The sequence below is a fragment of the Pseudonocardia sp. D17 genome (assembly GCF_036984265.1).
In the GTDB taxonomy this organism is placed as follows: domain Bacteria; phylum Actinomycetota; class Actinomycetes; order Mycobacteriales; family Pseudonocardiaceae; genus Pseudonocardia; species Pseudonocardia benzenivorans.
In genome coordinates, this window is the sequence record NZ_BPRG01000136.1 from 1 (window position 1) to 114,956 (window position 114,956).

Sequence of the window (114,956 nt, forward strand, 5' to 3'; positions counted from 1 at the left end):
GCGGGCCCGCGGGGGTCGTGGGCGGTGGGCGCGGGGCCCGCGCGTCGTCGGTGCTGCGTGGGGGTCGCCCGGCTCGCGCGGTCAGCTGTCGGTATCCGAGCGGATCGTGTCCAGGGACGGTACGAGTCGCGCGACGCGGTCGGGGTCCGAGAGCGCGTCGATCGCGACGATCAGCCCGTCCGACACGGTGAACGCCATGATCGTCTCGGGGACGCCGTCCGGGGCGACGACGACGCCCGGCATCCCGTTGACCAGCACGCGCCGCGTCCACGGTCCCATGTGCGAGAACATGATCGCCCGCGACGCGACCGTCCGGGCGCCCCGCACCTCGACCGTCGCCGCGGGGCGGCGGGTGCCGCCGTCGGACCGCAGCACGACGTCCGGCGCGAGCACCGCCACCAACGCCTCGACGTCGCCGTCGCGGGCCGCGGCGAAGAAGGCGTCGACGATCCGTCGCCGCGCGGCGGGGTCGGAGTCGGGCCGCGGCGCGGAGCCCTGGACCCGGCGCCGGGCGCGGCTCGCGAGCTGACGCGCGGCGGCGGGGGACCGGTCGGTGAGCGCGGCGATCTCGTCGAACGGGACGGCGAACATGTCGTGCAGCACGAACGCGAGCCGCTCCGCCGGGTCGAGCGCGTCGAGGACGACGAGCAGCGCGAGCCCGACCGAGTCGGCCAGCAGCGCCTCCTGCTCCGGGCCGGGCTCCTCCGCCGGTCCGACGACCGGGTCGGGGACGTGCACGCCCTGCGGTTCCTCGCGCCGCGAACTGCGGCTGCGCAGCATGTCGAGGCACACCCGCGACACGACCGTCCGCAGCCATGCCCCCAGCTCGTCGATGCCGTCGGACCCGGTGCGCTGCAGGCGCAGCCAGGCCTCCTGCACGGCGTCGTCGGCCTCGGCGACCGAGCCGAGCATCCGGTAGGCCACGGCGCGCAGCCGAGGCCGGTGCTCCTCGAACCGGCGGGCGAGGCCGTCGCCGGCGGTGTCGTCGTGCAGGGCGTTCGGGCTCATCGGTCACATGCCTCCGTCGGGGTCCGTCATAGCAGTGACGGCGCCGGAACGGCCGGTGTGACCGTCGTTGCCCCAGAGTTGCTGACCGAGTTGCGCACCGAGGAGACGAGACCGATGACGACGACCGAGACCTCCGCGCTCACCGCCCGGATGACCCACCCCGTGATGGTCCTGCCGGCCACCATGAAGGCGCTGCTGGCGCTCAGCGGCTCGACCGAGGGGCACGGCATCCCGAAGGAGCTGCGCGAGCTGGTCCACCTGCGGGCCAGCCAGATCAACGGCTGCAGCGTCTGCGTCGACATGCACGCCCGCGACCTTCGCGGCGGTGGGGAGGACGCCGCGCGGCTCATGACGGTCGCCGCCTGGCGCGACGCCCCGTGGTTCACCGCCGCGGAGCGGGCCGCGCTCGCGCTGACCGAGGCCGTGACGCGGCTCGCCGACAGCCCGGACCCCGTTCCCGACGACGTCTGGGCCGAGGCGGCGCGCCACTTCGACGAGGAGGCGCTCTCCGCGCTGCTGGTCTCGATCGCGGCCGTCAACGTCTGGAACCGGCTCAACGTCGCGACCCGGCAGGTCGCGGGCGTCGTCCCGGCCTGACGGGTTCGCCGCGCCCGACCCGCCGCGCGTCGGACGAGCCCGACCCGCCGGGCGTCGGCCGGGCTCGACCGACTCGGTCGCTGCCGGTCGAGCCCGCGCGGTGGGTCGAGCGCAACCTGGGCGTCCTCGTCCGGCTGATGTGCAGCGTTGGGGTTGCGCGCGGTGCGTCGAGCGCAACCTGGGCGTCCTCGTCCGGCTGATGTGCAGCGCTGGGGTTGCGCGCGGTGGGTCGAGCGCAACCTGGGCGTCCCCGTCCGGTCGATGTGCAGCGCCGAGGACGGGCGCCCCGGGACGGCGGGCGAGCTCGACCGCTGCGACCTCCGCCGGCCGGTCGTCGGTAGCGGCCGCCACCCCCTTCGCAGGGGTCGTCAGAAGCGGCCGCCACCGCCGCGGCGGCCGCGGGAGGCGGAGCCGCCGAAGCTGCCGGGCGACCGGCCGCCGTGGCCGCCGCCCCCGAAACCGCCCCCGAAACCGCTGCCGTAACCCCCGCCGCGGTAGCCCCCGCCGCCGCGCAAGGCGCCGGACAGGATGCCTCCGAGGACCAGGCTGCCCAGCTCGACGGCCGCGCCGCCGCCCCCGCCGGAGGGCCCCGACCAGCGCGCGACGTCGGCCTGCGCGAGCTGCAACGCCTGCTGGGCCATCGACTCCGCCTGCTGCGCCGAGCGCAGCGCGACGGCGGGGTCGCCGCCGGCGGTCGCGGCCTGCAGGTGCCGCTGCGCCTCCGCGAGTCGGGTCCGGGCCTGCGCGCCGATGGCGCCGCGCCGGGTCGTGACGAAGTCCTCGGCGGCGGCGACGGCCGAGCGCGCGGTGACGAGGACCTGGTCGAGGGCCGCGGCGGTGCGCCGGTCGCGGTCCTGCTGCTCGCGGGCGTCGGCGATCGTCCGGTCGAGAGCGGCGTCGGCCTCCTCCAGCAGGTGCAGCGCGGCGACGGGGTCGGGCAGGGGGGCGTCGGCGGCTGCTGCGGCGGCGTCCAGTGCGGCCCGGGCCCTGGCGACGACGGCCCGGTCCGCCGACGGCAGCGTCGCGGCCTCGGCGAGGTCCTGCTCGACCTCGGCGCGTGCGGCAGGGATGCGTCCGGCGGCCTCGACGAGCTCGCGATCGCGGCGCTCGACGCCGGCGAGCAGCGTCTCGGCCTGAGTGACGGCGTCCTCCGCGGCCCGCCCGTCGACGACGGCCTGCGGCGGTGTCGCGAGCCGGGCCCGGGCCTCGGCGATCTCGGTGGCGGCGTCGGCGAGCAGCGCCTTCGCCTGGTCCAGGTTGCCGGCGACGGGTTCCAGGCTCGTCGCGGCCCATCGGCGGCGCAGCTCGTCCCAGGCAGCCTCGACGGTGGCCACGCTGCCCGTCGCGGCGGCGACCCGCGACGCGACGCCCTCGACGTAGCCGGGGGCGTCGGCCTCGAGGCCGCGCAGCCGGTCGAACGCCTCGACCTGGGCGTCGAGCCGTTCGTCGGCCGCGGTGGCCAGCCGCAGGATTTCTGCGTGCATCCGGCGCTGCGTGGGCTCGTCCTCGGGCACGTCGTCGTCGAGCTGCTGGCGGATCTCGAATGCCGCCAGCATGTCCGCACGGGACGCGTCGAGCGCGGCGGCGAACGGTGCGACGGGCTCCTCACCGAAGTGTGCCCGCGCCGCGGAGAGCTCCTGTTCGGAGGTGCGGACCGCGTCGTCGACGGCGATGAGCGCCTGGCTGGAGCGGTAGCCGAGGTCCTCGGTCGACTCGCCGGGGAAGGGGTCGGGCGGCCCGGCCGGCTGCTGCGGGGCACCGGCCGGGGTGGTGGCGTCCGACGTGGTGGCAGCCGAGCGGCGCCGCCGGGTGAGCAGCCACGCCCCGCCGCCGACGATCACCACCCCGCCGATGACCAGCGGCAACGCTCCGGTGCCGCTGCTGCCCCCGGTCCGCAGCCCGTTGGCCATCGCGACCGCCGCGCCCGACCAGTCGCGGGCGGCGAGCTTCGGCTCGACCTGCTCGGCGGCGATCGTGTCGACGGGTACCGGGAAGCCGTCCTCGACCGAGTAGCCGTAGGCGCCGTCGTCGGTCGCGACCGCGAGCAGGACGTCGCGCGCCCCCAGCTGGGACTGCACGGCGGTGGCGTGCGCCCAGTCCTCGCCGCTGCGGCCGTCGAACGAGCGGACGTAGACGACGAACAGGTCGTAGCCGGTGTCGGTGCGCAGCCGGGCGATGGCGTCGGTGACCTGGGCGCGCCCGGAGGCGTCGAGCGCGTTCGCCCGGTCGGTGATCCGGTCGGCCGCCCGTAGCGGCGCGTCGGCCGACGCGAGGCCTGCCGACATCGTGAGCAACGCGACCACCAGCGCCGCGAGCAGCGCTGCGGGGGCGAGGAACCGGCGCACCGGGATCTCCGATCGTCGAGGGGTCCGCATCGGACACCGCCATCATCACGCGTCGGCGCCCCGGCCGGGCGACGGGCCGGGTGCTGCGCCCCCGGCCGGGCGCGGCTCAGGGCGCGAGGACCAGCGCGACGGCCCCGCACGTGAGCACGACCATGGCGGCGAGCAGCGGGTACTGGATGCGCACGGCGATCGCGGGCGGGAACAGCTGCACCGCGCGGTCGTGTGCGCAGACCGCCGCCAGCACATGCCCGACGACGATCGCCCCCACCTGCACGGCCGCGATCGTCACGGTGCCGACGAGCGTGTAGTCGACCGCGCGGCCCGCCGTGCCCAGGAGATCGGCGCCCGTCCCGAACGGGTCGCTCGCCAGCACGAACGGCAGCTGGCCGTCGAAGAGGAACAGTGAGAAGTAGTGCGCGACCGCGTAGCCCGCCGCGATCGGGACGATCGTGTGCGCGAAGGCCGTCGGCAGCCGGACGGGCTCGGCGCGCCGGACCGGGTCGGGCCGCCACGTGCCCAGCAGGTACAGCCCGGTGACGACGCCCGTCACCACCACGAGGCCCAGGGTCGCGGCCAGCGGGCCGCGCGGCGCGTTGTCGGCCCACAGGCTCGAGCGCGAGAGCCCGTCGAAGGCCGTCGAGCCGACGAGCACGAGCACGACGGCGACGAGCCCCGGCCGCCCGCGGACGGCGTCGAGCCCGTCGGCGGGGTTGCGCCACACCAGCGTCCCGTCGTCACGACGGCCGATCGGGGCGAGCGAGCCGAGCAGCGTCGACCACACCTCGAACCCGTCCCCGTGGGCGAACCAGCGCCGCCCGAACACCAGCGCGGCGCCGACGTGCACGAGCGCGTACCCGACCAGGACACCCGCGACGACGCGCGGGTCCGCCGGTTCGGGGAACACCAGCTCCAGCCACGCGAACGCGGCGAGCGACACCGCCGCGGGCCACAGCCCGACCCGCGCGGGCAGGTCCCGGACGCCCTGCTCGGGGTCGATCCGCGCCACCGCGGCGAGCCCGGCGTGCACCGACCGCAGCGGGTTGAGCACTCGCCACACCGGCCCGAGGAGCAGCGAGGCCGGCACCAGGCCGACCCAGAACGTCACGTAGAAGACCCACGGCGCGAGGTTGCGCGGGGTCTGCGCCGGACCGGCGAGCCCGACCACGACGACGAGCACCGCGGCGACGAGCACCAGGCCGCGCAGCACCCCGCGGAGCACGGGGGACCCGACGAGCCGGGCCACCGGCGCGGGCACGGGCCGGCCCGCCTCGCCCCCGCGCAGCCGCGGGGACCTCCACAGCAGCCCGAGCGCGACGAACGTGCCCACGAGCACGGCGCCCGCCGCCGTCGCGGCGAGCTCGACCGGCACCGGCAGGTCGCCACGGGTGCCGACGCCGTGGGCGAGCAGCATCACCCCACCTGCAGCCGCAGGAGCTCCCGGTCGGCACCGTGCAGCTCCAGCTCGAACACCCCGGCGAGCGACGCGGTGAACCTCAGCGTCGCCGAGCCCCCCGCGGTCAGCGCGGCGGACAGGTCGTACCCGTGCAGGTGCAGCTCGTCGGCCCGGTCGCTGGTCACGGTGATCTCGACGGGCGTCCCCACGGCGACCGCGACCTTGCCGGTGTCTCCGGTCGCCCGGCCGCCCGCCCAGGCGACGGCGAGCCGGCGCGTGGCGTCGGGCGCAGGCGTCGCGGCAGCCGGGGAGACGGAGGCCGGGGGGACGGCGGTGCTCGGCGGGACGGCGCTGCTCGGGGCGACGGCGCTCGCCGCGGCGGCCGGCGCCGCGGTCGTGGCCGGCGCCCCTGTGCCGGACGCGCACCCCGCGACGAGCACCAGCAGCAGGGATCCCGTCGCGGCGCGGGCCGCACGGGCGGGACGGGGGGTCATCGGGACTCCTCGGCGGGGTCGAGATCCTCGACGGCATCGGGGGCCGTCGGGGGGTCGGGCGGGGGAGCGGGGGTCAGCGCGCGCAGCACCGCGAACCCCGTGAGGAACAGGCCGAGCCCGCCGCCGAAGGTCAGCGCGGTCGTGACCCGGTCGAGGTCGGGGGCCCAGCCGAACGGGAGCACCGCGTTGCCGAAGCTCCCGACGTCGGCGCCGGTGAGCAGCACCAGCAGCGCACCGGACAGCGCGCAGAGCAGCAGCCCGAACCGTCTGCCCGCGACGACGAGCACCGCCCCGGCCAGCGCCGCCACCACGGCCACCGTGCCGACGACGCCCGCCGTGCGCCACACCGTCGGCCAGTAGTCGACGTCGTCGGGGGCGAGCGCCGAGCCCAGCACGTGCACCACGTAGGACGCGACCATCCCGACCGACAGCGCCGCCGTCGCGATCGCCGCCGCCCGGCGGCGCACCGCGAGCGACCCGAGCACGGTGGCGGCCGCGGCGACGGCCGCGGTGAGCAGCCACCACGGGCCGGGCGACGGCGCGGGCGGGCGGACCGTCTCCCCGCGCACCACGACGGCGGTGTCGCCGACGGTCAGCGGCACGCTCCACCCGACCGGTTCCGGCCCGGCGCCCCCGTCGGCCCCGGCGACCCGCGGATCGGCCCAGCGCGCGGTGGTCCCCGGCGCGACGACCGGCTCGACGGTCCGCGCGCTGCCGGCGGGGGCCACGTCGACGGGTGAGCCGGTGCCGTTGTCGATCCGCAGCCGCGCGCCGTACTCGACGACGCTGACCTGCAACCCGGGCACCGCCGGCTCGACGGCGACGACCTGCGGCAGCACCGGCTGCGGCTCGAGCCCGCCGCTGTGCGCCGACGCGGCCACCGCCCCGGCGGGCAGCAGCACCACCGCGAGGACGAACACGCCGCACAGACGACGTGGCCAGCTGGTCATGAGCGAGGTTCCCGGGTCGATGCGGACAGGGCGGTGGATGCGGACAGGGCGGTGGATGCGCACAGGGCGGTGGATGCGCACAGCGGACGACGGGCCACCCCGCGGCGGGACGCCGCGACGTGGCCCGTCGTCGGACGGTGCCCGGCGTGCGGCCTCAGCCGACGCCCGCGCCCGCGGACGGGCGCTCGGAGCTGCGGAGACCGCGCGTGACGAACAGGCCGAAGAGCAGCCCGACCGCGGTCCAGAGGACGGCGTGGATGCCCAGCGTCGCGACCCGGAAGTTGTAGAGCACGACCGCCGGGAAGTCGGCGGGCGTCTCCGACACCACGGGCAGCAGCGCGGCGACGACGCCCACGAGGACGACGTAGACCGCCGCGCCCGCGAGCACCCCGTTCCACGTGCCGAACCGTTCGACCAGCCGCCGTCCGACGGCTACCGCCACGACCGCGGCGACGACCGACAGCAGCAGCATGAACACGAAGGTCCCGCTGCGCAGCCCGATCGTGTCGTCGGCGCTCGACGCCGGTGGGTTGGACGGGTACTTGAGGAACGGCACGAGCACGACGACGACGTAGCCGATGAGCGCCAGCACGCCCGCCGTCGCGCGTGGTGCGAGCCGCAGCAGCCGCCCCTGCACGCCCGCGTAGACGAGCGCCAGGACGCCACCGACGACGATGCCGTAGATCAGCAGCGCGACGAGCAGTCCGACGGTCGACTGCACGCCGCGCGACACCAGCTCCTCACCGCCGGTCTCGCCGGCGGCCGCGGCGAGGGCGTCCTCGTACGCGATGCCGCCGTCGAGCGCGGGCTCACCGAACAGCCACGCGAACGCGAACGCGAGCACCGCCGCGACGACGCCCGCGATCATGCCGCGGACCAGGAGGGTCCTGACCATGGGCGGTTGCTCCTAGTGGCAGGGGAAGCCGAGCAGGTGGCGGCCGTCGTGCACGAACTCGTGCAGCATCGAGCCGGAGAACACCGAGGTCGCACCCTGGTCCAGGCCGACGAGGTAGAGCAGCGCCAGCAGGATGACGCCCGCGAAGACCGCCCACGGCACCAGCTCGCGGACGGGGACGACGGGCACCGAGGCGACGGGGAGGGACGCGCCCTGAGCCATGAAAGACCTCCTGGGTACGGGGCTCGCGAGCGAGCGGCCGGGAGTCATCTGAACGAATCGACAGATGAGAGGGTGAGGTGCCCTCGACCGAAAGTCAAGGTCCGTCCCAGTCTTCGGATACCGCCTCTACCTGCGTAGTTACGCGGATAGCGTGAGTCGTCCGGTACAGCCGTCCCGTGCCCGCGGGTCCGTGTCGCCGACGAGTTCTGCCCGCTGCGACAAGGACTGTGCTCTGCCGGCCAAGCGCGCGCGGGCGCGGGCGGAGATCCTCACCACACGTCCCGGACCACCACCACGCAGTGACGGGGAGAGCCATGACCGCGGCTGCCGAGCCCACCACGAGAGCCACCGACCCGAGCGCGCCCCGGACCGTGCGGGCCGCCTGCCCGCAGGACTGCCCCGACACGTGCGCGATGGTCGTGACCGTCGACGACGCCGGTCGCGCCGTCGAGGTGCGGGGCGACCCCGAGCACCCGTACACCGCGGGCGGGCTGTGCGTGAAGGTCAACAACTACCTCGACCGCGTGTACGACCCCGGACGCGTGCTGTTCCCGTTGCGCCGCACCGGACCCAAGGGCAGTGGCCGGTTCGAGCGGATCACGTGGGACGACGCGCTCGACGAGATCGCCACCCGCTTCCGCGGCATCGTCGACGAGCACGGCGGCGAGGCGATCATGCCCGTCAGCTACCTCGGGACCCAGGGCATCCTCAACGGGCTCAACGTCGGCGACCCGTTCTTCGCGAAGCTCGGCGCCACGATCTCCGAGCGCACCTACTGCGACTCCGGCTCCTGTACCGCCTACGCCATGACCATCGGCGACACCGCGGGCGTCGACCCCGAGAGCCTCGTGCACTCGAAGTTCATCCTGATCTGGGCGTGCAACGTCATGTCCACGAACCTGCACCTGTGGCCCTACATCGCCGAGGCCCGCAAACGCGGCGCGAAGGTCGTCGTCGTGGACCCGGTGCGCACCCGCACGGCCGCGGCCGCCGACCAGCACATCCCGCTGCGCCCGGGCACCGACGCCGCGCTCGCGCTCGCGATGGCCCACGTGATCATCTCCGAGGGCCTCACCGACCAGGCCTACGTCGACGCCCACACCGTCGGTTTCCCGGAGTTCGCGGAACGGGTCGCGCAGTACACGCCGGAGTGGGCGGCGGCCGAGACCGGCGTCCCGGCCGACACCATCCGCACGCTGGCGCGCGAGTACGCGGGCGGCCAGCCGTCGGTCATCCGGATCGGGGTGGCCGTCGAACGCCACGCCGGCGGCGGCCAGACCGTCCGCGCGCTGGCGTGTCTCCCCGCGCTCGTCGGGGCCTGGCGCAAGCCCGGTGGCGGCATCCTGCAGCTGCCCCTGTGGGCGTTCCCCGTCAACTGGGGCGCGTTCATGCGCCCGGACATGTTGACGCCGGGCACCCGGATCGTGAACCAGTTCCTGCTCGGCGAGGCCCTCACCGGCGGGCTCGCGCTCGACCCGCCGATCAAGGGGCTGATGGTCTACAACTCGAACCCCGTCGTCGTGTGTCCCGACCAGGACAAGCTCATCGAGGGCCTGCAGCGGGAGGACCTGTTCACCGTCGTGAGCGAACAGTTCATGACCGACACCGCCGACTACGCCGACATCGTCCTGCCCGCCACGACGCAGCTCGAGCAGGACGACATCATGTTCTCCTGGGGTCACCTCTACGTGACCTACAACCACCGGGCCATCGAACCGCTCGGTGAGGCCGTCCCCAACACCGAGATGTTCCGACGCCTCGCCGCCCGGATGGGCTTCGACGACCCCGTCTTCCGGCGCTCCGACGACGACATGATCGCCGAGGCGTTCGACTGGTCCCACCCGCACATGCAGGGCATCACCGTGGAGTCGTTGAAGGACAAGGGCTGGCAGCGGCTCACCGTCCCGCCGCCCGACGAGTACGCCCCGCACGCGGAGGGGAACTTCCCGACGGCGTCGGGCAGGACCGAGCTCGCCGCGTCCGCGGCCGCGGGCGGCAACTTCGTCGTCCCGCTGTTCCGGCAGGGTTCCAACGAGTTCCAGCCCGGCCAGCCCGTCGACCCGTTGCCGCACTACATCCCGCCGCGCGAGGCCGCGCACACCGATCCCGAGCGGGCCGCGCGCTACCCGCTGAACCTGTTGACGCCGAAGTCGCACGCGTACATCAACTCCAGCTTCGCCAGCCACGCGTTCCACCGGCGGGTGCAGAAGGAGCCCAACGTGATCATGCATCCCGACGACGCCGCCGCCCGCGGGATCTCCGACCAGGACCCGGTGCGGGTGTTCAACGACCGCGGCGAGTTCACCGTCCTGGCCAAGCTCGACGACGCCGTCATGCCGGGGGTCGTCGTGTCGAGCCTGGGCGGATGGCGCAAGCACTCGAAGGCGACGGCCACGCTGGCCGCGGTGAACTCGACGCAGTTCGCCGACCTCGGCAACGCCCCGACGTTCTCCGACACCCTCGTCGAGGTGGAGATCGCCTAACCGACGCTCCTGGCCCGGTGTGCGCTGGGGGAGACCCCGAACCGGGCCCGGAAGGCGCGGCTGAAATGTGCCGAGTCGGGCAGCCCCCACCGCGCGCCGATCGCGCCCACCGTCAGCGCGGCGCAATCCGGGCGGGCCAGCTCGGCGAAACACGCCTGCAGCCGCCGCTCCCGGACGTAGGCGCCGACGCTCGTGTCCGTCTCCGAGAACAGCTTGTGCAGGTAGCTCACCGAGATGGCGCAGGCGGCGGCGATCTGCGCGGGCGTCAGCGCCGGGTCGGACAGGTGCTCGTCGATGTAGGCCTGGGCGCGCAGCAGGTGCAGGTTGGGCGACGACGCCGGGTCCACCCGGCTGCGGACGAGTGCGACGTACACGTCGCCGATCGACTGCATGATCGCGGTGCGGCTGGCCGGCGGCAGGCTCTCCGCGTCGAGCCGGTGCAGCGCGGCCAGCAGCGGCGGGACCATCGCGCCGACGCCGGACCGGCCGTCGAAGCGGACGGCCGTGGCCGCCGTCAGCTCGGCGCGGGTCAGCGGCAGCAGCCGCGTCGGGAACAGGCAGACCGAGTACTCGAAGTCGCCCGCGGTGACGAAGCGGAACGGCCGGGCGCTGTCGTAGAGCACGAAGTCGCCGGGACCGATCACCGCCTCGCGCCCGTCCTGCGCGACGAGCGTGCGGCCCTTGCGGGCCAGGGCTATCTGGAAGTAGTCCTCGTCGGCCGTCCGGACCTGCCGGGTCGTGCGCTCGAAGTGGTGTGCCCCGGCGGCGATCTTGCGCAGCTGGGTGTCGGCCATGGACACCGCGGTGACACGGCCCCGGACGTCGGACCCGGCGGCGGGCCGCACGTCGAGCGTCACGAACTGGTCGCACACCGTCGAACGCCAGAAGTCGAGCCGGTCGCGCTCGGCCACCGACGCCGTGTCGATCGTGGTGATTTCCATGGCTGGTGGCCGACGCTACGCTGCGGCGCGGGGTGCGCGCATCCGGTCGATCGGGTGCTTCGACCTGCGGAGACGCATCCACGGGTTCCCGGTGCCCGTGGAGCCGAGAATGCGTCAGCGCGTCCTCGGGGACGGCGGCGCGTCCGGCCGGCAGACCGGCCCTTCGGCGGCGTCGCCAGGTTCACGAGGTAGCGGGGGAGCGTGCACAGCCGCCTCGATGTCCTTCGCGAACTCGGCCAGTCCGACGGCACGCGACCTCGGTGTCGCGACGCCCAGGCAACACAGAACAGCCCCTCGCCCTGTCTCAGCAGGTGAGGGGCCGTTTGGGCTGTAGGCACTCGGAGTGCCCCCGGTAGGATTCGAACCTACGCTCCCGCCTCCGGAGGGCGGTGCTCTATCCCCTGAGCTACGGGGGCCGTACGCGAGAAACCCTAGCGCACCGCGTTCACCGGCAACGGCTGGGCCCCGCGCTCGGCCAGCAGCTGCGTCATGTATTGGGCCTCCGACGTCTGCGAGCTGAGCATCTGCGCGGCGAGGTTGCGCACGTCGGGCACCTGCGCGTACTTGGCGCCGTACTCGAGCATCCCTGCTCCGCCCTCGTGGTGGCGGAGCATGAGCTGCAGGAACAGCACGTCGAGCTCCTTGCCCGTCGACGCCCGCAGCCTGCGCAGGTCGTCGTCGGTGGCCATGCCCGGCATCGCGGCCATCCCGGCGGCGGCGACGGTGGGGCCGTGGTCGTGCGCGGGCGCGCCGACCATCCACTGCATGTAGGCGCCGCTGTGCTGCGCCGGCTGGCCCCAGAGCGCGAGCCAGCCCTGCATCCGGCCGATCTGCGCGGTCTGCGTCGACTCGATGTCGAACGCGAGCTGGCGCAGGGCGGGGTCGCTCGTGTGGTCGCGCTCCCAGTTCGCCATGTCGACGGCCTGCTGGTGGTGCACGGTCATGTCCTGCGCGAACCCGACGTCGACCGAGTCGGCCTGCGGGACCGACAGGTCACCCGGGGCGTTGTGCAGCCCGACGAGCAGGCCGCCTGCGCCGCCGAGCAGCAACAGCGCGAGCACGGCGCCGATGATCACGGCGGGGCGCACCCAGCGCGGCTCGCCACCGCCGCCACCGCCGTCGTGCTCGTCCTCGGCGGGCGGGTCGTCGAGCGGGGGCACGGGGGGCGAGACCTCGGCCTCGACCGGGTCCACGGGTCCCGCCGGGTCGGGGTGCGTCACGTCCGCGGCGGTCACTGGCCGCCCGTGTTCGGGACGGCGCCGCCCATCCCGCTCTGGTCCGTGGTGGCCGCGGGGTTGCCCGCGGCGTTCTCGTCCACGACGGTCTTGCCGTCGATCTGGCTCGTCGGCGGCGTCGGCACGAACGGGGGCGGGTTGTCCTGGTCGAACTGGCCCGGGCCGAGCGCGGCGCAGGTCGCCCCGACCTCCGGGTACTGGTACCGGTTGAGCCGCAGGGCCTGGATGAACTGGTCGATCCGCGGGTCGTTCGGGTCCGACACCTTGAGCTGGTGGCCCCACGACTGCAGCGAGATCGGCTGGTCGAGCCCGGGGTAGGGGGCCATCACCATGTAGGTCTGGCCCTGCACCTTCGACGCGAGCGTCGCGACGCCCTCGCTGCTGACGGTGTCGGGGTTGTAGGCGATCCACACCGCGCCGTGCTCGAGGTCGTGCACGAGGTTCTCCTGGCGCACGGGCGTCGGGTAGACGACGCCGTTGCACGCCGCCCAGAACCCGTCGTGCGCGCCGCCGAAGGGCGGGCTGTGGGTGTAGGCGACGCGCTGGTCGGGCAGCACGTGGTTGCCGCCGGTGTACTTGATCACCTGGACGCCCGCGATCTGTGTCGACGGGTCCTGGTTGCGCTCGGACGGCGTGTACGACGGGGCGTTGGCCTTGGCGACCAGGTACCACCCCAGCCCGCCCGCGAAGAGCACCACGACGAGGATCAGCGAGATCATGCCCCACGGCGTCGACCGGCCGCGGACGGCCGACGACTTGCGGGCCCCGCTCACCGCCGACCTCGAGCCGCGGCCCGACGACGCGGTGCGGGGAGAGCGGGAGCCCTGGCCGGCCCCGGTCGACCGGCCGCCCCGGCTCGACCGGTCGCCACGGGTCGGCTGCGCACCCCGCCCCGCCTGCGGATTGCGCGCCGACTTGCTGCTCTTGCCGCTGACCATCGAACCGCTGACCTCTTCCGACCACCCTGGGAATCGTCGCGCGCACCACAGCCCGCGCGGTGCCGCAGTGTAGAAGTGCCACCTGAGACCCACCTGAGCAGCACCTCCTAGACTCGCAACGGTGACTCCCGACGTGCTCGCCGACCTGGTCCGTGTCGCCGCGCTGGACGTGCTGGCCGACCGAGGCCTCGACGCGGCGGCGCTGCCCGACGACGTCGGCGTCGAACGCCCTCGCAACCCCGAGCACGGCGACTACGCCACCAACGTCGCGCTGCGCACCGCCAAGAAGGCGGGCGTCAACCCGCGCGACCTCGCGACCTGGCTCGCCGAGGCCCTCGCCGCGCGCGACGGCATCGCCTCCGCCGAGATCGCCGGGCCCGGCTTCATCAACCTGCGGCTGGCGTCCGACGCCCAGGGCGCCATGGTCGGGCAGGTCCTCGCGGCGGGCGCGGCCTACGGCACCGGCGACGAGCTGGCGGGACGCAGCGTCAACCTCGAGTTCGTGTCGGCCAACCCGACGGGCCCGCTGCACCTGGGCGGGACCCGCTGGGCCGCGGTCGGCGACGCGCTGGGCCGGATCCTGTCGGCGCGCGGGGCGGCCGTCACGCGCGAGTACTACTTCAACGACGCGGGCGGCCAGATCGACAGGTTCGTCGCGTCGCTGGTCGCGGCGGCCAAGGGCGAGCCCGCGCCGGAGAACGGGTACGGCGGGGCCTACATCGCCGACATCGCGGCGCGGGTCGTCGCGGCCGAGCCGGGCGCGCTGGACTCCCCGGAGCGCGACGAGGTGTTCCGCCGGGTCGGGGTCGGCTTCATGTTCGACGAGATCAAGTCCGACCTGCACGACTTCGGCACCGACTTCGACGTCTGGTTCCACGAGGACTCGCTGCACAAGTCGGGTGCGGTCGAGCGGTCGGTGCAGGAGCTCAAGAACTCCGGCGCGCTGTACGAGAAGGACGGCGCCTGGTGGCTGCGCTCCACCGAGCACGGCGACGACAAGGACCGCGTCGTCATCAAGAGCGACGGGCGGCCCGCCTACATCGCCGGCGACATCGCCTACTTCCGCGACAAGCGCGCCCGCGGCTTCGACCTGCTCATCTACATGCTGGGCGCCGACCACCACGGCTACATCGGCAGGCTCAAGGCGGCGGCCGCCGCGTTCGGCGACGACCCTGCCGTCGTCGAGGTGCTGATCGGGCAGATGGTCAACCTGGTCAAGGACGGCACACCGGTCCGGATGAGCAAGCGGGCGGGCACCGTCGTCACGATGAACGACCTGGTCGAGGCCGTCGGCGTCGACGCGGCGCGGTACTCGCTGATCCGCAGCTCCGTCGACTCGGTCCTCGACGTCGACCTCGACCTGCTCGTCCGGCGCAGCAACGACAACCCGGTCTTCTACGTGCAGTACGCGCACGCGCGGCTGGCGTCACTCGCGCGCAACGCCGCCGACGTCGGGCTCACTCCCGGCGTGGAGTTCGGGCTGCTCGAGCACCCGCGCGAGGGCGACCTCATCCGCACGATCGGCGAGTTCCCCGAGGTGGTGCGGGCGGCCGCCGAGCTGCGCGAGCCGCACCGCGTCGCCCGCTACCTCGAGTCGCTGGCCAGCGCGTACCACAAGTTCTACGACGCCTGCCGGGTCCTGCCGCTGGGCGACGAGGAGATCACCGAGCTGCACCGGGCCCGGCTGGCGCTGTGCGTCGCCGCGCGCCAGGTGCTCGCCAACGGACTGGAGCTGCTGGGCGTGAGCGCGCCGGAGCGGATGTGATCAACGCCCATCCCGCGGGCCCCTTGCACGCGGGCGTCACCGTCCCGCCCGAGACGGCCGGCCCCAGGCCGGGCGGCGCCGCGGAGCTCGACGGGCTCGCAACCGCGGTCTGGCCGCGCAACGCGGTGCGCGGCGCCGACGGGGTCGTGCGGATCGCGGGCGTCGACGTCCGCGATCTCGCGCAGACCTACGGGACGCCGCTGTTCGTCGTCGACGAGGCCGACTTCCGGTCACGGGCGGCGGAGTTCGCCGCGTCGTTCGGGGCCGAGGCGGTGCACTACGCGGCGAAGGCGTTCCTGAGCACCGAGATCGCCCGCTGGGTCGCCGACGAGGGCCTCAGCATGGACGTCGCGAGCGGCGGGGAGCTGGCCGTGGCCCTGCGCGCGGGCTTCCCGGCGGAGCGGATCGCGGTGCACGGCAACAACAAGTCCGCGACGGAGCTCGACGAGGCGGTGGCGGCCGGGGTGGGACGGATCGTCGTCGACTCCTTCCACGAGATCGCCCGGCTCGACGCGGTCGCCCGTGCGCGCGACGTCGTCGTCCCGGTGATGATCCGGGTGACGGTCGGCGTCGAGGCGCACACCCACGAGTTCATCGCGACGGCGCACGAGGACCAGAAGTTCGGCTTCTCGATCTCCGGCGGCGACACGAGCCCGGCCGCCGAGGCCGCCCGCCGGGTGCTGGCCGCGCGCGGGCTGCGTCTCGTCGGCCTGCACAGCCACATCGGCAGCCAGATCTTCGACACCGAGGGGTTCGAGGTCGCGGCGCACCGCGTCGTGCGGTTCCTCGCCCGGCTGCACGCCGAGCACGGCGCCGACGCGCTCGAGGACCTCACGACGCTCGACCTCGGCGGCGGCTTCGGCATCGCCTACCGCGCCGAGGAGTCACCGCTCGACGTCGCCGAGCTGGCCGCGCAGCTGCGCGACATCGTCAAGCGGGAGTGCCACGCGGAGGACCTCGACGTCCCGGCCATCGCGGTCGAGCCCGGCCGGGCGATCGCCGGGCCCGGCACGGTGACCCTCTACGAGGTCGGCACGCTCAAGGACGTCCCGCTGGGCAGCGGCGCGCGCCGCTACGTCAGCGTCGACGGCGGGATGAGCGACAACATCCGGACCGCGCTCTACGACGCGGTGTACGACTGCCGGCTGGTCTCGCGGTCCTCGGCCGCGGACAGCCCCGACGGCTCCGCCGACGCCGCTCTCTCGCGGGTCGTCGGCAAGCACTGCGAGTCCGGCGACATCGTCGTGCGCGACTGCTGGCTGCCCGCCGACCTCGGGCCCGGCGACCTGCTCGCCGTCGCGGCGACCGGCGCCTACTGCTACTCGATGGCCAGCTCGTACAACCGGCTGCCCCGCCCCGCGGTCGTCGCGGTCCGCGACGGGCGGGCCCGGCTGATCCTGCGCCGCGAGACGGTCGACGACCAGTTCCGGCTCGAGGTCGACCCAGGGGCCGAGGCGACGGCACCGTCCGCGGCCACCCGTGGGGGTGGCTCGTGAGACCGGGTTCGCAGTGACCCGGGCGACGGGCCGTACCGTGACGTACCGCGAACAGGGATGATCTGACGGGTCGCCGCGACTCCGGGCGGGCCGCGGGGCACGCCCGGGACCGGCCGGCAGGCGGCCCGTCGGCGCCGTCCGGCCGGTGCCACCCGCGTCGACGACGCCGTCGGCCGCGGGGAGCGAGAGCCGGTGACGACACCAGGTGCAGGGGAGACGACTTCGTGACTGACAGGGCCCAGGGCGCACCCATCAGGGTGGCGCTGCTCGGCTGCGGCACGGTCGGCGGCGAGATCGTCCGGCTGCTGACCGACCAGGCCGACGACCTCGCGGCGCGCGTCGGCGCGCCGGTCGAGCTCGTCGGCGTGGCGGTGCGCCGCCCGCACAAGCATCCCGAGCTCCCGGCCGGGCTCGTCACGGCCGACGCCGCGGGCCTGGTCACCCGCGACGACGTCGACATCGTCGTCGAGGTGGTCGGCGGCATCGAACCGGTCCGCACGCTGCTGCTCGAGGCGCTCAAGGCGGGCAAGTCCGTCGTCACCGCGAACAAGGCGCTGCTCGCCGAGGACGGCGCGGTGCTCGCCGAGGCGGCCGACGCCTCGGGGGCCGACCTCTACTACGAGGCGGCCGTCGCCGGGGCGATCCCGCTGCTGCGCCCGCTGCGCGAGTCGCTCGTCGGCGACCGGATCACCCGGGTCGCGGGGATCGTCAACGGCACGACCAACTTCATCCTGTCCTCGATGGCGTCCTCGGGGGCCGGGTACACCGACGCGCTGGAGGAGGCGACCCGCCTCGGGTACGCCGAGGCCGACCCGAGCGCCGACGTCGACGGGTACGACGCCGCCTCGAAGGCCGCGATCCTCGCGTCGCTGGCGTTCCACACCCGCGTCACCGCCGCCGACGTGCACTGCGAGGGCATCCGCACCGTCAGCGCCGCCGACATCGCCGCGGCCGCGAGCCTCGACTGCACGATCAAGCTGCTCGCGATCTGCGAACGCGTCCCGAGCGAGGACGGCGCCGCCGACGCGGTGTCCGCGCGCGTGTACCCGGCGATGATCCCGTCCGCGCACCCGCTCGCGTCGGTCGACGGCGCGTTCAACGCGGTGTTCGTCGAGGCCGAGGCCGCCGGCCAGCTCATGTTCTACGGCCAGGGCGCGGGCGGTGCCCCGACGGCGAGCGCGGTGCTGGGCGACCTCGTCGCGGTCGGGCGCAACCTCGTCGTCGGTGGGCGCGGGCCGCGCGAGTCGACCTACGCGAGCCTGCCGGTGCTGCCGATGGGCGCGGTGTCGACGCGCTACCACGTCAGCCTGGAGGTCGCCGACCGCGCCGGTGTGCTGGCCGCCGTCGCGCGCGAGTTCGCCCAGCACGACGTCAGCATCGCCGCCGTCCGCCAGTACGGGGGCGGCCGCAACGGAGGATCGGCCGGCGGCAGCGCTGCCGTGCGGCTCGTCGTCGTCACACACGCGGCGCCGGACTCGGCGCTCGCGTCCACCGTGGAGGCGCTGGAGGGTCTCGACGCCGTGCGCGGCGTCGAGAGCGTGCTGCGCGTCGAGGATCTGGGCCGCTCGGTGAGCGCCCTGGGGGTGACCGGGTGAGCGAGCCACAGCGAGTGAGCGGACGACACGGCGCGGGCGCGCAGCGCCGGCCGGGCGCCGACGGGGGTGCGCGATGAGCGCGGCGACGCCGTCGCGGACCGGGGCGGTGCGCTGGCCCGGTGTGATCGAGGCCTACCGCAACCGGATGCCGGTCCAGGACGACTGGACGATCGTCACCCTCGGCGAGGGCGGCACGCCGCTGCTGCCCGCGCCGGTCCTCTCGGAGCTCACCGGCTGCGAGGTGCACCTCAAGGTCGACGGCGCCAACCCGACGGGGTCGTTCAAGGACCGCGGCATGACGATGGCCGTCACCGCCGCGCTCGCCGAGGGCAAGCAGAGCGTGCTGTGCGCGTCGACGGGCAACACCTCGGCGTCGGCCGCGGCCTACGCCACGCGGGCGGGCATGACGTGCGCGGTGCTCGTCCCCCGCGGCAAGATCGCGCTGGGCAAGCTCGCCCAGGCCGTCGCGCACGGTGCGCGGATCCTGCAGATCGACGGGAACTTCGACGACTGCCTCGAGCTCGCCCGCAAGACGACGTCGGACTACCCGTCGATCGCGCTGGTGAACTCCGTCAACCCGACGCGGATCGCCGGCCAGGCCAGCGCCGCCTACGAGATCTGCGACGACCTGGGCCGCGCGCCCGACGTGCACTGCCTGCCCGTCGGCAACGCCGGCAACATCACCGCCTACTGGAAGGGTTTCCGCGCCTACCACGCCGACGGGGTCATCCCGGAGCTGCCGCGCATGTTCGGCTTCCAGGCCGCGGGCGCCGCGCCTCTCGTCCACGGTGCGCCGGTGAAGAACCCCGAGACGATCGCGACGGCCATCCGCATCGGCGCCCCGGCGTCGTGGGGGACCGCCGTCGCCGCACGCGACGAGTCGGGCGGGCTGTTCGCCGCCGTCACCGACGACGAGATCCTCGCCGCGTACCGGCTGCTGTCGGCCCGCGAGGCGGTGTTCGTCGAGCCCGCGTCGGCGGCCAGCGTCGCGGGCCTGCTCAAGTCGTCGGCCGGGGGGACGCTGCCGCGCGGCTCGCTCGTCGTGTGCACCGTCACCGGGCACGGGCTCAAGGACCCCGACACCGCGCTGCTCACCGCGCCGGACCCGGAGATCGTCCCGATCGACCCCGCGGCCGTCGCGGCCGCTCTGGAGCTGGCCTGATGGGTCGGCCGACGGAGGTGCGGGTCAGGGTGCCCGGGTCGTCGGCCAACCTCGGCCCGGGCTTCGACTCGCTCGGGCTCGCGCTCGCCCTCTACGACGACGTCGAGGTCTGCGTCGACGGGTACGACGACGTGCTCGTCGAGGTCACGGGCGAGGGCGCCGGCCAGGTGCCGTGTGACGAAACGCACCTGGTCGTGTCCGCGATGCACGCGACGTGGGCGCTGCTGGGCGAGGAGCCGCCCGCCGGGCTGCGCATGCGGTGCCGCAACGCGATCCCGCACTCGCGCGGGCTGGGCAGCTCCGCGGCCGCTGCCGTCGCCGGGGCACTGGCCGCCGCGGTGCTCACCGGCCGCGACCTGGAGCTGGAGCACACGGCGTTGCTGCAGGTCACCGCGGGTATGGAAGGGCACGCCGACAACGCGGCGGCGAGCCTGATGGGCGGGTTCGTCGTCGCCTGGGAGACGCCGGGGAATACCGCGCAGCGGTTCAACGCTGTACGCCTCGAGACCCACGCGGACATCCGTCCCGTGGCGCTCGTCCCGCAGGTCGAGTCGTCGACCAAGACGACACGTGGCCTGCTTCCCGAACGGGTCCCGCTGGCCGACGCCGCGTTCACCGGGAGCCGCACGGCGCTGTCGGTGCTCGCGTTCACCCAACGGCCCGACCTGCTGCTCGCGGCCACCGAGGACCGGCTGCACCAGGGCTACCGGCGACCCGCCTACCCGGAGTCGGCCGATCTGGTCGACGCGTTGCGGGCCCGTGGTGTGCCCGCGGCGATCTCCGGCGCCGGACCGTCGGTCCTGGCCCTGACCTCGGACGCGCGCATCCCCGACGACGTCGACACCACCGGCTTCACCGCGATGGTGCTGCCGGTCGACACCGCAGGCCCGCGCGTCGAGATCGGCTGACCGCCCGGCGGCACGTCGCAGGGCGGTTCCCGCGGCGCGCCGATGCCGGGGTTGGTTGCCCGGACCAGGGCGGACCGTCTACCCTCGGCGTCGCACGGCGATACACGCGTCATCCGCGTGGTCTCTCGAGCCGGAACCCTCGCCCTCGGTCTCCAGGGGAGGCAGCAGGCGTACATCCGGCCAGAGGGGCCTCTTCCCCGCGACCGTCGCATTGAATCGCCACCCCCTTGACGTCGGGACGGTTGCCGGCCACGCGGCCCCGTCTCCGATTCTCGTCCGGCCAACCGTTCGGACGAGCGTGTGAATCCGCTGGTCCGGGCCGGACGACCCGGGCCGGTCAGGAAGGACCTTCGTGAGCGAGACCGATCTCGTCAGCACCGCCGCCCCCGCCAAGCGCAAGGGCCTGTCCGGAATGGTGCTGGCGGAGCTGCGCCAGCTGGCGGGCGAGCTCGACATCCCCGGCACCGCCGGGATGCGCAAGGGCGATCTGATCGCCGCCATCAAGGAGCGCCAGGCCGGCGGCCCCGCGTCGCCGCAGCTCGCGCTCGGCGACGGCGCGACCGACGACACGGCCGGCGCCACCACGGGCTCGCGCCCCGCACGGGGCCGCGGGTCCGCTGCGGCGGCCGCCGACGCGCCCGCCGTCCCGGCCGCGGAGTCGCCCGCCGCCGCTCAGGCCTCTGATACCGCGGCCCCTGAGACCACGGCGGCCGAGACGCCGTCTGCCGGAGCCACTGCGCCGGTGACCGAGGCGCCGCCCGCCGAGAAGCCGGTGCGCACCCGTCGCCGGGCCGCGAGCCGTCCGGCGGGGGCGCCCGCCCGGACGCCGGCCGTCGAGGCCCCGTCGGTCGCCGAGGCCGCGACCGGCGCGGATGCGGCCTCCGTCGCCGAGGCCCCGGCCGTCGAGGCCCCGGCCGCCGGAAGCACCTCCGCCGGGAGCACCTCCGCGGGGAACAGCGCCGCCGGGAGCACCGCTGTCGGTGAGACCGCGGCGGTCACCGAGATCGCGGCCATCACCGAGACCGCTGCCGCCGCTGAGCCCGCGCGTGCCGCCGCTCCGTCGGCCGACGCCGCCGACGCCGAGCCCGAGACCACGGGCCGGCGCCGGCAGACCCGTCGCCGTGGCGGCGACCAGGCCGACGGCGGCCAGGCCGCCGACGCCGGCACGGACGTCCGCGACCGCGCCGCCGAGCGCACCAACGGCGTCGAGCGCGCCGGGGCGGGCGACGGCCGGGGCGAGCGCCGGGGCCGCGACAACGACCGGCGCGACCGGCGCGACGACGACCGGCGCGACGACCGTCGTGACAACGACCGCGGGGACGACCGCGGCGGGCGGAACAGCCAGCGCGGCAACGATTCCCGGGGCAACGACTCGCGTGCCGGCGACGGCCGCAACAACGACGGCCGCAACAACGACGGCCGCGGCAACGACCAGCGTGGGGTCGACACCCGCGGCAACGACTCCCGCGACGACGACGGCGACGACGACGGCGACGGCCGGGGCCGCCGCGGTCGCCGGTTCCGCGACCGCCGCCGCGGCCGGGACCGCCAGGGTGGTGGCCAGGGCAACGTCGACACCGAGGTGCGTGACGACGACGTCCTGCTGCCCGTCGCCGGCATCGTCGACATCCTGGACAACTACGCGTTCGTCCGGACGACCGGATACCTGTCGGGGCCGAACGACGTCTACGTGTCGCTGTCGATGGTGCGCAAGTACGGCCTGCGCCGTGGTGACGCGATCACCGGTGCGGTCCGGCAGCCGCGCGAGGGCGAGCAGCAGCGGCAGAAGTTCAACCCGCTGGTGCGCGTCGACACCGTCAACGGCCGCGATCCCGAGGCCGCCAAGGCGCGCCCGGAGTTCACCAAGCTCACCCCGCTCTACCCGAACGAGCGGCTGCGCCTGGAGACCGAGCCGTCGAAGCTGACCACCCGCGTCATCGACCTGGTGATGCCGGTCGGCAAGGGACAGCGCGCCCTCATCGTCAGCCCGCCGAAGGCCGGCAAGACGATGGTGCTGCAGTCGATCGCCAACGCGATCACCACGAACAACCCCGAGGTCCACCTCATGGTCGTGCTCGTCGACGAGCGGCCGGAGGAGGTCACCGACATGCAGCGGTCGGTGAAGGGCGAGGTCATCGCCTCCACCTTCGACCGCCCGCCGTCGGACCACACCGCCGTCGCCGAGCTCGCCATCGAGCGGGCGAAGCGCCTGGTGGAGATGGGCCACGACGTCGTCGTGCTGCTCGACTCGATCACCCGGCTCGGCCGCGCCTACAACCTGGCCGCGCCCGCGTCGGGCCGGATCCTCTCCGGTGGTGTCGACTCGACCGCGCTCTACCCGCCCAAGCGGTTCCTGGGCGCGGCGCGCAACATCGAGGACGGCGGCTCGCTCACGATCTTCGCGACGGCGCTGGTCGAGACCGGGTCGACGATGGACACGGTGATCTTCGAGGAGTTCAAGGGCACCGGCAACGCCGAGCTCAAGCTCGACCGCAAGATCGCCGACAAGCGGGTCTTCCCGGCCATCGACGTCGACGCCTCCGGCACGCGCAAGGAGGAGCTGCTGATGTCGCCCGACGAGTTCGCGGTGACCGTCAAGCTCCGCCGGGTGCTCGCCGCGCTCGACGACCAGCAGGCCATCGACCTCGTCCTCGACCGGCTCCGCAAGACGCGCACCAACATCGAGTTCCTGATGACGGTGGCGAAGTCGACGCCGGGCCCGGACAACGACTGACCTCCCGCACGGGAGTCCGCCACGGGGCCACCGGGAACAGCCGGTGGCCCGTGGTGGTTCAATTGAGCGTCACGCAGTGGCTCCGGTTCACCCCTGTCGGCGATCCCGTCGGCACAGCAGGGGACCCGGCGGCCCTCCCTGGAGAGGAACTTCCATGAAGTCGGGCATCCACCCCGAGTACGTCGAGACCACGGTCACCTGCGGTTGCGGGAACACGTTCACCACCCGCAGCACCAAGACCAGCGGCTCGATCCACGCCGAGACCTGCTCGCAGTGCCACCCGTTCTACACGGGCAAGCAGCGCATCCTCGACTCCGGCGGCCGCGTGGCCCGCTTCGAGGCCCGCTACGGCAAGCGCGCCCGCTCCGGCAAGTAGCTGCACCGACGGCGCCCACCACGGTCTCGTGGTGGGCGCCGTCCGTCTGTCCGGACCCTGCGCAGGAGGTGACCATGACCGAGACGTCCACAACGGCCCCGCAGACCGCCGACGCGCTGCTGGCCGAGCACGCCGACCTCGAGCTCATGCTCGCCGATCCCGCGGTCCACGCCGACCCCGCCAGGGCGCGCAGGCTCGGCCGTCGCTACGCCGAGATCGGGCCGGTCGTCGCCGTCGCCAAGGAGTTGGCGTCGGTCCGCGACGACCTGGCCGCCGCCCGGGAGCTGGCCGCCGACGACCCCACGTTCGGCGCCGAGGCCGACGACCTCGCGGCCCGCGTGCCCGCGCTCGAGGCCCGGCTCGCGGAGCTGCTCGTCCCGCGCGACCCGCACGACGCCGACGACGTCGTCCTCGAGGTGAAGTCGGGTGAGGGTGGCGAGGAGTCCGCGCTGTTCGCGGGCGACCTCGTCCGGATGTACACCCGATTCGCCGAGTCCCGCGGCTGGAGCACCGAGATCCTCGACGCCACGACGTCGGACCTGGGTGGCTACAAGGACGTCACGCTCTCGGTGCGCGCCCGGGTCCCGGCCGCCGACGGCGTCTGGTCCGCGCTCAAGTTCGAGGGCGGGGTGCACCGCGTCCAGCGGGTGCCCGTCACCGAGTCGCAGGGCCGCATCCACACGTCCGCCGCCGGCGTGCTCGTCTACCCCGACACCGGCGCCGACGACGCGGGCATCGAGATCGACGACAACGACCTGCGGGTCGACGTGTTCCGGTCGTCCGGGCACGGCGGGCAGAGCGTCAACACGACCGACTCGGCCGTGCGCATCACGCACCTGCCGACGGGCATCGTCGTGAGCTGCCAGAACGAGCGCTCGCAGCTGCAGAACAGGGCCAGGGCGATGGAGGTCCTGCGGTCGCGGCTGCAGGCCCTCGCCGAGGAGGAGGCCGCGGCCAGGGCGTCCGACGCGCGCCGGTCGCAGGTGCGCACCGTCGACCGTTCGGAGCGGATCCGGACCTACAACTTCCCCGAGAACCGCATCGCCGACCACCGCGTCGGCTACAAGGCGCACAACCTCTCCGCGGTGCTCGACGGCGACCTCGGCGACGTCATCGCCGCGCTCGTCGCGGCCGACCGGGCCGAGACCGTCGCGATCGGGGACAGCGGGTCGTGACCCCGTGTCCGGGCTCTCGCCGCGAGGACCTGCGGTGACGCGCCAGCCGCTGCGTGTCGCGGTGCTGGAGGCCGAGCGGATCCTCACGGCCGCGGGTGTGGCGAGCCCGCGGGTCGACGCCGAGCTGCTCGCCGCGCACGTCGTCGGCGTCGACAGGGGCCGGCTGCCGATGGTCCCGCTCGTCGACCGCGACGTCGTCGAGACCTACCGGGTGCTCGTGTCCCGGCGCGCCGCGCGCGAGCCGTTGCAGCACGTACTGGGCACCGCGGTCCTCGGGCCCGTCGAGGTCGCCGTCGGCCCCGGGGTGTTCACCCCGCGCCCGGAGACCGAGCTGCTGCTCGAGTGGGGGCTCGCGCGGATCGCCGACGTGGCCCACCCGCTCGTCGTCGACCTGTGCACCGGGTCCGGCGCACTGGCCCTCGCGATCGCCGCGGCGCGGCCCGACGCGCAGGTGCACGCCGTCGAGGCCGATCCGGGCGCGCTGGTGTGGGCCCAGCGCAACATCGCCGCGCAGGCCGCCGCCGGGGCGACGCCGGTGACCCTGCACGCCGCCGACGTCCGCTGGACCGACCTGCTCGTCGAGCTCGAGGCGAAGGTCGACCTCGTCGTCTGCAACCCGCCGTACGTGCCCGACGGGACACCGGTGCCGCCGGAGGTCGCCGACTGGGACCCGCCCGGCGCGGTCTTCGGCGGACCCGACGGCCTCGAGATCGTCCGCGCGGTCGTCTCGACGGCGGCGGGGCTGCTGCGCCACGGCGGGTGGCTCGCCATCGAGCACGACGACACCCAGGGCGAGTCCGCGCCCGGGTTGTTGGCCCGGCGCAAGGTGTTCTCCGACGTCGCCGACCATGCCGACCTCGCGGGCCGCCCCCGGTTCGTCACCGCACGACGCAGCCCGCTGCGCGGCTGACCCGCCCGGGGGCCGATCGGCGGCGGCCGTAGGCTCGCGCGGGTGACGACGTTCGACTGCGCCGACCCGGACGCCCGGGCCGAGGGCCTCGCCGCCGCGGCACGTGCCGTCCGGGCCGGCAACCTGGTGGTGCTGCCCACCGACACCGTCTACGGAATCGGCTGCGACGCCTTCTCCGCCACCGCGGTGCGCTCGCTGCTGGCCGCCAAGGGCCGTGGGCCCGACATGCCCGTCCCGGTCCTCGTCGGTTCGTGGTCGACGATCGACGGCCTGGTCATCGGTGTCCCCACGGCGGCGCGCGAGCTCATCGAGGCGTTCTGGCCCGGCGGGCTGTCGCTGGTGCTGCAGCACGCCCCCTCGCTGGCCTGGGACCTCGGGACGACGCGCGGCACCGTCATGCTGCGGATGCCGCTGCATCCGGTGGCGCTCGAGCTGCTGCGCGACGTCGGGCCGATGGCCGTGTCCAGCGCCAACCGCTCCGGGCACGCCCCGGCCGTCGACGCCGCCGACGCGGTCGCGCAGCTCGGCGAGCACGTCGCGGTCTACCTCGACGGCGGCCCGACCGAGGAGAACGTCCCGTCGACCGTCGTCGACCTCACCGCGGACGCCCCTCGGGTGCTGCGTGAGGGCGCCGTGTCGGTGGCGGCGATCTCCGAGGTCCTGGGCCGTGAGGTCGCCTCCGCCTGAACCCCGCTCCGACTGATCCGCGGCGCGGAGGGTGGACGCGGTACCCCGAGCGCAACCTGACGGTTGTGGGCCGGCCGGCGCGCAGCGCCGGGGTTGCGCTCGGCACCCCGAGCGCAACCGGAGCGTCCTCTTCCGGCCGACACCAGGCGAATGGTCTGCCGGCCGAGCGCGCCGGTCCGGATGTCGCGACGCCGGTCGAGGCGGTCGTCGTGCCCCGCGCCGTCGTACTCGATCGCCAGTCGGGCGTCCGGGTGGGCGAGATCGAACCGGGCGACGACCCGGCCGTCGACGACCAGCTCGTACCGGGGTTACGGGCGGGGGCAGGCCGGCGTCGACGAGGAGAAGGCGCATCCGGGTCTCCATCGGCGACTCCGCCCGGGCGTCGGCCCGGCTCGGCGCGGCCCGGACGAATGCGGAACCTCGGGTTCGTGGGAGGCAGGAAGCCATGTCCGCCAATGCCTCCGGGGGAAGCCACCGACCCGGGCGAGGGCGTCGATGGCGACGACGGCGTCGGTCCGGTGCTCCCGGCGGGCGATGTCCCACACGCTCCGCAGCGGCGTCGTGACCCGGCAGCCGTCGACGAGCGTGATCTCCTCGGGAAGCAGGCGTGCGAAGTCCCTCCGGAGCAGCACCTCGCGGCAGCTCGGCGTCGTGCCGCCGCGCCCGGCAGCGCTGACGTTGCGCGCGGGGTTCCGGGCGCAACCTCGGTCGCGGATCCCGCTGGCTGGTGCACCGGGGTTGCGCGCGGAGGGTGCCGGGGGTGGAACTCCGGCCTCAGAGTCGGGGCAGGCCGAGCGCGTCGGCGTGGGTGTCGACGACCGAGCGGAACCACGCGGCGTGGTCGCGGACGATGTTGTGCGTGTGACCGTGCAGCTCCCAGCCGATCGCGCCGAAGAGCCCCGACCAGGCGGTGACGGTGAGTGCGGCACGTACGGGGTCGTCGGTGAGGCCGAGGTCGGCGAGCACCCGGGGTTCGAGCATGTCGGCCACACCGGGCAGCGGGGTGAGCACACCGCTCGCGAGCCCGTCGGTGATGATCGCGACCACGAGCGTGCCGACGCGGGCGGCGGGCCCGATCGTCGTCTCGGGGGCGGCGTAACCGGGGACGGGCGACCCGTAGAGCAGCGAGTACTCGTGCGGGTGGGCGAGCGCCCAGTCGCGGGCGGCGCCGCAGGCGGCGTGCAGGCGGCCGCGCAGGTCCTCGCGCGGGACCGCCGCCTCGGCCCGCTCCGCCGCGGCGCCGAGCGCGTCGTAGGCGTCGACGATCAGCGTCGTCAGCAGGTCGTCACGGCTGGGGAAGTAGCGGTACACCGCCGACGACGCCATGCCCAGCTCCCGGGCCACGGCACGCAGTGAGAGCGCGGCGGCGCCGTCGGTTGCCAGGTGCGCGCGGGCGACGTCGGCGATCTCGGCCGTCAGCTGCGCGCGGACGCGGGCGCGGGCGGTGCGGGGTGCGGACATGCGACGGATTCTGCCTCACTGCGAGAGCATTGGAAACCGACGAGAGCATCGCTCTGTGAGGCCTGCCCCTCCGGGTGCGGTGATCAGGACCGCCGCAGGTAACCTCGACCGACGTGAGCACACCGTTCTGGGGCCCGGACTTCGACGCACTGCAGCAGCAGGATCCCGAGATCGCGGGAGTCGTGCTGGACGAGCTCGAACGGCTGCGGGGCGGACTGCAGCTCATCGCGAGCGAGAACCTCACCAGCCCCGCCGTCCTGGCCGCGCTGGGCTCGACGCTCTCGAACAAGTACGCCGAGGGCTACCCCGGCCGCCGGTACTACGGCGGCTGCCAGGTCGTCGACGTCGCCGAGGAGATCGGCAACGCCCGCACCAAGGAGCTGTTCGGCGCGGAGCACGCCAACCTCCAGCCGCACTCGGGCGCGAGCGCGAACCTCGCCGCCTACGCGGCGTTCGCCAAGCCGGGCGACACGGTGCTGGCCATGGACCTGAAGCAGGGCGGCCACCTCACCCACGGCTCCAAGGTCAACTTCTCGGGCCTGTGGTTCGACGCGGTCTCCTACACCGTCCGCCAGGACACCGAGCTGATCGACTACGACCAGGTGCGCGACCTCGCGCTGCAGCACCGGCCGAAGATCATCATCTGCGGTGCGACGGCCTACCCGCGCCTGATCGACTTCGCGCTGTTCCGCGAGATCGCCGACGAGGTCGACGCCAAGCTCATGGTCGACGCCGCGCACTTCATCGGCCTGGTCGCGGGCAAGGCGATCCCGTCGCCGGTGCCGTTCGCCGACGTCGTCACCGCGACGACGCACAAGGTGCTGCGCGGCCCGCGCGGCGGCATGGTGCTGTGCCGGGCGGAGCACGCCAAGGCCATCGACAAGGCCGTCTTCCCGTTCTCCCAGGGCGGCCCGCTGATGCACGCGGTGGCGGCCAAGGCCGTCGCGATGCGCGAGGCGGCGCAGCCGGAGTACCAGAAGTACGCGACGCAGGTCATCGCGAACGCGCAGGCGCTCGCGAAGGGCCTGGAGGCCGAGGGCATGCGGGCCGTCTCCGGCGGTACCGACACCCACCTCGCGCTGATCGACCTCCGTCCGATCGGGGTCACCGGCGCCGAGGCCGAGGCGCGGTGCGACGCGGCCCGGATCACGCTCAACAAGAACGCGATCCCGTACGACCCGGCCCCGCCGATGAAGCCCTCCGGCATCCGGGTCGGCTCGCCGGCCTCGACGACCCAGGGCATGGTCGAGACGGACATGGCCGAGGTCGCGTCGCTGCTGGCGCGGGCGGTCAAGGCGCCCCAGGGCACCCCGGCGGGCGACGCCGAGCTGCGCGAGGTCGCCGACGCGGTCTCGACCCTCGTCGCGCGGGTCCCGGCCTACCCGCGCGGCTGACCGGCCCGGTCCGTGCTCGCCGCGGCCGCACCAGGCCTGGCACCCGTCGGACTCGGGCTGCCGATCCGTGAGTACCTGCTCGCGGGGTTGACCGCTGCCGTCGTCACGTTCCTGCTCACCGGCCTGGTCCGGGTGCTGGCGCTGAAGGCGGGGGCGGTGGCGTGGCCGCGCAACCGCGACGTCCACACCACGCCGACGCCGCGCTGGGGCGGGCTGGCGATGTTCGGCGGCGTGCTCGCCGGCATCGGCCTCGCGCTGCAGCTGCCGGCACTGCGGCTGGCGTTCGACTACTCCGACGACGTGCTCGGCGTCGTCATCGCGGCCGCGCTGCTGTGCGGGGTCGGGGTGCTGGACGACCGCTGGGAGCTCGACGCCCTGACCAAGCTGGCGGGGCAGATCACGGCGGCGGGCGTCCTCGTGCTCTTCGGCATCCAGTGGGCGGTCTTCTGGGTGCCGTGGGGCGGCGGCGGGCAGAGCTCCGGTTCGTTGCTGATCCTCGGGCAGAGCCAGGGCGTGCTGCTCACCGTGCTGCTCACCGTCGCGCTGGTGAACGCGATGAACTTCATCGACGGGCTCGACGGGCTCGCGGCCGGCGTCGGCCTCATCGCGGCCGCCGCGACCGGGCTGTTCGCCATCGGGCTGGTACGCCAGAACGGCAACGACCCGTCGGCGTACTCGCCCGCCCTGCTCGCGGCGGTGCTGGCCGGTGCCTGCCTGGGCTTCTTGCCGCACAACTTCAACCCGGCACGCATCTTCATGGGCGACTCGGGGTCGATGCTGATCGGTGTGCTGCTCGCCGCGGCGACCACCGGGGCGTCGGGCAGGTTGCCGATCAGCGTGACGACCGACGGGACCGACGTGCTGGCGTTGTTCGCGCCGGTGATCGTCGTCGCGGCCGTGATGTTCGTCCCGCTGCTGGACCTGCTGATGGCGGTGATCCGGCGGACCCGCGCCGGGACGAGCCCGCTCTCCCCGGACAAGATGCACCTGCACCACCGGCTGCTCGAGATCGGCCACAGCCATCGTCGCGCGGTGCTGCTGATCTACCTGTGGGCCGCGGTGCTGGCCTTCGGTGCCGTGGCGTTGGCCCTCGTCGACGACCCGACCGCCGTGCTGTGGGCCGTCGGCGCCGGGATCGTGGTCGCGATCGTCGCGACCGTCGTGCCGCGCGACCGCGCCCTCGCGGCGATGAGACGCGGCTCACCAGGGCGTTCCTGACCCGCGGGCTCCGCAGGTGATCGACGCCCCCGGACGTGGCGTACGCCTCGTCCGCACAGGTCAGGGGGGCGTGGTCGGTGAAATTTGCTGTGATAGCGTCCGTTTTCGAGACCGGTCGTCGGCCGGGTGCGTCCGAGCTTGTGAAAGTATCCACAAGCTCGTGGCGGACCCGGCGGCGTCGAGGCGAGGAGCAGGTGGACAGCAACAGTCGCGGTGGCCCCCAGGGTCCCGAACTGGGCGACCTCCTCTCCATGGGCTTGACCATCGCGCTCTGCGTGATGGCCGGTTTCGGTTTGGGATGGTTGGTCGACCTTCCCTTCGGAACGTTCCCGGTGTTCGCGCTCGTAGGTCTGCTCCTCGGAGTGATCGCGGCCGGCGGGTTCGTCTACCGGATGTTCAAGAGGTTTCAGTGACGAAACGGGGTTTCGCGGTGAGTGACCGAGACGGGGTGACGGCTCCGTGACCGCTGTTCCGGGCTACGTCCCGCCCGTCACCCGGGCCACGTTCCGCCGCACGGCGATCATCGGCGCCGCAGTGGCGCTCGTGGCCGTCGCGGTTCTCGTCCCGTTGGGCTACGGGCTGTTCGCGCTCTTCGGATGCGTCGGCATCGCCCTCGGGATTCTCAACTCCGCCTTCGCGATGGGGTCGGTCGTGCGGTTCTCGCACGGCGCCGCCGCCCCGTCCAAGGCCAAGTTCTCCGGCGGCGTGCTGGTCCGTCTCGCCGTCATCACGGTCGTCGCGTTCGGCTGCGCGTTCCTCGTGCGCCCCCAGGGGGTCGCCGTGTTCGTGGGTCTCGCGGTCTTCCAGCTGCTGGCCACCGTGAGTTCGATCCTGCCGTTGATCAAGGAGATCCGACAGAAATGAATGCCGAGGTCCTCGCGGCCGGGGGAGAGATCAAGCCCGGTGAGCACTGGACGGGGTCGCTTTTCGGCCTGACCGTGAACCTCGACACGATCATCGGCACGCTGATCGCCGCGGTGATCGTCTGTGGTGCCGGCTTCTACATGGCCCGCCGTGCGACCAAGGGCCGCCCCTCGGGGTTGCAGGTCGCGTTCGAGGCGCTCGCCGGGTGGGTCCAGGGCCAGATTCGTGACGGGATGGGCCTGCGCGCACCGCGCGGTGTCGTCGGGCTCTGCATCACGCTGTTCGCCTTCATCCTCATCTGCAACTGGCTCGCCGCGCTGCCCAGCGAGCACTGGATCCCGCCGCCCACGTCCGACGTGAACCTCGTCTACCCGATGGCGCTGCTCGTCATCGTGTGGGTCAACGTCGCGGGCATCCGGGCCAAGGGCGCGAAGAGCTACTTCGGGCACTTCACGAAGCCCTACGCGTTCCTCGCGCCGATCGAGTTCGTGACCCAGTACTTCTCCCGCCCGCTGTCGCTCGCGCTGCGGCTCTTCGGCAACATCTTCGCCGGCGGGATCATGGTCGCGGTGATCGGGCTGATGTCGGCCTACGTGCTGTGGGTCCCGATGGCGGCCTGGAAGCTGTTCGACATGTTCATCGGCGCGATCCAGGCGCTGATCTTCACGCTGCTCACCCTCATCTACTTCACCGAGGCGGTCGGCAGCGAGGCCGACGAGCACGCGCACTAGCCGGGCATCGTCAGGCCCACCCCTCACGCACAACCGAAGAACCCACCCCGACGCACGACTCGCGCCACGCGACGGCGCGGTACGAGAAAGCACGAGGAGAGTCAGTCATGAGCATTTCCTACCTGGCCCAGGAAGCTGCCAGCGGTGGGTCGAGCACGCTCGGCCTCGCGATGATCGGTGGTGGCATCGCCCTCGCCGGTGGCGCCATCGGCGCGGCGATCGGTGACGGTCTCGCCGGTGCGTCGGTCATCCAGGGTGTCGCCCGCCAGCCGGAGGCGGCCGGCCGCCTCAACACGACCATGTTCCTGATCATCGGTCTGGTCGAGGGCATGTACTTCATCAACCTGGCGTTCATGGCGCTGTTCGTCTTCGTCCTGGCGTGATCACGCCATGACGACCGCGGTGCTGGCGCAGGGGGGTGGCGAGACCACCAACTTCCTGCTGCCCAACTTCACGATCGTCGTCGAGATCGTGATCTTCCTTCTGGTCCTGTTCTTCTTCTACCGGTTCGTCGTGCCGCCGCTGACCAAGGCCATGCGTGAGCGCGACGAGATGGTCCGCAAGCAGGTGGAGGAGCGCGACCGGGCGGTGCGCACGCTGCGCGAGGCCGAGGAGCGCTATGCCGCCTCGCTCGCGGAGGCCCGTGGCGAGGCCACGGCGATCCGCGACGAGGCCCGCGCCGACGCCCAGCAGATCCGCGAGACCATGCGGGCCGAGACCGACCGCGAGGTCGCCCGGCTGCGTGAGCAGGGCGAGGCCGAGCTCGCCGCCCAGCGCGCCGAGACGGCTCGGTCGCTGCGCGCCGAGATCGGGGGCCTGTCGAGCGACCTGGCGTCCCGGGTACTGGGCCGTCCGATCGACGACGGCCGGCACCGTTCGACCGTCGAGAGCTTCCTGGCCGACCTCGAGCGGGGCTCGGCCAAGGACGCCGAGGGAGTCCGCTGATGGAGATCATCGCCGAACTCGTCGCGTTCGTGATCGTCATCCTGGTCATCTGGCGCTTCGTCGTGCCGGTGCTCAAGAAGATGGTCACGGCCCGGCAGGACACCGTTCAGCAGCAGGTCGACGAGGCCGAGGAGGCCACGCGCAAGCTGAACGAGGCGCAGGCCAAGCTCGAGTCCGCCGTCGAGGAGGCGCGCCAGGAGGCGGCGCGCATCCGTGACGACGCCCGTGCCGACGCCACCCGCATCCACGACGAGCTCGTGGAGCAGGCGAAGCGCGAGATCGAGCGCACCAAGGCGCGCGGCGGCGAGCAGCTCGCCGCCCAGCGCGACCAGGTGGTCCGCCAGATGCGCGCCGAGCTGGGCGCCCAGTCCTACGGCCTGGCCGAGAAGCTGGTCGTCGAGTCGCTGGCCGACGAGAGCGCCCGCCGCGCGTCGGTCGACGACTTCCTCGACGACATCGACCGGCTCGTGGAGACCCGCGCGGCCACGTCCGCCGATGCTCCCGCGACCGCAGGGGGAGGAGCCTGATGGCCGCCTCGACCGAGACGCAGCTGCAGTCGGCCAGCCGTGAGTCGCTGGCCGACGCGGTGCGGCGGCTCGACGCCGTGGTCGACTCCTCGGCCGGCGCGGACCTCGCGATCCTGGGCGACGACCTGTTCGCCGTCGAGCGGCTGCTGGAGTCCGAGCCCGCCCTGCGCCGGCACCTCGCCGACCCGGCCGTGGCCCCGGAGGCCCGCACCGAGCTCGCCCGCCGGCTGCTCGAGGGCAAGATCGGCGCTGCGGCGCTCGACCTGGTCAGCACACTGGTGTCGGCACGCTGGTCGCGCTCGATCGACCTGCTGGACGCCCTGGAGGCGCTCGCCCGCCGGGCGGTGCTCGGCGTGGCCGAGAAGGACGGGTCACTCGACGAGGTCGAGGACCAGCTCTTCCGCTTCGGTCGCATCCTCGACCGTGAGCCGCAACTGGCCCGCCTGCTCGCCGACCGCTCGACGCCGGCCGACAAGCGCGTCGGTCTGCTCTCGGAGCTGTTGCGCGGCAAGGCGTCGACGGTCACGACGACGCTGCTCGAACAGGCCGTGCGGTCGCCGCGCGGGCTGGCGCTCGACATCGTCGCCGGGCAGCTCGCCGAGCTGGCCGCAGCCCGCCGGGACCGCTACGTCGCGCACGTGCGGTCGGCCGTCGCGCTGACCGACCAGCAGGAGCAGCGCCTGACCGAGTCGCTGGGCAGGCTGTACGGCCGCCCGATCTCGCTGCAGGTCGAGCACGATCCCGAGATCCTCGGCGGGCTCGTCGTCCAGGTCGATGGCGAGCTGATCGACGGCAGTGTGGCCGGCCGGCTGGCCGCCGCCCGCCGCGGGCTGCCGACCTGAGCACCGGCCGACACACCCCCACGCGACGCGCACAGCGCGACCGACAGAAGGAAAGACGAGAGCCATGGCAGAGCTGACGATCTCCCCGGAGGAGATCCGGAGTGCGATCTCCAGCTACGTCTCGTCGCTGGAGAGCCAGACCTCCCGCGAGGAGGTGGGCGCCGTCGTCGACACCGGTGACGGCATCGCCCACGTCGAGGGCCTGCCCTCGGCGATGACCAACGAGCTGCTCGAGTTCGAGGGCGGCGTCCGTGGGGTTGCCCTCAACCTCGACCAGCGCGTGATCGGTGCGGTCGTCCTCGGCGACTACGCCGGGATCGAGGAGGGCCAGCCGGTCCGCCGCACCAACAGCATCCTCTCGGTGCCGGTCGGCGACGGGTTCCTCGGCCGGGTCATCGACCCGCTGGGCAACGCGATCGACGGCCTCGGCGACATCGAGGCGGAGGAGCAGCGCGTCCTCGAGCTGCAGGCCGCGTCCGTGGTCGAGCGGCAGTCGGTGAAGGAGCCGCTGCAGACCGGCATCAAGGCGATCGACGCCATGACGCCGATCGGCCGCGGCCAGCGCCAGCTGATCATCGGCGACCGCAAGACCGGCAAGACCGCGGTCTGCGTCGACACGATCATCAACCAGAAGGACAACTGGGCCAGCGGCGACCCCGCCAAGCAGGTCCGCTGCATCTACGTCGCGATCGGCCAGAAGGGCTCCACGATCGCCGGCGTCCGCCAGGCCCTCGAGGACGCGGGTGCCCTGGAGTACACGACGATCGTCGCGGCCCCCGCGTCCGACCCGGCCGGCTTCAAGTGGCTCGCGCCCTACACCGGCTCGGCGCTGGGCCAGCACTGGATGTACCAGGGCAAGCACGTCCTGATCGTCTTCGACGACCTGTCCAAGCAGGCCGAGGCGTACCGCGCGATCTCGCTGCTGCTGCGCCGCCCGCCGGGCCGCGAGGCCTACCCGGGCGACGTCTTCTACCTGCACTCGCGCCTGCTGGAGCGCTGCGCGAAGCTGTCCGACGAGCTCGGCGGCGGCTCGATGACCGGCCTGCCGATCATCGAGACCAAGGCCAACGACGTCTCGGCGTACATCCCGACCAACGTCATCTCGATCACCGACGGCCAGGTCTTCCTCGAGTCCGACCTGTTCAACCAGGGCGTCCGACCGGCGATCAACGTCGGGATCTCGGTCTCCCGGGTCGGTGGCTCGGCGCAGGTCCGCGCGATGCGCACGGTGTCGGGCTCGCTGCGTCTGGACCTGTCGCAGTACCGCGAGCTGGAGGCCTTCGCGGCGTTCGGCTCCGACCTCGACGACGCGTCGGCGCGGGCCCTCGGCCGCGGTGAGCGCCTGGTCGAGCTGCTCAAGCAGGCCCAGTACTCGCCGTTCTCGGTCGAGGACGAGGTCGTCGCGATCTGGCTGGGCACCTCGGGCCAGCTCGACTCCGTCCCGGTCGCCGACGTCGGCCGCTTCGAGAGCGAGTTCCTCGCCCACGTGCACCGCAACCACGCGGCGGCGATCGACGAGATCGTCGAGACCGGCAAGCTCTCCGACGAGAACGTCGAGCGGCTCCAGGGCATCGTCGACGCCTTCAAGCGCGACTTCACGGCCTCCGACGGCTCCTCGGTCGTCGTCAAGGACGAGAAGGCGCTCGACGAGGACGAGGTCGAGCAGGAGACCGTGAAGGTCAACAAGCCGGCTCCGGCTTCGAGCTGACGGGTAGGGACCGATGGCGGCACAGATCCGGGTGCTGCGGCGGCGGATCAGGTCGACGCAGTCCATCAAGAAGATCACGCGGGCGATGGAGCTCATCGCGACGTCGCGGATCGCGAAGGCCCGCGCGCGGGTCGAGCAGTCGCGGCCGTACGCCGAGCTGATGACCTCGGTCCTCAGCGAGCTGGCGTCCAACGCGGCGCTCGACCACCCGCTGCTCGTCGAGCGGCCGGAGGCCAAGCGGGCCGCGGTGCTGGTGGTCACCAGCGACCGCGGTCAGGCCGGTGGCTACAACGCGAACGTGCTCAAGGAGACCGAGCAGCTCCGCTCGCTGCTGCGTGAGCAGGGCAAGGAGCCGGTCCTCTACGTGATCGGCCGCAAGGGCGTCAACTACTACCGGTTCCGCCGGCAGCCCGTCCAGGCATCCTGGACCGGCTTCTCGGAGCAGCCGGAGTACGTGCACGCGGCGGAGGTCGCGCGCACGCTCGTCAACGCCTTCATGGTCGGCAGCGACGGCGAGATCGACGAGGACGGCGTCAAGGGCGTCGACGAGCTGCACCTGGTCTACACGCAGTTCCGCAACATGGTCAGCCAGACGCCGCAGGCGCGGCGGATGGCGCCGATGGAGGTCGAGTACGTCGGGGGCGAGTCGGCGCTCGACGCGACCTCCGAGACCGCGACCGGCGGGGCCACCGGTGTGACGCCCGCCGACGTCCGTGAGCAGTCGTCGGGCCCGAAGGCGCTCTACGAGTTCGAGCCCGACGCGGATGCGCTCTTCGACGCGCTGCTGCCGAAGTACATCGGCGCCCGGCTGTTCGCCGCCCTCCTCGACTCCGCCGCGTCGGAGTCGGCCAACCGGCAGCGCGCGATGAAGGCCGCGACCGACAACGCGAACGAGTTGATCCGTACCCTGACACTGGAAGCCAACCAGGCACGTCAGGCACAGATCACCCAGGAGATCAGTGAGATCGTCGGTGGGGCCGACGCTCTCGTGAGTTCAGGAAGTGAGAGCTGATGACCGCGACCGCTGACACTGCGACCACAACCGGCCGGGTCGTCCGGGTCACCGGCCCGGTCGTCGACGTGGAGTTCCCGCGCAACAACGTGCCGGACCTCTACAACGCGCTCACCGTCGAGGTGGAGTTCGGCGACCTGGCCAAGACGCTGACCCTCGAGGTCGCCCAGCACCTGGGCGACAACCTGGTCCGCGCCATCTCGATGCAGCCGACCGACGGCCTGGTCCGTGGCCAGGCGGTCACCGACCTGAACCGGCCGATCTCGGTGCCCGTCGGCGACCAGGTCAAGGGCCACGTGTTCAACGCGCTCGGCGAGTGCCTCGACAAGCCCGACCTGGAGATCACCGGCGAGCTGTGGGGCATCCACCGCAAGGCGCCGTCGTTCGACCAGCTCGAGGGCCGTACCGAGATGCTGGAGACCGGCATCAAGGTTATCGACCTGCTCACCCCGTACGTGCAGGGCGGCAAGATCGGCCTGTTCGGCGGTGCCGGCGTCGGCAAGACGGTGCTCATCCAGGAGATGATCACCCGTGTCGCCAAGAACTTCGGTGGTACGTCGGTGTTCGCCGGTGTCGGTGAGCGCACCCGCGAGGGCAACGACCTCATCACGGAGATGACGGAGTCGGGCGTCATCGCCGACACCGCGCTGGTCTTCGGTCAGATGGACGAGCCGCCCGGCACGCGTATGCGCGTCGCGCTGTCGGCCCTGACCATGGCCGAGTACTTCCGTGACGAGCAGAACCAGGACGTGCTGCTCTTCATCGACAACATCTTCCGGTTCACCCAGGCCGGCTCGGAGGTCTCCACGCTGCTCGGCCGTATGCCGAGCGCCGTCGGTTACCAGCCGACGCTGGCCGACGAGATGGGCGAGCTGCAGGAGCGCATCACCTCGACGCGTGGCCGGTCGATCACCTCGATGCAGGCGATCTACGTCCCCGCGGACGACTACACCGACCCCGCCCCGGCGACCACGTTCGCCCACCTGGACGCGACGACGGAGCTCTCCCGCCCCATCTCGCAGAAGGGCATCTACCCGGCGGTCGACCCGCTGACCTCGACCTCGCGGATCCTCGACCCGCAGTACATCGGCGACGAGCACTTCCGCGTCGCCAACGAGGTCAAGCGGATCCTGCAGCGCTACTCCGACCTGCAGGACATCATCGCCATCCTCGGTATCGACGAGCTGTCCGAGGAGGACAAGCAGCTCGTCGGTCGCGCGCGGCGCATCGAGCGCTTCCTGTCGCAGAACCTGCTGGTCGCCGAGCAGTTCACCGGCCAGCCGGGCTCGACGGTCCCGCTCAAGGAGACGATCGAGTCCTTCGACAAGATCGCCAAGGGCGAGTTCGACGACGTTCCCGAGCAGGCGTTCTTCCTCTGCGGTGGTCTCGAGGACCTCGAGAAGAACCGCAAGCGGCTGCAGGGCTGATCGGGCCGGAAAGGGCATCATGGCGGAGATGACGGTCGACCTCGTGTCGGTCGAGCGGAAGATCTGGACGGGGCAGGCGACGTTCGTGCTGGCCCGGACCACGGTCGGCGAGATCGGCGTGCTGCCCGGCCACGAGCCGACCCTGGCTCAGCTGGAGGACGCGGGTGTCGTGCGCGTCGACACCACCGACGGCCAGTCGCTGACCGTGGCCGTGCACGGCGGCTTCCTGTCGGTCACGCCCGACCACGTGTCGATCCTCGCCGAGTTCGCGGAGCTCTCCGAGGAGATCGACGTGAACCGGGCACGCGCGGCGCTCGACCGGGCGGACGAGTCCGATCCGGAAGGAGCCGCGGCCAGGGCCCGGGCCGAAGCGCGGCTCAAGGCGGCCGGGGCGCAGTAGCAGGAAGCAAGGCAGCACTGTGGGAACGGTTGCGTCCGTGGTCGGGATCGTTCTCGTGTGTGCCTGTCTGCTGCTCGGCTGGTTCGCCGTGCGGCGTGTACGTCTCATGCGGGGCGGTGGCGTGGACCTGTGTCTGCGCCGCCGCCCCGCCTCGTTCGTCGGGGCCGACGACGTCGCGGGCTGGCACTTCGGCGTGGGGCGCTACCACGGCGACGAGTTCGCCTGGCACCGCCTGACCAGCGTCAGGTTCGGCCCGACACTGCGGATGGACCGCACCGACCTGCGGATCGTCGACAGGCGGGCGCCGGGAGCGGTCGAGACCTACGCGATCCCGCACGCGTCGGCCGTGCTGCGGCTGCGCACGCACGGCGAGGACCTGGAACTGGCGATGTCGCCCGGCGTCCTGACGGGCTTCCTGTCGTGGCTGGAGGCGGCCCCGCCCGGACGCACGACGGGGTACCGGCAGGCGTCCTGACGGGCCTGCTCAGCCCTCCTGCGGGGCGGCCTGCGCCGAGCCCTGGGGCCCGCCGGGCTGCCACAGCACGTCGCCACCCGGGTTGGCGACCCGGCCGAGGATGAACAACAGGTCCGAGAGCCGGTTGAGATAGCGCGCCGTGAGCGGGTTGGTCCGCTCGGCGTCGGCCTCCAGCAGCGCCCACACCGACCGCTCGGCGCGGCGCGTCACCGTGCGGGCGACGTGCAGGTACGCCGCGCCCGGGGTACCGCCGGGCAGGATGAACGACGCGAGCTTGGGCAGGCCCTCGTTGAACTCGTCGCACCAGCCCTCGAGGCGCTCGACGTAGGCGTCGGTCACCCGCAGCGGCGGGTACTCCGGGTTCTCGACGATCGGCGCGCAGAGGTCGGCCCCGACGTCGAACAGGTCGTTCTGGATCTGGCGCAGCGGCACCAGGACGCGCTCGGCGAGCCCGCCGACGGTGACGGCGACACCGATCGCGGCGTTGGCCTCGTCGGTGTCGGCGTAGGCCGCGAGCCTCGGGTCGGTCTTGCGCACCCGGCTGAAGTCGCCGAGCGCGGTCGTCCCGTCGTCGCCGGTGCGGGTGTAGATCCTGGTCAGGTGCACGGCCATGGGACGACGGTAGCCGTCGGGCCCCGCGCGCCGCGCGGTACACCCCCTGCCGGGCGCGACACGCCCCGGGGTGGGCACCTGGCCGGGCGTCGCGGAACGCTAGCGTCGTTGCCCGTGGTGGAGCATTTCGCGGTCCGCGGAGGCGCCCGTCTCGACGGCGCCGTCGACGTCGTCGGTGCGAAGAACAGCGTGCTCAAGCTGATGGCGGCGGCGCTGCTGGCCGAGGGCACCACGACGCTCACGAACTGTCCGGAGATCCTCGACGTCCCGCTGATGGCCGACGTGCTGCGCAGCCTGGGCTGCACGGTCGTCGTCGACGGCTCGACGGTCACCATCGAGGTCCCCGCGGAGCCCGGCGCGGCCGCCGACTACCGCTCGGTGTCGCGGCTGCGGGCGTCGGTCTGCGTGCTGGGCCCGCTGGTGGCCCGCTGCCGGCGTGCGGTGGTGCCGCTGCCCGGTGGCGACGCGATCGGCTCCCGGCCGCTCGACATGCACGCCTCCGGGCTGCGCAAGCTCGGCGCGACGACCGAGATCGAGCACGGTCGCGTCGTCGCCCAGGCCGACGAGCTGCGCGGGGCCCAGATCTGGCTCGACTTCCCGAGCGTCGGGGCCACCGAGAACATCCTCATGGCGTCGGTCCTGGCCGAGGGCACGACGATCATCGACAACGCCGCGCGCGAGCCGGAGATCGTCGACCTCTGCACGATGCTGCAGCGGATGGGCGCGAAGATCGACGGCGCCGGCTCCTCGACGCTGACCGTCCACGGCGTCACCAGCCTCACCCCGACCGAGCACCGGGTCATCGGCGACCGGATCGTCGGGGCCACCTGGGCGTTCGCCGCGACGATGACCGGCGGCCGCGTCGACGTCCGCGGGGTCGACCCGCGGCACCTGGAGCTGGTGCTCGACAAGCTGCGCTCGGCCGGCGCGGAGACCGAGCTGGCGGCCGACGGCTTCACGATCGCGATGGACGGCCGCCCCACGGCCGTCGACTTCGTGACGCTGCCCTACCCGGGCTTCGCCACCGACCTGCAGCCGATGGCGATCGCCCTGTCGGCCGTCGCCGAGGGCACGTCGATGATCACGGAGAACGTGTTCGAGGCCCGCTTCCGGTTCGTCGAGGAGATGGTCCGGCTCGGCGCCGACGCCCGCACCGACGGCCACCACGCCGTCGTGCGGGGGGTGCCGCGGCTGTCGAGCGCGCCGGTGTGGGCCAGCGACATCCGCGCGGGCGCGGGCCTGGTCCTCGCGGGCCTGTGCGCCGACGGCGAGACCGTCGTCTGGGACGTCGAGCACATCGACCGCGGCTATCCGCGGTTCGTCGAGAACCTCGCCGGGCTGGGTGCGGACATCTCCCGGGTGACGGTCGACGCCGAGCGCTGACCCGCTCCCGCGGGCAGCGGGGGAGGACCGCGCCCGGCGTGGGCTACGCCGGTCGGCGCAGTCCCGGTCGCGGGCCGGCGCGTGACGTGTCACGGTCCCGGGGACCGGCGCGGGCCCGGTCGGACGGGGGAGAACGCATGTCCGACGCCGTGGGCACCGTGGGCGGGACGGAGGACGCCGCGCGCGAGGCCGGCCGGGGGGCCCGGATCGTGGTGCGCGTCGGGATCCTGGCCTACGGCCTGACGCACCTGCTCCTGGCGTGGCTGGTGCTGCGGGTGGCCTTCGGCGACCGCGGTAGCCGGGCCGACCAGTCCGGCGCGTTCCAGGCGATCGCGCAGACCACGGCGGGTCGGGTGCTGCTGTGGGTGCTCGCGCTGGGGTTCGTCGCCGTCGCGCTGTGGCGGGTCGGGGAGGCACTCGGGCGGGCCGGCGGCCGGGTGAAGGACGCGCGCGGGCGGCTCGAGAGCGCGGGCATGGCGGTGGTCTTCGCCGCGCTGACGGTGCTGGCCGTGCGGACGGCGGTGAGCGGCTCGGGTGGCGAGGGCAGCCAGGCGGCGGCCGCGGGCCTGCTCGGCATCCCGGGCGGGCAATGGATCGTCGGGGCCGTCGGCGTCGGCATCGTCGTCGTGGCGGGGTTCATCACGGTCAACGCCTTCCGCTGCACCTTCACCGACGACATGAGCCTGCCCCTCGACCCGCGGGCCAGGGCCGTCGCGGTGCGCACCGGACAGCTCGGGAAGGTGGCGAAGGGCCTGGTCACCGTCCTCGTCGGGGTGCTGGTCGTGGCGGCGGCGGTCCAGTTCGAGCCGCAGCGGGCCAATGGCCTGGACGCGGCGCTGAAGACCCTGGCCGCGCAGCCGTTCGGGGTGGTCCTGCTGGTGGCGACCGCGGTGGGGCTCGTCGCGTTCGGCGTGTTCTGCGCGTTCGACGCGCGCTACCACCGGGTGTGACGGCTCACCGATCGGTTTCCCGCGCAGTTGCGTACTATTTCGCTCACAACGCCGTGATGGAGGTGTCCGGTGCCGTACCCGAGCGACAACGAGCGTGATCGCCCCTGGGTGATCCGCACCTACGCCGGACACTCGTCGGCGGAGAAGTCCAACGCGCTGTACCGCCGGAACCTGGCCAAGGGCCAGACGGGTCTGTCCGTCGCCTTCGACCTGCCCACCCAGACCGGCTACGACCCCGACGACGAGCTCGCGAAGGGCGAGGTCGGCAAGGTGGGGGTCCCGGTGAGCCACATCGGCGACATGCGCACCCTCTTCGACGGCATCCCGATGGCCGAGGCGAACACCTCGATGACCATCAACGCGCCCGCGATGTGGCTGCTCGCCCTCTACGTCGCGGTCGCCGACGAGCACGAGGCCCCGCGTGCCACGCTCGCCGGCACCACGCAGAACGACATCGTCAAGGAGTACCTCTCGCGCGGGACGTACGTGTTCCCGCCCGCGCCGAGCATGCGGCTGATCGCCGACACCATCGCGTGGTCGGTCGCCAACATCCCCAAATGGAACCCGATCAACATCTGCAGCTACCACCTGCAGGAGGCGGGGGCGACGCCCGCGCAGGAGCTCGCGTTCTCGCTGTCGACGGCCATCGCCGTGCTCGACGCGGTGCGCGACTCCGGGCAGGTCCCGGCCGAGAAGTTCGGCGACGTCGTCGGCCGCATCTCGTTCTTCGTCAACGCGGGGCTGCGCTTCGTCGAGGAGATGTGCAAACTCCGGGCGCTCGGCCGGCTGTGGGACGAGATCACGCTGGAGCGCTACGGCGTCGAGAACCCCAAGCACCGGCGGCTGCGCTACGGCGTCCAGGTCAACTCGCTGGGACTCACCGAGGCCCAGCCGGAGAACAACGTCCAGCGGATCGTGCTGGAGATGCTCGCGGTGACGCTCTCGCGCGACGCGCGCGCCCGCGCCGTCCAGCTGCCCGCGTGGAACGAGGCGCTCGGCCTGCCGCGCCCGTGGGACCAGCAGTGGGCACTGCGCATGCAGCAGGTGCTGGCCTACGAGACAGACCTGCTCGAGTACGAGGACATCTTCGACGGCAGCCGCGTCGTCGAGGCGAAGGTCGCCGAGCTGATCGAGGGTGCCCGCGCCGAGATCGACCGGGTCGCCGAGATGGGGGGAGCGGTCGCCGCCGTCGAGAACGGCTACATGAAGGGCGAGCTCGTCCGGTCGCTGGCCGAGCGGCGCAGGCGCATCGAGTCCGGCGAGGACGTCGTCGTCGGCGTCAACCGGTTCGACACGACCGAACCCAGCCCGCTGCAGGCCGAGGGCGCCGCGGCGATCGAGACCGTCGACCCGGCCACGGAGGCCGCCGCGGTCGAGGCGGTCCGCGACTGGCGCCGGCAGCGTGACCAGGCCGCGGTGGAGGAGGCGCTCGCCGCGTTGCGGGACACCGCGAAGACCGACGCCAACCTGATGGACGCGTCCATCGCCTGCGCCAAGGCCGGGGTGACCACCGGCGAGTGGGCCGGCGCCCTGCGCGCCGTGTTCGGCGAGTACCGGGCGCCGACCGGGGTGTCGGCGGCCGTCGCGTCCGGGGAGGCCGCCACGGGGCTCGGCGAGGTCCGCGCGCGCGTCCAGCAGACCGGCGAGGAGCTGGGCGAGCGGCTGCGCATGCTGGTCGGCAAGCCGGGGCTCGACGGGCACTCCAACGGTGCCGAGCAGGTGGCGGTGCGGGCGCGCGACGTCGGGTTCGAGGTCGTCTACCAGGGCATCCGGCTGACGCCGTCGGAGATCGTGGCGGCCGCGGTCCAGGAGGGCGTGCACGTCGTCGGGCTGTCGGTGCTGTCGGGGTCGCACCTGGAGGTCGTGCCCGCGGTGGTCGACGGGCTGCGCGCCGCCGGTGCCGACGACGTCCCCGTCGTCGTCGGGGGGATCATCCCCGAGGGCGACGCGAAAGCCCTGCGGGACAAGGGGGTCGCCGCCGTCTTCACGCCGAAGGACTTCAAGCTCACCGCGATGATGGACGCGATCGTGACGCTGGTGCGGCAGGCCCACGGCCTGTGACCGGCGATGGTCGCCAGGGCGACCACCGCCGCTCACGACTCGTCGTCGATCTTCTCCTCGCCCCGGCGCCGGAAGAACGCGAAGCCGGGGATGCCGAGGATGGCCTGCCGGACCTCCTTGAGGACGTCGAGCAGTTCGTGGACGTCGGGTCCGACGCGGTCGAGCGTGGCGAGGATCGGCATGATGTCCTCCTCGAGGTGCTCGGTGAGCTGGGGCAGGTGGTCGACCAGCCGGATCGCCGCACGCACCTCCTCCTCGCTGAGCTGGTCGACGAACGTCCGCGCGATCGGCGCCGCGCGCCGCGACACGGGAACCCACGTCTCGAGCAGCACCTTCGCCTCGTCCGACGTCGACGCCGCCGACCCGACGACCTCGTCCGCGCGCCGGGCGACCGCCGCGGCGCCGTCGACGATCGTGCCGGCCTGCTGCGTGATCCCCTGTGCCGCGCCGACCACCGTCGCCGCGTCGGTCGCCACCGACCCGGCGGTCCGCACGAGGGTCTCGGCGTGGGTCGCCACGCCCGACGCCGACTCGACCAGCTTCTCCGCCGACGCGAGCACCGTGGTCGTGCGGGCCACGGCACCCTCGACCTCGCGGAGCACGATGTCGACGCGGGCGACCGCCTCGTCGGCGCGCCCCAGCGTCCCGTCGACCCGGCTCAGCAGCCCGTCGACTCGGTCGGCCAGGCCCGCGATGCGTCCGACGAGCTCGTCGGCGCCGTCGAGCAGCCGGGACGCCCGTTCGGGGAGGCCACCCGCGAGCTCGACGGCCTCCTCGGTCCACCCCGCCAGCGCCCGGGCGCCCGCGACGACGTCGGACGGTCCGGGGAGCGGGAGTCCCGCGATGCGCATGACCATGAACGCATCATGTCGCATCACGGGCCGGAGCAGCGGCTGATCGATGACACACTCCGCTCGTCGAGTACCCCCTCTGCGCTCGTGCATGGCCTCCGAACGGGTGAAGAATCCGATGATTCGTGCGGAGCCGTATCGGTCCGGTAACGGCCATCGCCTCATCCGGTGCGCATCGCGATCAGCCCCTACGTTCGGAATCCGGCGGTGCGGGCACCGGCGGGGTGCCCTGTGTCGACGACAGATGCGAGCGAGCCCGAGGAGTCGAGGATGACCGGCCAGACGTGGAGCAGGCGGGAGTTCTTCCGGAGGAGTGCCGTCGCCGGTGCGGTCGTGCTGGGCGGACCGGCACTGATCTCGGCGTGCACCAGCACCAGTCAGAGCGGCGGCGGTGACACGCTGGCCAACGCGCGCAGCGCAGGCACGATCAAGATCGGGATTGCGGGCGAGGAGCCCTACGGCTTCACCGACACCAGCGGGAAGGTCACGGGCGAGGCCCCCGAGGTTGCGCGTGCGGTGCTCAAGGCGATCGGGATCGCCGACGTCAACGCCCAGCAGGTCAGCTTCGACCAGCTGATCCCGGCCCTGAACGCCAACCAGTACGACATGGTGTGCGCGGGCATGAACATCACGGCGGCCCGCTGCCAGCAGGCGACGTTCTCCATCCCCGACTACTCGGCGAAGACCGCGTTCCTGGTGCCCAAGGGCAACCCCCAGGGGATCGCCACGTTCCAGGACATCGCCTCGAAGAACCTGCAGCTCGCCGTGCTGAGCGCGGCCGTCGAGCAGGGCTACGCCAAGGACGCCGGGGTGCCCGACAGCAACGTGGCGGCCTTCCCCGACCAGAACGCGCTGCTGCAGGCGGTCACCGCCGGCCGGGCGGCCGCGGCGGCGCTCACCGACATCTCGCTGAAGTGGCTGGCGAGCAAGAACCCCCAGGCCGACGTGGAGGTCACCCCGGGCTTCGATCCCGTGCAGAACGGCCAGCCCGTCGTCTCCGCGGGCGGGTTCGTGTTCCGCAAGGCCGACACGACACTCGTCGACGCGTTCAACGGCGCCCTCGGCACGCTCCACCAGAACGGGCAGTGGGTGCAGATCGCCGAGCCGTTCGGGTTCACGAAGGACAACCTCCCGGCAGCCGACCTGACGACCCAGAAGCTCTGCGCCGCCTGAGTCCGGCGGACGTCGGTGGAGAACTTCGGAACGTTCCTGTCGGTCCTGTCGCAGGGGCTGCCGGAGACGCTGATTGCGACGATCGGCGGCATCGTGCTCACGATCGTGCTGTCGTTCGGCGCCGGCCTTGCGCTGCTGTCGCCCTCGCGCACCGTGCGCGTGATCGCACGCGTCTACGTCGAGGGACTGCGCGGCACGTCGGAGGTCGTCCAGCTGTTCTGGATCTACTTCGCGCTGCCCGTGCTCGTCGGGTTCCAGCTCGTTCCGATCTGGGCCGGCATCCTGGTCCTCGGCCTCAACCACGGGGCGTACGGGGCCGAGATCGTGCGCGGCGCCGTCCAGTCGGTGCCGCGTGCGCAGGTCGAGGGCGCGATCGCGCTGAGCCTGTCGCCCGCGCAGCGGATGCGGCGGGTGATCCTGCCGCAGGCCGTCGTCGAGATGATCCCGCCGTTCAACAACCTGTTCATCCAGCTGCTCAAGAGCACGGCGCTGCTCTCGTTCGTGTCGGTCAACGAGATCACCCGGCAGGCGCAGCAGGTACTCGTGCCGCGGTTCAACGCGCAGGCGTTCCAGATCTTCCTGCTCCTGCTCGTGATGTACCTGATCCTCGCACTGGTGATCACGGCGGTCATGCGGACGCTGGAGCGGCTGGCCGCGGCCCGGGTCGGGCGCAGGCCGTCGGTGCGGGCGCGCCAGCAGGCCGCGACGGGAGCGGGGGTCGCATGACGCCGCTGTGGGACTGGAACTTCGCGGGCGAGATCATCCCGGCGCTGCTCAACGGCCTGCGGGTCACGCTGATCGCCACCGTCCTGGGCTCGATCATCGCGTTCGCGCTCGGCCTCGGGCTGGCCGTGCTCGGGCGGGGACCGCGGCCGGTGCGGATCGTCGTGCGGGCGATCGTGGAGTTCGTCCGCAGCACCCCGCTGCTGGTGCAGGTCTACTTCCTGTTCTTCGTGCTCCCGGCCTTCGGCGTCGTGCTGAGCGCCCTCACGGTCGGCATCCTGGCGCTGGGCGTGCACTACGCGACCTACACCTCCGAGGTCTACCGCGCCGGCATCGACGCGGTGCCGCGCGGGCAGTGGGAGGCCGCGACCGCGCTGAGCCTGCCGACCACACGTGTCTGGACGGGGGTCGTGCTGCCGCAGGCGATCCCGAGGGTGCTGCCCGCGTTGGGCAACTACGTCATCTCGATGTTCAAGGAGACCCCGCTGCTGATCGGCATCGGTGTGCTCGACATCGTCGGGCAGGCGCGGGAGGTCGGCGGGCAGTCGTTCCGCTACGTCGAGGCCTACACGCTGGCGGGTCTGCTGTTCCTGCTGCTGAGCTACCCGGCGTCGATGGCCGTCCGTAGATTGGAGCGTCGCCGTGCCGTCCGCTGACCTGCCCTCCGGGGAGCCGATGATCGTCTTCGACGGCGTCGAGAAGCGCTTCGGGGACAACGTAGTGCTCTCCGAGCTGAACTTCACCGTCGCGCCGGGGGAGCACGTCTGCCTGATCGGGCCGTCGGGCTCGGGCAAGACCACGATCCTGCGGCTGCTCATGACGCTGGAGAAGGTCGACCGCGGCTCGATCTCCGTCGGCGGGAAGTCGTTGTCGCACATGGAAAAGGGCGGGAAGCTCGTGCCCGCCGACGACAAGCACTGCCGTGAGGTGCGCAAACACATCGGGATGGTGTTCCAGCAGTTCAACCTTTTCCCCAACATGACGGTGCGCGGAAACCTGATCGAGGCGCCCACCCGCGTACTGGGGCTGTCGAAGGAGGAGGCGACCGCCCGCGCGCAGGAGCTGCTCGACCTCGTCGGCCTCGGCGACCGGATGGACGCCCACCCCACCCAGCTCTCCGGCGGGCAGCAGCAGCGCGTCGCGATCGCCCGGGCGCTGGCCATGCGCCCCGACGTCCTCCTCCTCGACGAGGTGACCTCCGCGCTCGACCCCGAGCTCGTCGCGGGGGTGCTGAAGTTGCTGCGCGACATCGGGTCCACCACCGACATCACGTTCCTGTGCGTGACCCACGAGATGGGCTTCGCCCGCGACTTCTCCGACCGCGTGATGATGTTCGACGGCGGCCGCGTCATCGAGGACGCCGCCCCGGAGAAGCTGTTCACCGAGCCGGGACACGAGCGGACGCAGGCGTTCCTGCAGGCGGTGGTGGAGCGGTAGCGCGCGCGGTCAGACCGCGCCCGCGCACAGGGCCGCCGTCGTCACGTCCGCGGGCGGCAGGTTCGCGGCGGTGAACCCGAACGGCGACGCCACGCGCAGCCAGTCGCCGGAGGCCTGCGCCGCGGCGAGGGCGTCGTCGAACGCGGCGACGAGGTCGGCGTCCTCGCGCCGGAAGGCGAATCCCCCCGCGGGCACGACCTCCCGGCCCGCGATCGTGACCCGGAACCCCGGCGTCACCTCCAACCGGAGCCCGGGGTTGCGGCGCAGCGCGTCGAGCAGCGAGATGCGGGTGAGCGCCCCGGCGTCGACGTGCTGGTCGGCGACCGCGGCCACCAGTGAGCTCTGCCCGTCGTAGGTGGTGACCGCGTGGTCGGGAACCCCGGAGGCCCGCGCCCAGGCCTGCTCCGCGGACCCCGCCAGGACGCCGAGGCGGACCCGGGTGCGGACGACGTCGGCGAACGAGCGCAGCCCCGCGGGATTGCCGCGGCGGACCAGGAACGCCGGGCGGACGACGAAGTCGGGACGCGAGAACGCGACCCGCGCGCACCTCTCCGGGCTGATGGTCAGCCCCGCGGTGACGAGGTCCGCATCCCCGGCGACGAGCGTGTCGATCAGCTTGTCGAACGGCACCTGGACGGCCTCGATCCCGTCGACGCCGACCGCTCGCAACACCAGCCGGGCGACCTCCGGGCCTTCGCCGGTGACGCGGCCCGCGGCGTCGGAGAAGCCGTAGGGTTGCTCGCCCGCGATCGCGACGCGCGCGACGCCCGACTCGCGGATCCGTCGCAGCGTGGTCGCGCCGGACCGGTCGCAGGCGGCCGCAAGGGCGCAGGCCCCCGCGGCGCCGAGGGCCACCAGCAGCCGGCGTCGGGTCAGCATCGCGGGCGACCCTAGGCGACTCCCGCGTCCTCCGCCCGCTCCGGCTGCGGTCTGCGCGGGTGTCGTGCGGGACCGGGGTCGTGAGCGGCGATGGTCGCTATGGCGACTGTCGCCGCTCACAGGCGGCGGGGCCCGGGCTAGTCGGACCAGACCGGGTGACGCTTCTCCAGGAACGCGGCCATGCCCTCCTTCGCCCCTGCCGACTGCGACATCGACGCCATGACCTCCACGGCGATCCCGTACGCGTCGGACTCCGGGCGGTCGAGCTGGCTGTAGAGCGTCTGCTTGCCGACGCCCTTGCCGAACCGGCTACCCCGGGTGGCGCGGGCGAGCAGGTCGTCGACCCGGGCGTCGAGCTCCGCATCGGGCACCGCGTAGTTGACCAGGCCCCACTCTGCGGCGGTGGTGGCGTCGACGACGTCGCCGGTCAGCGCCATCTCCATCAGCCTCTTGCGTCCGACGTTGCGGGCCACCGGGACCGCCGGCGTGTGGCAGAACCAGCCGCCCTTGCCGCCGGGCAGGGCGAAGCCCGCGGACTCGGCGGCGACGGCGAGATCGCAGGTGGCGACGAGTTGGCAGCCCGCGGCCGTGGCCAGCGCGTGCACCCGGGCGACCACGACCTGCGGCACCGACTCGATCGTCCGCATCAGGCGCGTGCACAGTTGCAGCAGGTCACGGACGCCGCCGAGGTCGCGGGCCGCGACGTCGGCGAAGTCGTGCCCGGCGGAGAAGACCTTGCCCTCGGCGCCCAGCACGATGCCCGTCGCGTCGGAGGCCCCCGCCTCCTCGAACGCGCGCAGCAGCTCGCGCAGGTGCGGCTCGGACAGGGCGTTGCGCCGCTCGGGCCGGTTCATGGTGATGCGCACGGTGTCGCCGTCGTGCTTGACGAGCAGGTACTCGTAGTCCGCCATACAGGGACGGTACGTGGTTGCGGGGGGTCCGATCCAGCCCTACGGTGACCGTATGACCGGAAGCGCGAATCCAGTCACCGAGTCAGACGGTCGGCTCGAGCGGGTGCTCGACGCCGCTGCCGACCTGCTCGTGCGCTGGGGGTACCAGCGGGTCACGGTCGAGGACGTCGCGCGGCACGCCCGGATCGGCAAGGGCACCGTCTACCTGCACTTCCGCTCCAAGGACGCGCTGTTCCTGACGGTCCTGCTGCGCAGCCACCACCACGTGGTGTCGCGGATGGCCGACCGGATGGCCGCCGACCCGGCGGAGGTGCTGCCCAGCAGGATGACGGCAGCGGTGTACCTGGACCTCGTCGCCGATCCGGTGGTGCGGCCGCTGTACCTGGGCGACCCGGAGGTGCTCGGCAGGCTCGCCCACGAGGCGGCGGACTCGCTGGGCGCGCTGAGCGCGACACGCGACGCGGCGGCCCGGCGGCTGTTCGGGCTGCTGCGCGAGGCCGGGGCGCTGCGCACCGACCTCTCGCTCGACGAGCAGCAGTACCTCCTGCAGGCCGTCGCGTCCGGGTTCCTGTTCGTCGACTCGCTGCCCGCGTCCGACGCCCCGGCCGACCACGGCCGGCGGGCCGCGCTGATCGCCCACACGATCGCCGCCGCGATCGAGGAGCCGGGCGCCGAGGCCAGGGCCGCGGGAGTCGCACCGCAGGCGGTCGCGATGTTCCGCGGGCTCGCCGCCGAGATGGACCAGGAATGGAGACGGCGCGTCCGGTGAGGCCGGGGCGTCGAACAGTCGGGGAACAAGTGGGGGAACCATGAGCGTCGACCTGACGGCCACGGAGTTCGTGACCGACCCGTACACCGCCTACGGGCGCATCCGCGAGGAGGCACCCGTCCTGCGCGGGACCTTCTACGGCGGGGCGCCGATCTGGATCGTCACCCGCTACGACGACGTCCGCGCCGTTCTCGGCGACGGGACGCGCTTCGTGAACGACCCGGCGTCGGTGCCGGGCAACGACACGAACGACGTGCGGCGCGTCGCCATGGAACGCATCGGCATCCCGCCCGACCTCATGCACTACCTGACCGACAGCATCATCAGCGCGGACGGCGCCCACCACACGCGGCTGCGCAAGCTGGTCTCGCGCGCGTTCACCGTCCGCCGGGTCGCGCAGCTGCGCCCGCGCGTCGAGGAGCTCACCGCCGGGCTGCTCGATCGGCTGGCCGCGCTCGGCGCCGGCGGCCGGCCCGTCGACCTCGTCGAGGAGTTCGCCTACCCGCTGCCGATCACCGTCATCTGCGAGCTCGTCGGCATTCCGGAGGCCGATCGGGCGTCGTGGCACGTCTGGAGCCGCGACCTGGCGACCATGGACCGCGACCGCATCCCGACCGCGCTGCGCGACATGGTCGGCAACATCATCGGGCTGATCGCGCACCGCCGCGCCGAACCTGCCGACGATCTGCTCACCGCACTCGTGCGCGCCCACGACGAGGACGGCGACCGGCTCTCCGACAGCGAGCTGGTGACGATGGTCCTGTCGCTGGTCATCGCCGGGCACGAGACGACGGCGCACCTGATCTCCAACGCGGTCGTCGCGTTGCTGACCCGGCCCGACCAGCTCGCCGCCCTGCGCGCCGACCCGGGTCTGTGGCCGAACGCGGTCGCCGAGCTGCTGCGGCGCATCGGTCCGGTGCAGTTCGCCTCGACGCGCTACGCGCTGGCCGACACCGAGCTGGGCGGCGCGCAGATCCGGGCGGGCGACGGCGTGCAGCCCGCGCTGGTGGCCGCCAACTCGGACCCGCGGGAGTTCACCGACCCCGAGCGGCTCGACGTCGCCCGCCGCACCGCCGAGCGCGGGGAGGGCCACGTCGGGTTCGGGTACGGGCCGCACTACTGCCTGGGCGCGGCGCTGGCGCGCCAGGAGGGGGAGGTCGCGCTGCGCGCGCTCGTCGAACGCTTCCCCGACCTGGCGCTGGCCGTCGACCCGGCCGAGCTCGTCTGGCAGCCGGTCCCGGGGATGCGCAGGCTCGGGACCGTCCCGATCCGGGTCGGCTGAGGTTTCCGGCCCCGAGCGGGGCTGCCCCGCCCTGCCACCCCGGAGGGCCTCGGCCGGTGACCCGGCCCGCGCCCCGCGGCCGAAGCGCGGCGCAGGGGTCCGGCGCCGCGACCCGGGCGCAACCCCACTGTCGCGATCCGGCCGAGGGAGGACCGTGAGGTTGCGCGCTCGCCGTCGGGCGCAACCTCACGGTCGCGTTTCGGCTGCCGGACGGCGGTGAGGTTGCGCGCGTCGTCGGGCGCAACGTCACGGTCGCGGTCCGCGCGCGGGGGACCGGACATCGGGCGCGCGGGGGCACGCAGACCTCAACGGGCGCAACGGTTTTGCTGCCGTCGCCGATCCGGGCGGGCTAGGCTCGCGACGTGGCCGACGATCTCGCGACGTCCTTCGGGTCCATCGCCCGTGAGTACGACCGGTTGCGGCCCGCCCCGCCGGCAGCGGCGATCGCGTGGGTCGTCCCGGCCGGGTGCACCGTCGCGGTCGACCTCGCGGCGGGGACGGGGCTGTTCACCCGCGCGCTGGCGGCGGCGGTGCCGGAGGTCGTGGGCGTCGAACCCGACGCGCGGATGCGGGAGGTGTTCCTCGAGCGCTCGCCGGGGCTGCGCGCGCTGGAGGGCACGGGGGAGGCGATCCCGCTGCCGGACGCGAGCGCGGACCTGGTGACGGTCTCCTCGGCCTGGCACTGGATGGACGCCGACCGGGCGCTCCCCGAGATCGCCCGCGTCCTGCGGCCGGGCGGCCGGTTCGCGGTGGCGCGCACCGGACGGGACCGCCACGTCGGGTGGACGCAGGAGCTGCAGCGGTTGCGGCGGTCCGTCGAGCGTCGTCGGCCCCGGTCCCACGAGGTCGTCCTCCCGGAGGGCACGCCGTTCGGGCCGCCGGAGTACGCGGAGTTCACGACGGTGCGGCGGATGCCCGTCGACGACGTGCTCGCCTCGCTCGCCACCTACAGCGGCGCCATCACCGCCGATCCCGACGACCGTGCCGCCTGGCTGGCGGCGGCGCGCGGGGTCCTCGAACGGCACTTCCCGGGCGCCGCGGAGATCGACGTCCCACTGCGCTCGGAGATCACCCGCACCGACCTGCGCGCTCAGTAGGACTTCGGCAGCCCCAGCGCGTGCTGCGCGACGTGGTTGAGCACCATCTCCCGGCTCACCGGCGCGATCCGCGCCGCACGCACCGCCCCGATCAGCGCGCCGACGCCGTACTCCAGCGACATCCCGTTGCCGCCGTGGGCCTGCACCGCCGCGTCGACGGCCTTGATCGCGGCCTCCGCCGCGGCGTACTTCGCGATGTTGGCGGCGTCGCCGGCGCCGCGGTCGCCCGCGTCGTAGAGGAACGCGGCGCGGGTGGTGGCCATCCTCGCCAGCTCGACGTCGATGTGGGCGGCGGCCAGCGGGTGCGCGATGGCCTGGTGCGCGCCGATGGGGGTGCCCCACACGTCGCGGTCCTTCGCGTAGGCCACGCCGCGACCCAGGGCGTAGCGGGCGAGCCCGTTGGAGTAGGCGGCGACGGTGATGCGCTCGGGGTTCAGCCCCGCGAACAGCGCCGACAGGCCCGCCTCCTCGCCCCCGACCAGAGCGTCGGCGGGCAGGGGTGCGTCGTCGAAGAACAGCGTGAACTGGCGCTCGGGGCTGACGATCGCCATGTCGATGGGCTGGTAGCTGACGCCCGGGGTGTCGCGGGGCACGACGAACATCGCGGGGCGCAGCGTCCCGGACGCGGCGTCCTCCATCCGCGCGACGACGAGCGTCGCATCGGTCTCGTCGACGCCGGAGATGTAGTACTTGTGCCCGGACAGGCGCCAGCCGCCGTCGGGGTCGCGGCGCGCGGTGGTGGTGATGCGGTGGGAGTTGGAGCCGGCGTCGGGCTCGGTGATCGCGAACGACATCCGCAGCGAGCCGTCGGCGAAACCGGGCAGCCAGCGCTCCTTCTGGGCGGGCGTGCCGCTGGTGGCGATGACGGTCGCGACGATTGCAGGGGACACGACGATCAGCAGCAGCGGGCAGCCGGCCGTCGCGATCTCCTCGGCGACGATCGCGAGCTCGACCATCCCCGCACCGCCCCCGCCGTACTCCGGCGGCACCGCGACGCCCAGGTAGCCGGCCTTGCCCGCCTCGGCCCACAGCTCGGTCGTCTTCTCACCCGACTTCGCCTTGGCGAGGAAGTACTCGCTGCCGAAGCGGCCGGCCAGCGCCGCCACGGACTCCCGCAGCAGCTGCTGCTCGTCGGTCTCACGCAGGTCCACGTCGTCCCCCGTTCGCGGCCCGGTCGCGGAGCATCAGCAACGCGTACGCGGCCAGAGTCTGGGCGTCGGCGACGACGCCCTCGCCGATCATGGCCTCGAACTCCGCCGGGGTGAACCACTCGGCGCGCATGTCGGCCTCGGTCGCCTCCCGGCGCGCCTCGCCCTGCGTCAGCTCCGTCGCGAGGTAGACGTGTCCGCGCTGGCTCGACATCCCCGGGGCGACGTCGATCGTCCCCAGCAGTTCCATCCGCCCGGCGACCAGGCCGGTCTCCTCGACGAGCTCCTGTACGGCCAGGTCGTCCGGGTGCGGGGTCGCGCGGTCGGGCGCGGTGCCGGCGGGGAACTCCCAGCGCCGGGCGCCGACGGGGTAGCGGAACTGTTCGACCAGGTGCAGCCTGCCCGCGTCGTCGCGCGGGACGACCAGCGCGTAGGTCGGTTTGTCGATGACGCCGTACACGCCGGCGCTGCCGTCGGGACGACGGATGGCGTCCTCGCGGACGGTCATCCAGCTGTTCGCGTACACCTGCCGAGTGCTCACCTGCTCCACGCACCCGAGTCTGCCGCGATGATGGCGCGGTGCGCGCGTCCCGGTTGATCGCCATGCTGTTCGTCCTGCAACGGCGGCGGTCGGCCACCGCCGCGGAGCTCGCCGCCGAGCTGGCGGTCTCCGAGCGCACGATCTACCGCGACGTGGCCGCCCTGGTCGAGGCCGGCGTGCCGCTGTGGACCGAGGGCGGGCACGGCGGCGGCATCAGGCTCGTCGAGGGCTGGCGGACCCGGCTCGACGGGCTGACCGCGCAGGAGGCCGCGGCCGTGCTAGCCCCGCAGCTGCTCTCCGCGCTGGGGATGGGTTCCGCGCTGCTCGCCGCCCAGTCGAAGGTGCTCGCGACGCTGCCTCCCGACCTCGGCGAACATGCCCGGCGGATCGCCGAGCGGGTCCATCTCGACGCCCCCGGATGGTTCCAGGACCCGGGCGACCCGCCGCACCTCGCGACGCTCGCCCGTGCCGTCTGGTCGGAGCAGCGGGTGCGGATCGGCTATCGGCGCGGGTTCGGCGACGACGCCTCGACGGTCGAGCGCGTCGTCGAGCCGCTGGGGCTCGTCCTCAAGGCAGGGGTCTGGTACCTCGTCGCGGGTGTCGGGGGCGACGTCCGCACCTATCGCGCGGCGAAGGTGGTGACCGTGGACCCGACGGGGGAGTCGTTCACCCGTCCCGCGGAGTTCGACCTCCCCGGCTGGTGGGCCGAGTCCGCGGCCCGCTTCGCCGCGTCGATGCTGCGCGAGACGGTCCGCCTCCGGCTCACCCCGCGCGGGCTCAGGGCGTTGCCGCACGTCACCGACGCCGACGCGGCCACCGCCGCCGTCGCCACGGCGGGCCCGCCCGACGAGGAGGGACGCCGCGAGGTGACGCTGGAGGTCGAGTCGGTGGAGGTCGCCGCCGGTCAGCTCGTCGCGCTCGCGGGTGAGGTGGAGGCACTGGAACCGGGCCTGCGGGCCCTGCTCGCCGCCCACGGACGACGGCTGCAGGAGAACAACGCCTGAGCGCCCTCACCCGCGGGTCATGCGGCCGGGGCCGGGAGCGTGACCGGGCGGCCCGCGGCCATCACGTGCAGCGGGCTCAGCAGGACCGCCGGATCGGTCAGCGGATCGCCCGCGACGGCCAGCAGATCGGCGTCGTAGCCGGGGGCCACCCGGCCCTTGCGCTCGCCCAGCCCGCACACGGTCGCGGCGACCGACGTCCCCGCGGTCAGCGCCTGCAGCGGCGTCAGCCCCAGCTCGACGAGGTGCAGCAGCCCGCGCGGCAGGACTCCGTGCGGCTTGATCGGGGCGATCCCGGCGTCGGTCCCCGCGACGACGAGTGCGCCGGAGGCGCAGATCCGGGCCACCATGGCCAGGATGTCGGGCATGTGGCGCAGCAGCTCCGGCGGCGGCGCCAGCCCGGGCACCGGCTCCATCCCGACCGTCAGCCCGATCGCGATCCGGCGCGCCACCAGCTGCGCCATCAGCCCGTCGTCGGGGCGGCAACCGTCCGCGGTCATGAACGTGCAGTGCTCGATGCCGTCGACCCCGGCGGCGACGGCGTCGTGGATCGCGGTGACGGCATGCGCGTGCGCGGTGACCGGCAGCCCGTGCCGGTGCGCCTCGTCGACGAGTGCGGCCAGCACCTCGGGCGGGAACTGCGTGGCGTCCCAGCTGGTCCCGGGCGTCATCTGGCCGCCGGAAGCCATCACCTTGATGACGTCGACACCCCGCTCGGCGTGCTCGCGCACCGCCGCCCGGACCCCGTCGACGCCGCTGGTCACCCCACCCAGGAAGTGGCAGTGCCCGCCGGGCGAGGTGATCGGTGGGCCGGCCGCGACGATCGTCGGCAGCGGCAGGTCGCGCTCGCGCAGCTCCAGCGTCAGGTAGTCGCGGTCGCCCAGGTCGCGCACCGTCGTGACACCGGCACGCAGCTGTGCGGCCCCGGCCGCGGCCATCTGCTCGAGCACCTCGGCGGGCTCGCGGGCGGCGAGCGTGGCGACCGGGTCGAGGCCCGCGTCGAACCCGAGGTGCACGTGCGTGTCGACGAGCCCGGGCAGCAGCGTCGCGCCCGGCAGGTCGACGAGCTCGGCATCCGGCGGCGGTGCCTCCCCGCCGCCGGTCTCGACGCTCACGATCCGCCCGTCCTCGACGACGACGAGCGGCTGCGTTGCGGTGGCGACGCCGTCGAACAGTGCGGCGGCGCGGACGGCGTATCGGCTGGTCATGGGCATGATTGGTAGTCGGGGCCCGGTGCGCTGCCATCGGTGGAAACACCGACTCGCGCTACGGTTCCGCCGTGGCGGGACGGTTCGTCGGCCGGACGGCGGAGCTGGGCGAGCTCGCCCGGCGGTTCGACGCCGCGCTGGCGGGCGAGGCGTCGGTCGTGCTCGTCGCGGGCGAACCGGGCATCGGCAAGACCGGTCTCGTCGCCGAGCTGGGCCGGCTGGCCGGCGCGCACGGGACGCCCGTGCTGTGGGGCCGCTGTACCGACGACGACGGCGCGCCGGCCTACCGGCCGTGGCGGCAGGTGCTGCGGGCCTGGCGGGCCGCCGACCCGGACGGGCCCGCCGCCGCCGATCCCGACGACCTCGCCGCGCTCGCGCCGCTGCTGGGTTCGGCGGGGGGCGATTCGGCCGGGGCCGGGGCGGAGGCGAGGCTCGTGCTGTTCGACGCGGCCGCCCGGGTCCTCACCGCGGCCGCCGCGCGGACCGGGCTCCTCGTCGCCCTCGACGACCTGCAGTGGGCCGATCCCGACTCGCTCGCGCTGCTGGTGCACCTGGCACGGGAGGCGCCGACCGCGCGGCTGCTGGTCGTCGGCACCGCCCGGCCCGCCGAGCTGGCCGCCGACCCGGAACGTGCCGGGCACGTGGCCCGGCTCGCAGCGCGGCCCACGGCCGCCCGGATCGACCTCGGCGGGCTCACCGACGCCGACGTCGGCGGCGCGCTCACCGAGCGGCTGGGCGTCGCGCCGTCGCCCGAGACCGTCGCCGAGGTCCGGGTCCGCTCCGGCGGTAACCCGTTCTTCGTGGGCGAGCTGGCCAGGATGCTGGCCGACGGCCGCGCCGGGCCGGTGCCGGCCGCGGTGCGCGACGTGGTCCGACTGCGGCTGGGCCGGTTGCCCGCCGAGTGCCGGGCGCTGCTGGACCTCGCGGCCGTCGCGGGCGGCGAGCTGGACGAGCCGCTGCTCGGCGCCGTCGTCGGCGGGCCCGTCACCGACGCGCTGCGCCCGGCACTCGACGACGGCGTGCTGGTACGCCCGCCCGGCCGGACTGCGCCGCGGTTCGCCCACGACATCGTCCGGGAGGCGCTGCTGGAGGTGCTGGGCGACACCGAACGGGCCCGGCTGCACGCCCGGCTCGCCGAGGTCCTGGAGCCGCGGGCGGACGATCCCGACGTCCTCCCCGAGCTGGCCCGACACGCACTGGCCGCGCTGCCGTCCGGGGACCCCGAGGCGGCGCTGGACCGGGGCCGCGCGGCCGCCGCGCTGGCCGGGGAGCGGCTGGCCTTCGCCGAGTCGGCCCGCCGATGGGCGCGGGTGCTGGAGGCCGGCCGGCCGTTCCTGACCCCGGTGCAGCGCGCCCGGGACCTGATCGAGCTGGCCAGGGCGCAGCTGCGTGCGCACGCCGTGTCCGACGCCGTGGCGTCCTGTGTCGCGGCGGTCGACCTCGCCCGGCACGCAGGCGATGCGGCGACGCTCGCCGAGGCCGCGCTGGTCGTGCAGGGCATCTCCGATGCCGAGGTGCTGACCGCGCAGCGGGACTGGTGCGAGGAAGCACTGGCCGCGCTGGAGCCGGGGGACACGCCGGTGCGGGCCCGGCTGCTCGCGCAGCTCGCGCACACGTTGCTGTTCGTCGGCCGTCCCGACCAGGTCGACGCCTGCAGCACCCGGGCGCTGGAGATCGCGGAGCGGGTCGGCGAGCCCGCGGCGCTGGCGGCGGCGCTGCGGGCCCGCCAGCTCGCCGCGAGCGGCCCCGAGGGCAACGCCGAGCGGCTGCACCTGGGCGATCGGATGCTCGCCGTCGGCGGCTCCGATGCCGTGCTCTGGGGGCACCTGTGGCGCTTCGACGCGCTGCTGCAGGCCGGCCGGATCGCCGACGCCGAGCGCGAGCTCGACGAGCTGGCCCCGGTCGCCGCCCGGTCCGGCCAGCCCCTCGCCCGGCTGCACGTGCTGCGCAGCCGGGCGGCGCTCGCATTCGGCCGGGGTGCGTTCGACGAGGTCCGCGCACTCAACGACGAGGCCGCGGCGCTGGCGGTGCGCGGACGGCACGTCGGCGCCGCGATGACCGCGCAGGCCGTCGAATGGCAGGTCGCGCTGCTGATCGGCCGCGACGGCCTCGACGGGTCGCTGCCGGCCGAGCTCGCCGTCCACCGCGAGTCGCCGGTGTTCGCGGTGATGAGCACGACGATGGCCCGCTGGCATCTGGCCCTCTGCCGGCCCGAGGAGGCCGCCCGCTGGTACCGCGACCTGGCACCGCCCGGGTCGCCACGGATCCCGCGGTTCATGTCGCTGATCGTCGAGGCGTTGCGTGTGCAGATCGCCCTCGAGCTGGGCGACACGGCACCGCTGGAGGCCTGCTACCGCTTCCTCGCGCACTACGCGAACCTGTTCGTCGCGGGCGGTGCCGGGGCCACGGCCACCCACGGCTCCGTGCACCAGTACCTCGGGATCGCGGCGGCCGGGCTCGGCCGCGGTGCCGTCGCGATCCGCCACCTCACCGCGTCGGTCGAGGCCGACGAGGCGCGCGGGCTCGCCCCGTTCGCCGCGACCGCACGGCACCGGCTGGCCGTCGAGCTGCGCCGTCGCGGCCGTCCCGGCGACGCCGAGGCCGCTCGCGCGCACGCCGACCGGGCCGCCGCGACCGCCGCTCGCCTCGGCATGGAACCGTTGCGGCGCAAGCTCACCGAGCTCGACGACGCGCTGCGCGACGGCGGCGTGCTCTCCCCGCGCGAGACCGAGATCGCCGGCCTCGTCGCGGACGGGCTGAGCAACCGCGACATCGCGGCGGCCGTGCACATCTCCGAGCGCACCGTCGAGTCGCACGTCGCGCACATCCTGGCCAAGCTGGGGTTCTCGCGGCGGACCCAGATCGCCGCCTGGGTCGTCGCGCGGTCCCACTAAGGTCTGCCCGGTGCGCCTCGTCATCGCCCGCTGCCAGGTGGACTACGTCGGCCGGCTGACCGCCCACCTGCCGATGGCGCCGCGGCTGCTGCTGGTCAAGGCAGACGGGTCGGTCTCGGTCCACGCCGACGACCGCGCCTACAAGCCGCTCAACTGGATGAGTCCGCCGTGCTGGCTCGAGGAGCAGCCGGGTGTGTGGACCGTCCGCAACAAGGCCGACGAGTCGCTCGTCATCACGATCGACGAGGTCCTGCACGACTCGAAGCACGAGCTCGGTGTCGACCCCGGCCTGGTCAAGGACGGCGTCGAGGCGCACCTGCAGGAGCTGCTCGCGGCGCACCCGGAGGTGTTCGGTGAGGGCCACACGCTGGTGCGCCGCGAGTACATGACGGCCATCGGGCCCGTCGACCTGCTGCTGCGCGACCCGGCCGGGGCGAGCGTCGCCGTCGAGGTCAAGCGGCGCGGTGAGATCGACGGCGTCGAGCAGCTGACGCGCTACCTCGAACTGATGAACCGCGACCCGCTGCTGGCGCCCGTCGCCGGGGTGTTCGCCGCGCAGCAGATCAAGCCGCAGGCCCGCACGCTGGCAGAGGACCGCGGGATCCGCTGCGTCGTCGTCGACTACGACGCGCTGCGCGGCGTCGAGTCCGACGATCTCCGCCTGTTCTGAGCCCTGTGAGTGACCGTCGCGGACGTCGTGCGCGTCGGTCCCACGGGTTTTCTCGGCCCCCGGGAATCGCTCGCCGGAGCGTCGCCCTCACGCGCCGTCTGCACGATGGTGGTGTGGCGACGCCCACAGCGGGGTGGGCGGGACGAGGGAGCTACTCATGACCGAGACCATGCGCGCGTTCGTGATCAAGCAGGTCGGCGAGACCGCCGTCGTCGAGAAGCCGATCCCGGAACCCGGGCCCGAGGAGGCGATCGTCCGGACCACCGCCGCGCTGATCTGCACCTCCGACGTCCACACCGTGAAGGGCGCGCTGCCGGTCGAACCGGGCCGCACCCTCGGCCACGAGTCCGTCGGTGTCGTCCACTCCCTCGGCTCGGCCGTCACCGGGTTCACCGAGGGCCAGCGGGTCGCGGTCAACGCCGTCACGCCCTGCTACCGCTGCTCGTACTGCCAGCGCGGCTTCACCAGCCAGTGCGGCGGTGCGCTCGGCGGCTACAAGTACACGACGCAGATGGACGGCAACATGGCCGAGTACTTCGTCGTGCCGGCGGCGCAGGCCAACCTGACCCCGATCCCGGACCGGCTGTCCGACGACTGGGCGGTCTACAGCTGCGACATGCTCTCCACCGGGTTCATGGGCGCCGAGCACGCGCGGCTGAACTTCGGCGAGACGGTCGCGGTGTTCGCGCAGGGACCCGTCGGGCTCTGCGCCACGATGGGCGCCAACCTCATGGGCGCGGGCCGGATCATCGCGGTCGAGTCGCGGCCCGAACGGCAGGCGCTCGCGAAGCGCTTCGGTGCCGACGACATCGTCGACTTCACCCAGGGTGACCCGGTCGAGCAGATCATGGACATGACCGACGGCGAGGGCGTCGACGCCGCGATCGAGGCGTTCGGCTTCCCGCAGACGTTCGAGGCGTGCCTGCGGGTGACCAAGGCCGGCGGCCGGGTGTCGAACATCGGCTACCACGGCGAGAACCCCGCCCCGCTGCAGCTGCCGCTCGACGCCTTCGGGCTCGGCATGAACGACAAGGCCATCCACACAGGTCTGTGCCCGGGTGGCAACGAGCGGATGGGCCGGCTCTTCCAGCTGATGATGTCCGGCCGCATCGACCCGACGCCGATGACCACCCACACCTTCGCCTTCGACGACATCTCCCGCGCCTTCGAGATGATGACGTCGAAGGAGGACGGGATCATCAAGCCGCTCATCACCTTCGGCTGACGGCTCCCGTCCGCGGCCGCGCGGGCCGACGACGACCCGCGCGGCTGGCGGCGATCCGGTTACCCTTGGGTAATGACCGCCACCGACGCCGCGCCGCGGACCTTCGAGTCGCTGGACCCGCGCACCGGCGACGTCGTGGGCACCCATCCCGTGCACGACGCCGCGGCCGTGCAGGCCGCCGTCGACAAGGCGGCGGTCGCGGCGGACTGGTGGCGCGGGCTCGGGTTCGACGGGCGCCTCCCCCGGCTCGCGGCCTGGCGCTCGCTGCTGGCCAACCGGATCGACGACCTCGCGGGCGTGATCGTCACCGAGACCGGCAAGCCGCTCGACGACGCCCGGCTGGAGCTCGTGCTCGCCGTCGACCACCTCGACTGGGCCGCCCGCAACGCCAAGCGTGTGCTCGGACGTCGTTCCGTGCGGGCCGGGCTGCTCGGCGCCAACCAGGCCGCGTCGGTCTCCTACCCGCCGCTCGGCGTCGTCGGCGTGATCGGACCGTGGAACTACCCGGTGTTCACCCCGATGGGCTCGATCGCCTACGCGCTCGCCGCCGGGAACACCGTCGTCTTCAAGCCGAGCGAGCTGACCCCCGGTGTCGGGCGCGCCCTGGCCGACACGCTGGCCGAAGCGGTGCCCGACGCGCCCCTGCTGCAGGTCGTGACGGGTTACGGCGAGACGGGTGCCGCGCTGTGCCGGGCGCGGGGCGTCGGCAAGATCGCGTTCACGGGCTCGACGGCCACCGGCAAGCGCGTCATGGCCGCCTGCGCGGAGAACCTCGTGCCCGTGCTGATCGAGTGCGGCGGCAAGGACGCGATGATCGTCGACTCCGACGCCGATCTCGCCGCGGCCGCCGACGCCGCCGTCTGGGGCGGGATGTCCAACGCGGGGCAGACGTGCGTGGGCGTCGAGCGCGTGTACGTGCTCGGGACGGTCGCCGACGCCTTCGCCGCGGAGGTGACCAAGCGTGCCCTGGCGCTGCGGGCGGGCGAGTCCTTCGGGCCGATGACCATGCCCGCGCAGGCCGACGTGGTCGCCCGGCACGTCGCCGACGCACTCGCCGCGGGCGGCACCGCGCTGGTCGGGGGCCCCGACCCGGTGCACGACGGACTCGTCGATCCGGTCGTCATCGCCGACGTGCCCGAGGACAGCGTCGCGGTGACCGAGGAGACGTTCGGGCCGGTGCTCGTCGTCAACCGCGTGCAGGACGTCGATGACGCGGTGCGCCGCGCCAACGCCACCGGCTACGGGCTCGGCGCCTCGGTGTTCTCCGGGGCGCGCGGCGAGGAGATCGCCGGCCGGCTGCGCTGCGGCATGGTCGCGGTCAACGGGGTCATCTCGTTCGCGGGCATCCCCGCGCTGCCCTTCGGGGGCGTCGGCGACTCGGGGTTCGGCCGCATCCACGGCGACGACGGCCTGCGCGAGTTCACCCGGCCGCAGGCCGTGGCCCGCCAGCGGTTCGCGCTGCCCGTTCCGCTGACCAGCTTCCGACGCCCCGCGTCGGCGATGAAGGGCCTGGTCAGGATGACGCGGCTGCGGATGGGGCGCTGACCCCGGCACCCGCGCGCGACCCTCCCGGCCGGGTGTTCCTGGCGACATGCGTGGTATCCCGAGCAGCCGGGATGGGAGGATCGGCGCCGGACAGCCATGTCCCTCGTCGATGTGGGAGGTTGCAGGCGTGACACGGGAGTTCCGGACGGTCGGGGTCGTCGGGCTGGGCACGATGGGCGCCGGCATCGTGGAGGTGTTCGCCCGCAACGGCCTGCAGGTCATCGCGGCAGAGATCAACGACGAGGCCGTCGCCCGCGGGCGCAGCCATCTCGAGACCTCGACGACGCGCGCGATCGAGCGTGGCAAGCTCAGCCGCGAGGACGCCGACGAGCTGCTCGGCCGCATCACGACGACGACGGCCCTCGCCGATCTCGCGGACTGCGACCTCGTCGTCGAGGCGGTGCCCGAGCACCTCGACCTCAAGGCGGGCGTCCTCGCCGAGCTCGACAAGGTGATGCGCCCGGAGGCGATCCTGGCGTCCAACACGTCGTCGCTGTCGGTCACCGAGCTCGCCGTGCGGACCAGCCGGCCCGGCAAGGTCGTGGGGATGCACTTCTTCAACCCCGCCCCGGTGCAGAAACTCGTCGAGCTGGTGCGCACTGTCGTCACCGAGCCCGACGTGATCGAGGACGCCCGGGCGTTCGCCGCGACGCTGGACAAGGTGCCGGTCGTCATCGGCGACCGCGCGGGGTTCATCGCGAACGCCTTGCTCTTCGGCTACCTCAACCACGCCGCCCGCATGTACGAGGCGCGCTACGCGACGCGTGAGGGTCTGGACGCCGCAATGCGCTACGGCTGCGGCTACCCGATGGGCCCCCTCGCGCTGCTCGACCTCATCGGCCTCGACACGGCCTACGAGATCCTCGACACGATGTACCACGAGTCGCGGAACCTGATGCACGCTCCCGCGCCGGTGCTCAAGCAGATGATCACCGCCGGCCTCCTGGGCCGCAAGAGCGGCCGCGGCTTCTACACCTACGCCAAGCCGCACAGCTCCAAGGTCGTCCCCGACGCCGACACCCCCGCCGGCACCGTCCCCGCCGACGCGAACCTGCGCGAGATCGCCCGGGTCGGCGTCGTCGGCACCGGGACGATGGCCACCGGCATCGTCGAGGTGTTCGCGAAGGCCGGGTACGACGTCGTCGTCCGCGGGCGCAGCGACTCCAAGGCCGAGGCGGCCGTCGCCACCGTGCGCAAGTCGCTGGACAAGGCCGTGGTGCGCGGCAAGATCGGCGAGGCCGAGCGCGACGCCGCGCTGGCCCGCATCACCCCCACGACGCGGCTGGAGGACATGGCCGACGTCGACCTCGTCGTCGAGGCGATCGCCGAGGAGCTCGACGTCAAGCGGGCCGTCTTCGGCGCGCTCGACGAGATCTGCAAGCCCGGCGTGATCCTCGCGACGACGACCTCCTCGCTGCCGGTCGTCGAGTGCGCCGCCGCGACCACGCGGCCCGGCGACGTCGTCGGCCTCCACTTCTTCAACCCCGCACCGGTGATGAAGCTCGTCGAGGTGGTCTCCACGATCACCACCTCGCCCGACGTCACCGCCACTGCGCTCGCGCTCTGCGAGAAGCTCGACAAGGTCCCCGTCTCCTGCGGCGACCGCGCCGGGTTCATCGTCAACGCGCTGCTGTTCCCGTACCTCAACGACGCCGTCAAGATGCTCGAGGCGCACTACGCGACGGCCGACGACATCGACGCGGCGATGAAGACGGGCTGCGCGCTGCCGATGGGGCCGTTCGAGCTGCTCGACGTCGTCGGGCTCGACGTGTCGCTCGCCATCGAGAAGTCGCTGTTCCAGGAGTTCCGGCAGAGCGGGTTCGCGCCCGCGCCGCTGCTGGAGCACCTCGTGACGGCCGGGCGCCTGGGCCGCAAGACCGGTCACGGGTTCCGCGACTACGCGCGGCGCTGAGCACCCGTCACGGCCGGCGGCCGGGGGCGCGCCCGTAACCTGGGGGCGTGCCGCGCGCGAACCGACCCCGCCGGGCCGCGTCGACGGCCTCCTCGAAGTGGGCCGTCCCGCACCGGCCCCTGGGGTCGGCGCTGCTCAGCCGGACGGAGACGGGTACCGACGGGGACTGGCACGTCCGGCACATCCCCGGTGGGGCCTCGGTCAAGGAGTACCGCTGCCCCGGTTGCGACCAGACCCTGCCGCCCGGGACGCCGCACGTCGTCACCTGGCCGGCGGGGGAGTACGGCTCGGTGGGGGAGCGTCGGCACTGGCACCTGCCGTGCTGGAACGCTCGTGACCGGCGCCGCCCGGGCCGCCGCCGCTGAGCTCGGTGCGCTGGTGCGCCGCCGCCGAGTTCGGCGTGTTGCCGGGTCGCCGGGTGTCGAGTTCGGCGTGTTGTTCTCGGGCCGCCGCAGCTGAGTTCTGCGTGTTGTCGGGCCGCCGCTGTTGAGTCCGGTGGCCTGGCGCCGTCGAGGTCGGTGTGCGGGTGGGTCGTGGCGGCGTAGGTCGGCGTGTGGTCGGGCCGTGGCCGCGGATGTCGGCATGCTGTCGGGGCCGCGGCGTCGAGCTCGGCGTGCCGTCGGGCCGGCCGGGCTGCCGTCCGCCGGCCCCGGGGGAACTGGTCAGAGCAGGGGGCCGGCGGGGCGGGAGAGGGTGGCCTGCTCGTCCTCCAGCGGACCGATCATGGCGAGCAGTTGGTCGATCCGGCCGCGGGCACCGCTGAGCTGTTCGGCGATCCGGCCACGCAGCCCGACCAGCTCGACGAGGTGCGCCTCGGCGTCGGCGACGATCGCCTTGGCGCGGCGCTGGGCGTCGGCGATGGTCGTCGCCGCCTGCTCCTGGGACTCAGCCCGGCGCTGCGCGATCTCCTGCTGCGCGGCCGTGCGCTCGGCCGTCAATGCGGCGAGGGCCTCGGCCCGACGCTGGTTCATGGCGATCCGGAAGTCCTCCTCGACGAGGTTGCGCCGGGCTTCCGACTCCGCGAACAGCGTCTCCCGCTCCTGCCGGGCCTGCTCGTCGGCGGCCCGCAGCTCCGCCTCCGCCGTGGCGATCCGGCGGGCGAGGTCGTCCTCGACCGCGGCCCGGTGCGCCTCCGCCGCCGCGTGCGCGGCGCGTGCCTGCTCCAGGATGTGATCGGCCTCGGCGCGGGCGTCGGCGAGCAGGCGCCCGGCGTCGCGCTCCATGTCGGCACGGCTCTGGGCGATCTCGGCCTCGGCGCGCGCCCGCATCTCGGCGACCTCGTCCTGCGCCAGCCGCAGCATGGACCGCAGGCGCTCGCTCATGCCCTGGACGTCCTGCGGGGGACCGGAGAGCTTGCGCACCTGCAGGCGCAGCGCCTCGTTCTCCGAGCGCACGACGTCGAGCTCGCGGGTGATCTCGTGGATGCCGGAGGCTGCCGCATCGCGGTCGGCGACGAGCATGCGCAGGTCCGCCTCGACCCGCTGCAGGTGCGCGTCGACCTCGGCCTGGTCGTATCCGCGACGGGCGATGCGGAAACCGGCGGTGGTGGTTCGGGGAGAGTCCGTGGCACCGACCATGGGCGTCACCGTACCGGGCGACAGCCCTTCGAGGTGGTCCTCGCGCCGAGCGCCCCGAACCGAGCCGTCGGCCGCTGTTCCGGGCCCCGTACCCGGTTGGTGGTGTGTCGGGTTCCGCCGGGCCGAGCGGCTGGGGGAGCCACGGCGTCATCCGCGCGCAGCGGTGTCCGGCAGGCCGACCTCGCCCGTGCCCATCAGCGCGGCGACGCCGACGGCCGGCGGTCGCCGGGGCGGTAGCCGGGTCGTCGGCGGGGCCGTTGGTTCGAGCTGCCGGGCTGGTTGCCGGCGGGGTCGGGCTGCCGGGCTGGTTGCCGGCGGGGTCGGGCCGTCCGACCGGCTGCGGTGCCCCGGGCCGCCGGGCCGATCGGTGGCCCGCTACCGCTGAGCCGCCGCCCGCGTGTCAGATGCCGCGGAAGCGGTTGATCGCGTCGATGTGCTGGGCGCGCTTCTCGTGGTTCACGACACCCAGGCCCTCCTCGGGCGCGAGGCACAGCACCCCGACCTTGCCCTGGTGCAGGTTGTGATGGACGTCGAGCGCGGCCTGCCCGGTCTCGGCGAGCGGGTACACGCGCGAGACCGTCGGGTGCACGAGGCCCTTCGCGACCAGCCGGTTCGCCTCCCACGCCTCGCGGTAGTTCGCGAAGTGCGAGCCGACGATGCGCTTGAGGTTCATCCACAGGTAGCGGTTGTCGTACTGGTGCTCATAGCCCGACGTCGAGGCGCACGTGACGATCGTCCCGCCCTTGCGTGCGACGTAGACACTGGCGCCGAAGGTCTCGCGGCCGGGGTGCTCGAACACGATGTCGGGGTCGTCGCCGCCGGTGAGCTCACGGATCTTCTTCCCGAAGCGACGCCACTCCTTCTGGTCCTGGGAGTGCTCGTCCTTCCAGAAGCGGTAGCCCTCGGCGTTGCGGTCGATGACCAGCTCCGCGCCCATACGCCGGCAGATCTCCGCCTTCTCCGGTGAGGAGACCACGCACACCGGGGTGGCGCCGCCGTTGAGCGCGAACTGCGTCGCGTAGGAGCCGAGGCCACCCGAGGCGCCCCAGATCAGGACGGTGTCGCCCTGCTTCATGTCCGCGCCGTTGCGCGAGACGAGCTGCCGGTAGGCCGTGGAGTTGACCAGGCCGGGGCTCGCCGCCTCCTCCCAGCTCAGATGGTCGGGCATCGGCATGAGCTGGTTGGACTTCACGAGCGCCAGGTCGGCGAGGCCGCCGAAGTTGGTCTCGAAACCCCAGATGCGCTGCTCGGGGTCCATCATCGTGTCGCTGTGGCCGTCGGGGCTCTCCAGCTCGACCGACAGACAGTGCGCGACGACGCGGTCGCCGGGCTTCCAGGCGTTCACCCCCGGGCCCGTGCGCACGACGACGCCGGCGAGGTCGGAGCCGACGACGTGGTAGGGCAGGTCGTGCCGGGCGGCCAGCGGCGAGGTGCGCCCGTAGCGCTCGAGGAAGCCGAAGGTCGGAACCGGTTCGAAGATCGAGGTCCAGACCGTGTTGTAGTTGATCGCGCTGGCCATGACGGCGACGAGTGCCTCTCCCGGACCGAGCTCCGGGGTCGCGACGTTCTCGACGTGCAGGCTCTTGCGAGGGTCCTTGTCGCGGGTGGCGATGCCCTCGAACATCGTCTGCTCGTCCTTGTGGACGGTCACGGCGCGGTAGTGGTCCGGCACCGGCAGCGCGCCCACGGCGTCGTACTGCTCGGCGAGAACCGCCTCGAGAATCTGCTCCACGGCCTGCCTCCGCTGGCTGAGTCGTGTCCGTCGGACGGCATGCGTCCGCCGCTTGATATCCCGAAGCTACTGTTAACTATGCCAATCGACAACCGGGCCGGGCAGAGACGGCCCTCAGAGGTGGTCCACGCCACGTCGACCGTTGCGTAGGCCTACCCGAGACCGCTGTGCAGCGCGCCCCGCGACGGCGGAGGTCGTCGCGGGGCGGTGTGGCCGGCCGGGGAGGCTCACGGGGCCGCGTGAATGTGCGTGCCGGCATCGACGGTCCCGGCGTCAACCGGTCGGCCGCCGGCCAGGCTCAGTGGTGGAGGTCCGCCGCGGGCTCGACGAGCTCGACGAGGACGCCGCCCGCGTCCTTGGGATGCACGAAGTTCACGCGGGATCCCGCGGTCCCGTTGCGGGGCTCGTCGTAGAGCAGGCGAAGCCCCTTCGCGCGCAGCGCGGCGCCTGCCGCGTCGATGTCGGACACCCGGTAGGCCAACTGCTGGATGCCGGGACCGTTGCGGTCGATGAACTTCGCGATCGTCGACGTCTCGTCGAGCGGCGCCAGGAGCTGGACCTGCGCACCGGAATCGCCCGGAGCCGCGAGCATCGCCTCGCGGACGCCCTGCTCCTCGTTCGTCTCGACGTGGACGGCCTCCAGGCCCAGCGTGTCGCGGTACCAGGCGATCGCCTCGTCGAGGTCCGCGACGGCGATACCGACGTGGTCGACCGCGGTCACCAGGGCGCCCAGACCGGCGTTGTCTGCTGTCATGACCTGGGAATGTAACCGCCGCACCCGCGCGTCGGGGGTCTCATCGGATCCTCCTGTTCGTCAGGTACGGACTCGGTGCGACGCAGGTATTGTCGAGCGGAGTCTCTGTCGCCGGGCTGCTGGTCGCGCCCCGGTCCGGTCGCCGGGGGCGGGGGTCGTCCGCGCCGGGCGGCGCGCAAGTGGCCGGTCGCTCGGCCGTCGTCCCCCGGGAAACTTCGCCGCTGTCGCTGGAGGTCTTCGTGTCCGGATCCGTGATCGTCGCCGGTGCCCGCACCCCGATGGGGCGCATGCTCGGTTCGCTCAAGGGCTTCTCTGGCGCCCAACTGGGCGGCATCGCGATCAAGGCCGCCCTGGAGCGTGCCGGGGTCGCCCCGGACGCCGTCGACTACGTGATCATGGGCCAGGTCCTGACCGCGGGTGCCGGGCAGATCCCGGCGCGCCAGGCCGCGGCCGCCGCAGGCATCCCGATGGATGTCCCGGCGCTGACGATCAACAAGGTCTGCCTCTCCGGGATCGATGCCATCGCACTCGCCGACCAGCTCATCCGGGCCGGGGAGTTCGACGTGGTCGTCGCCGGCGGCCAGGAGTCGATGACCCAGGCGCCGCACCTGCTCCCCAAGTCGCGCGAGGGCTTCCGCTTCGGCGACGTCACCATGCAGGACCACATGTCGCTCGACGGTCTGTTCTGCGCGTTCGACCAGGTCGCCATGGGCGCGTCGACCGAGAAGTACAACGCGCGCTACGAGCTCTCCCGCGCCGACCAGGACGAGTTCGCCGCGCGGTCGCACCAGCGCGCGGCGAAGGCGACCATGGACGGGATCTTCGCCGAGGAGATCACGCCCGTCCAGATCCCGCAGCGCAAGGGTGACCCCGTCTCGTTCACCACGGACGAGGGCATCCGCGCCGAGACGACGGTCGAGAGCCTCGGAAAGCTGCGCCCCGCGTTCTCCTCCGACGGGACGATCACGGCGGGCTCGTCGTCGCAGATCTCCGACGGTGCCGCCGCCGTCGTGGTGATGAGCAAGGCCAAGGCCGAGGAGCTGGGCCTGGCCTGGCTCGCCGAGATCGGCGCGCACGGTGTCGTCGCCGGCCCCGACGCCAGCCTCCACGAGCAGCCCGCGAACGCCATTGCGAAGGCCTGCGGCAAGGAGGGCATCGAGCCGACGGACCTCGACCTCATCGAGATCAACGAGGCGTTCGCGGCGGTGGGCGTCGTCTCGACCCGCAAGCTCGGCGTGTCCGAGGACATCGTCAACGTCAACGGCGGAGCGATCGCGCTGGGCCACCCGATCGGCATGTCGGGCGCTCGCATCGCACTCCACCTGGCGCTGGAGCTGCGCCGCCGTGGAGGCGGTGTGGGTGCCGCGGCGCTGTGCGGTGGCGGCGGCCAGGGCGACGCCCTGATCCTGCGCGTTCCGGCGGCCTCCTGACCGTCCGGACCGCTCCGGCCCGCCGGCGGCCGCGTTCACGGCAAGCCCCATGAGTCCACGACACGACCCCGCGGACCTCGTCGCGCGCGCACGGCGCGGCGAGGCGCGGGCCGTCGCCCTGCTGATCTCGATGGTCGAGAACGACGGGCCACAGCTGCGTGAGGTCGTCGAGGCGCTGACCCCGTACACCGGGCGGGCGCAGATCGTCGGGCTGACGGGCGCCCCCGGCGTCGGCAAGTCCACATCGACGTCGGCGCTCGTCGCGGCGCTGCGGGCCAAGGACCGCCGCGTCGGCGTGCTCGCCGTCGATCCGTCGTCGCCCTTCTCCGGCGGTGCGCTGCTCGGCGACCGCGTCCGCATGAGCGAGCACGCCACGGACGACGGCGTGTTCATCCGGTCGATGGCCACCCGCGGGAAGCTCGGCGGTCTCGCCTGGTCGACCCCGCAGGCGCTGCGAGTGCTGGACGCCGCGGGTTGCGACGTGGTGCTCATCGAGACCGTCGGCGTCGGCCAGTCCGAGATCGAGGTCGTCTCGCTGGCGGACACGACCGTCGTCCTGCTCGCACCCGGGATGGGCGACGGCATCCAGGCCGCTAAGGCGGGGATCCTCGAGATCGCCGACGTCCTCGTGGTGAACAAGGCCGATCGTGACGGCGCCGCCCAGACGGTCCGCGACCTGCGGTACATGGCCTCGCTCGCGGCGCGGGACGGTGGCTCCGGCGAGGAGGCCTGGACCCGGCCCATCGTGCGGACGGTCGCCGCGCGGGGCGAGGGCGTCGACGAACTGCTCGACGCCATCGACGCCCACGCCGAATGGCTGGAACGCAGCGGCGAGGGTGCTCGCCGCCGCAGGCGTCGGGCGGAGGCCGAGATCCAGGCCGTCGCCCTCCGGACGATCCAGGACCGGATCGGCGACCTCGGCGGATCGGAGATGCTGCCGCGACTGGCCGAGCAGGTCGGGCGGGGTGAGCTCGACCCGTACGCGGCGGCCGACCGGCTCATCGAGGCGCTGGGCTCGCAGCCCGGCTGACGACGGCTGCTCGACCTCGGTGCGCCGGTCATCGGGTGTCCTGCGTGAGCAGCCGTCCGACCCGGTGCGACCCGATCCCGTCGGCCAGTGCCCGGGCCCGCCGGGCCTGCTCCGCGGCCTCCTCGCGGGCCCCCCTGGCGAGCAGGGCGAGCGCGAGCTGCGCACGTAGCCGTGCCCGGTCGCGCGCGGGCAGGTCGGGATCCTCGACCGTCTCGCGCAAGCCGTCCAGGGCCCGGTCGTCGTGCGCGGCCAGGGTCGCGTCGCGGATCCTCGCAACGGGTGGCCAGATGACGTCGGTGACGGCGCGGCGGTGGGCGCCCGCCGCGTCGGCGGCCGCGTCGAACAGCGTCGCTGCGCCGGCCGCATCCCCGGTCGCGGCTCGCAGCTGCGCTCGCGCGATCCGGACCCAGGCCGCTCCCGGACCGCCGGCGGGGCCGTCGCGCAGGACCGCTTCGGCCTCCTGCGGAAGGCCCGCGGCGAGCAACGCCGCCGACTGGCCCGCGAGGGCCTGACCCGCCGAGACGTCGTCGCCCGCGAGGCGGGCCGCGTCGTGGGCCGTGCGGTGCCGGCGGTAGGCGACGTCGAGTGCGTCCTGGTCGAAGGCCTGCCAGCCGCCCAGCAGGGCGACCTCGCACAGCAGACCGGTGACCACCCGCCGTCGGGCGGGGTCACACGTGTGGGCGACCGTGTCGGCGAGGTGCTCGAGCTGTGCCGCGACGACGGCGCCCGCCCCGGCGGCCCCCAGCGTCCCGTCCAGGCCGGTGTGTGCGACGAGCTGCGCCCGCAGCGCCTCGACCGCGTCGTCGTCCACGGCAGCCGCGCGGGCGACCGCGGAGCGCAGCCGCGCCGCTCCCGAGCCTTCCTCCTCGTGCCCGGCCTGCGTCGCCGCGAGGTCCGGCCGTTCGAACAGCTCGGCGAGCAGGGCGAGCGACGAGGCGTCCGGCGCCACGCGGCCGTTCTCCCAGCGCGAGAGCTGCGTGCGCAGGCTGGCGGGCGACCCCGCGACCCGGCCCTGCCGGGCGGCGACCGCTCCCAGCTCGCGCGCCGCGTCCGACAGCGACCAGCTGCGGGCGAGCCGCTCCGACCGCAGCGTGCCGGCGATCCGTTCGACGTCCACGACGCCGATCTTGTCGGTGCTCGGGGCTAGTGTCAACAGTGTTGAGTCGACAGCTGTTCACGAGCCTGTTCGGTCGTGGTCGCAGTGCTGGTGGGGGCGGGGAGTTGCCGTGGATGTGACGACGTGTTCGTTGTGTGTTGTCGCCGGATCGGTCGGGGGCGGTGTCGCGGGCTACGGCGCGGGTCGGGCCCACGCCGCTCGGCGCAGACGGGGGAGGCGCCGCACGATGCGCGCGTGGCCCGGCCTCGGTCCCGGGCACACCCGACCGCACGAGGTGCAGGCCCGGCGGTCGGACGGGACCAGGCGGGGGCGGCGATGAGGAGCGCGGTCGGGGCTCGTCAGTCGAAGTCGCCGACGGCCCGGCGGACCTGGCCGAGCAGGCGGGTGAGCTGGGCGCTCTCGTCAGCGTCGAGGCCACGGAGGCCGAAGTCGTCGTCGGTGACCGCCTTCGTGGCGTCGGCCAGGCGGTTCAGGCCGTCCTCGGTGATCTCGACGAGAGTCGCGCGGCGGTCCGTCGGGTGCGGGACCCGGCGTACGAGGCCGTCGGCCTGCAGCCGGTCGACGATGTTGGTGACGCTCGTGGGGTGCAGCTGCAGGCGCTCACCCATGACGCGCATCGGCAGGCTCCGCCGCCTGGCGAAGGACAGCAACACGAGCGCCTCGTACCGGGCGAAGGTCAGACCGTGGGGACGCAGCGCGGCGTCGACCGCCGAGAGGAGGATCTGTTGGACCCGCATGACGCTGGTCACCGCCGCCATCGTCCCCGACGGACCGATGCGCTGCTCCCACAGTTCCGCCGCGCGCTCGATCGGGTCGAACGGCAGGCGATCGCGCGCCACCATGACGGATGACGCTAGCAGTGTGATCCCCGCGAGGGCGTCGATCACGCGTGCCGGGGCGTCGACCAGGTGGGCGGACGAGCGCCGTGGGCGTCTCGTGGGTGTGAGGCGCGGCCGCAGCGCTCGCCCGCGCCGGGCCCCTGCGGCAAGCTGCGGCCATGCTCGTCGCATTCAGTGTGGCCCCGGCCGGTGGTGGATCGGACAGCGTCGCGGACGTGGTGGCGGAGGCGGTGCGGGTGGTCCGGGAGTCCGGCCTCCCGCACGAGACCACCTCGATGTTCACGACGATCGAGGCAGAGACCTGGGACGAGGCCATGGACGTGGTGAAGCGCGCCGTCGAGGCGGTGCAGGCGCGGTCGTCGCGGGTGAGCCTCGTGCTGAAGGCCGACATCCGTCCCGGCTACTCCGGCCAGCTGACGGCGAAGGTCGACCGGATCGAGCAGGCGCTCGGCGGAGCGGCCGGCGACGGGACCTGACGCGCCGGGGCACGGAGCGCTCCCGGCCGCGGTCGCATCCCGGACCGGTGCACCCGGCCCCGGAGTGTCCGCAGCCGGTCTCGGTGCTGCCGGTCTCGGTGCTGCCGGTCTCGGTGCTGCCGGCCTCGGCGCAGCCGGCCTCGGCGTCAGTGCATGGAGATGCGCAGGGTGAAGAAGAACGTCGCCACGAGGATGGCGGCCACGCCGAGCGCGAGAGCGATCTTCGCGTTCTTCGTGTGCTCGGGCTTGCGGATGGTCGCGATGCCGAGGCCGATCGTGATGACGCCCAGCACGTAGCCCGCGAGCGAGATCGGGCTCGCGACGAAGGCGATGATGCCGACGACCAGGACGAGCTTCCCGCGGCCCGCAGCGGTCCGCTCCTGCTGCGCGGTCCGCTTCCGGGCCTCGCTGAGCAGACGGTCGGCGACGTTGCTCTCGCTCATGCTGATCCTCCGGTCGTTGTCGGCCACGGGTGGCGGCGCCGGCTGACGACGACGCGGCGTCGCGACGTCGTCACTGTCGGCACTCCCCGTCTGCTCAACGAGCGTCGCGGCGCAGTGTTGCTCCGTCGGCCGGTGCGCGAGCCGTGCGCTGGCCGACGTGCCGGCCGGTCGGGTGGTGCCCAGGCGGTGTGGTGGACGGGCCGCGGGCCCGCGGATGAGGTCGCGCCGGGCCGGCGGTGGCGGCCGCGCAGGTCGGGAGCCGGGGCGGGCGCCCCCGCGTCGGTATGGACGTGCCAGGATGAAAGGCGTGTCACGTCCCGATCCCCGTCAGGTGGCCCAGTCGGCGGCGATGTCGTCGGCGATGGCCGGCGCCGTCGATCTGTCCGTTCTGAAGGCACGCTCCGAAGCGGCCGCCCGGGCCCAGGCCTCGGCTGCCTCCACGGGTGCCGACACCCAGGGGGGCGCCGGTGGTGGTGGCGCCTGGGTCGTCGACGTCACGGAGCAGACGTTCCAGACCGAGGTGCTCGACCGGTCCACTCAGGTGCCGGTCGTCGTCGATCTGTGGGCCTCGTGGTGTCAGCCCTGCAAGCAGCTCTCGCCGGTTCTCGAGCGGCTCGCGGCGAAGGGCAAGGGAGCCTGGATCCTCGCGAAGGTCGACGTCGACGCGAACCCGCGGATCGCGCAGGCCTTCGGTGTCCAGTCGATTCCCATGGTCATCGCCCTCGCGGGCGGCCAGCCGATCGACGGCTTCAACGGCGCCTTGCCCGAGCCGCAGGTCAGCCAGTGGATCACGGCGCTGCTCGAGGCTCTCCGGCCGCAGATGCCCGGCATCCGCCAGGCGGAGGAGCGGGCCGGGCAGGAGGGCGACGGCGAGGTCGTCGAGGAGGAGCCCGAGGACCCGCGGTTCACGGCCGCGGAGGAGGCACTCGAGGCGGGCGACTACCCGGCCGCCGAGGCCGCCTACCTCGCGATCCTCAACGTCGAGCCCGCCAACGAGCAGGCAGCTGCGGCGCTGGCCCAGGTGCGCTTCCTGGCCCGCGCCGAGGCGGCCGACCCGTCCTCGATCGAGCGGGCCGACGCGGCGCCCGACGACGTCGACGCGCAGCTGGCCGCGGCGGACGCCGAGGTCGCGGCCGACCGGGTCGAGGCGGCGTTCGACCGGCTGGTGAAGACGGCCGGGCGCTCCTTCGGTGAGGACCGCGACCGGGTGCGTGAGCACCTGGTCGGGCTCTTCGAGCTGTACCCGGCCGACGACGCACGGGTCTCCGCGGCGCGTCGCGCACTGGCCCGCGTCCTGTTCTGACGGTCGAACGCCCCCGGAATTCGGCCGGGGGCGGGGTCGGGCCCGGCCGTCGCCGCCCGGGCGTGGCGTCAGAGCCCACAGGTTGCCGGGCCGCCAGTGAACCCCTGGCGGAAGCGGGCGACGCGGTCGAACCCGTGGTCCGCGGGATCGACCGTGCCGGCACCGTCGGTCTCGGCCCAGTCCTGGTCGAGGAGGATGCCGACGGCCTCGTCGAGGTCGCCGGGGGAGAGACCGAACCCGCCGGTCGGGTCGACCAGCCGGGCGGTGTAGGCGCCGGTCAGGCACAGCGCGGATCGTCCCGCGTCGAATCCCGTCGTCGACAGGCCCGCGCCGGCCCGCGCCGCGAGCGCGTACCGGGAGGCGAGCAACGTCGCGCCGGCGAAGTCGCCCGACGTGTCCTCCAGATCGGCGAGCCGGCTCAGGTCGGTGACGATCGCGCCGTCGGCGCAGAACGTCACGGGACCCTGGTCGCCCCCACCACCCGGGCAGGGCGGGGCCGACCGCGGCTCCGGCGCGCGCCAGCCCTGCACCCCGCGGGCCGCCACGAGCTGCTCGTACCAGCCGCGCGCGTCGCCGGAGACCGCCGCGACGAGACGGTTCAGCGGGAGGTTGCCACCGCGGGCCCGGTCGGCGGCCGATCCGAAGCGCCGCTGGGTGAACTGGCGGTTCTCGACGGTCATCCGCGCACACAGCGACGGCCCGCCGGAGTACCCGTCCTCGACGGCGGAGATCCGGTCGAAGGAGTTGCCGTGCGCGCTGGTGTCCGCGGCCAGGGTGCCGAGCGGGTCGCGGAAGGTCATCAACGCACGCAGGGCCGCGTCGCGCTCGACGGCGCCCAGTGGCAGCGCGGAGCCGCCGGCGGCGGTCGCGTCCACGAAGTGCCGGATCGCGGCTCCCGCATAGCAGTCGGCCATGGCTTCGAGCAGGATCGTCGGGTGACCGGCGGGGTCGGACCGCTGGAGCGCGTCGACACCGAGGCGGGTCTCGACGGCGTGCCCGAACTCGTGCGCGAGCACGACGACGACCCCGGCCGGCCCGAACCTGTCCCGCAGGCCGGGCACGAGGACGTCGTCGTCCCAGACGATCGCGTCGGCGCCTGGGCAGTAGAAGGCGTTTCCCCGCAGGTCGGAGGCCTTGGCCACGCAGGGGGGCGGTGGCGCGTCCGCGGCGTCGACGTGGACGGGGGCGATGGTCCGCACGTCCTGCCACGACGTGCCGAACGCCCGTGGGAACTCCTGGCGCCAGTAGTCCTGCAGGGCGTCGACCGTCAGGCGGGTCACGTCGTCGGCACCAAGGCCCGGGAGCGCGGGATCGATCGACGTGGCGGGTGCGGGCGACGGCGTCGACACCGCAGCCGTGGTGGGCGGCGCGGGACCGACGCACGAGCCCGCTGCCAGCAGCAGCGCCAGCCCCGCGACGACCTGCACGCCTCGGCGCGCGCCTCGCCGCGCGCCCTCCGCGGGGGTCCGGCGGCGAGGGGCACGGACGGCTGCTCCCCGGCGCACGATCCGCGCGGGTGCCCCCCACCGTGCCCGGTCCACCCGTTCATTGTGATCGTCGACGAGGCGTCGTGGGGGAGTGGTGCGCGAGGTCGTCCCGGTGCCCCGCTACCGTCGGGAGTCGTGTCGGACGTCAGCTCCCGCCGCACCCCGGCGGCGTCGCCCCTTCGCGGCCGGATCCCCCTGGGCCGTGCGGTGGCGGCCGTCCTCGTGCTCGTGGCGCTGGGCACCGCGATCGCGCTGACCGTCATCCATCCCGACGTGCTGCTGCGGCTCGTCCCGTCACCGGACATGCGCGAGCTGCACCCGGACTTCGACACGTTCTGGCATTCCGCCGTCGCGCTGTTGCAGGGCAGCGACATCTACCACACCCCGGCGAAGCTCACGAACCTCAACCCGCCGGTGTTGTCGGTGCTGCTCGCGCCGTTCGCGCTGCTCGAGGCGCTGACCGCGTACCGGCTGTGGGCGCTGCTGACGTTGCTGATGATCGTCGCGGCGGTGCTCGCCGTGGCTCGCGAGCTGCGGCTGGGAAAGGGCTGGACCGCGGTCGCGGTCGTCGCGCTGCTGCTGTCCTCGCCGCTGCACGGAACCCTGGTGCTGGGGCAGATCTACGGGCTGCTGCTGGTCGCGCTCGTGGCGGGCTGGATCGCCGAGCGCCGTGGACACCCGCTGCTCGCGGGCGTGCTGTACGGCGTGGCGGTCGCGTTCAAGCCCTCGCTGGCGCCGATCCTGCTGTTGCCCTTCGTGCAGCGACGCTGGCGGCCGGGCGTCGCCGGGGTCGTCGGTGCGGGCGTCGCGACGCTGATCGGGGTCGTGCCGGCGGGCTGGTCGAGCGGCCTGGAGTGGCTGCGGATCGGCCTGACCGCCCCCGTGCCCGACGTCGTCGACAACGCCGCGCTGCCCGGGGTCGCGGTGCGGATGGGCGTGCCGTCCGAGGTCGGCACCCTCGCCGGGGCCCTGGTACTGGTCCTCACGCTCGTCGTGCTCGCGCGCCGGGCCGGGCGCGGCGCCGCGGACCCGGCGGGCACGGCGCCCTGGGCGGTGGCCGCCGCGGGTCTGCTGACCGCGCCGATCGCCTGGCACAACTACCTGCTGCTGGTGTGGCCGGGCCTGCTCGTCCTGATCGCGCTCGGCCGTGAGCGGGCGTGGACGCGGCCGGTGTCGGCGGTGCTCCTCGCGTTCCCGATCATCCCGGTCTCCTGGGGCGCGCTGTGGGCCGACGACGACCCGTGGTCCCCGCTCGGCCGCTCCCTCTACTGCGCGATCCTGCTGAGCTACTGGGTGGCGCTGCTCGCCGGGTCGTCGGCGTCCCCGGCCCGGCGCGCGCACACATCCCTGCCTCCCGGGGGCGCGGCGAACCCCGCAGCAGTGGTACCGCCGCCGGACGCCGTCGCACCGGCGCCCGATCCCGCCGAGCGGTCCTCCGCCTCGCCGACGAGCTGATCCGCCCCTGGCTCGATTCCCGTCGGAGCCGAGCTCCTGCGGTCCGGCCGCCGGGCACCCCGCCCGCGTACGCGACAGTCCGCGCCGGCTGCCGGGGGTCCGCGTGCGAGTGCGGGTGCCCGGGGCGCATGGTTGTGCAGCCGGCGCGCGGCCGGCGGACCGGTCGGCACACCCCGGGCCGCCGGGCACGCGGCGTCATCGCCATCGTGCCGTCGCGCGGCCCTCGTGCGGTCGGCCGGGGGCCGGCGCGGCGCGCCCACCGGCCACATGGCGCTGTCGGGTCGCCGTCGTCGCGCGGTGGGCAGGAGGCGCCGGTCCCGGCCGGACGTGCCGTTGCGCGGCCCTCGTGCGGTCGGCCGGGTGCCGGCGCGCCTGCGCCCGCCAGGCGACCCTGCCCGGTCGGCTGTCCCTGCGCGCGCGGGTTCCGGCCGGGACGAACTGCGTGGCCCTCGCGCGCGATCGGCCCGCGCCCGCCGGCCACGCCGTGCCGGCGGGTCGGACTACCCCTGCGGGGGTGGGCCGGACGCGCCGGTGCCCGCGCGTCCGCCGTTCGCCTCGGCCGGGCCGGGGGCCGGAGGCTCGATGTCGCGGGCCTCGCTGACCGCCTCGGGATCGGCGGCGGGCAGCGGGGCCGGACGGCTGGAGGACGGCGGCGCGACGACCGCGGGCTCGCGGACCGGTGTCGGCGCGGGCGGGGCCCCGGCCGTGAGCGACCCGCGGTGCACGGGGCCGCCGGAGTTGTCGGGGACGAGCCAGAGCACGCCGGACGGGGGCAGCCGCAGCACCGCGGAGGCGGGTCGGCCGTGCCAGCTGCGCTGCTCCGCCTCGACGAACCCCAGGTTGCCCACGCCGGACCCGCCGTAGGCCTCGGCGTCGGTGTTGACGAGCTCCCGCCAGCGGCCTGCGAACGGCAGCCCGACGCGGTAGTTCTCGTTGGGCGTGCCCGAGAAGTTGGCGATGCAGGCCAGCACGTTGGGGGTGCCGTCGTCGCCGGTCTCGGTGCCGCTCATCCGCAGGAAGCTCAGGACGTTGCCGGAGGCGTCGTTGGCGTCGATCCAGGAGAACCCGGCGGGCGTGGTGTCGAGTGCCCACAGCGCGGGCTGGCTGCGGTAGGCGCGGTTGAGGTCGCCCAGGAGCGTGCGGATGCCGCCGTGCAGCGGGTCCTCGAGCAGGTGCCAGTCGAGCGGCCGCTGCTCCGACCATTCCCGGACCTGCCCGAACTCCCCGCCCATGAACAGCAGCTGCTTGCCGGGGTGGGCCCACATGAACGCCAGCAGCGCGCGCACGCCCGCGGCCTTGTTCCAGTCGTCACCGGGCATCCGCGTCCACAGCGATCCCTTGCCGTGCACGACCTCGTCGTGGCTGAGCGGGAGCACGTAGTTCTCGCTGAAGGCGTACATCAGCGAGAACGTCATCTGGTTGTGGTGGTAGCTGCGGTGTATCGGATCGCGCCCCGTGTAGTCGAGCGTGTCGTGCATCCAGCCCATGTTCCACTTGAACCCGAATCCCAGGCCGCCGAGGTGGGTGGGGCGGGTGACGCCGGGCCACGCCGTCGACTCCTCGGCGATGGTGACGACGCCCGGGTGGTTGCGGTAGACCGTCGCGTTCATCTCCTGCAGGAACGCGACGGCGTCGAGATTCTCCCGGCCGCCGTGGATGTTGGGCAGCCACTGGCCGTCGGCGCGGGAGTAGTCGAGGTAGAGCATCGAGGCGACGGCGTCGACGCGCAGGCCGTCGATGTGGAACTCCTCGCACCAGAACAGCGCGTTGGCGACGAGGAAGTTGCGGACCTCGCGGCGCCCGAAGTCGAACACGAGTGTGCCCCAGTCGGGCTGCTCGCCGCGGCGCGGGTCGGCGTGCTCGTAGAGGGGACCGCCGTCGAACCGGGCGAGCGCCCACTCGTCGCGCGGGAAGTGGGCGGGCACCCAGTCGACGATGACGCCGTAGCCGGCCTGGTGCAGCGTGTCGACGAAGTAGCGGAAGTCGTCGGGGCTGCCGAAGCGCGCGGTCGGCGCGTAGTACGACGTCACCTGGTAGCCCCACGACCCGCCGAACGGGTGCTCGGCGACGGGCAGCAGCTCGACGTGGGTGAAGCCCGTCTCGGACAGGTACTCGACGAGCTCCTGGGCCAGCTCGCGGTAGCCGAGCCCGGGCCGCCAGGAACCGAGGTGCATCTCGTAGACGCTCATCGGCTCGGCGTGCGGGCGCCGACCTGCGCGCGCGGTCATCCAGTCGGTGTCGCCCCACTCGTGCGTCGTGGCGGTGACGACGGACGCGGTCGCCGGCGGGATCTCGGTGGCGAAGGCCATCGGGTCGGCCTTGTCGCGCCAGCGGCCGTCCTGGCCGAGGATGCGGTACTTGTACCGGGTCCCGACCCCGACGCCCGGGACGAACAGCTCCCAGACCCCGGAGCTGCCCAGCGAGCGCATGGGATGCGCCCAGCCGGCCCAGCCGTCGAAGTCGCCGGTGACGCGCACGCCCTGCGCCGTCGGCGCCCACACGGCGAAGCTGGTGCCGGTGACCTGGCCCGACGCGGTGTCGTAGGTGCGCACGTGCGAGCCCAGGACGTCCCAGAGGCGCTCGTGCCGGCCCTCGGCGATGAGGTGCAGGTCGACCTCGCCGAGAGTGGGGAGCCAGCGGTACGGCTCGTCGACGACGTGGGTGTCCTCGCCGTAGCGGACGGCGAGGCGGTAGTCGTCGGGTTCGCCGGGCACGATGCCGGAGAAGAGCCCGGCCTCGTGGACCCTGGTCAGCGGGAAGGACCGGTCGGTGTCGCCGTGCAGGAGCACGGACACCTCGTCGGCGTGCGGGCGCAGGGTGCGCACGATGGTGCCGTCGCGACCCTGGTGCGCGCCGAGCACGCCGTGCGGGTTGTGGTGGGCGCCGCCGAGCAGGCGGTCGACGGTGCGGGGGTCCGGGGCGTGGGAGTCGGCGGTGCCGGCGCCGATCGTCCGGGTGTTGGTGTCCTCGCGATCCACCCGTGAACCGTAGTGCCCCACGGGCGGTCACGCTGGCCGGGGAGGGGCCGCCGTTCGGGTGGCCGTACCGCGGTCGGGGGGCGTCCGCGGTACGGCCACGTCTCGCCGTCCAGGCACGGACGGCGACCGGCACGGGGTAGGTCCCACCGGGAAGGGGTCCGGGGGCGCCCGTGCGATCGAGGGGTCACGGGGAGTGCTGCGCCTGCTGTCCCGTGGCCGGTGCGGCGGGCGCGTTGTGCGGTGCGCCCGCCGGTCGGGAGGAGGTCGTGCGGTTGTCGGAGGTGGCACCGGCCCCACCCGTCGACGACTGCGCGCCTTCGGGCTTCGACTTGCCGTTGCCGTTGCCGTTGCCGTTGCCGTTGCCGTTGCCGTTGCCGTGCCCACCTGAGGTGCCGGAACCGCTGCGGGGCGTGGGCGCGGACGGGTCGGTCGACGTCGGCGGGGTGGGCGGCGCCGTGGTCGAGGGGGGCGGGGTCGACGGCGGCCGGGTGGCCGGCGGTGCGGTCGACGGCGGTGTCCCCGGCGTGCCGGGGCGGGCCGCGGCCGGCGGCACGCCGCCCGCCCGCTCGGGTGTCCAGGCCCGCAGGTCGATGCCGGGGGAGTCGACGCCGTCGTCGCCCGCGTCACCCGGCCCGTCGTGGTCGTCGCCCACGGAGGGGTCGGCGCAGCCGGGGCCGAGCTCCGCGATGGCCGCGCCCGTCACGGGCCGGCAGGCGGCGTCGGTGACGGCCGGGCCACCGTGTCCCGCGGCCGGCGGGCGTCCGGCCGCCTGCGGGCTCGGTGGCGCGTCCGCGGGTGCGGCGGCGTAGGCGTCGTCGTCACCGGCCCAGCCTCCGGACGGCCCGGTGGCGGCGACGGCCACCCCGCCCGCGGTCAGGGTCAGCGCCGCGACGCCGACGAGCTTGGCGGTCACCATGGTGCGGAGCCGTGCCCGCCGGTGCCGGCCGGGACGGGTCGGGTCGTGCAGGGCGACGGGCGTCGCGATCGGGGACGCGTCGGCGAACGCGCGCCGGGCCGCGGCCTCGCCGGCCAGCTCACGAGCGGTGCCCGGGCGTCGGGCGGCGGCGAGCAGGGGCGCGAGGGGGTGCGCGACCGGCTCTCCGTCGAGGAGCAGCTCGGCCACGTCGGGGGGCAGCAGGGGTGTCGTCTCGGGCATGGCGGGGCGTTCAGCGCCGCCGCCGCGGGAAGTGTTACTCCCGCGCACCGCGTGCCGGCCGTCCCTGCCGCCCGGGTGCCGGCTCAGCTGGTCAACCACGCGACACCCGCCCGTCGTCGAGGCGACGCGGCGACTGCCCGTCGTCGAGCATCCGGGCCAGCCGGCGCAGGCCGCGGTGGGCGGCGACGCGCACCGCGCCGGGGCGCTTGCCGAGCACCATCGCGACGGAGGGCGCGTCGAGTCCGACGACGGTGCGCAGCAGCACCGCCTCGGCCTGGTCCTGGGGGAGCTCGCTGATCAGCGCGATGGCCTCACGGGTGGACATGGCCTCGAGCGCGGAGCCGGCGGCGTCGTCCGGGCCGGCCCGCTCGGCGAGGACGTCGATGTCGGTCGGGGTCACCGGTCGTCGCGACCGTGACCGTGCCACGTCCATCGCGCGGTTGCGGCAGATGGCGCTGGCCCAGCCGCGGAACCCGTCGACGTCGCCGGTGAAGCGCGGGAGGTCGCGGGCGATCTGCAGCCAGGTCTCGGCGGTGACGTCCTCGGCGTCGTTGCCGACCAACGCCGTCGCGTAACGCAGCAGCCGCGGCTGCAGGTCGCGGTACAGCGTCACGAAGCCGCTCTCGTCGCCCGCGCGGGCCGCCGCCAGGGCGTCGGTCAGGTCGCCGTGGCGACCCGATGGGGAGCCGTCCGCCCCGGCGGCGGGCTGCGGCGCGCGGGCGTGCGGCAGCGCGACGTCGGCGCCGACGACGTCGGCGGCAACAGCGTGCACACGTCCTCCTACTGCATGGCGGCCGGACGGTGGGGAGCTCCGTCCGGACATCCGGGCCCCTCAGCGCCGAAGGCCCACGCAGTGTTACACCCCTTGCGGAGATAGGTGTGCGGCACTGCCGTAAGAGTGACGAACAGCCGAGATCCGCTACGGAACGGAATCAATCCGCGGCGTCGACGGCGCAAGGATGCGCACGATCGCGTTCAGCGGGATGGGCGCCCACGTCGGGCGGTTGCGCGTCTCGTACACCACCTCGTAGACCGCCTTGTCCAGCTCGTACGCGCGCAGCACCAGCGCCTGCGCCCGTGGGTCGGTCTCGGAGCGGGCCGCGTAGCCGTCGAGAAAGGCGGACCGGTTGCGCTCGGCCCACTCCGCCGCGCGCCACTGGCGCTGCGGGTCGGGCTCGGTCGCGTCGGCGTCGAGCAGCTGGTGGTTCGCGGCGTAGTCGAAGGACCGGAGCATCCCGGCGACGTCGCGCAGGGGCGAGTCCGGCCGCACCCGCAGCTCCAGCGGTGTCGCGGGCTCGCCCTCGAAGTCGATGACGAGCCAGCCGAGCGGGGTGCGCAGCACCTGCCCGAGATGCAGGTCGCCGTGGACCCGCTGGGCGGGCAGGAGACCGGGCAGTGTCGCGAACTCGTCGTAGACGGCCCGGATGGCGGCGGTGTGCGGCGCCAGCGCCGGGACGTCGGTGGCGGCGACGGTCAGCCGTGCCCTCATCGCGGCGGCGACCTCGGCGGTGTCGCGCTCGGCCGTCCCGAGCGCACGGGCGAGATCGCCGTGCAGCACGGCGATCGTCTGACCGAGCCGGTTGGCCTCCGCGGCGAAGTCCCCACCGACCTCGTCGGCGCGCAGGTCCGCCTCCGCGAGCAGGTCGCGGACGCTCGCCAGCGCCATCGCCCACCCCTCCGCGGAGTTCGACGCGTAGTCCTGCAGCATCCCGAGCACGGCCACCTCGCCGTGCAGCACGCCCTCGACCGCCCCCTGCAGCGTCGCGACCTCGGTCCCGCCCGCGGCCCGCAGCGCGCGGTGCAGCTCGAGGTCGGGGTTGCCGCCGGCGGCGACGCGCCGGAACAGCTTGAGGATCGACCGCTCGCCGTAGACGACGGAGGTGTTGGACTGCTCGACCCCGAGGACCCGCCCCGGCGGCCCCGGCGCCAGCTCGACGCCGGGCTCCGGCACGAAGCGCAGGTCGCCGACCGTGCATCCGTTCCGGACCGCCTCGTACAGCCACTTCGTGACCGCCGGGTCCCACAGCCCGTCGTAGACGATGCGGCCGCCGAGCGCCCCGATGGTGGCGTGCTCCAGCTCGCCGCCGACGTCGGTGCGGTAGGCGGCCAGTACCTGGAAGTGCGCGGCGGGCCCGCCGTCGGTGAACTCGACCTCGGCGACCACGTGGTCGACGTCGAGTCCCTCGATCGGCAACGGCGTCGACGCGACGACGGACACGGAGCCGACCTCACGGCCCTTCGCGCCGGACCAGCGCTGCTGCGGAATCCAGTCCGCCAGCAAGGCCGCCAGGTCGGCGGACGGTGAGCTCGCGAGCTCGGTCACGAGGGTTCCTCCTCGGGGGTGATCGAGAACCAGTAGAAGCCGTGCCCGGGCAGTGTCAGCAGGTACGGCAGCTCGCCGATCCGCGGGAACGGGACCCCGCCGGTCAGCTCGTGCGGCCGACAACCCTGCCATGCCGACAGGTCCAGCTCGACCGGCTGGGGGAACCGCGACATGTTGTTGACGCAGAGCACCACGTCGTCGGTGCCGTCCTGGGAGCCGCCCCGGTGGGTCCGCACGTAGGCCAGCACCGAGGGGTTCGAGCCGCCGAGCTCGTGGTAGTCGCCGAGGCCGAAGGCGCTGTGCCGCTTGCGGATCTCGATCATGTGCCGGTTCCAGTGCAGCAGCGACGTCGTCGAGTTCAGCTGCGCCTCGACGTTCACGGCCTGGTACCCGTAGAGCGGGTCCATGATCGGCGGCAGGTACAGCCTGCCGGGATCGGCCGTCGAGAAGCCGGCGTTGCGGTCGGGAGTCCACTGCATCGGGCTGCGGACGGCGTCGCGGTCGCCCAGCCAGATGTTGTCGCCCATGCCGATCTCGTCGCCGTAGTACAGGACGGGCGACCCCGGCAGCGACAGCAGCAGCGCGGTGAACAGCTCCAGCTGGTTGCGGTCGTTCTCCAGCAGCGGCGCCAGTCGCCTGCGGATGCCGATGTTGGCCTTCATCCGCGGGTCCTTGGCGTACTCGGAGTACATGTAGTCGCGCTCTTCGTCGGTGACCATCTCGAGCGTCAGCTCGTCGTGGTTGCGCAGGAAGATCCCCCACTGCGCGCCCGACGGGATCGCCGGTGTCTGCGCGAGGATCTCCGAGATCGGGAAGCGGTTCTCCCGGCGGACGGCCATGAAGATGCGCGGCATCAGCGGGAAGTGGAAGGCCATGTGGCACTCGTCGCCGCCGACGGCCGGGTCGCCGAAGTACTCGACGACGTCGCTCGGCCACTGGTTGGCCTCGGCGAGCATGACGCGGCCGGGGTACTCGTCGTCGAGGACCTTGCGGCAGCGCCTGAGGAACGCGTGGGTCTCGGCGAGGTTCTCGCAGTTGGTGCCCTCGCGCTCGTACAGGTAGGGGACCGCGTCGAGGCGGAAGCCGTCGATGCCCAGGTCCAGCCAGAACCGCAGGACGTCGAGCATCGCCTCCTGCACGGCCGGGTTGTCGTAGTTCAGGTCGGGCTGGTGGGCGAAGAAGCGGTGCCAGTAGAACTGCCCGCGCACCGGGTCGTAGGTCCAGTTCGACGACTCGGTGTCGACGAAGATGATCCGCGCGTCGGCGTAGCGGGTGTCGTCGTCGGACCAGACGAAGAAGTCCCCGTAGGGCCCGTCGGGGTTGCGCCGGGACTCCTCGAACCAGGGGTGCTGGTCGGAGCAGTGGTTCATGACGAGGTCGGTGATGACCCGGATCCCGCGCTTGTGGGCCTCGTCGAGCAGCACGACGAGGTCCTCCACGGTGCCGAACTCCGGCAGCACCGCGCGGAAGTCGCGGATGTCGTAACCGCCGTCGCGCAGCGGGGAGTCGTAGAACGGCGGCAGCCACAGGCAGTCGACGCCGAGCCACTGGATGTAGTCCAGCTTGTCGGTGAGCCCGCGCAGGTCGCCCGTGCCGTCGCGGTTGGAGTCGGCGAACGCGCGGACGAGCACCTCGTAGAAGACGGCGCGCTTGAACCAGTCGTGGTCGACCGCCAGCGTCCGGGCATGGTCGAACTCGTCGGACGAGGCCTCGTCGAGCTCGGTGTCGGCGCCCGTGGGCCGGGGATTCGTGGCGGTCATGGGCGTCCTCCCGGTCGGCGGCGGGGTCGGCGGAAGCATCGCCCCAATTGGTACCGCGAGGGGCGGGCTCGCGCAGGCCGGACGGCCGGCGACGCGCCGCCGCCGCTGCGCGCGCGTACCGGTACCCGACGGTCTCACCCGGCACCGCCGGGGCGCCACCACGGAATGCCCGCACGCCGCGTGCCCGGCTCGTACCCGCCGCGGCCGGATGTCACACGGGCCGGCCGGGACGGGCGCCCGCGGCCCTCAGCCGGGCGTCAGCGGACGATCCGGAAGATGTGGGCGACGTGGGCCCACGGCTCGAGCCGCACGTAGTTGAACTGGCCCCACTCGTAGGTGTCGCCGGTGACCTCGTCGACGACGAAGAACCGGTCGCCCCAGTTCAGCCCGAGTGCCGGCATGTCCAGTGCGGTCGTGCCGACGCGCGCCTCGTGCGAGTCGAGCGTGCAGACGACGAGGACGGTGTCGCCCGTCGCGGGGTCGGTGCGCGAGTAGGCGATGATCGCGTCGTTGTCGACGTCGTGGAAGTGGATGTCGCGCAGCTGCTGCAGCGCGGGGTGCGCCTTGCGGATCTCGTTGAGCCGGGTGATGTAGGGCTCGAGCGACTCGCCCCGGTTGAGCGCGGCCTGGAAGTCGCGCGGCCGCAGCTCGTACTTCTCGGAGTCCTTGTACTCCTCGCTGCCCGGCTTGACGGGTTCGCCCTCGTAGAGCTCGAACCCGGAGTAGACGCCCCAGGTCGGCGACATCGTCGCGGCCAGGGTGGCGCGGATGGCGAACATCGCCGGGCCCCCGGTCTGCAGGGACTCGTGGAGGATGTCCGGGGTGTTGACGAACAGGTTGGGCCGGGCCTCGTCGGCGCGCTCGGCGTGCATGAGCGCGAACTCGGTCAGCTCCTCCTTGGTCGTGCGCCAGGTGAAGTAGGTGTAGGACTGCGTGAACCCGAGCCGGGCCAGGCCGAACAGGCGCGCGGGGCGGGTGAAGGCCTCGGCGAGGAAGAGCACCTCGGGGTGGCGGGCCTTGACCTGCCAGATCAGCCAGTGCCAGAAGTTCGGCGGCTTGGTGTGCGGGTTGTCGACCCGGAAGATCGTCACCCCGTGGGAGATCCAGAGCAGCACGACGCGCAGGCACTCCGCGTACAGCCCCGCCGGGTCGTTGTCGAAGTTCAGCGGGTAGATGTCCTGGTACTTCTTCGGCGGGTTCTCCGCGTAGGCGATCGTCCCGTCGGGGCGGGCGGTGAACCACTCGGGGTGCTCGGTGACCCACGGGTGGTCGGGCGCGCACTGCAGCGCGAGGTCGAGCGCGACCTCCATGCCCAGGTCCTCGCAGCGGGCGACGAAGGCGTCGAAGTCCTCGAACGTGCCGAGCTCGGGGTCGATGGCGTCGTGCCCGCCCGCGGCCGACCCGATGGCCCACGGCGACCCGACGTCGCCGGGCTCGGCGTTGACGGAGTTGTTGCGGCCCTTGCGGTGCACCGTGCCGACGGGGTGGATCGGCGGCAGGTAGACGATGTCGAACCCCATGCCGGCGATGCGGTCGAGCTCCTTCGCGGCCGTGACGAACGAGCCGTGCACGGCGCGGCCGGTCTCGTCGCGACCACCGGTGGAGCGCGGGAAGAACTCGTACCACGACCCGTAGAGCGCGCGGGGCCGGTCGACGTAGACCTGCTGCGCGCGGCCGCGGGTGATGAGCTCCCGGACCGGGCGTTCGGTCATGATCGTGTGCACCGCGGGGAACATGGCGGGCGCGACGCGGGCGTGCAGCGGCAGGGCGTGGTCGCGCAGCGCGTTCGCCGCCCCGAAGAGCAGGTCGCGGTTGGCGCGCTCGGACGGGCGGCGGCCGACCCGCTGCAGCAGCCGGGCGCCGATCTCGAGGTCGTTGGCCATCTCGTCGGCGGTCTGCCCGGCGGCCATCTTGGCCTGCACGCCGTGCCGCCACGTGGCCCACGGGTCCGACCACGCGTCGACGCGGAACGTCCACAGCCCGGGCTCGTCGGGGACCACGGTGCCGACGAACCGGTCGTTGCCGACGCCGTCGGGCACCATCCGCACGTGCACCGCGTCGTCGGTCGACCCGAGCTTCTTCCACACGACGTTGGCCGCCACCGCGTCGTGACCCTCGCGCCACACCGAGGCGCGGACCGGGATCACCTCGCCGACGACGGCCTTGGACGGATGGCGTCCGTCGCCGACCGCCGGGCTCACGTCGTCGATACCGAGACGACCGGTCATCGGTGCCACCCCCAGGTCTGGCCGAGATCCGTACGTCGCAGGGGCCGGGGAGCCGGTGGGTCCTGCGCTCGATGGTCAGTGCCCCGCCGGGGACCGCGGACCGGGTTCGCACCCACCCGATCACCACCCGTCGCGTGTGTCACAACGGTACCTACCCCGTCCAGCTGTGGCGGTAACGGGGTTGACCGCGATGCAAGGTGTTACACGCAGTTCATCGACGTTGTCGGTCCGTTCACCGACGCACCCCGCGCCGACCGGTCCTGGCCCGGGGCCCAGCGGTCGGGATCGATCCGGTTCCGGGTGGTGACGGCGCGCAGGCGGGCTGTGCAACCCCACCCGATCGGGCGCGGACCATCCGGACGTCCGCGACGCCGGACGCGGCGCGCCGACGGCATCAGTACGCTGCGTCCGCGTGAGAGCCCTGCGTCGCTTCACCGTCCGTGCCCAGCTGCCCGAGCAGCTCGCCCCGTTGCAGAAACTGGCGACGAACCTGCGCTGGAGCTGGCACCCGCCGACCCAGGAGCTGTTCGCACGCCTCGACCACGACGCCTGGGAACGTGCCGGCCACGACCCCGTGCGCCTGCTGGGCGAGATCAGCACCGCCCGGTTCGCCGAGCTGGCCGCCGACGCCGAGACCGTCGTGACCGTCCGCGAGCTGTCCGACGAGCTCGACGCCTACCTGAACGAGCCGCGCTGGTACCAGCTCGCGGCCGAGGACGGCCAGGACCTGCCCGCGGCCATCGGCTACTTCTCGATGGAGTTCGGCGTCAGCGAGGTGCTGCCCAACTACTCCGGCGGGCTCGGGGTCCTCGCGGGCGACCATCTCAAGGCCGCGTCCGACCTGGGCGTCCCGCTGATCGGCGTCGGGCTGCTCTACCGCTCCGGCTACTTCCGCCAGTCGCTCTCGCTCGACGGCTGGCAGCTCGAGCACTACCCGCAGCTCGACCCGCAGGGCCTGCCGTTGCAGTTGCTCGTCGACGGGGCGGGCGAGCCGGCGCTCGTCGAGGTCGGCATGCCGGAGGGCCGCACGCTCACGGTGCGGGTCTGGCAGGCGGCGGTCGGCCGGGTGCCGCTGCTGCTGCTCGACTCCGACATCGAGGCCAACGACGCCGACCTGCGCGGCGTCACCGACCGGCTCTACGGCGGCGACCAGGACCACCGCATCAAGCAGGAGCTGCTCATCGGCGTCGGCGGGGTCCGCGCGGTGCGCGCCTTCTGCGCCGCGACGGGCCATGTCGCGCCGGAGATCTTCCACACCAACGAGGGCCACGCGGGCTACCTGGGCCTCGAGCGCATCCGCGAGCTGCTCGCGGGCGAGGGGCACGACGCCGCCGGCCTGGACTTCGACGAGGCCGTCGCCGCGGTGCGCGCGGGCACGGTCTTCACCACGCACACCCCGGTGCCCGCGGGCATCGACCGGTTCCCGCTCGACCTGGTGCGCAGGCACTTCTCCGACGAGGTGCTGCCCGGCGTCCCGCTCGACCGCGTCCTCGCGCTCGGCGCCGAGGAGGACCCGGAGATGTTCAACATGGCGCACATGGGGCTGCGGCTGGCCCAGCGCGCCAACGGCGTCTCCCGCCTGCACGGCATCGTCTCGCGCGGCATGTTCTCCACGATCTGGCGCGGGTTCGACGCCGACGAGGTGCCGATCGGCTCGGTCACCAACGGCGTGCACGGGCACACGTGGGAGGCCCGCGAGGTCACCGACCTGCTGGGTGAGCCGGGCGTCGGTGGTGGGGACGACGCCGTCGGCGACATCCCGGACGCGGCGCTGTGGGGGCTGCGCGCCTCGCTGCGGGCGCGGCTGGTCGAGGAGGTGCGCCGGCGGGTCCGCGCGGCGTGGCTGGAGCGCGGCGCGTCGGCCCCCGAGCTGGGCTGGACCGACCACGTCTTCGACCCCGAGGTGCTGACCGTCGGCTTCGCGCGCCGCGTCCCCACCTACAAGCGGCTCACGCTGATGCTGCGCGACCCCGACCGGCTGCGCGACCTGCTGCTCGACCCGCACCGGCCGGTGCAGCTGATCGTCGCGGGCAAGTCGCACCCGGCCGACGACGGCGGCAAGGCGCTCATCCAGCAGATCGTCCGCTTCGCCGATGACCCCGCGGTGCGCCACCGCATCGTCTTCCTGCCCGACTACGACATGTCGATGGCCCGCTACCTGTACTGGGGCTGCGACGTCTGGCTCAACAACCCGCTGCGCCCCTTGGAGGCCTGCGGCACGTCGGGCATGAAGTCCGCGCTCAACGGCGGGCTCAACCTGTCCATCCGCGACGGGTGGTGGGACGAGCTCTACGACGGCGCGAACGGCTGGGCCATCCCCACCGCCGACGGCATCGAGGACCCGGTCAAGCGCGACGACCTCGAGGCCAACGCCCTCTACGAGCTGCTCGCGACGCAGGTCGCCCCGGCGTTCTACGAGCGCACCGACGGCGTGCCCACCCGGTGGGTCGAGCTCGTCCGGCACACGCTGGAGACGCTGCGTCCCCAGGTGCAGGCCAGCAGGATGGTGCGCGAGTACGTCGAGGACTGGTACGCCCCGGCCGCCCTCGCGGCGCGCGAGATCGCCCGGGACGACTTCGCGGGCGCCCGCGCGCTCGCCGGGTACCGGTCGCGGCTGAACGACGCGTGGCCGCGGGTGCAGATCTCGGGCGTCGACGCCTCCGGGCTGCCGGACACCCCCGTCGTCGGTGCCCCGATGACGGTGCGCGCCGCGGTCTCGCTCGCCGGCCTCGACCCGCAGGACGTGTCCGTCCAGGCCGTCGTCGGGCGGGTCTCGGACAGCGACGAGCTCGACGCGCCGATGATGTCGGTGATGAAGCACGTCGGCGCGGTCGACGGGCTGGACCGCTTCGAGGCCGTCGTCCCGCTGCCGCACGCGGGCCTGACCGGCTACACGGTCCGGGTCCTGCCGGCGCACCCGCTGCTCGCGACGCCGGCGGAGCTGGGCAAGGTCGTCCTCGCAGGCTGACCGTGAGTGGCGATGGTCGACACGGCGACCATCGCCACTCACGAGGGCCGGGACTCTCAGCCGCAGCAGCCGCCGCCGCAGCACCCGCCGCCCGCGGCGGGGGCGGGCCGGGGCGCGGCGCCGCCGCGTCCGCCGACCCCGGCGAGCGCGACGGTGCTCAGCAGCTTGACGGTGTCGGCGTGCCCGCCGGGGCAGGACGCGGGCTCGCCGGACTCGCTCATCGGCCGGTTGACCTCGAAGGTCGTGTCGCACTGCCGGCAGCGGTACTCGTAACGGGGCACGGGCGGATCCTAAGCGATGGACCCGCCGTCCGGCGGGGTTCGCCCACGCGGAGCGAACCCGTCAGTCGCCCACCTGTGCGGGCCCCCGCAGCAGCAGCACCGACCGCGGCGGCAGCGTGATCGTCGTGCCCCCCGGCAGCAGCCTGCCCGACACCGGACGGCCCGTCGCCCGGGTCGAGTCGAGCACCGGCCGGAACGGGCCCACCTTCGGCAGCGTGCACGCCACCGCGGCGCCACCGGCGTGCAGGAGCAGCAGGCTGTCGCCGACGTGCACACCGATCGTGCAGGCACCGAAGTCGTGCCAGTCCTGCTCGGTCATCAGCCGTCCCGACGGGTGCCACCACGCGGCCTCCTCGTCGGCCAGCCAGCGGTCACGGCGCAGGTCCGCGTGCGCCCGGCGCAGCGCGGTCACGCGCGAGGTGAACTCGGTGAGGTTCTCGGCGTCGGGGTCCGGCGTCCAGTCGACCCACGACGTCTCGTCGTCGAGGCAGTAGGCGTTGTTGTTGCCGCGCTGGGTGCGCCAGCGCTCGTCGCCGGCGACGAGCATCGGGGTCCCGATGGACAGCAGCGTCGTCGCGAGCATCGCCCGCGCCGTCGACAGCCGGCGTTCCGCGATCACCGGGGAGGTCGTCGGGCCCTCGACGCCGAAGTTCTGCGAGCGGTTGTCGTCGGTGCCGTCGCGGTTGGCCTCGCCGTTGGCCTCGTTGTGCTTGCGTTCGTAGGAGACCAGGTCGCGCAGGGTGAACCCGTCGTGGGCGGTGACGAAGTTGACCGACGCCCACGGCCGCCGCCCCGACAGCGCGTAGATGTCCGAGCTGCCCGTCAGCCGCGACGCCACCTCGCCGATCAGGCCGTGGCCGCGCCAGAAGTCGCGCACGGCGTCGCGGTAGCGGCCGTTCCACTCCGACCAGGCCACGCCGAACCCGCCGACGCGGTACCCCTCGCCGGTCGCGTCCCACGGCTCGGCGATCAGCTTCGTCGTGGACAGCACGGGATCGACGGCGATGGCGGTGAGCAGCGAGGCGTTGGGGTCGAAGCCGCCCGAGCGCGGCCGGCCGAGCACCGAGGCGAGGTCGATGCGGAAGCCGTCGACGCCGTAGGCGGTCACCCAGTGCCGCAACGCGTCGCACACGAGCCGGATGACGGTCGGCGACCCGGAGTCCAGGGTGTTGCCGGTGCCGGTGATGTCGGCGTCGTGCCCGTTGCCGCCGAGGGAGTAGTAGGCCCGGGCGTCGAGACCGCGGTAGGACAGCGTGCTGCCGCCGACCCCGCCCTCGCAGGTGTGGTTGGGGACCATGTCGAGGATGACCTCGATGCCCGCCGCGTGCAGCGCGTCGACCATCGTGACGAACTCGGTGACCTCCGCGCCCGGGACGCTCGCGTAGCCCGCGTGCGGGGCCATGAAACCGAGCGTCGAGTAGCCCCAGTAGTTGGGCGCGCCGCGCTCCAGCAGCGGCGGCTCGTCGGCGATCGAGGCGACGGGCAGCAGCTCGACGGCCGTGGTCCCGATCCGCTTGAGGTGCGCGATCACGGCCGGGTGAGCCAGCCCGAGGTAGGTGCCGCGCTGCTCCGGCGGCACCTCGGGGTGCAGCCGGGTGAACCCGCGGACGTGCAGCTCGGTGATCACCGTGTCCGACCACGGCAGGTCGGGCCGCGGCCGGGACGGTCCCTCCGGCGGCGCGGTGACGACCGACAGCGGGACGTGGCCCAGCGAGTCGACGGTGTCGGGCGGGCCCGTCATCGGGTCGCCCGCCCAGCCCCGCGCCGCCCGCACGTCGGTCACCCGGCCGGTGATCTGCCGCGAGTAGGGGTCGACGAGGATCTTCGCCGGGTTCGACCGGGCGCCCTCCCAGGGCCGGTACGGGCCGTGCACCCGGTAGCCGTAGCGCTGGCCGGGCCGCACGCCCGGGATCGTGCCGTGCCAGACCCCGAAGGTCCGTTCGGTGAGCTCGACGCGCCGCTCGGTCAGCGCGTCGTCGGGCCCGTCGACGAGGCACACCTCGACGACCTCCGCGCTGGTCGACGCGACCGCGAAGCGGACGGCGTCGCCGTCGACATGGGCACCCAACGGGAAGACCGGCACGATCGGCGAGGATAGGGCCCGTGGACCGGTCCGGAACGTTGCCTGAGTCGTCCGTCACCGACCCCGGGGAGGCGCGCACGCCCGAACGCGACCTCACCGACGTGGTCGTCGCGATGGACGGGGTCACGGTGCGCCGCAACGGGACGACGCTCGTCTCGGCGATCGACTGGACGGTCGAGCTCGACGAGCGCTGGGTCGTGCTGGGTCCCAACGGCGCCGGGAAGACGACCTTGCTGCGCATGGCCTCGGCGGAGCTGCACCCCACCGAGGGAGTGGTGCACGTCCTCGGCGAACGGCTCGGGCGTGTCAACGTGTTCGAGCTGCGGCCGCGGATCGGGGTCTCGTCGGCGACACTGGGCCTGCAGGTGCCGGGCGACGAGGTGCTGCGCGACGTCGTCGTCAGCGCCGGGTACGGCGTGTTCGGCCGCTGGCGCGAGACCTACGACGGCATGGACACCGAGCGGGCGGACGCGCTGCTCGACGCGCTGGGCGTCGGGAAGCTCGCCGACCGCGAGTGGCGGACGCTGTCCGAGGGCGAGCGCAAGCGCACGCTGATCGCCCGCGCGCTCATGACCGACCCCGAGCTGCTGCTGCTCGACGAGCCCGCCGCGGGTCTCGACCTCGGCGGCCGGGAGGACCTCGTCGGCCGGCTCGCGACGCTGGCCGCCGACCCCGACGCGCCGACGTCGATCCTGGTCACCCACCACGTCGAGGAGATCCCCCGCGGCTACAGCCACGGCCTGCTGCTGCGGGAGGGCCGGGTCGTGGCCGCCGGGCTGCTCGACGACGTGCTCACCGACGAGAACCTCACCGAGACCTTCGGCCTGCCGCTCGCGGTCCAGCGTCGTCGCGGGCGGTACACGGCCTGGCTGCGGTGACCCCCGGCCCTGGCCCGTGGCGTGCGTCTCCAGCCGGATGACCGTGACCCGGGTTAGGGTCCCGGGCGTGACGGAGTTCGTGAGCCTCGAGGTCGACAACGGTGTGGGCACGATCCGGCTGGCGCGGCCGCCGATGAACGCCCTGAGCAGGCAGGTCCAGGAAGAGCTGCTGCAGGTCTCCACGGAGGCCGCGACGCGCGACGACGTGCGCGCCGTCGTCGTCTACGGCGGTGAGAAGACCTTCGCGGCGGGTGCCGACGTCAAGGAGATGGCGGCGATGTCCTACTCGGACATGGCCCCGGTGGCGCGGCGGCTCTCCGCGGGCCTCGGCTCGATCTCGACGATCCCCAAGCCGACGGTCGCGGCCGTCACCGGCTACGCGCTGGGCGGCGGGCTGGAGGTCGTCCTCGGTGCCGACCGGCGCATCGCGGGCGACAACGCCAAGCTCGGCTTCCCCGAGATCCTGCTCGGCATCTTCCCCGGCGGCGGCGGCACCCAGCGGCTCGCGCGGCTGATCGGTCCGGCGCGTGCCAAGGACCTGATCTACACGGGCCGGTTCGTCGACGCCCAGGAGGCGTTGTCGATCGGGCTGGTCGACGAGGTCGTCCCCGCCGACGACGTCTACACCCGTGCCGTCGAGTACGCCGCGCAGTTCGCGAACGGCCCGGCGCTGGCCTACGCGGCGGCGAAGAAGGCCATCGACGGCGGCCTCGACACCGACCTACGCACCGGCCTCGACATCGAGTCCGAGCTGTTCGCGAGCCTGTTCGCCAGCGAGGACCGGACGGCGGGCATGCAGTCGTTCATCGAGAACGGCCCCGGCAAGGCGACGTTCACGGGCCGCTGACCCCACTCACGAGGTTTCTCTACGCTCGGTTCCCATGAGCCCGGATCCCGAGCCCCGCCCGCACCCGACGGCCGCGGAGGTCGAGGCCGCGCGTCGCGATCCCAAGCTCGCCAACGTGCTCTACCACGACTGGGAGGCCGGCTCCTACGACGAGAAGTGGTCGATCTCCTACGACGAGCGCTGCATCGACTACGCCGCGGGGCGGTTCCGGCACGCCGCGGGAGACGCGGACTGGCCGTACGAGCGCGCGCTCGAGCTCGGCTGCGGCACCGGCTTCTTCCTGCTCAACCTGATGCAGGCCGGGCTCGCCACCCACGGCTCGGTCACCGACCTCTCGCCGGGCATGGTCGAGGCCGCGCTGCGCAACGCCGAGGGCCTGGGCCTGCCCGTCGACGGCCGCGTCGCCGACGCCGAACGCATCCCCTACGACGACGCGACGTTCGACGTCGTCGTCGGGCACGCCGTACTGCACCACATCCCGGACGTCGGGACGGCGCTGCGCGAGGTGCTGCGGGTCCTGAGGCCGGGTGGGCGGTTCGTGTTCGCGGGGGAACCGACGAAGATCGGCGACTTCTACGCCCGCCGCCTCGGGATGCTCACGTGGAAGGCGACGACGACGCTGACCCGGCTGCCGGGGCTGCAGGGGTGGCGGCGGCCGCAGGCCGAGCTCGACGAGTCGTCGCGCGCCGCGGCGCTGGAGGCCGTCGTCGACCAGCACGTCTTCGACCCGTCCGAGCTGGAGCGCGTCGCGAACGCGGCCGGCGCCGCCGACGTGCGCGTCGTGACCGAGGAGTTCACCGCCGCCATGCTCGGCTGGCCGGTGCGCACGTTCGAGGCCGCGGTGCCCACCGAGAGACTGGGCTGGGGGTGGGCGATGTTCGCCTACCGTGGCTGGCAGCGGCTGTCCTGGCTCGACGAGAACGTCCTCTCCCGGGTCGTGCCGCGCGCCTGGTTCTACAACGCGCTGGTGACGGGGACCCGGCCTGCGTAGACGTACGGATCCGGGCGCCCGGTCGCACCGGGCAGGATGGCGGCATGGATCGCCCGCTCGAGCCGCTGTGGCGGGGCCTGCTGGTCTACCGCGTGCTGACGCTCGTCAGCACGTCGGTGTTCGTCCTGGTGTCGTTGCGCGAGTACGCACATCCCCTCGGCGCGGGTCTCGTCGTCGCGGTCATGGTGGTGTGGACGGTCGTCACCGGGTTCGCGTACTTCCCGCGCCGTGACGGTCCCGACCGGCGCGGCACCGTCGCGGCGGTCGACCTGGTCGTCACCGCCGGGGTGATGCTGACGACGCCGGTCGTGCAGAGCCCGGCCCAGCTCGCGGGCGACACCCCGCTGATGGGCTCGATCTGGACGCCCGGTGCCGCGCTGGCGCTGGCCATCGCGTTCGGGCTGCGGGGCGGGCTGGTCGGGGCGCTCGTCGTCGCGGCGGCCCTGGTGGCGGTCACGCTGACGTCGGGCCCGATGACGCTGGTCGACCTCGCCGACGTCCAGCTGCTGGTCCTCGCCGGGCTGACCGTCGGGTTCTGCTCGGGTGTGCTGCGCCGCTCGGCGGAGCGGGTCCGGGCCGCGGTCGCCGAGCAGGCGGCGGCGACCGAGCGGGAACGCCTGGCGCGCAGCATCCACGACGGTGTCCTGCAGGTCCTCGCGCACGTCCGCAGGCGGGGTGCCGAGCTCGGCGGGGGCGCCGGTGAGCTCGGGACGCTGGCGGGGGAGCAGGAGGTCGCGCTGCGGACGCTGCTCACCAGCGGGACCGCGGCCGTCGACGGCGGTGGCCGTCGCGACCTGGCCGCCGCGCTGCGGACGCTGGCGTCGACGCGGGTGAGCGTCTCCGCGCCCGCGCACCCCCTCGACCTGCCGGCCCGCGTCGTCGACGACCTCCTCGGCGTGGTCGGGGCGGCACTCGCGAACACTGCCGTCCACGTCGGGGTCGACGCGCCCGCCTGGGTGTTCGTCGAGGACCTGGGCGACGAGGTGGAGATCAGCGTCCGTGACGAGGGCCCCGGCATCCCCGACGGCAGGCTCGCCGAGGCCGAGGCGCAGGGCCGGCTGGGGGTCGCCGCGTCGATGCGGGGGCGGGTGCGCGACCTGGGCGGCACGATCGCCTGCGACACGGCCGTCGACCGGGGCACGGAGTGGATCATCAGGGTGCCCAGGGAGGTGGCGACCGCATGACGGTGTCCGTGATGGTGGTCGACGACCACCCCATCTGGCGTGAAGGGGTGGCCCGTGATCTGGACGAACGCGGTCTCGACGTCGTCGCCACCGCCGCCGACGCCGATGCCGCCGTGCGCATCGCCCGCGCGGTCCGCCCGCAGGTGGTGCTCATGGATCTCAACCTCGGCGGGACCTCGGGCGTCGACGCCATCCGCGGGATCGTCGACGCCCTGCCCGACACCCGGATCCTGGTCCTGTCGGCCAGCGGTGAGCACACCGACGTGCTGGAGGCGGTCAAGGCGGGCGCGACCGGGTACCTGGTGAAGTCCGCGGGCGCCGACGAGCTGCTCGACGCCGTGCGCCGCACCGCCGACGGCTATCCGGTCTTCACGCCGGGACTCGCGGGCCTCGTGCTGGGGGAGTACCGCAGGCTGGCCGACGAGCCGGCCCGGCGCCCGGCGGGCGATCCGGCCGTGCCCGCGCTGACCGAGCGGGAGACCGGCGTCCTGCGGCTGGTCGCGAAGGGGCTCACGGCCCGCGCGATCGGCGAGCGGCTCGGCCTCTCGCACCGCACCGTCGAGAGCCACGTGCAGAACACGCTGCGCAAGCTCCAGCTGCACAACCGCGCCCAGCTCGTCCGGTACGCCATCGAGCAGGGTCTCGACGAGGCGTGACGCTCGGTGGCCGGTGGCCGCCGCCCGGGTGATCGTGCGCGCCGTCGGGTGATCGGGCGCCGAACGGTCCGGGTGCCCGTGCAGCGGATGCGAAGATCCGGCGGAGCACCGCGGCGTCGGCAGGCTGGTGCGAGCTGGTAGGGGGCGGGATGTCGGCGCGTGTGGTGGTCGTCGCGCCCGTCGACGTCGCGGCCCGGCTGGCCGCGGCACTCGGAGGGGCCGGCCTGCCCGTCGAGGGCTGTGGACCCGATCCGGCGACCGTGCCGCCCCGCGGCGACGTGGTCGTGGTCGTCGACGTCGGTCTCGACGACGCCGCGCCCGTCGGCGCACCACCCGTCGTCGACACGGTGCTGGAGGCCGCGCCCGGGGCGGCGGTGCTCGCCGTCGCCGCCGACGTCGTGCCCGGGCAGGTGCTCGCGGCGCTGCGCGCGGGGGCGTCGGGGTTCCTGCGCCGCGACACCGACGGGTTCGCCCTGGCCGACGCGGTCCGCCGGGTCGCCGCCGGTGACGTCGTCTTCGGCCCCGGTATCGCCGACCTCGTCCTCGACGCCCACGGCGCGGGCGCGTCCGGCGGGCCCGTGGTGCTCACCGAGCGCGAGGCCGACGTCGTGCGGCTCGTCGTGGACGGCCTGACGGCCAGGCAGATCGGGGTGCGGCTGGTGCTGTCCCCGCGGACGGTCGAGAACCACGTGCAGCGCATCCAGCGCAAGCTCGGCGTCAGCGGCCGGGCGGCGATGGTGCGCTTCGCGATCGAGAACGGGCTCGCCTGACCGCCGGGCCGGCGGTGCCGGTCCCGGCGGCGTGTGCGACCCGGCTCACTCCGACCGTTTCGGCTCGCTCGCGGCCTCGTCGGCGACCTCCCGGCTCGCCGCCCCGCTCGTGCCCTCGTCGCCGTCCCCGCCGCCGACGACCGTGGTGACCGAGTCGTCGCCGTCGGAATGGGCGCCGGGGTCGACGACCGAGCCGTGCGGGCCCTCGTCGCCCGGGGCGTCGCCGGTGCGGGATCCGTTGTCCACCATGTCGCCGGCCTACCCCCGCCGGTGCCGCGGCACACTCCGTCCGTCGGACGCGCGCAACCGCACTGCTCGCGCCGGGGCCGCGGGCGACCATCAGGTTGCGCTCGGGCTCCGGTGTGCTCGCGCAATAGGGTCCCGGGCATGACCAGCATGTGGGGGGCGCCGGTGTGGCGGCGCTGGGCCCGGCGCGGCGGCGACGACGAACAGGCGCGCTTCCTCACCCTGGCCTCGCTGCGCTGGGTCGTCCGGCACCGGGCATGGACGCCGTGGTACCTCGTCCGCTACGCGCGGCTGCTGCGCTTCCGGCTGGCCAACCCGCACGTCGTGCTGCGGGGCATGGTGTTCCTGGGGCGCCGGGTCGAGCTGCACGCGCGACCCGGGTACGGACGCCTCGAGATCGGCCGCTGGGTGCACATCGGCGACGGCAACTCCATCCGCTGTCACGAGGGTTCGCTGCGCATCGGCGACAAGGTCGTCCTCGGCAAGGACAACACCGTCAACTGCTACCTCGACGTCGAGATCGGGGCGGCGACGATCGTCGCCGACTGGGTCTACGTCACCGACTTCGACCATCGCACCGACGACGTCCACGTCCCGATCAAGGACCAGGGGATCGTCAAGTCGCCGGTGCGGATCGGGCCGGACTGCTGGCTCGGGGTGAAGTCGACGGTGTTGCGCGGCACCAGGATCGGCCGCGGCAGCGTGCTCGGGGCGCACGCCGTGGCGCGCGGGGAGATCCCGGCGTTCTCGGTCGCCGTCGGGACCCCGGCGCGGGTCGTGCGCGACCGCGTCGCCGACTACGAGGCCGCCGCCGCGCAGCGTGCCGCACTGGCCGACATCGCGCGCAAGACCGAGGCCGCGGTCCGCGAGCAGCTCGCGCAGACCCCCGAGCTGTCGACGCCGACCGAGCCGTAGCCGCCGTCGACGCCCCACCCGAACCCGGGACGAGCGGGGGCCTGCGCGTGTCACGCCGGACCGAGCACGTTCCCCGTGGGGATCTTCGGCCGGCCCACGTCGATCGGGCCGCCCGCCGGCGCGGCAGCGTAGATCTCGGCGGTCCGGACCGCGATGACCGGCCAGCCGAAGTCGGGGCCGAGCCGGGCCCGCGCCCGGTGGGCCCGTTCGGCCGCGGCGGCGGGGTCGGCGAGCACCGCATCGACGGCGGCCGCGATCCCCGCGACGTCGCCGGGCGCGAACGACAGTCCGGTCTCGCCGTCGACGACGACCTCACCCAGCCCGCCCGCCGTCGACGCGACGAGCGGCGCCCCGGCCGCGGCGGCCTCCAGCGCGACGATGCCGAAGGGCTCGTAGCGGCTGGGCAGGACGACGGCCGACGCCGCCGTGAGCAGCGCGGCGAGCTCGTCGTCGGGGAGGTGTCCGGCGAAGGTGACCGAACGGCGGACCCGGAACCGGCGCGCCTGCTCGACCAGCATCTCGCGCTGGGTCCCGGTGCCCGCGACGACCAGCCGCGTCCCGGGGTAGGCCCGTCGCACCCGCGGCAGCGCCGCGATCAGGTCCTGGAGGCCCTTCTCGTACTCGAGGCGTCCGAAGCTCGCCAGCAGCGGCACCCCGCCCGGCGCCCAGCGGCGGCGGGCCGCCTCCCGCGCGGTCGGCGGCACGCTCCACCGTCGGGGCGCGATCCCGTTGTGCACCACGGAGATCTCAGAGGGATCGAGGTCGAACAGGGTGGCGACCTCGGCGCGCATCGCCCGTGAGCAGGTGACCACGGCGTCGGCGCGGCGCGCGAGCCACCACTCGACGGAGTGCACCTGCCGGCTCAGCGGCGTCGTCAGCCAGCCGGCGTGCCGGCCCGCCTCGGTCGCGTGGATCGTCGCGACGAGCGGGACGCCGAGGACGTCGGCCAGCGCGATCGCGGGGTGCGCGACGAGCCAGTCGTGGGCGTGCACGACGTCGGGGCGCCAGCCGGCCAGCCGGGTCAGCGCGGCACGCAGCATCGCGTGCCCCATCGCGAGCGCCCAGGCGACGAGGTCGTCGGAGAAGCGCAGGTGGGCAGGGTCCTCGGCGACGTGCAGGACCCGGATCCGGGGATCGTCGGGATCGGGGCCGTCGGTGGTCGGGTGGGTCGCGGCGTCGGTGCCGGTCTGTCGGCGCGACACGACGACGACCTCGTGGCCCGCTGCGGCGAGCTCGCGCACGAGGGCGTGCACGTGCCGCCCGAGGCCGCCGACGACGACCGGCGGGTACTCCCAGCTCAGCACCAGTACACGCATCCGCGCCATGGTGGCAGGCCGGTCAGCCCGCGACGTCGAGGACCTGCCTGATCGAGCGCGCGGCCTCGACGGCGAGCTCCCTGCGCAGCCCGCGCCGGGAGCGGACGGCCAGCGCGATGGGTTCGGCGACGGGCAGGTCGTCGCGCTCGACGAGTCCCTCCGGCGTGCGCCCGACGGTGGCCAGCAAGGCCACGCCCAACCCCGCCCTGGCGGCGGCCAGCACCCCGCCGAGGTAGGCCGCGTCACACACGACGGCGGCGGGCGTGTGGTGCGCGGCAAGGGTTTCCAGGGCCCGGTTGCGGATGGCGCACGGCTCGTCGAAGGCGACGAGCGGGATGGCGGTCCCGTCGGTCGGGGGAGCCCAGCCGGGTGCGGAGTACCAGCGCAGGGTCAGCCGGCCCGAGCCGGTGGAGCGGTCGTCGTCGGGGGCGCCGAACAGCAGCGCGAGATCGACGTCGCCCCTGTCCAGGGCCGTCTGCAGCACCGCGCCGCGGTCGAGCCGGAACCGGATGCGGGCGACGCCCAGCGAGGCCTGCAGCGCCGAGGCCAGCTCGGGCAGCAGCTGGTCGGCGGCGTGCTCGGTCGAGCCGACGACGACCTCGTCGGTCTCGGGTGCGTTGCCGATGCGGCGCATGGCCTCGTCGTGGATCTCCAGCATCCGCCGGGCGTCGGCCAGCAGCATCTCGCCCGCCGCCGTCAGGCGGGAGGTCCGGCCCTCCCGGACCATCAGGGGCTGCCCGATCGTCGCCTCCAGCCTGCGGATGTGGTGGCTCACCGTCGGCTGGCTGACGTGCAGTGCATTGGCGGCACGATGGAACCCGCCGCAGTCGGCGACGGCGACGAAGCTGCGCAGCTGCGTGAGCTCGAGGGTCCTGGCCATAGGGGGAGCGAAGCACAGACCGATCAACGTTCTCTATCGGATGTGATCGGAACCGCGAGTTGGACCGGGCCGATCCCCTCGTGACACCATCGGGTCATGGCAGACCGCCCGGCTTCCGCCCGCACCGCACGGTGCGTGGCCGCCGGCGCCGTCATGCTCACCCGACGCCGTGCCGTCGATCTCGGCCGGACGTCCACCGCGACGTGTCGTCGCCACACCGCCTGACCGGCCGCGCCCGCTGAGCGCCGCCGGGGCACCCGTGTGCCCCGTGCCGGCCGGTCGTCCCATCCCGTGCCTCCGACAGTCCTCGCACCGCTCCCGCGCGCCGCCGCGTCCGGAGCGGCCTCCTCCTGCGCAGAAAGGCGGACACATGGTCCGGCAGTTGAAGCTCGGCGCCGTCCTGATGGGGGTCGGCGGCCCCGGCCAGCACGACACCTGGACCCACCCCGAGATCCCCGGCGACGCCAGCATCGACATCCGCTGGTACATCGAGCGGGCGCGGCAGGCCGAGGCCGCACTGTTCGACCTGGTGTTCATCGTGGACAGCCAGTTCATCACCCCCGACTCGCCGCCGCACTACCTCAACCGGCTCGAGCCGCTGACGCTGCTGTCGGCCCTCGCGGTCTCGACCAGCCACATCGGACTCGTCGGCACGCTCACGACGTCGTACAACACGCCGTTCAACCTGGCGAGGCGGCTCGCGTCGCTGGACCTGATCTCGGGCGGCCGGGCGGGCTGGAACGTCGTCGCGACCGGCGACGGCGGCACCGCGGCGAACTACAGCCGCGACGAGCACTTCGACTACCCCTCGCGCTACGGCCGGGCGCTGGAGTCGGTGCGGGTCTGCCAGGGGCTGTGGGACTCCTACGAGGACGACGCGTTCCCGCGCGACGTCGCGACCGGCGTGTTCCTCGACCCGAGCCGCCAGCACCGCCTCGACCACGTCGGCGAGCACTTCTCGGTGCGCGGGCCGCTCAACATCTCGCGGTCGCCGCAGGGCCGGCCGGTGATCTTCCAGGCCGGCGACTCCGACGAGGGCCGCGACCTCGGCGCGGCCGTCGGCGAGGGGATCTTCACGCACTCGCCGACGCTGGAGAAGGCGCAGGCGTTCTACCGCGACATCAAGTCCCGGGCCGCGGCCAAGGGGCGCAACCCCGACCACGTCGTGATCATGCCCGGCGTCACGCCGGTCATCGCCGACACCGACGACGAGGCCCGCGAGATCGAGCGCGCGACCCGGCTCGGGAAGGACTTCGACAAGAACCTCGCCCAGTTCGGCAGGCCCTTCGGCTGGCACGACTTCTCGGGCTACGACCTCGACGCGCCCTTCCCGGAGCTGGGCGACCTCGGCGCCGACTCCTTCCGCACCCAGGCCGAGCAGATCAAGAAGGTGGCCAGGGAGAACGGCTTCACGCTGCGTCAGACCGTGGAGCACTTCATGTCGTCGACACCCGCGCCGTTCGTCGGCTCGGCCCCGACCGTCGCCGCCGAGATCGAGCGCTGGTTCACCGGCCGCGGTCTCGACGGGCTCAACGTGCACGTCACCGTGCCCAGCGAGTTCGCCCGGTTCACCGACGAGGTGCTCCCGATCCTGCGCGAGCGCGGCGTCGTGCGCGCCGACTACGAGGCCACGACCCTGCGCGGCAACCTCGGGCTGCCGATCCCGCGCAACGTCCACACCGTGGAGCGGGAGGCCCGCGAGGCGCGCGACGCCCGCGTCCCGGCACCCGCACACGCCTGACCGACCCGAGTCCCCGGAGGACCAACCCTCATGGCCCGCCCCCGCACCCTGCTCAGACTGGCCGCGCTCGCCGCGGCCGCCGCCGTCGCCCTCGCCGGTTGCGGCGCCGGCGCCGGCTCGGCGACCGGATCGACCCTGAAGTGGGGCTTCTCCCTGCCCACGTCGTGGGACCCGGTCACGTCCAGCACCGGCAACGACATCAACACGATCAGCCTCGTCTACGCCTCGCTCACCCAGCTCGACGAGAAGGCCACCGCCATCCCGGGCCTGGCCCGGTCGTGGGACTACAACGCCGACGGCACCGCCGTCACGTTCCACCTGCGGCCCGGCCTGACCTTCACCGACGGCACCCCGCTCGACGCCGACGCGGTGAAGCAGAGCCTGCTGCGCGGCAAGACCCAGCAGAACTCGCTGCTCAAGGACCAGCTGGCGACGATCTCCGACATCACCACCTCCGGTGACCTCGACGTCACCCTGCACCTGGCGGCGCCGGACTACCAGGTGCCCAACCTGCTGGCGGGCAAGACCGGCGAGATCGTCAGCCCCGCGGCGTTCACCAAGGACGCGGCCGCGATCCCGACCGCGCCGGTCGGGGCCGGCCCCTTCAAGTTCGAGTCGTTCGTGCCGGAGTCGAAGGCCGTGCTGGTCAAGAACCCGGGCTACTGGAACGCCGACGCGATCAAGATCGACCGCTTGGAGCTCACCCCCACGACCGACCCGGCGACGGTCATCGCCGCCGTGCAGTCCGGGGCCCTCGACGTCTCGTTCATCCCCGGCAACCAGATCCCGCAGGCCAAGGCCGCGGGGCTCGAGGTCGACGTCATCGACTCGATGCAGGTCAACCAGGTCGACGTCAACAGCACCCTCGAACCGTTGACCGACCGCCGCGTCGTCGACGCCCTCAAGTACGCGATCGACCGCGAGCAGATCATCGACGTGATCAACGGCGGCGTCGGCGACGCCGTCTCCCAGCCGTTCCCGAAGGGCTACGTCGCCTACGACCCGAGCCTGGACACCGCCTTCGCCTACGACCCGGCCAAGGCCAGGCAGATGCTCGCCGACGCCGGCTACGCGCCGGGGCAGCTCTCGCTCACGGTGACCGTCAACGCGCTCTCGCAGGCGACCGCCGAGCTCGTCCAGCAGCAGCTGCAGGCGGTCGGCGTCAACGCGACGATCAAGGTGGTGCCGCCGGGCTCGTCGACCTGGCAGCAGGAGGTCTACCTGGGCCGCAAGGCGCAGTTCGCGCTCGACGGCACCGTCGGCCGCGAGTCGCCGGTGCAGAACCTCATGGTGGTCTACGGGTCGCAGGGCCTGATGAACACGAGCAAGGTCGCGACGCCGGAGTTCCTCGCCGCGCTCGACGCGGTGCGCCGCACCCCGCTCGACGCCCCGAACTACCCGCAGGTGCTGCAGGCCGCGGTGCGCGCGGGCGTGCAGATGTCGCCGAGCTTCTCCCTCGGCACCCAGCCGCGCGTCGCGGTGCGCAGCAAGAAGGTCTCGCCGCTGCCGCACTTCCTGTCGCAGTACCGGTGGGAGGGCGTCACGGTGGGGAGCCCGTCGTGACCGCGACGGTCGTCGAGAGCACCTGGGCGAACCCGGCCGCCGTCGCGCGACCCGCGCGCGGCGGCGCGGTCCCGGCCGTCGCGGGCGCGGCCCGCTGGCTCCTGCGCACCCTCGCGCTCACCGTCCCCGTCTTCCTGTTCGCGACGTTCCTGACGTTCCTGCTGGGCGCGGTCAGCGGGCTGAGCCCGGCCGGTCTCCTGCTCGGTGACGCGGCCACCCCGGCCGACGTGGCCCGCGTCCGCGCCGAGCTCGGGCTCGACCGGCCCGTGCTCGTGCAGTACGTCGACTGGCTCTCCCACGTCGTGCGCGGAGACTTCGGCAGCTCGTGGCTCAACGGGGTCAGCGTGTCGTCGCAGATCGGCGACCGCCTCTCGGTCAGCCTCTCGGTGGCCGGGTTCGCGCTGCTCATCGCGGTGGTCGCGGGCACGGCGCTCGGCGTGGGCGCCGCGGTGTGGCGCGGGACGTGGTTCGACCGCGCGGTGACGGTCTTCTGCTCGGTCGTGGCCGCGCTGCCGCCGTTCGTCGTGGCCGTCGCGCTGATCGTGGTGTTCAGCGTGCTGCTGCCGCTGGTCCCGTCGGCCGGGTACGTGCCGTTCGACCAGGACCCCGGCATGTGGCTGACCCTGATCACGCTGCCGGCCGTCGCGCTGAGCCTCGACGCCGTCGCCGACATCGCCCGCCAGCTGCGCACCGGTCTCGCCGGGGCCTATCGGGAGAACTACGTGCTGGGCGCCGTCGTCCGCGGGCTCGGTCCGCGCCGCATCCTGTTCAACCACGTGCTGCGCAACGGTGCCGGCCCCGCACTGAGCGTGCTCGGGCTGCGCATCCCGATGCTCGTCGGCGGTGCCGTCGTCACCGAGTCGATCTTCGGCATGTCGGGCTTCGGCCGCTTCGCCGCCGACGGCGCGTTGCGCGGCGACGTCCCGGTCGTGCAGGGCACGCTCGTCGTCGCGATCGTGCTGGTGCTCGTGGCGAACACGATCGTCGACGCGCTGCTGCTGCGGCTGCGCCCCGCCGCCCGGCGGAGGTCCTGATGCGCCGCGTCCTCGCCGGCCGGGTGGGCGTGGTCTCGGTCGCGGTGCTGGCGGTGATCGCGCTGCTCGCCGCGTTCGGGCCGCTGCTCGCCCCGCACGACCCGCTGTTGCAGGACCCGCGCGCGATCCTCGCCGGGCCGTCGGCACAGCACTGGCTGGGCACCGACAACCTCGGCCGCGACGTGCTCAGCCGGCTGCTCGCCGGGTCGACGCTCTCGCTGGTCGCGGGCGTCGAGGCCGTGGCCGTGGGGCTGGTGCTCGGCGTCGTTCCGGCGCTGCTGTCGGTCCATCTCGGACGGGTCGTCGAGTGGGTGTCGCTGCGCGTCATGGAGACGTTCGTGACCCTTCCGTTCCTGGTGTTCGCCGTCGCGATGACCGCGTTGCTGGGCAACGGGTTGCAGCAGGCGATGCTCGCCGTCGGGATCCTGATCGCCCCCGGCTTCTACCGGGTCACCCGCGCCGCGGCGCTGCCCGTCGCGACCGCCCAGTACGTCGAGGCCGCCGTGCTCGCCGGCGCCTCGCCGTGGACCGTCCTGCGCCGGCACGTGTGGCCCAAGGTCGTCCCCGCCGTCGCGGTGAGCACCGCGAGCCTGCTGGGGGCGAGCCTGGTGATCGTGTCGTCGCTGACGTTCCTCGGCATCGGCATCACCCCGCCGACGCCGACGTGGGGCGGGATGCTCGCCACCGACCTGCAGTACCTCTACCAACGCCCGTTCGGCCCGTTCGTGCCCGCGGCGCTGATCGTCGCGACGGTCGGGGCGTGCAACGGGCTCGCCGACGCGCTGCGGGACGGCCCGTCCCGCCGTCCCGCCCGGCGGAAGGTGGTGGCCGATGTTGCTGCGAGTACGTGACCTGTCCGTCCACACCGGGGACACGACGCTCGTCTCCGGTGTGGACCTGCGGCTCGACCGCGGTGCGACGCTGGGCGTCGTCGGGGAGTCGGGCAGCGGCAAGTCGCTGACCTGCCGCTCGATCCTCGGCATCCTGCCGCCGGGCCTGCGCAACGGCGACGGGACCGTCGTCGAGTTCGACGGGACCGACCTGCGCGGGCTCGACGAGCGCGGCTGGCGCGAGTACCGCGGCACCCGCATCGGCGCGGTGTTCCAGGACCCGGCCTCCTACCTCAACCCGTCGATCGGTGTCGGTGCCCAGCTCGCGGAGGTGCTGCGGGTCCGCGTCGGCCTCGGCAGGCGCGCCGCCCGCGACCGTGCCGTGGAGCTGCTGGCGGACATGGGGCTGCGCGACCCGGCGCGGGTGTACCGGCAGTACCCGTTCGAGCTCTCCGGCGGCATGCTGCAGCGGGTGCTGATCGCCGTCGCGATCAGTGCCGAGCCCGACCTGCTCATCGCCGACGAGGCGACCACCGCCCTCGACGTCACCGTGCAGGCCGAGGTCCTCGACCTGCTCGCCGACCTGCGCGACCGCACCGGGCTCGCGCTGCTGCTCGTCTCGCACGACCTCGCCGTCGTCGCGCAGGTCTGCGACGAGGTGATCGTCATGCGCGACGGCGCGGTCGTCGAACGCGGGCGCGCGGGCGACGTGCTCGCCGCACCGTCGCACCCCTACACCCGTTCGCTGATCGACGCGCACACCCGCTACGGCATCGAGAAGTTCCGGCTCGAGGAGGCGCAGCGTGGCTGAGCCGCTGCTCGAGGTCGCCGGGTTGGCGGTCGCGCTCGGCCGCGGCCGGGGACGACGCGAGATCCTGCACGGTGTCGACCTCACCGTCGGGGCGGGCGAGAGCGTCGGGCTGATCGGGGAGACCGGATCGGGCAAGAGCACCCTCGCGCGCACGGTCGTCGGCCTGCACCGCGCGGCGCGGGGACGCATCCGGGTCGCGGGGACGGAGGTGACGTCGTTGCGCGGGCGACGGTTGCGGGCGTTCCGCCGCAGCGGCGTCGTGCAGTACGTGTTCCAGGACCCGCTGCGCAGCCTCGACCCCGACCTGCCGGTGGGGGAGTCCGTCGGGTTCGGGATCCCGGACGCGGGCTCCCGGGTGGCCGACGCGCTCCGTCTCGTCGGCCTCGACCCGGCGCTCGCGTCCCGGCTGCCGGGGGAGGTCTCCGGCGGGCAGCGGCAGCGCGCCGCGATAGCCCGCGCGATGATCGCCGGGCCGCGCCTGCTGATCTGCGACGAACCCGTCAGCGCGCTCGACGCCGCGACCCGCGTGCAGGTCCTCGACCTGCTCGTCGCGCTCTGTTCCGAGAACGGCATCGGCCTGCTCTACATCTCCCACGACCTCGGGTCGGTCGCGGGCGTCACCGACCGGCTCGCCGTGCTGCACCACGGCGACGTCGTCGAGGCGGGCACGACCGAGCAGGTCGTCGCCGCCCCGCGCCATCCCTACACCCGCCTGCTCATCGGCTCGGCCCCCACCGTCGACGGCGGGGGCATGAGCCGCACGGAGCGCGCCGAGCTGCGCGCCCTGTTGTCCGCGAGCTCGTCCACGGGCGGGTCCGTCCCGCTCGGAAAGGTGGTTCCGTGACCGTCACGAGTGCCGGCCCCGGCACAGTCCCCAGGACGCCCGACGCCGTCCCGGTCGTCGCTTCCTGGCGCGAGCCGGCCGGCGTCAGCCCGCGCGGGACGGTCGTCGTCGTCCCCGGACGGGGCGAGCACGCCGGGGTCTACGAGCGGTTCGGTCGTCGGATCAGCGCGGACGGCTACCGCGTCTGGGCCGTCGCCGACCCCACGGTCGACGCCGACCGGACCGAGGGCCAGGTCCGGGCGCTGCTGCCCGCCGAACCCGGGCCGGTCGTGCTCGTCGGGTCCGACAGCGGTGCGCTCTTCGCCGCCGGTCTCGTCGCGTCCGGGTTGCCGCACGTCGCCGGGCTCGTCCTCGCCGGGCTGCCCGCGTCCGCCGGTGCCGCCCCCGGGTCGTGGGACGACGAGCTCGCCGCCCGGACCGCCTGCCCGACGCACCTGGCCAGGCTCGGCGACGACCCCGCCGTGCGCCGCGGTGCGCTCGCCGACGCGATCCCGCCGTCCTGGTTCGCCGCGGCGGACCCCGCGGCCGTCGGTGTCCCGGTGCTCGGCGTGCACGGCGCGGCCGACACCGTCAGCCCGCTCGACGGAGCCCGCGGCTGGTACGCGGGCGTCGCGACCGTCGAGCTCGTCACCGTCGTCGGCGGGCGGCACGACGCGCTCAACGACGCCACCCACCGCGCCGCCGCGGCATCGGTGGTGCTGTTCCTCGAGCGCCTGCGGCTGGGCCCGGACCTGCCCGCGATCGTCCGCGTCGAGACCCCGGGGGCCGCCCGATGACGTTCCATCCCGACCTGACGGCGACCGTGGCACCCTCGCGTGCCCGCATCCACCACGTCCGCGCGGGGGAGCTGGTCGGCGACACCGCGCAGACCAGCGGCATGACCCGGCTGGAGGCGGTGAGCGGCAAGACCGTCGGCTCCGAGCGGATCTGGACGGGCGAGACGCACGTCGCCCCGTCGACCAACTCCGGCAACCACCACCACGGCGAGGCCGAGACGTCGATCTACATCGTCAGCGGACGACCCGCGTTCGTGTTCCACGACGGTGCGGGCGAGGTGCGAATCCAGACCGGGCCGGGCGACTACGTCTTCGTCCCGCCCTACGTCCCGCACCGTGAGGAGAACCCGGACCCCGACGAGCCGGCCGTCGTGGTCATCTCGCGGAGCACGCAGGAGGGCATCGTCGTGAACGTGCCGGAGCTGACGCCGTTGCCGGTGGCGCCCGCCTGACCCGTGCGGCGATGGTCGCCATGGCGACCATCGCCACGCACGAGCACGGTCGGGTCGCCGGCGAGGGGGCGCCCGATCGGACAGCTCCGCGGGACCGCCGGCGGCGTACGTCGCCCCTGCCTTGCCGACACTGTGTCGGTAAGATGGGGTGCGTCGCTCACTATTCCCCTGGAGGCACGGGATGTACGTCGTTCACAACCGCATCGAGGTCACCGCGGAGCAGGCCGCGGCGTTCGAGGAGACCTTCACGGCGAGCATGCGCGCCACGCTGAACGGCGTGCCCGGCCTGCGCCGCAGCCTGCTGCTGCGCCCGGCGAAGGCCGGTGGCGCCTACGTGTCCACGATGGAGTTCGACTCGGCCGACGACTTCCGCGCCTGGATGAGGTCCGACTCGTTCAAGGCCGCGCACTCCGACACGCAGGCCCCGGGGATGCAGGCGCCGTCCGCGATCGAGCTGTTCGACGTCCTCGAGGACTTCGCGGCCTAGCGTTCCTCGCCACCCCTGCGGCGGCCCCGCCCGGGCATCGGCTCCCTGTGGCTGCGCTGTGAATGGGCGCCCCGCCCGTGCGCGACGCACCCGGTGCCGGGATCCTGGGTGCGGACCGAGGGGGGCGGCGTGCGGGGACGGCCGGCATGGGCGGTGACGGCGGGAGTCGTCGTGTGCCTCGCGGTCGTCGTGTGCCTCGTGGTCGTCGCGGCGTCCGGGACGGCGTCGGGGTCACCGGCCGCGCCGGCGCCCCAGCTCCCGGCCGCCACCCCCGCACACCGGACCGGCCCCGCCGCCGTCGCAGGCGTGGCCTGGCCCGCCGTCGGGGCGATCTTCGACGCCGCCGACGTCGGGTCCGACGGTGAGGGCTGGGGTGAGCACTTCTGCAGCGGCGCCGTCGTCGACACCCCGGCGGGGGACACGGTGATGACTGCCGCGCACTGCGTCGCCGACGGTGACGGCACGCCCGCACGGACCGATCTCGTGTTCGTCCCCGGGTACCACGACGGTGTCGCGCCGTTCGGGATCTGGACCGTCCGCGACACGGCCGTCGACCCGCGCTGGGTCGCCGCCGCCGATCCCGACCTCGACGTGGCGTTCCTCGCGGTGGGCCGCGACGGCGCCGGACCGATCCAGGACGTGACCGGCGGCTACCGGCTCGCGATCGACCCCGGCGACGGTGGTCCGGTGCAGGTCGTCGGATATCCCGAGGACGCGGCCGGGCCCGTCGCCCCGACCGGCGTCGCGACCCGGTTCAGCCCCACCCAGCTGCAGCTCGCCGACGCGGATCTGCCCGGCGGCACCAGCGGCGGGCCGTGGCTGCGCGACGGCACCCGGATCATCGGCGTCACCGGCGGCTACCAGCAGGGCGGCGAGAGCGACGACGTCTCCTACGCCAGCTACCTCGACGCCGACACCGTGGCGCTGCTCGCGACGCTGACGGCGGCCTGACGGGCCCCGGGCCGGACGGCGCCGAGCCTGCGGGCGTCGACGTGGCCGAACGGCCCCGGCTCCCAGCTCGCCACCGCCGCCTGCGCGGCCCGCCGGTCGCCGGCCGCGAGCAGCCGTGCGAGCGTCGCCACCCGGTCGGCGTGCCCGTGGGCGCGGGACCGGGCGTAGTCGGCGGCGGAGTCGTGGCTGACCATGAACGCCCAGTCGCTCGACAGGGCCAGCAGGGCCTGCTCGGCGAGGGCGTCGCGCAGCGGGTCGCGGGCGGCGGTGGCGTGCGCGGGGGCGGGGTGCGCGGGGGCGGGGTGCGCGGTGGCCAGCAGGTCGCGCTGGACGGCCTGGCCGCGCCGCACCAGATCGGCGACCGGGTCGCCGTCCCAGACGTGCCAGTCCTTGCCCAGCCCCCACGACGACCTCGGCAGCTCCACGGGTGTGCCGACGAGTCCCGCGTCCACGGCCCCGGCCAGCGTCGTGGCCCGTACGCCCGCCTCCGGGAGCGCCCGCAGCACCGCCTCCAGCCAGGCCGGGCCCTCGTGCCACCAGTGCCCGAACAGCTCGGTGTCGAAGGCGGCGACCGCCAGTCCGGGCCGGCCCAGCCGCGCCCGGATCCCCGTCAGCCGCTCCCGGACGACACCGACGAAGTCCGCCGCGTCCCGTGCCAGGGCCGCCGCGGCGCGGTCGGGGTCGTAGGGGCGCTTGTCCTGTGGGGCAACGTGTTTCCCGGTCACGCGCGACGGTTTGAGTCCGGAGCGGTGGTCGAACGTGTGGAAGTCGCGGTAGTCGGGGTGCCCCGGGTAGCCCGCGCGCGGCGACCAGACCCGGTAGGTGACGTCGAGGTCGCGGCCGGCGACGAGCACGCCCGAGTCGCCGACCGGACGCAGCAGCGCCGTGTCGCCGTGCAACGCCGGACCGTCGACGACGAACCTGTCGACGCCCGCCGCCGCGTACCCGGTCTCCATCCCCGGTGCGTAGCCGCACTCCGGGGCCCAGATCGCGGCCGGTCGCACCCCGAAGCGGCGGGTGTGGTCGACGAGCCCGGCGTCGAGGGCGAAGGCGCGGACCCGGTCGTCGAGCAGGGGCGCGAAGGGATGCGTCGCCGGGCCGCCGAGCAGTTCGAGCGCGCCCGCGTCGGCGAGCCCGCGCAGCACCGGGGCGCCGCCGTGGCGCCAGCGGGCCTCGAAGCCGCGCAGTGCCGCCGTCGCCGCCCGGTGCTCGCGGCGGGCCAGGTCGGGCAGCCGCGTGGCCGCCTCGTGGGCGCGCAGCAGCCAGCCGCCGAGCCAGTCGTGCATGCCGCGCAGGCAGTGCGGGTCGTCGAGCTGGGCGGCGAGCACCGGCGTGACGCCGAGCGTCAGCAGGTCGCGGCGACCCTCCGCGGCGAGCCGCTCGAGCACGTCGACGACAGGCAGGTACGCGTGCGCCCACGACTGGTAGAGCCACTCCTCGCCGACGGGCCAGCGCCCGTGGTGGGCGAGCCACGGCAGGTGCGAGTGCAGGACGAGGCAGAACGTGCCGACCGGTTCGGTCATCCGGCGATCGCGACGAGGTCGAGGCTGTCGTCGAGCGCGATGTCGTGCAGTACGAAGTCCGCGGCCGTCACCGACGCGACGTCCGCGGCGAGCGCCGGCGACAGCTCCGTGCCCGCGAGCGCCGCCGCGACCTGGGCCTCGACGATCGAGCCGCCGTGCCGGGCGTCGAGCTCGCGCAGCCGTGCGCCGTGGTGCAGGCCCAGCATCTCGACGTCGTCGAACCCGTCGGCGCGCAGCAGGTCCTCGAGTTCGGCGG

General features: G+C 73.8%; 105 protein-coding genes and 1 tRNA gene (1 of these 106 running past the window's edge). 67 read left to right on the top strand and 39 right to left on the bottom strand.

From position 1 onward, the window contains the following. Positions 1–81 precede the first annotated feature (81 nt). Positions 82–1,008, bottom strand: a complete 927-nt coding sequence (gene sigJ / locus PSD17_RS20565; RefSeq protein WP_013673818.1) for an RNA polymerase sigma factor SigJ — start codon at positions 1,006–1,008, stop codon at positions 82–84. A gap of 114 nt (positions 1,009–1,122) precedes the next feature. Here sigJ and PSD17_RS20570 point away from each other — a divergent pair, with 114 nt between their 5' ends. After that, the gene (locus PSD17_RS20570) at positions 1,123–1,605 is read left to right on the top strand and encodes a carboxymuconolactone decarboxylase family protein (RefSeq protein WP_013673819.1); all 483 of its coding nucleotides are present in this window, start codon (positions 1,123–1,125) and stop codon (positions 1,603–1,605) included. A gap of 368 nt (positions 1,606–1,973) precedes the next feature. Here PSD17_RS20570 and PSD17_RS20575 read toward each other — a convergent pair whose 3' ends face one another. The 6 genes from PSD17_RS20575 to PSD17_RS20600 form a co-directional block, all read right to left on the bottom strand. Further along, the gene (locus tag PSD17_RS20575; protein ID WP_339124187.1) at positions 1,974–3,950 is read right to left on the bottom strand and encodes a TPM domain-containing protein; all 1,977 of its coding nucleotides are present in this window, start codon (positions 3,948–3,950) and stop codon (positions 1,974–1,976) included. A 106-nt stretch (positions 3,951–4,056) separates the two neighbouring features. Beyond that, positions 4,057–5,361, bottom strand: coding sequence for a hypothetical protein (locus tag PSD17_RS20580; RefSeq protein WP_339124188.1), 1,305 nt, complete (start codon positions 5,359–5,361; stop codon positions 4,057–4,059). Next, complete coding sequence (locus tag PSD17_RS20585; protein ID WP_339124189.1) at positions 5,361–5,837, bottom strand: hypothetical protein; 477 nt, start codon at positions 5,835–5,837, stop codon at positions 5,361–5,363. Before PSD17_RS20585 ends, PSD17_RS20580 begins: the two co-directional genes overlap by 1 nt. After that, positions 5,834–6,787, bottom strand: coding sequence for a hypothetical protein (locus PSD17_RS20590; protein ID WP_339124190.1), 954 nt, complete (start codon positions 6,785–6,787; stop codon positions 5,834–5,836). The genes PSD17_RS20585 and PSD17_RS20590 overlap by 4 nt, the downstream gene beginning before the upstream one ends. Positions 6,788–6,941: 154 nt before the next feature. Beyond that, the gene (locus PSD17_RS20595; RefSeq protein WP_339124191.1) at positions 6,942–7,682 is read right to left on the bottom strand and encodes a CbtA family protein; all 741 of its coding nucleotides are present in this window, start codon (positions 7,680–7,682) and stop codon (positions 6,942–6,944) included. A gap of 12 nt (positions 7,683–7,694) precedes the next feature. Then, positions 7,695–7,904: a CbtB domain-containing protein gene (locus PSD17_RS20600; RefSeq protein ID WP_013673825.1), complete on the bottom strand. Its 210-nt coding sequence runs from the start codon at positions 7,902–7,904 to the stop codon at positions 7,695–7,697. A 314-nt stretch (positions 7,905–8,218) separates the two neighbouring features. Here PSD17_RS20600 and PSD17_RS20605 point away from each other — a divergent pair, with 314 nt between their 5' ends. After that, entirely contained in the window at positions 8,219–10,387 is a 2,169-nt protein-coding gene (locus PSD17_RS20605) for a molybdopterin-containing oxidoreductase family protein (RefSeq protein ID WP_013673826.1), read from the top strand. Here PSD17_RS20605 and PSD17_RS20610 read toward each other — a convergent pair. From PSD17_RS20610 to PSD17_RS20625, 4 genes are all read right to left on the bottom strand, one after another. Beyond that, entirely contained in the window at positions 10,384–11,328 is a 945-nt protein-coding gene (locus tag PSD17_RS20610) for an AraC-like ligand-binding domain-containing protein (protein ID WP_339124192.1), read from the bottom strand. The two genes, PSD17_RS20605 and PSD17_RS20610, sit on opposite strands and share 4 nt — an antisense overlap. Before the next feature lie 344 nt (positions 11,329–11,672). Then, positions 11,673–11,744: transfer RNA gene (locus PSD17_RS20615), tRNA-Arg, on the bottom strand. Positions 11,745–11,759: 15 nt separating this feature from the next. After that, positions 11,760–12,563, bottom strand: coding sequence for a DUF305 domain-containing protein (locus PSD17_RS20620; protein ID WP_013673828.1), 804 nt, complete (start codon positions 12,561–12,563; stop codon positions 11,760–11,762). Continuing rightward, a complete protein-coding gene (locus tag PSD17_RS20625; protein ID WP_049803633.1) occupies positions 12,560–13,336 on the bottom strand; it encodes a DUF3105 domain-containing protein in 777 nt (258 codons plus the stop codon). The genes PSD17_RS20620 and PSD17_RS20625 overlap by 4 nt, the downstream gene beginning before the upstream one ends. Before the next feature lie 286 nt (positions 13,337–13,622). Here PSD17_RS20625 and argS point away from each other — a divergent pair, with 286 nt between their 5' ends. From argS to PSD17_RS20675, 10 genes are all read left to right on the top strand, one after another. Then, positions 13,623–15,266, top strand: coding sequence for an arginine--tRNA ligase (gene argS / locus PSD17_RS20630; protein ID WP_013673830.1), 1,644 nt, complete (start codon positions 13,623–13,625; stop codon positions 15,264–15,266). Continuing rightward, entirely contained in the window at positions 15,266–16,762 is a 1,497-nt protein-coding gene (lysA, locus tag PSD17_RS20635) for a diaminopimelate decarboxylase (RefSeq protein WP_339124266.1), read from the top strand. Before argS ends, lysA begins: the two co-directional genes overlap by 1 nt. A gap of 224 nt (positions 16,763–16,986) precedes the next feature. After that, a complete protein-coding gene (locus PSD17_RS20640) occupies positions 16,987–18,357 on the top strand; it encodes a homoserine dehydrogenase (RefSeq protein ID WP_013673832.1) in 1,371 nt (456 codons plus the stop codon). A gap of 73 nt (positions 18,358–18,430) precedes the next feature. After that, positions 18,431–19,519: a threonine synthase gene (gene thrC / locus PSD17_RS20645; RefSeq protein WP_013673833.1), complete on the top strand. Its 1,089-nt coding sequence runs from the start codon at positions 18,431–18,433 to the stop codon at positions 19,517–19,519. Then, positions 19,519–20,427 (top strand): homoserine kinase, encoded by a 909-nt coding sequence (gene thrB, locus PSD17_RS20650; protein ID WP_339124193.1) that lies wholly within the window; start codon positions 19,519–19,521, stop codon positions 20,425–20,427. The genes thrC and thrB overlap by 1 nt, the downstream gene beginning before the upstream one ends. A gap of 352 nt (positions 20,428–20,779) precedes the next feature. Then, positions 20,780–23,161 (top strand): transcription termination factor Rho, encoded by a 2,382-nt coding sequence (gene rho / locus PSD17_RS20655; RefSeq protein WP_339124194.1) that lies wholly within the window; start codon positions 20,780–20,782, stop codon positions 23,159–23,161. Positions 23,162–23,315: 154 nt separating this feature from the next. After that, positions 23,316–23,537: a 50S ribosomal protein L31 gene (gene rpmE, locus PSD17_RS20660; RefSeq protein ID WP_013673836.1), complete on the top strand. Its 222-nt coding sequence runs from the start codon at positions 23,316–23,318 to the stop codon at positions 23,535–23,537. A 74-nt stretch (positions 23,538–23,611) separates the two neighbouring features. Further along, entirely contained in the window at positions 23,612–24,712 is a 1,101-nt protein-coding gene (gene prfA / locus PSD17_RS20665) for a peptide chain release factor 1 (RefSeq protein ID WP_013673837.1), read from the top strand. Positions 24,713–24,746: 34 nt separating this feature from the next. Further along, entirely contained in the window at positions 24,747–25,622 is an 876-nt protein-coding gene (prmC, locus tag PSD17_RS20670; protein WP_013673838.1) for a peptide chain release factor N(5)-glutamine methyltransferase, read from the top strand. A gap of 42 nt (positions 25,623–25,664) precedes the next feature. Then, the gene (locus PSD17_RS20675; protein ID WP_013673839.1) at positions 25,665–26,309 is read left to right on the top strand and encodes an L-threonylcarbamoyladenylate synthase; all 645 of its coding nucleotides are present in this window, start codon (positions 25,665–25,667) and stop codon (positions 26,307–26,309) included. A gap of 774 nt (positions 26,310–27,083) precedes the next feature. On the opposite strand, the gene PSD17_RS20680 is transcribed toward PSD17_RS20675, so the two are convergent. Next, a complete protein-coding gene (locus tag PSD17_RS20680; protein ID WP_339124195.1) occupies positions 27,084–27,770 on the bottom strand; it encodes a TetR/AcrR family transcriptional regulator in 687 nt (228 codons plus the stop codon). Positions 27,771–27,883: 113 nt separating this feature from the next. On the opposite strand from PSD17_RS20680, the gene glyA reads away from it, so the two are divergent. The 14 genes from glyA to PSD17_RS20750 all read left to right on the top strand — a co-directional run bounded on the left by glyA (position 27,884) and on the right by PSD17_RS20750 (position 39,313). After that, a complete protein-coding gene (gene glyA / locus PSD17_RS20685; RefSeq protein ID WP_013673841.1) occupies positions 27,884–29,164 on the top strand; it encodes a serine hydroxymethyltransferase in 1,281 nt (426 codons plus the stop codon). A gap of 36 nt (positions 29,165–29,200) precedes the next feature. After that, complete coding sequence (locus tag PSD17_RS20690) at positions 29,201–30,382, top strand: glycosyltransferase family 4 protein (protein ID WP_041760752.1); 1,182 nt, start codon at positions 29,201–29,203, stop codon at positions 30,380–30,382. Between the two features lie 194 nt (positions 30,383–30,576). Continuing rightward, positions 30,577–30,795, top strand: a complete 219-nt coding sequence (locus PSD17_RS20695) for an AtpZ/AtpI family protein (RefSeq protein ID WP_013673843.1) — start codon at positions 30,577–30,579, stop codon at positions 30,793–30,795. A 46-nt stretch (positions 30,796–30,841) separates the two neighbouring features. Further along, complete coding sequence (locus PSD17_RS20700; protein WP_013673844.1) at positions 30,842–31,246, top strand: hypothetical protein; 405 nt, start codon at positions 30,842–30,844, stop codon at positions 31,244–31,246. Then, positions 31,243–31,977, top strand: coding sequence for a F0F1 ATP synthase subunit A (gene atpB / locus PSD17_RS20705; RefSeq protein WP_013673845.1), 735 nt, complete (start codon positions 31,243–31,245; stop codon positions 31,975–31,977). Before PSD17_RS20700 ends, atpB begins: the two co-directional genes overlap by 4 nt. 107 nt (positions 31,978–32,084) lie before the next feature. Next, positions 32,085–32,360 carry an ATP synthase F0 subunit C gene (atpE, locus tag PSD17_RS20710; protein ID WP_013673846.1) on the top strand — a complete coding sequence of 92 codons (276 nt, stop codon included), beginning with the start codon at positions 32,085–32,087 and terminating at the stop codon, positions 32,358–32,360. Positions 32,361–32,367: 7 nt separating this feature from the next. Beyond that, entirely contained in the window at positions 32,368–32,922 is a 555-nt protein-coding gene (locus PSD17_RS20715; protein WP_013673847.1) for a F0F1 ATP synthase subunit B, read from the top strand. Beyond that, positions 32,922–33,449 (top strand): F0F1 ATP synthase subunit B, encoded by a 528-nt coding sequence (gene atpF / locus PSD17_RS20720; RefSeq protein ID WP_339124197.1) that lies wholly within the window; start codon positions 32,922–32,924, stop codon positions 33,447–33,449. Before PSD17_RS20715 ends, atpF begins: the two co-directional genes overlap by 1 nt. Next, positions 33,449–34,291: a F0F1 ATP synthase subunit delta gene (locus PSD17_RS20725; RefSeq protein WP_339124198.1), complete on the top strand. Its 843-nt coding sequence runs from the start codon at positions 33,449–33,451 to the stop codon at positions 34,289–34,291. The genes atpF and PSD17_RS20725 overlap by 1 nt, the downstream gene beginning before the upstream one ends. A 64-nt stretch (positions 34,292–34,355) precedes the next feature. Beyond that, positions 34,356–35,999, top strand: coding sequence for a F0F1 ATP synthase subunit alpha (gene atpA / locus PSD17_RS20730; RefSeq protein ID WP_013673850.1), 1,644 nt, complete (start codon positions 34,356–34,358; stop codon positions 35,997–35,999). A gap of 13 nt (positions 36,000–36,012) precedes the next feature. Next, entirely contained in the window at positions 36,013–37,011 is a 999-nt protein-coding gene (locus PSD17_RS20735; protein WP_013673851.1) for a F0F1 ATP synthase subunit gamma, read from the top strand. Beyond that, positions 37,011–38,438 (top strand): F0F1 ATP synthase subunit beta, encoded by a 1,428-nt coding sequence (atpD, locus tag PSD17_RS20740; protein WP_013673852.1) that lies wholly within the window; start codon positions 37,011–37,013, stop codon positions 38,436–38,438. Before PSD17_RS20735 ends, atpD begins: the two co-directional genes overlap by 1 nt. Before the next feature lie 19 nt (positions 38,439–38,457). Then, positions 38,458–38,838, top strand: coding sequence for a F0F1 ATP synthase subunit epsilon (locus PSD17_RS20745; protein WP_339124199.1), 381 nt, complete (start codon positions 38,458–38,460; stop codon positions 38,836–38,838). Positions 38,839–38,875: 37 nt separating this feature from the next. Further along, positions 38,876–39,313 (top strand): DUF2550 domain-containing protein, encoded by a 438-nt coding sequence (locus PSD17_RS20750; RefSeq protein WP_013673854.1) that lies wholly within the window; start codon positions 38,876–38,878, stop codon positions 39,311–39,313. Positions 39,314–39,322: 9 nt separating this feature from the next. Here the strand turns inward: PSD17_RS20750 and PSD17_RS20755 are convergent, their stop codons facing one another. After that, positions 39,323–39,925 carry a cob(I)yrinic acid a,c-diamide adenosyltransferase gene (locus PSD17_RS20755; protein WP_103380899.1) on the bottom strand — a complete coding sequence of 201 codons (603 nt, stop codon included), beginning with the start codon at positions 39,923–39,925 and terminating at the stop codon, positions 39,323–39,325. A gap of 114 nt (positions 39,926–40,039) precedes the next feature. Between PSD17_RS20755 and murA the strand changes: the two genes are divergently transcribed. From murA to PSD17_RS20770, 3 genes are all read left to right on the top strand, one after another. Beyond that, positions 40,040–41,308, top strand: coding sequence for a UDP-N-acetylglucosamine 1-carboxyvinyltransferase (murA, locus tag PSD17_RS20760; protein WP_013673856.1), 1,269 nt, complete (start codon positions 40,040–40,042; stop codon positions 41,306–41,308). A 137-nt stretch (positions 41,309–41,445) separates the two neighbouring features. Continuing rightward, complete coding sequence (locus tag PSD17_RS20765; protein WP_339124201.1) at positions 41,446–42,258, top strand: DUF1206 domain-containing protein; 813 nt, start codon at positions 41,446–41,448, stop codon at positions 42,256–42,258. Between the two features lie 69 nt (positions 42,259–42,327). Further along, a complete protein-coding gene (locus PSD17_RS20770; RefSeq protein WP_339124202.1) occupies positions 42,328–44,319 on the top strand; it encodes a protein meaA in 1,992 nt (663 codons plus the stop codon). A gap of 32 nt (positions 44,320–44,351) precedes the next feature. On the opposite strand, the gene PSD17_RS20775 is transcribed toward PSD17_RS20770, so the two are convergent. Continuing rightward, on the bottom strand, positions 44,352–45,176 hold the full coding sequence (locus PSD17_RS20775) for a ribulose bisphosphate carboxylase large chain (RefSeq protein WP_013673859.1): 825 nt from the start codon (positions 45,174–45,176) through the stop codon (positions 44,352–44,354). 264 nt (positions 45,177–45,440) lie between these two features. Here PSD17_RS20775 and ehuB point away from each other — a divergent pair, with 264 nt between their 5' ends. The 4 genes from ehuB to ehuA are packed head-to-tail and all read left to right on the top strand — an operon-like array spanning position 45,441 to position 48,503. Beyond that, positions 45,441–46,343, top strand: coding sequence for an ectoine/hydroxyectoine ABC transporter substrate-binding protein EhuB (gene ehuB, locus PSD17_RS20780; protein ID WP_013673860.1), 903 nt, complete (start codon positions 45,441–45,443; stop codon positions 46,341–46,343). A 15-nt stretch (positions 46,344–46,358) separates the two neighbouring features. After that, positions 46,359–47,069, top strand: a complete 711-nt coding sequence (ehuC, locus tag PSD17_RS20785) for an ectoine/hydroxyectoine ABC transporter permease subunit EhuC (RefSeq protein WP_013673861.1) — start codon at positions 46,359–46,361, stop codon at positions 47,067–47,069. Next, positions 47,066–47,722 carry an ectoine/hydroxyectoine ABC transporter permease subunit EhuD gene (ehuD, locus tag PSD17_RS20790; protein WP_339124203.1) on the top strand — a complete coding sequence of 219 codons (657 nt, stop codon included), beginning with the start codon at positions 47,066–47,068 and terminating at the stop codon, positions 47,720–47,722. Before ehuC ends, ehuD begins: the two co-directional genes overlap by 4 nt. Positions 47,723–47,741: 19 nt before the next feature. After that, positions 47,742–48,503: an ectoine/hydroxyectoine ABC transporter ATP-binding protein EhuA gene (gene ehuA / locus PSD17_RS20795; protein ID WP_103380923.1), complete on the top strand. Its 762-nt coding sequence runs from the start codon at positions 47,742–47,744 to the stop codon at positions 48,501–48,503. Between the two features lie 9 nt (positions 48,504–48,512). On the opposite strand, the gene PSD17_RS20800 is transcribed toward ehuA, so the two are convergent. Then, entirely contained in the window at positions 48,513–49,382 is an 870-nt protein-coding gene (locus tag PSD17_RS20800; protein WP_013673864.1) for a transporter substrate-binding domain-containing protein, read from the bottom strand. Positions 49,383–49,519: 137 nt separating this feature from the next. Beyond that, complete coding sequence (locus PSD17_RS20805) at positions 49,520–50,293, bottom strand: enoyl-CoA hydratase-related protein (protein WP_013673865.1); 774 nt, start codon at positions 50,291–50,293, stop codon at positions 49,520–49,522. Between the two features lie 52 nt (positions 50,294–50,345). Here PSD17_RS20805 and PSD17_RS20810 point away from each other — a divergent pair, with 52 nt between their 5' ends. The 3 genes from PSD17_RS20810 (at position 50,346) to PSD17_RS20820 (ending at position 53,441) form a co-directional block, all read left to right on the top strand. Then, positions 50,346–51,062 carry a TetR/AcrR family transcriptional regulator gene (locus PSD17_RS20810; RefSeq protein ID WP_041759415.1) on the top strand — a complete coding sequence of 239 codons (717 nt, stop codon included), beginning with the start codon at positions 50,346–50,348 and terminating at the stop codon, positions 51,060–51,062. Positions 51,063–51,102: 40 nt separating this feature from the next. Next, positions 51,103–52,344 carry a cytochrome P450 family protein gene (locus PSD17_RS20815; RefSeq protein WP_339124205.1) on the top strand — a complete coding sequence of 414 codons (1,242 nt, stop codon included), beginning with the start codon at positions 51,103–51,105 and terminating at the stop codon, positions 52,342–52,344. Between the two features lie 362 nt (positions 52,345–52,706). Further along, positions 52,707–53,441 (top strand): class I SAM-dependent methyltransferase, encoded by a 735-nt coding sequence (locus PSD17_RS20820; protein WP_013673868.1) that lies wholly within the window; start codon positions 52,707–52,709, stop codon positions 53,439–53,441. On the opposite strand, the gene PSD17_RS20825 is transcribed toward PSD17_RS20820, so the two are convergent. Both PSD17_RS20825 and PSD17_RS20830 read right to left on the bottom strand, forming a co-directional pair. Beyond that, positions 53,435–54,592 (bottom strand): acyl-CoA dehydrogenase family protein, encoded by a 1,158-nt coding sequence (locus PSD17_RS20825; protein WP_013673869.1) that lies wholly within the window; start codon positions 54,590–54,592, stop codon positions 53,435–53,437. The two genes, PSD17_RS20820 and PSD17_RS20825, sit on opposite strands and share 7 nt — an antisense overlap. Beyond that, positions 54,579–55,139, bottom strand: a complete 561-nt coding sequence (locus tag PSD17_RS20830; RefSeq protein WP_013673870.1) for an NUDIX domain-containing protein — start codon at positions 55,137–55,139, stop codon at positions 54,579–54,581. Before PSD17_RS20830 ends, PSD17_RS20825 begins: the two co-directional genes overlap by 14 nt. 29 nt (positions 55,140–55,168) lie before the next feature. Here PSD17_RS20830 and PSD17_RS20835 point away from each other — a divergent pair, with 29 nt between their 5' ends. Beyond that, positions 55,169–56,134, top strand: a complete 966-nt coding sequence (locus PSD17_RS20835) for a helix-turn-helix transcriptional regulator (RefSeq protein WP_013673871.1) — start codon at positions 55,169–55,171, stop codon at positions 56,132–56,134. 17 nt (positions 56,135–56,151) lie between these two features. Here the strand turns inward: PSD17_RS20835 and PSD17_RS20840 are convergent, their stop codons facing one another. Beyond that, a complete protein-coding gene (locus PSD17_RS20840) occupies positions 56,152–57,339 on the bottom strand; it encodes an amidohydrolase family protein (RefSeq protein WP_339124206.1) in 1,188 nt (395 codons plus the stop codon). A 71-nt stretch (positions 57,340–57,410) separates the two neighbouring features. Between PSD17_RS20840 and PSD17_RS20845 the strand changes: the two genes are divergently transcribed. From PSD17_RS20845 to PSD17_RS20870, 6 genes are all read left to right on the top strand, one after another. Continuing rightward, positions 57,411–60,233, top strand: coding sequence for an ATP-binding protein (locus PSD17_RS20845; RefSeq protein ID WP_339124207.1), 2,823 nt, complete (start codon positions 57,411–57,413; stop codon positions 60,231–60,233). Positions 60,234–60,243: 10 nt separating this feature from the next. Beyond that, positions 60,244–60,903: an endonuclease NucS gene (nucS, locus tag PSD17_RS20850; protein ID WP_013673874.1), complete on the top strand. Its 660-nt coding sequence runs from the start codon at positions 60,244–60,246 to the stop codon at positions 60,901–60,903. Positions 60,904–61,060: 157 nt separating this feature from the next. Next, complete coding sequence (locus PSD17_RS20855; protein WP_013673875.1) at positions 61,061–62,128, top strand: NAD(P)-dependent alcohol dehydrogenase; 1,068 nt, start codon at positions 61,061–61,063, stop codon at positions 62,126–62,128. A gap of 72 nt (positions 62,129–62,200) precedes the next feature. Beyond that, complete coding sequence (locus PSD17_RS20860) at positions 62,201–63,673, top strand: aldehyde dehydrogenase family protein (RefSeq protein ID WP_013673876.1); 1,473 nt, start codon at positions 62,201–62,203, stop codon at positions 63,671–63,673. A gap of 127 nt (positions 63,674–63,800) precedes the next feature. Then, the gene (locus tag PSD17_RS20865; RefSeq protein ID WP_013673877.1) at positions 63,801–65,585 is read left to right on the top strand and encodes a 3-hydroxyacyl-CoA dehydrogenase family protein; all 1,785 of its coding nucleotides are present in this window, start codon (positions 63,801–63,803) and stop codon (positions 65,583–65,585) included. 47 nt (positions 65,586–65,632) lie between these two features. Then, a complete protein-coding gene (locus PSD17_RS20870; RefSeq protein WP_013673878.1) occupies positions 65,633–65,950 on the top strand; it encodes a hypothetical protein in 318 nt (105 codons plus the stop codon). 297 nt (positions 65,951–66,247) lie between these two features. Here PSD17_RS20870 and PSD17_RS20875 read toward each other — a convergent pair whose 3' ends face one another. From PSD17_RS20875 to mce, 3 genes are all read right to left on the bottom strand, one after another. Continuing rightward, entirely contained in the window at positions 66,248–67,162 is a 915-nt protein-coding gene (locus PSD17_RS20875) for a DivIVA domain-containing protein (RefSeq protein ID WP_158703343.1), read from the bottom strand. Positions 67,163–67,562: 400 nt separating this feature from the next. Further along, a complete protein-coding gene (gene ccrA / locus PSD17_RS20880) occupies positions 67,563–68,894 on the bottom strand; it encodes a crotonyl-CoA carboxylase/reductase (RefSeq protein ID WP_013673880.1) in 1,332 nt (443 codons plus the stop codon). A 298-nt stretch (positions 68,895–69,192) separates the two neighbouring features. Next, a complete protein-coding gene (gene mce, locus PSD17_RS20885) occupies positions 69,193–69,648 on the bottom strand; it encodes a methylmalonyl-CoA epimerase (protein WP_103380913.1) in 456 nt (151 codons plus the stop codon). A gap of 239 nt (positions 69,649–69,887) precedes the next feature. Here mce and PSD17_RS20890 point away from each other — a divergent pair, with 239 nt between their 5' ends. Both PSD17_RS20890 and meaB read left to right on the top strand, forming a co-directional pair. Next, the gene (locus PSD17_RS20890) at positions 69,888–71,078 is read left to right on the top strand and encodes an acetyl-CoA C-acetyltransferase (protein ID WP_103380924.1); all 1,191 of its coding nucleotides are present in this window, start codon (positions 69,888–69,890) and stop codon (positions 71,076–71,078) included. Positions 71,079–71,127: 49 nt separating this feature from the next. Continuing rightward, entirely contained in the window at positions 71,128–72,108 is a 981-nt protein-coding gene (meaB, locus tag PSD17_RS20895) for a methylmalonyl Co-A mutase-associated GTPase MeaB (protein ID WP_339124208.1), read from the top strand. Positions 72,109–72,136: 28 nt separating this feature from the next. On the opposite strand, the gene PSD17_RS20900 is transcribed toward meaB, so the two are convergent. Together PSD17_RS20900 and PSD17_RS20905 are read right to left on the bottom strand one after the other, a co-directional pair. After that, positions 72,137–73,225, bottom strand: a complete 1,089-nt coding sequence (locus PSD17_RS20900; RefSeq protein ID WP_103380915.1) for a helix-turn-helix domain-containing protein — start codon at positions 73,223–73,225, stop codon at positions 72,137–72,139. A 338-nt stretch (positions 73,226–73,563) separates the two neighbouring features. Then, a complete protein-coding gene (locus PSD17_RS20905; protein ID WP_041760758.1) occupies positions 73,564–74,067 on the bottom strand; it encodes a MarR family winged helix-turn-helix transcriptional regulator in 504 nt (167 codons plus the stop codon). A gap of 155 nt (positions 74,068–74,222) precedes the next feature. On the opposite strand from PSD17_RS20905, the gene PSD17_RS20910 reads away from it, so the two are divergent. Continuing rightward, complete coding sequence (locus tag PSD17_RS20910) at positions 74,223–74,540, top strand: thiamine-binding protein (protein WP_103380916.1); 318 nt, start codon at positions 74,223–74,225, stop codon at positions 74,538–74,540. A gap of 146 nt (positions 74,541–74,686) precedes the next feature. Here PSD17_RS20910 and PSD17_RS20915 read toward each other — a convergent pair whose 3' ends face one another. Continuing rightward, complete coding sequence (locus tag PSD17_RS20915; RefSeq protein WP_339124210.1) at positions 74,687–74,983, bottom strand: hypothetical protein; 297 nt, start codon at positions 74,981–74,983, stop codon at positions 74,687–74,689. A 298-nt stretch (positions 74,984–75,281) separates the two neighbouring features. Between PSD17_RS20915 and PSD17_RS20920 the strand changes: the two genes are divergently transcribed. Beyond that, entirely contained in the window at positions 75,282–76,286 is a 1,005-nt protein-coding gene (locus PSD17_RS20920; protein ID WP_233899360.1) for a tetratricopeptide repeat protein, read from the top strand. Positions 76,287–76,354: 68 nt separating this feature from the next. On the opposite strand, the gene PSD17_RS20925 is transcribed toward PSD17_RS20920, so the two are convergent. Continuing rightward, positions 76,355–77,713: a neutral zinc metallopeptidase gene (locus PSD17_RS20925; protein WP_339124211.1), complete on the bottom strand. Its 1,359-nt coding sequence runs from the start codon at positions 77,711–77,713 to the stop codon at positions 76,355–76,357. A gap of 195 nt (positions 77,714–77,908) precedes the next feature. Between PSD17_RS20925 and PSD17_RS20930 the strand changes: the two genes are divergently transcribed. Further along, positions 77,909–79,228, top strand: coding sequence for a glycosyltransferase family 87 protein (locus tag PSD17_RS20930; protein ID WP_339124212.1), 1,320 nt, complete (start codon positions 77,909–77,911; stop codon positions 79,226–79,228). A 500-nt stretch (positions 79,229–79,728) separates the two neighbouring features. Here the strand turns inward: PSD17_RS20930 and glgB are convergent, their stop codons facing one another. From glgB to PSD17_RS20960, 6 genes are all read right to left on the bottom strand, one after another. Next, a complete protein-coding gene (gene glgB, locus PSD17_RS20935) occupies positions 79,729–82,206 on the bottom strand; it encodes a 1,4-alpha-glucan branching protein GlgB (protein ID WP_411740950.1) in 2,478 nt (825 codons plus the stop codon). 184 nt (positions 82,207–82,390) lie between these two features. After that, entirely contained in the window at positions 82,391–83,362 is a 972-nt protein-coding gene (locus tag PSD17_RS20940; protein WP_339124213.1) for a hypothetical protein, read from the bottom strand. Positions 83,363–83,453: 91 nt separating this feature from the next. After that, positions 83,454–84,134: an RNA polymerase sigma factor gene (locus PSD17_RS20945; protein ID WP_013673893.1), complete on the bottom strand. Its 681-nt coding sequence runs from the start codon at positions 84,132–84,134 to the stop codon at positions 83,454–83,456. A gap of 147 nt (positions 84,135–84,281) precedes the next feature. After that, positions 84,282–85,685 carry a maltokinase N-terminal cap-like domain-containing protein gene (locus tag PSD17_RS20950; RefSeq protein ID WP_339124215.1) on the bottom strand — a complete coding sequence of 468 codons (1,404 nt, stop codon included), beginning with the start codon at positions 85,683–85,685 and terminating at the stop codon, positions 84,282–84,284. After that, positions 85,682–87,445 (bottom strand): maltose alpha-D-glucosyltransferase, encoded by a 1,764-nt coding sequence (gene treS / locus PSD17_RS20955; protein ID WP_013673895.1) that lies wholly within the window; start codon positions 87,443–87,445, stop codon positions 85,682–85,684. The genes PSD17_RS20950 and treS overlap by 4 nt, the downstream gene beginning before the upstream one ends. 257 nt (positions 87,446–87,702) lie before the next feature. Next, complete coding sequence (locus PSD17_RS20960; protein ID WP_013673896.1) at positions 87,703–89,673, bottom strand: alpha-1,4-glucan--maltose-1-phosphate maltosyltransferase; 1,971 nt, start codon at positions 89,671–89,673, stop codon at positions 87,703–87,705. Positions 89,674–90,085: 412 nt separating this feature from the next. Between PSD17_RS20960 and glgP the strand changes: the two genes are divergently transcribed. Next, positions 90,086–92,641, top strand: a complete 2,556-nt coding sequence (gene glgP / locus PSD17_RS20965) for an alpha-glucan family phosphorylase (protein WP_339124216.1) — start codon at positions 90,086–90,088, stop codon at positions 92,639–92,641. A gap of 56 nt (positions 92,642–92,697) precedes the next feature. Here glgP and PSD17_RS20970 read toward each other — a convergent pair whose 3' ends face one another. Continuing rightward, a complete protein-coding gene (locus PSD17_RS20970) occupies positions 92,698–92,922 on the bottom strand; it encodes an FmdB family zinc ribbon protein (protein ID WP_013673898.1) in 225 nt (74 codons plus the stop codon). Between the two features lie 61 nt (positions 92,923–92,983). Next, positions 92,984–95,005, bottom strand: a complete 2,022-nt coding sequence (gene glgX, locus PSD17_RS20975; protein WP_339124217.1) for a glycogen debranching protein GlgX — start codon at positions 95,003–95,005, stop codon at positions 92,984–92,986. Positions 95,006–95,118: 113 nt separating this feature from the next. On the opposite strand from glgX, the gene PSD17_RS20980 reads away from it, so the two are divergent. The 6 genes from PSD17_RS20980 to PSD17_RS21005 all read left to right on the top strand — a co-directional run bounded on the left by PSD17_RS20980 (position 95,119) and on the right by PSD17_RS21005 (position 100,331). Further along, the gene (locus tag PSD17_RS20980; RefSeq protein ID WP_041760767.1) at positions 95,119–95,883 is read left to right on the top strand and encodes an ABC transporter ATP-binding protein; all 765 of its coding nucleotides are present in this window, start codon (positions 95,119–95,121) and stop codon (positions 95,881–95,883) included. Between the two features lie 67 nt (positions 95,884–95,950). Beyond that, entirely contained in the window at positions 95,951–96,730 is a 780-nt protein-coding gene (locus tag PSD17_RS20985; RefSeq protein WP_041759425.1) for an enoyl-CoA hydratase/isomerase family protein, read from the top strand. Between the two features lie 34 nt (positions 96,731–96,764). After that, a complete protein-coding gene (locus tag PSD17_RS20990) occupies positions 96,765–97,721 on the top strand; it encodes a class I SAM-dependent methyltransferase (protein ID WP_103383051.1) in 957 nt (318 codons plus the stop codon). 44 nt (positions 97,722–97,765) lie between these two features. Beyond that, positions 97,766–98,905: a MacS family sensor histidine kinase gene (gene macS, locus PSD17_RS20995; protein WP_013673903.1), complete on the top strand. Its 1,140-nt coding sequence runs from the start codon at positions 97,766–97,768 to the stop codon at positions 98,903–98,905. Continuing rightward, on the top strand, positions 98,902–99,561 hold the full coding sequence (locus tag PSD17_RS21000; protein WP_013673904.1) for a response regulator: 660 nt from the start codon (positions 98,902–98,904) through the stop codon (positions 99,559–99,561). Before macS ends, PSD17_RS21000 begins: the two co-directional genes overlap by 4 nt. 149 nt (positions 99,562–99,710) lie before the next feature. Continuing rightward, positions 99,711–100,331, top strand: coding sequence for a helix-turn-helix transcriptional regulator (locus tag PSD17_RS21005; RefSeq protein WP_339124218.1), 621 nt, complete (start codon positions 99,711–99,713; stop codon positions 100,329–100,331). A 45-nt stretch (positions 100,332–100,376) separates the two neighbouring features. On the opposite strand, the gene PSD17_RS21010 is transcribed toward PSD17_RS21005, so the two are convergent. Beyond that, complete coding sequence (locus PSD17_RS21010) at positions 100,377–100,580, bottom strand: hypothetical protein (RefSeq protein WP_339124219.1); 204 nt, start codon at positions 100,578–100,580, stop codon at positions 100,377–100,379. 138 nt (positions 100,581–100,718) lie between these two features. On the opposite strand from PSD17_RS21010, the gene PSD17_RS21015 reads away from it, so the two are divergent. Continuing rightward, a complete protein-coding gene (locus PSD17_RS21015) occupies positions 100,719–101,492 on the top strand; it encodes an acyltransferase (protein ID WP_339124220.1) in 774 nt (257 codons plus the stop codon). A gap of 50 nt (positions 101,493–101,542) precedes the next feature. Here PSD17_RS21015 and PSD17_RS21020 read toward each other — a convergent pair whose 3' ends face one another. Together PSD17_RS21020 and PSD17_RS21025 are read right to left on the bottom strand one after the other, a co-directional pair. Next, on the bottom strand, positions 101,543–102,808 hold the full coding sequence (locus PSD17_RS21020) for a glycosyltransferase family 4 protein (protein ID WP_339124221.1): 1,266 nt from the start codon (positions 102,806–102,808) through the stop codon (positions 101,543–101,545). A gap of 22 nt (positions 102,809–102,830) precedes the next feature. Next, a complete protein-coding gene (locus PSD17_RS21025) occupies positions 102,831–103,688 on the bottom strand; it encodes a LysR family transcriptional regulator (RefSeq protein WP_339124222.1) in 858 nt (285 codons plus the stop codon). Between the two features lie 96 nt (positions 103,689–103,784). Here PSD17_RS21025 and PSD17_RS35405 point away from each other — a divergent pair, with 96 nt between their 5' ends. The 11 genes from PSD17_RS35405 (at position 103,785) to PSD17_RS21075 (ending at position 113,177) form a co-directional block, all read left to right on the top strand. Beyond that, positions 103,785–103,913, top strand: a complete 129-nt coding sequence (locus PSD17_RS35405) for a putative leader peptide (protein WP_379652802.1) — start codon at positions 103,785–103,787, stop codon at positions 103,911–103,913. 145 nt (positions 103,914–104,058) lie between these two features. Continuing rightward, a complete protein-coding gene (locus tag PSD17_RS21030; RefSeq protein ID WP_013673910.1) occupies positions 104,059–105,429 on the top strand; it encodes an LLM class flavin-dependent oxidoreductase in 1,371 nt (456 codons plus the stop codon). Between the two features lie 30 nt (positions 105,430–105,459). Continuing rightward, complete coding sequence (locus PSD17_RS21035) at positions 105,460–106,992, top strand: ABC transporter substrate-binding protein (RefSeq protein ID WP_339124224.1); 1,533 nt, start codon at positions 105,460–105,462, stop codon at positions 106,990–106,992. Further along, positions 106,989–108,026, top strand: a complete 1,038-nt coding sequence (locus PSD17_RS21040) for an ABC transporter permease (RefSeq protein WP_339124225.1) — start codon at positions 106,989–106,991, stop codon at positions 108,024–108,026. Before PSD17_RS21035 ends, PSD17_RS21040 begins: the two co-directional genes overlap by 4 nt. After that, a complete protein-coding gene (locus PSD17_RS21045) occupies positions 108,026–108,877 on the top strand; it encodes an ABC transporter permease (RefSeq protein ID WP_013673913.1) in 852 nt (283 codons plus the stop codon). Before PSD17_RS21040 ends, PSD17_RS21045 begins: the two co-directional genes overlap by 1 nt. Next, positions 108,858–109,667 (top strand): ABC transporter ATP-binding protein, encoded by an 810-nt coding sequence (locus tag PSD17_RS21050; protein ID WP_013673914.1) that lies wholly within the window; start codon positions 108,858–108,860, stop codon positions 109,665–109,667. The genes PSD17_RS21045 and PSD17_RS21050 overlap by 20 nt, the downstream gene beginning before the upstream one ends. Next, positions 109,660–110,511, top strand: coding sequence for an ABC transporter ATP-binding protein (locus PSD17_RS21055; RefSeq protein ID WP_339124226.1), 852 nt, complete (start codon positions 109,660–109,662; stop codon positions 110,509–110,511). Before PSD17_RS21050 ends, PSD17_RS21055 begins: the two co-directional genes overlap by 8 nt. Further along, complete coding sequence (locus PSD17_RS21060; RefSeq protein WP_013673916.1) at positions 110,508–111,287, top strand: alpha/beta hydrolase; 780 nt, start codon at positions 110,508–110,510, stop codon at positions 111,285–111,287. The genes PSD17_RS21055 and PSD17_RS21060 overlap by 4 nt, the downstream gene beginning before the upstream one ends. Then, positions 111,284–111,739 (top strand): cupin domain-containing protein, encoded by a 456-nt coding sequence (locus tag PSD17_RS21065; protein WP_339124227.1) that lies wholly within the window; start codon positions 111,284–111,286, stop codon positions 111,737–111,739. The genes PSD17_RS21060 and PSD17_RS21065 overlap by 4 nt, the downstream gene beginning before the upstream one ends. Positions 111,740–111,920: 181 nt before the next feature. After that, complete coding sequence (locus PSD17_RS21070; protein ID WP_013673918.1) at positions 111,921–112,226, top strand: antibiotic biosynthesis monooxygenase family protein; 306 nt, start codon at positions 111,921–111,923, stop codon at positions 112,224–112,226. 108 nt (positions 112,227–112,334) lie between these two features. After that, entirely contained in the window at positions 112,335–113,177 is an 843-nt protein-coding gene (locus tag PSD17_RS21075) for a trypsin-like serine peptidase (protein WP_041759428.1), read from the top strand. On the opposite strand, the gene PSD17_RS21080 is transcribed toward PSD17_RS21075, so the two are convergent. Together PSD17_RS21080 and PSD17_RS21085 are read right to left on the bottom strand one after the other, a co-directional pair. Further along, a complete protein-coding gene (locus tag PSD17_RS21080; RefSeq protein ID WP_013673920.1) occupies positions 113,126–114,700 on the bottom strand; it encodes a 1,4-alpha-glucan branching protein domain-containing protein in 1,575 nt (524 codons plus the stop codon). The genes PSD17_RS21075 and PSD17_RS21080 overlap by 52 nt on opposite strands. After that, positions 114,697–114,956: the 3' end of a class I SAM-dependent methyltransferase gene (locus PSD17_RS21085; RefSeq protein WP_013673921.1), read on the bottom strand. It continues 478 nt past the right edge of the window; only the last 260 of its 738 coding nucleotides appear in the window; its start codon lies beyond the right edge, outside the window — the gene reads right to left on this strand; its stop codon occupies positions 114,697–114,699. The genes PSD17_RS21080 and PSD17_RS21085 overlap by 4 nt, the downstream gene beginning before the upstream one ends.

Coding starts and splice junctions, on each gene's coding strand:
- sigJ (WP_013673818.1), bottom strand. CDS start 1,008: ATGAGCCCGAACGCCCTGCACGACGACACCGCCGGCGACGGCCTCGCC.
- PSD17_RS20570 (WP_013673819.1), top strand. CDS start 1,123: ATGACGACGACCGAGACCTCCGCGCTCACCGCCCGGATGACCCACCCC.
- PSD17_RS20580 (WP_339124188.1), bottom strand. CDS start 5,361: ATGCTGCTCGCCCACGGCGTCGGCACCCGTGGCGACCTGCCGGTGCCG.
- PSD17_RS20585 (WP_339124189.1), bottom strand. CDS start 5,837: ATGACCCCCCGTCCCGCCCGTGCGGCCCGCGCCGCGACGGGATCCCTG.
- PSD17_RS20590 (WP_339124190.1), bottom strand. CDS start 6,787: ATGACCAGCTGGCCACGTCGTCTGTGCGGCGTGTTCGTCCTCGCGGTG.
- PSD17_RS20595 (WP_339124191.1), bottom strand. CDS start 7,682: ATGGTCAGGACCCTCCTGGTCCGCGGCATGATCGCGGGCGTCGTCGCG.
- PSD17_RS20600 (WP_013673825.1), bottom strand. CDS start 7,904: ATGGCTCAGGGCGCGTCCCTCCCCGTCGCCTCGGTGCCCGTCGTCCCC.
- PSD17_RS20605 (WP_013673826.1), top strand. CDS start 8,219: ATGACCGCGGCTGCCGAGCCCACCACGAGAGCCACCGACCCGAGCGCG.
- PSD17_RS20610 (WP_339124192.1), bottom strand. CDS start 11,328: ATGGAAATCACCACGATCGACACGGCGTCGGTGGCCGAGCGCGACCGG.
- thrC (WP_013673833.1), top strand. CDS start 18,431: ATGAGCGCGGCGACGCCGTCGCGGACCGGGGCGGTGCGCTGGCCCGGT.
- thrB (WP_339124193.1), top strand. CDS start 19,519: ATGGGTCGGCCGACGGAGGTGCGGGTCAGGGTGCCCGGGTCGTCGGCC.
- rpmE (WP_013673836.1), top strand. CDS start 23,316: ATGAAGTCGGGCATCCACCCCGAGTACGTCGAGACCACGGTCACCTGC.
- prfA (WP_013673837.1), top strand. CDS start 23,612: ATGACCGAGACGTCCACAACGGCCCCGCAGACCGCCGACGCGCTGCTG.
- PSD17_RS20680 (WP_339124195.1), bottom strand. CDS start 27,770: ATGTCCGCACCCCGCACCGCCCGCGCCCGCGTCCGCGCGCAGCTGACG.
- atpB (WP_013673845.1), top strand. CDS start 31,243: ATGAATGCCGAGGTCCTCGCGGCCGGGGGAGAGATCAAGCCCGGTGAG.
- atpE (WP_013673846.1), top strand. CDS start 32,085: ATGAGCATTTCCTACCTGGCCCAGGAAGCTGCCAGCGGTGGGTCGAGC.
- PSD17_RS20715 (WP_013673847.1), top strand. CDS start 32,368: ATGACGACCGCGGTGCTGGCGCAGGGGGGTGGCGAGACCACCAACTTC.
- atpF (WP_339124197.1), top strand. CDS start 32,922: ATGGAGATCATCGCCGAACTCGTCGCGTTCGTGATCGTCATCCTGGTC.
- PSD17_RS20725 (WP_339124198.1), top strand. CDS start 33,449: ATGGCCGCCTCGACCGAGACGCAGCTGCAGTCGGCCAGCCGTGAGTCG.
- atpA (WP_013673850.1), top strand. CDS start 34,356: ATGGCAGAGCTGACGATCTCCCCGGAGGAGATCCGGAGTGCGATCTCC.
- PSD17_RS20735 (WP_013673851.1), top strand. CDS start 36,013: ATGGCGGCACAGATCCGGGTGCTGCGGCGGCGGATCAGGTCGACGCAG.
- atpD (WP_013673852.1), top strand. CDS start 37,011: ATGACCGCGACCGCTGACACTGCGACCACAACCGGCCGGGTCGTCCGG.
- PSD17_RS20745 (WP_339124199.1), top strand. CDS start 38,458: ATGGCGGAGATGACGGTCGACCTCGTGTCGGTCGAGCGGAAGATCTGG.
- PSD17_RS20755 (WP_103380899.1), bottom strand. CDS start 39,925: ATGGCCGTGCACCTGACCAGGATCTACACCCGCACCGGCGACGACGGG.
- PSD17_RS20765 (WP_339124201.1), top strand. CDS start 41,446: ATGTCCGACGCCGTGGGCACCGTGGGCGGGACGGAGGACGCCGCGCGC.
- PSD17_RS20775 (WP_013673859.1), bottom strand. CDS start 45,176: ATGGTCATGCGCATCGCGGGACTCCCGCTCCCCGGACCGTCCGACGTC.
- ehuB (WP_013673860.1), top strand. CDS start 45,441: ATGACCGGCCAGACGTGGAGCAGGCGGGAGTTCTTCCGGAGGAGTGCC.
- ehuD (WP_339124203.1), top strand. CDS start 47,066: ATGACGCCGCTGTGGGACTGGAACTTCGCGGGCGAGATCATCCCGGCG.
- ehuA (WP_103380923.1), top strand. CDS start 47,742: ATGATCGTCTTCGACGGCGTCGAGAAGCGCTTCGGGGACAACGTAGTG.
- PSD17_RS20800 (WP_013673864.1), bottom strand. CDS start 49,382: ATGCTGACCCGACGCCGGCTGCTGGTGGCCCTCGGCGCCGCGGGGGCC.
- PSD17_RS20805 (WP_013673865.1), bottom strand. CDS start 50,293: ATGGCGGACTACGAGTACCTGCTCGTCAAGCACGACGGCGACACCGTG.
- PSD17_RS20810 (WP_041759415.1), top strand. CDS start 50,346: ATGACCGGAAGCGCGAATCCAGTCACCGAGTCAGACGGTCGGCTCGAG.
- PSD17_RS20815 (WP_339124205.1), top strand. CDS start 51,103: ATGAGCGTCGACCTGACGGCCACGGAGTTCGTGACCGACCCGTACACC.
- PSD17_RS20840 (WP_339124206.1), bottom strand. CDS start 57,339: ATGACCAGCCGATACGCCGTCCGCGCCGCCGCACTGTTCGACGGCGTC.
- PSD17_RS20855 (WP_013673875.1), top strand. CDS start 61,061: ATGACCGAGACCATGCGCGCGTTCGTGATCAAGCAGGTCGGCGAGACC.
- PSD17_RS20860 (WP_013673876.1), top strand. CDS start 62,201: ATGACCGCCACCGACGCCGCGCCGCGGACCTTCGAGTCGCTGGACCCG.
- PSD17_RS20875 (WP_158703343.1), bottom strand. CDS start 67,162: ATGGTCGGTGCCACGGACTCTCCCCGAACCACCACCGCCGGTTTCCGC.
- mce (WP_103380913.1), bottom strand. CDS start 69,648: ATGACAGCAGACAACGCCGGTCTGGGCGCCCTGGTGACCGCGGTCGAC.
- meaB (WP_339124208.1), top strand. CDS start 71,128: ATGAGTCCACGACACGACCCCGCGGACCTCGTCGCGCGCGCACGGCGC.
- PSD17_RS20905 (WP_041760758.1), bottom strand. CDS start 74,067: ATGGTGGCGCGCGATCGCCTGCCGTTCGACCCGATCGAGCGCGCGGCG.
- PSD17_RS20910 (WP_103380916.1), top strand. CDS start 74,223: ATGCTCGTCGCATTCAGTGTGGCCCCGGCCGGTGGTGGATCGGACAGC.
- PSD17_RS20915 (WP_339124210.1), bottom strand. CDS start 74,983: ATGAGCGAGAGCAACGTCGCCGACCGTCTGCTCAGCGAGGCCCGGAAG.
- PSD17_RS20920 (WP_233899360.1), top strand. CDS start 75,282: ATGAAAGGCGTGTCACGTCCCGATCCCCGTCAGGTGGCCCAGTCGGCG.
- PSD17_RS20940 (WP_339124213.1), bottom strand. CDS start 83,362: ATGCCCGAGACGACACCCCTGCTGCCCCCCGACGTGGCCGAGCTGCTC.
- treS (WP_013673895.1), bottom strand. CDS start 87,445: ATGACCGCCACGAATCCCCGGCCCACGGGCGCCGACACCGAGCTCGAC.
- PSD17_RS20960 (WP_013673896.1), bottom strand. CDS start 89,673: ATGACCGGTCGTCTCGGTATCGACGACGTGAGCCCGGCGGTCGGCGAC.
- PSD17_RS20980 (WP_041760767.1), top strand. CDS start 95,119: ATGGACGGGGTCACGGTGCGCCGCAACGGGACGACGCTCGTCTCGGCG.
- PSD17_RS20990 (WP_103383051.1), top strand. CDS start 96,765: ATGAGCCCGGATCCCGAGCCCCGCCCGCACCCGACGGCCGCGGAGGTC.
- macS (WP_013673903.1), top strand. CDS start 97,766: ATGGATCGCCCGCTCGAGCCGCTGTGGCGGGGCCTGCTGGTCTACCGC.
- PSD17_RS21000 (WP_013673904.1), top strand. CDS start 98,902: ATGACGGTGTCCGTGATGGTGGTCGACGACCACCCCATCTGGCGTGAA.
- PSD17_RS21005 (WP_339124218.1), top strand. CDS start 99,711: ATGTCGGCGCGTGTGGTGGTCGTCGCGCCCGTCGACGTCGCGGCCCGG.
- PSD17_RS21010 (WP_339124219.1), bottom strand. CDS start 100,580: ATGGTGGACAACGGATCCCGCACCGGCGACGCCCCGGGCGACGAGGGC.
- PSD17_RS21015 (WP_339124220.1), top strand. CDS start 100,719: ATGACCAGCATGTGGGGGGCGCCGGTGTGGCGGCGCTGGGCCCGGCGC.
- PSD17_RS21020 (WP_339124221.1), bottom strand. CDS start 102,808: ATGCGTGTACTGGTGCTGAGCTGGGAGTACCCGCCGGTCGTCGTCGGC.
- PSD17_RS21025 (WP_339124222.1), bottom strand. CDS start 103,688: ATGGCCAGGACCCTCGAGCTCACGCAGCTGCGCAGCTTCGTCGCCGTC.
- PSD17_RS35405 (WP_379652802.1), top strand. CDS start 103,785: ATGGCAGACCGCCCGGCTTCCGCCCGCACCGCACGGTGCGTGGCCGCC.
- PSD17_RS21030 (WP_013673910.1), top strand. CDS start 104,059: ATGGTCCGGCAGTTGAAGCTCGGCGCCGTCCTGATGGGGGTCGGCGGC.
- PSD17_RS21035 (WP_339124224.1), top strand. CDS start 105,460: ATGGCCCGCCCCCGCACCCTGCTCAGACTGGCCGCGCTCGCCGCGGCC.
- PSD17_RS21045 (WP_013673913.1), top strand. CDS start 108,026: ATGCGCCGCGTCCTCGCCGGCCGGGTGGGCGTGGTCTCGGTCGCGGTG.
- PSD17_RS21050 (WP_013673914.1), top strand. CDS start 108,858: ATGTTGCTGCGAGTACGTGACCTGTCCGTCCACACCGGGGACACGACG.
- PSD17_RS21065 (WP_339124227.1), top strand. CDS start 111,284: ATGACGTTCCATCCCGACCTGACGGCGACCGTGGCACCCTCGCGTGCC.
- PSD17_RS21070 (WP_013673918.1), top strand. CDS start 111,921: ATGTACGTCGTTCACAACCGCATCGAGGTCACCGCGGAGCAGGCCGCG.
- PSD17_RS21080 (WP_013673920.1), bottom strand. CDS start 114,700: ATGACCGAACCGGTCGGCACGTTCTGCCTCGTCCTGCACTCGCACCTG.